The sequence below is a fragment of the Sporosarcina sp. E16_8 genome, from assembly GCF_017347095.1.
Classification (GTDB): Bacteria; Bacillota; Bacilli; order Bacillales_A; family Planococcaceae; genus Sporosarcina.
In genome coordinates, this window is the sequence record NZ_JADPRZ010000002.1 from 1 (window position 1) to 115,343 (window position 115,343).

Annotated in this window: 115 protein-coding genes, 2 riboswitches and 1 other annotated feature (1 of these 118 running past the window's edge); of the genes, 21 read left to right on the plus strand and 94 right to left on the minus strand. The window is 41.1% G+C overall.

Annotated elements, in window-relative coordinates; genetic code table 11:
* Positions 1-383: 383 nt before the first annotated feature.
* From I2484_RS01770 to zapA, 13 genes are all read right to left on the minus strand, one after another.
* Positions 384-1,601 carry an aspartate kinase gene (locus tag I2484_RS01770; protein WP_207149314.1) on the minus strand — a complete coding sequence of 406 codons (1,218 nt, stop codon included), beginning with the start codon at positions 1,599-1,601 and terminating at the stop codon, positions 384-386.
* Positions 1,602-1,691: 90 nt separating this feature from the next.
* A riboswitch (Lysine riboswitch) is annotated at positions 1,692-1,871 on the minus strand.
* A gap of 51 nt (positions 1,872-1,922) precedes the next feature.
* Positions 1,923-3,716 carry an excinuclease ABC subunit UvrC gene (gene uvrC, locus I2484_RS01775; protein WP_207149315.1) on the minus strand — a complete coding sequence of 598 codons (1,794 nt, stop codon included), beginning with the start codon at positions 3,714-3,716 and terminating at the stop codon, positions 1,923-1,925.
* 60 nt (positions 3,717-3,776) lie between these two features.
* Positions 3,777-4,091, minus strand: coding sequence for a thioredoxin (gene trxA, locus I2484_RS01780; RefSeq protein ID WP_186670203.1), 315 nt, complete (start codon positions 4,089-4,091; stop codon positions 3,777-3,779).
* Between the two features lie 125 nt (positions 4,092-4,216).
* Entirely contained in the window at positions 4,217-5,191 is a 975-nt protein-coding gene (locus I2484_RS01785) for an electron transfer flavoprotein subunit alpha/FixB family protein (RefSeq protein ID WP_207149316.1), read from the minus strand.
* A gap of 32 nt (positions 5,192-5,223) precedes the next feature.
* Positions 5,224-5,997 (minus strand): electron transfer flavoprotein subunit beta/FixA family protein, encoded by a 774-nt coding sequence (locus I2484_RS01790; RefSeq protein WP_207149317.1) that lies wholly within the window; start codon positions 5,995-5,997, stop codon positions 5,224-5,226.
* A 25-nt stretch (positions 5,998-6,022) separates the two neighbouring features.
* Positions 6,023-6,796 (minus strand): enoyl-CoA hydratase, encoded by a 774-nt coding sequence (locus tag I2484_RS01795; RefSeq protein ID WP_207149318.1) that lies wholly within the window; start codon positions 6,794-6,796, stop codon positions 6,023-6,025.
* A 317-nt stretch (positions 6,797-7,113) separates the two neighbouring features.
* On the minus strand, positions 7,114-7,695 hold the full coding sequence (locus tag I2484_RS01800) for a TetR/AcrR family transcriptional regulator (protein ID WP_207149319.1): 582 nt from the start codon (positions 7,693-7,695) through the stop codon (positions 7,114-7,116).
* A 92-nt stretch (positions 7,696-7,787) separates the two neighbouring features.
* Positions 7,788-9,485: an AMP-binding protein gene (locus I2484_RS01805; protein WP_207149320.1), complete on the minus strand. Its 1,698-nt coding sequence runs from the start codon at positions 9,483-9,485 to the stop codon at positions 7,788-7,790.
* Positions 9,486-9,711: 226 nt separating this feature from the next.
* Positions 9,712-10,125 carry a DUF350 domain-containing protein gene (locus tag I2484_RS01810; RefSeq protein ID WP_207149321.1) on the minus strand — a complete coding sequence of 138 codons (414 nt, stop codon included), beginning with the start codon at positions 10,123-10,125 and terminating at the stop codon, positions 9,712-9,714.
* A 572-nt stretch (positions 10,126-10,697) separates the two neighbouring features.
* Positions 10,698-13,007, minus strand: a complete 2,310-nt coding sequence (locus tag I2484_RS01815) for an endonuclease MutS2 (RefSeq protein ID WP_481886372.1) — start codon at positions 13,005-13,007, stop codon at positions 10,698-10,700.
* A gap of 64 nt (positions 13,008-13,071) precedes the next feature.
* Positions 13,072-14,778, minus strand: a complete 1,707-nt coding sequence (gene polX / locus I2484_RS01820; protein WP_207149323.1) for a DNA polymerase/3'-5' exonuclease PolX — start codon at positions 14,776-14,778, stop codon at positions 13,072-13,074.
* 102 nt (positions 14,779-14,880) lie between these two features.
* Positions 14,881-15,420: a CvpA family protein gene (locus tag I2484_RS01825; protein ID WP_207149324.1), complete on the minus strand. Its 540-nt coding sequence runs from the start codon at positions 15,418-15,420 to the stop codon at positions 14,881-14,883.
* Between the two features lie 9 nt (positions 15,421-15,429).
* Positions 15,430-15,690: a cell division protein ZapA gene (gene zapA, locus I2484_RS01830; RefSeq protein WP_207149325.1), complete on the minus strand. Its 261-nt coding sequence runs from the start codon at positions 15,688-15,690 to the stop codon at positions 15,430-15,432.
* A gap of 90 nt (positions 15,691-15,780) precedes the next feature.
* Here zapA and rnhC point away from each other — a divergent pair, with 90 nt between their 5' ends.
* The gene (gene rnhC / locus I2484_RS01835) at positions 15,781-16,716 is read left to right on the plus strand and encodes a ribonuclease HIII (RefSeq protein WP_207149326.1); all 936 of its coding nucleotides are present in this window, start codon (positions 15,781-15,783) and stop codon (positions 16,714-16,716) included.
* Between the two features lie 290 nt (positions 16,717-17,006).
* On the opposite strand, the gene pheT is transcribed toward rnhC, so the two are convergent.
* The 3 genes from pheT to I2484_RS01850 all read right to left on the minus strand — a co-directional run bounded on the left by pheT (position 17,007) and on the right by I2484_RS01850 (position 21,603).
* On the minus strand, positions 17,007-19,418 hold the full coding sequence (gene pheT / locus I2484_RS01840; protein ID WP_207149327.1) for a phenylalanine--tRNA ligase subunit beta: 2,412 nt from the start codon (positions 19,416-19,418) through the stop codon (positions 17,007-17,009).
* Positions 19,419-19,430: 12 nt separating this feature from the next.
* Entirely contained in the window at positions 19,431-20,468 is a 1,038-nt protein-coding gene (gene pheS, locus I2484_RS01845; protein WP_207149328.1) for a phenylalanine--tRNA ligase subunit alpha, read from the minus strand.
* A gap of 78 nt (positions 20,469-20,546) precedes the next feature.
* Positions 20,547-20,777 (minus strand) — a binding site (T-box leader).
* Between the two features lie 61 nt (positions 20,778-20,838).
* Positions 20,839-21,603: a TrmH family RNA methyltransferase gene (locus I2484_RS01850; RefSeq protein ID WP_207149329.1), complete on the minus strand. Its 765-nt coding sequence runs from the start codon at positions 21,601-21,603 to the stop codon at positions 20,839-20,841.
* 91 nt (positions 21,604-21,694) lie between these two features.
* Between I2484_RS01850 and sspI the strand changes: the two genes are divergently transcribed.
* The gene (gene sspI / locus I2484_RS01855; protein WP_207149330.1) at positions 21,695-21,907 is read left to right on the plus strand and encodes a small acid-soluble spore protein SspI; all 213 of its coding nucleotides are present in this window, start codon (positions 21,695-21,697) and stop codon (positions 21,905-21,907) included.
* A gap of 77 nt (positions 21,908-21,984) precedes the next feature.
* Here sspI and I2484_RS01860 read toward each other — a convergent pair whose 3' ends face one another.
* The 5 genes from I2484_RS01860 to I2484_RS01880 all read right to left on the minus strand — a co-directional run bounded on the left by I2484_RS01860 (position 21,985) and on the right by I2484_RS01880 (position 27,406).
* The gene (locus tag I2484_RS01860) at positions 21,985-22,431 is read right to left on the minus strand and encodes a small multi-drug export protein (RefSeq protein WP_207149331.1); all 447 of its coding nucleotides are present in this window, start codon (positions 22,429-22,431) and stop codon (positions 21,985-21,987) included.
* 329 nt (positions 22,432-22,760) lie between these two features.
* On the minus strand, positions 22,761-23,726 hold the full coding sequence (argF, locus tag I2484_RS01865; protein WP_207149332.1) for an ornithine carbamoyltransferase: 966 nt from the start codon (positions 23,724-23,726) through the stop codon (positions 22,761-22,763).
* A gap of 144 nt (positions 23,727-23,870) precedes the next feature.
* Positions 23,871-24,959 carry a M42 family metallopeptidase gene (locus tag I2484_RS01870; protein WP_207149333.1) on the minus strand — a complete coding sequence of 363 codons (1,089 nt, stop codon included), beginning with the start codon at positions 24,957-24,959 and terminating at the stop codon, positions 23,871-23,873.
* Positions 24,960-25,299: 340 nt separating this feature from the next.
* On the minus strand, positions 25,300-26,280 hold the full coding sequence (locus tag I2484_RS01875; protein ID WP_207149334.1) for a diaminopimelate dehydrogenase: 981 nt from the start codon (positions 26,278-26,280) through the stop codon (positions 25,300-25,302).
* Positions 26,281-26,296: 16 nt separating this feature from the next.
* Positions 26,297-27,406 carry a hypothetical protein gene (locus I2484_RS01880; protein WP_207149335.1) on the minus strand — a complete coding sequence of 370 codons (1,110 nt, stop codon included), beginning with the start codon at positions 27,404-27,406 and terminating at the stop codon, positions 26,297-26,299.
* Positions 27,407-27,574: 168 nt separating this feature from the next.
* Between I2484_RS01880 and I2484_RS01885 the strand changes: the two genes are divergently transcribed.
* The 3 genes from I2484_RS01885 (at position 27,575) to I2484_RS01895 (ending at position 30,055) form a co-directional block, all read left to right on the plus strand.
* A complete protein-coding gene (locus I2484_RS01885; RefSeq protein ID WP_207149336.1) occupies positions 27,575-28,741 on the plus strand; it encodes an MFS transporter in 1,167 nt (388 codons plus the stop codon).
* A 26-nt stretch (positions 28,742-28,767) separates the two neighbouring features.
* Positions 28,768-28,811, plus strand: a riboswitch (PreQ1 riboswitch).
* Positions 28,812-28,898: 87 nt separating this feature from the next.
* The gene (gene queF / locus I2484_RS01890; RefSeq protein ID WP_207149337.1) at positions 28,899-29,396 is read left to right on the plus strand and encodes a preQ(1) synthase; all 498 of its coding nucleotides are present in this window, start codon (positions 28,899-28,901) and stop codon (positions 29,394-29,396) included.
* Between the two features lie 17 nt (positions 29,397-29,413).
* Positions 29,414-30,055, plus strand: coding sequence for a queuosine precursor transporter (locus I2484_RS01895; RefSeq protein ID WP_207149338.1), 642 nt, complete (start codon positions 29,414-29,416; stop codon positions 30,053-30,055).
* A gap of 85 nt (positions 30,056-30,140) precedes the next feature.
* On the opposite strand, the gene recQ is transcribed toward I2484_RS01895, so the two are convergent.
* The 6 genes from recQ to I2484_RS01925 all read right to left on the minus strand — a co-directional run bounded on the left by recQ (position 30,141) and on the right by I2484_RS01925 (position 39,741).
* Positions 30,141-31,919 (minus strand): DNA helicase RecQ, encoded by a 1,779-nt coding sequence (gene recQ / locus I2484_RS01900; protein ID WP_207149339.1) that lies wholly within the window; start codon positions 31,917-31,919, stop codon positions 30,141-30,143.
* Between the two features lie 161 nt (positions 31,920-32,080).
* Positions 32,081-33,907: an ATP-binding protein gene (locus tag I2484_RS01905; RefSeq protein ID WP_207149340.1), complete on the minus strand. Its 1,827-nt coding sequence runs from the start codon at positions 33,905-33,907 to the stop codon at positions 32,081-32,083.
* A gap of 314 nt (positions 33,908-34,221) precedes the next feature.
* Positions 34,222-35,631, minus strand: coding sequence for a SpoVR family protein (locus I2484_RS01910; protein WP_218627893.1), 1,410 nt, complete (start codon positions 35,629-35,631; stop codon positions 34,222-34,224).
* The gene (gene yhbH, locus I2484_RS01915) at positions 35,628-36,794 is read right to left on the minus strand and encodes a sporulation protein YhbH (RefSeq protein ID WP_207149589.1); all 1,167 of its coding nucleotides are present in this window, start codon (positions 36,792-36,794) and stop codon (positions 35,628-35,630) included. Before yhbH ends, I2484_RS01910 begins: the two co-directional genes overlap by 4 nt.
* A 97-nt stretch (positions 36,795-36,891) precedes the next feature.
* Entirely contained in the window at positions 36,892-38,787 is a 1,896-nt protein-coding gene (locus I2484_RS01920) for a PrkA family serine protein kinase (RefSeq protein ID WP_207149341.1), read from the minus strand.
* A gap of 126 nt (positions 38,788-38,913) precedes the next feature.
* Positions 38,914-39,741 (minus strand): DUF368 domain-containing protein, encoded by an 828-nt coding sequence (locus I2484_RS01925; protein ID WP_207149342.1) that lies wholly within the window; start codon positions 39,739-39,741, stop codon positions 38,914-38,916.
* A 188-nt stretch (positions 39,742-39,929) separates the two neighbouring features.
* Here I2484_RS01925 and I2484_RS01930 point away from each other — a divergent pair, with 188 nt between their 5' ends.
* The 3 genes from I2484_RS01930 (at position 39,930) to I2484_RS01940 (ending at position 41,100) form a co-directional block, all read left to right on the plus strand.
* Positions 39,930-40,136: a helix-turn-helix transcriptional regulator gene (locus I2484_RS01930; RefSeq protein ID WP_218627894.1), complete on the plus strand. Its 207-nt coding sequence runs from the start codon at positions 39,930-39,932 to the stop codon at positions 40,134-40,136.
* Entirely contained in the window at positions 40,133-40,615 is a 483-nt protein-coding gene (locus tag I2484_RS01935; protein WP_207149343.1) for a hypothetical protein, read from the plus strand. The genes I2484_RS01930 and I2484_RS01935 overlap by 4 nt, the downstream gene beginning before the upstream one ends.
* Positions 40,616-40,851: 236 nt before the next feature.
* The gene (locus I2484_RS01940) at positions 40,852-41,100 is read left to right on the plus strand and encodes a hypothetical protein (RefSeq protein ID WP_207149344.1); all 249 of its coding nucleotides are present in this window, start codon (positions 40,852-40,854) and stop codon (positions 41,098-41,100) included.
* A 72-nt stretch (positions 41,101-41,172) separates the two neighbouring features.
* On the opposite strand, the gene trhO is transcribed toward I2484_RS01940, so the two are convergent.
* Entirely contained in the window at positions 41,173-42,147 is a 975-nt protein-coding gene (gene trhO, locus I2484_RS01945; RefSeq protein ID WP_207149345.1) for an oxygen-dependent tRNA uridine(34) hydroxylase TrhO, read from the minus strand.
* 590 nt (positions 42,148-42,737) lie between these two features.
* Here trhO and I2484_RS21290 point away from each other — a divergent pair.
* The 3 genes from I2484_RS21290 to I2484_RS01960 all read left to right on the plus strand — a co-directional run bounded on the left by I2484_RS21290 (position 42,738) and on the right by I2484_RS01960 (position 45,878).
* Positions 42,738-44,249, plus strand: a complete 1,512-nt coding sequence (locus I2484_RS21290; protein WP_218627895.1) for a polysaccharide deacetylase family protein — start codon at positions 42,738-42,740, stop codon at positions 44,247-44,249.
* Between the two features lie 135 nt (positions 44,250-44,384).
* On the plus strand, positions 44,385-44,768 hold the full coding sequence (locus tag I2484_RS01955) for a GntR family transcriptional regulator (RefSeq protein ID WP_207149346.1): 384 nt from the start codon (positions 44,385-44,387) through the stop codon (positions 44,766-44,768).
* Between the two features lie 3 nt (positions 44,769-44,771).
* Complete coding sequence (locus I2484_RS01960) at positions 44,772-45,878, plus strand: DUF1648 domain-containing protein (RefSeq protein ID WP_207149347.1); 1,107 nt, start codon at positions 44,772-44,774, stop codon at positions 45,876-45,878.
* 921 nt (positions 45,879-46,799) lie between these two features.
* On the opposite strand, the gene I2484_RS01965 is transcribed toward I2484_RS01960, so the two are convergent.
* The 4 genes from I2484_RS01965 to I2484_RS01980 all read right to left on the minus strand — a co-directional run bounded on the left by I2484_RS01965 (position 46,800) and on the right by I2484_RS01980 (position 51,399).
* Positions 46,800-46,979 carry a hypothetical protein gene (locus tag I2484_RS01965; RefSeq protein WP_207149348.1) on the minus strand — a complete coding sequence of 60 codons (180 nt, stop codon included), beginning with the start codon at positions 46,977-46,979 and terminating at the stop codon, positions 46,800-46,802.
* Positions 46,980-47,198: 219 nt separating this feature from the next.
* Positions 47,199-48,182: an NAD(P)/FAD-dependent oxidoreductase gene (locus I2484_RS01970; RefSeq protein ID WP_207149349.1), complete on the minus strand. Its 984-nt coding sequence runs from the start codon at positions 48,180-48,182 to the stop codon at positions 47,199-47,201.
* 193 nt (positions 48,183-48,375) lie between these two features.
* Positions 48,376-48,657: a DUF6509 family protein gene (locus I2484_RS01975; protein WP_207149350.1), complete on the minus strand. Its 282-nt coding sequence runs from the start codon at positions 48,655-48,657 to the stop codon at positions 48,376-48,378.
* A gap of 105 nt (positions 48,658-48,762) precedes the next feature.
* Positions 48,763-51,399: a cation-translocating P-type ATPase gene (locus tag I2484_RS01980; protein WP_207149351.1), complete on the minus strand. Its 2,637-nt coding sequence runs from the start codon at positions 51,397-51,399 to the stop codon at positions 48,763-48,765.
* Between the two features lie 229 nt (positions 51,400-51,628).
* Here I2484_RS01980 and I2484_RS01985 point away from each other — a divergent pair, with 229 nt between their 5' ends.
* A complete protein-coding gene (locus tag I2484_RS01985) occupies positions 51,629-53,326 on the plus strand; it encodes a M3 family oligoendopeptidase (protein WP_207149352.1) in 1,698 nt (565 codons plus the stop codon).
* Between the two features lie 157 nt (positions 53,327-53,483).
* On the opposite strand, the gene I2484_RS01990 is transcribed toward I2484_RS01985, so the two are convergent.
* From I2484_RS01990 to I2484_RS02015, 6 genes are all read right to left on the minus strand, one after another.
* A complete protein-coding gene (locus I2484_RS01990; protein ID WP_207149353.1) occupies positions 53,484-55,163 on the minus strand; it encodes a formate--tetrahydrofolate ligase in 1,680 nt (559 codons plus the stop codon).
* Between the two features lie 103 nt (positions 55,164-55,266).
* The gene (locus I2484_RS01995; protein WP_207149354.1) at positions 55,267-56,250 is read right to left on the minus strand and encodes a zinc-binding dehydrogenase; all 984 of its coding nucleotides are present in this window, start codon (positions 56,248-56,250) and stop codon (positions 55,267-55,269) included.
* 155 nt (positions 56,251-56,405) lie between these two features.
* Positions 56,406-57,821 (minus strand): alanine/glycine:cation symporter family protein, encoded by a 1,416-nt coding sequence (locus tag I2484_RS02000; RefSeq protein ID WP_207149355.1) that lies wholly within the window; start codon positions 57,819-57,821, stop codon positions 56,406-56,408.
* Between the two features lie 657 nt (positions 57,822-58,478).
* Complete coding sequence (locus tag I2484_RS02005; protein ID WP_255550994.1) at positions 58,479-59,357, minus strand: metallophosphoesterase; 879 nt, start codon at positions 59,355-59,357, stop codon at positions 58,479-58,481.
* Positions 59,357-59,863: a helix-turn-helix domain-containing protein gene (locus tag I2484_RS02010; protein WP_207149356.1), complete on the minus strand. Its 507-nt coding sequence runs from the start codon at positions 59,861-59,863 to the stop codon at positions 59,357-59,359. The genes I2484_RS02005 and I2484_RS02010 overlap by 1 nt, the downstream gene beginning before the upstream one ends.
* A 91-nt stretch (positions 59,864-59,954) precedes the next feature.
* The gene (locus I2484_RS02015) at positions 59,955-60,440 is read right to left on the minus strand and encodes a dUTP diphosphatase (protein ID WP_207149357.1); all 486 of its coding nucleotides are present in this window, start codon (positions 60,438-60,440) and stop codon (positions 59,955-59,957) included.
* 249 nt (positions 60,441-60,689) lie between these two features.
* Here I2484_RS02015 and I2484_RS02020 point away from each other — a divergent pair, with 249 nt between their 5' ends.
* Entirely contained in the window at positions 60,690-61,070 is a 381-nt protein-coding gene (locus tag I2484_RS02020; RefSeq protein ID WP_207149358.1) for a sigma-w pathway protein ysdB, read from the plus strand.
* Positions 61,071-61,096: 26 nt separating this feature from the next.
* Here I2484_RS02020 and I2484_RS02025 read toward each other — a convergent pair whose 3' ends face one another.
* Both I2484_RS02025 and I2484_RS02030 read right to left on the minus strand, forming a co-directional pair.
* A complete protein-coding gene (locus I2484_RS02025; protein ID WP_255550996.1) occupies positions 61,097-61,387 on the minus strand; it encodes a DUF1294 domain-containing protein in 291 nt (96 codons plus the stop codon).
* 99 nt (positions 61,388-61,486) lie between these two features.
* Complete coding sequence (locus I2484_RS02030; RefSeq protein ID WP_207149359.1) at positions 61,487-61,627, minus strand: hypothetical protein; 141 nt, start codon at positions 61,625-61,627, stop codon at positions 61,487-61,489.
* A gap of 170 nt (positions 61,628-61,797) precedes the next feature.
* Here I2484_RS02030 and I2484_RS02035 point away from each other — a divergent pair, with 170 nt between their 5' ends.
* Positions 61,798-62,757 (plus strand): nuclease-related domain-containing protein, encoded by a 960-nt coding sequence (locus I2484_RS02035; RefSeq protein ID WP_207149360.1) that lies wholly within the window; start codon positions 61,798-61,800, stop codon positions 62,755-62,757.
* 510 nt (positions 62,758-63,267) lie between these two features.
* On the opposite strand, the gene rplT is transcribed toward I2484_RS02035, so the two are convergent.
* From rplT to I2484_RS02075, 8 genes are all read right to left on the minus strand, one after another.
* A complete protein-coding gene (gene rplT, locus I2484_RS02040) occupies positions 63,268-63,627 on the minus strand; it encodes a 50S ribosomal protein L20 (protein WP_067207704.1) in 360 nt (119 codons plus the stop codon).
* A 41-nt stretch (positions 63,628-63,668) separates the two neighbouring features.
* Positions 63,669-63,869, minus strand: a complete 201-nt coding sequence (gene rpmI, locus I2484_RS02045; protein WP_067207701.1) for a 50S ribosomal protein L35 — start codon at positions 63,867-63,869, stop codon at positions 63,669-63,671.
* A 27-nt stretch (positions 63,870-63,896) separates the two neighbouring features.
* A complete protein-coding gene (infC, locus tag I2484_RS02050) occupies positions 63,897-64,403 on the minus strand; it encodes a translation initiation factor IF-3 (protein ID WP_149580720.1) in 507 nt (168 codons plus the stop codon).
* A gap of 405 nt (positions 64,404-64,808) precedes the next feature.
* The gene (gene thrS, locus I2484_RS02055) at positions 64,809-66,743 is read right to left on the minus strand and encodes a threonine--tRNA ligase (protein WP_207149361.1); all 1,935 of its coding nucleotides are present in this window, start codon (positions 66,741-66,743) and stop codon (positions 64,809-64,811) included.
* 541 nt (positions 66,744-67,284) lie between these two features.
* Positions 67,285-68,025, minus strand: coding sequence for an ABC transporter ATP-binding protein (locus I2484_RS02060; protein ID WP_207149362.1), 741 nt, complete (start codon positions 68,023-68,025; stop codon positions 67,285-67,287).
* A gap of 1 nt (position 68,026) precedes the next feature.
* Complete coding sequence (locus I2484_RS02065) at positions 68,027-69,658, minus strand: ABC transporter permease (RefSeq protein ID WP_207149363.1); 1,632 nt, start codon at positions 69,656-69,658, stop codon at positions 68,027-68,029.
* A 68-nt stretch (positions 69,659-69,726) separates the two neighbouring features.
* Positions 69,727-70,797, minus strand: coding sequence for a Fe(3+) ABC transporter substrate-binding protein (locus I2484_RS02070; protein WP_207149364.1), 1,071 nt, complete (start codon positions 70,795-70,797; stop codon positions 69,727-69,729).
* A 282-nt stretch (positions 70,798-71,079) separates the two neighbouring features.
* On the minus strand, positions 71,080-71,853 hold the full coding sequence (locus I2484_RS02075) for a DUF2935 domain-containing protein (RefSeq protein ID WP_186670119.1): 774 nt from the start codon (positions 71,851-71,853) through the stop codon (positions 71,080-71,082).
* A gap of 367 nt (positions 71,854-72,220) precedes the next feature.
* On the opposite strand from I2484_RS02075, the gene I2484_RS02080 reads away from it, so the two are divergent.
* The 3 genes from I2484_RS02080 to I2484_RS02090 all read left to right on the plus strand — a co-directional run bounded on the left by I2484_RS02080 (position 72,221) and on the right by I2484_RS02090 (position 74,444).
* Positions 72,221-73,183, plus strand: coding sequence for a polysaccharide deacetylase family protein (locus I2484_RS02080; RefSeq protein WP_207149365.1), 963 nt, complete (start codon positions 72,221-72,223; stop codon positions 73,181-73,183).
* Positions 73,184-73,234: 51 nt separating this feature from the next.
* Entirely contained in the window at positions 73,235-73,903 is a 669-nt protein-coding gene (locus I2484_RS02085) for an endonuclease V (protein ID WP_207149366.1), read from the plus strand.
* Positions 73,904-74,255: 352 nt separating this feature from the next.
* Entirely contained in the window at positions 74,256-74,444 is a 189-nt protein-coding gene (locus tag I2484_RS02090) for a hypothetical protein (protein ID WP_207149367.1), read from the plus strand.
* Positions 74,445-74,503: 59 nt separating this feature from the next.
* Here I2484_RS02090 and dnaI read toward each other — a convergent pair whose 3' ends face one another.
* The 10 genes from dnaI to I2484_RS02140 all read right to left on the minus strand — a co-directional run bounded on the left by dnaI (position 74,504) and on the right by I2484_RS02140 (position 84,470).
* A complete protein-coding gene (dnaI, locus tag I2484_RS02095; protein ID WP_207149368.1) occupies positions 74,504-75,448 on the minus strand; it encodes a primosomal protein DnaI in 945 nt (314 codons plus the stop codon).
* Between the two features lies 1 nt (position 75,449).
* Positions 75,450-76,829, minus strand: coding sequence for a replication initiation and membrane attachment family protein (locus I2484_RS02100; RefSeq protein ID WP_207149369.1), 1,380 nt, complete (start codon positions 76,827-76,829; stop codon positions 75,450-75,452).
* A 31-nt stretch (positions 76,830-76,860) separates the two neighbouring features.
* Positions 76,861-77,322, minus strand: a complete 462-nt coding sequence (gene nrdR, locus I2484_RS02105) for a transcriptional regulator NrdR (RefSeq protein ID WP_067207676.1) — start codon at positions 77,320-77,322, stop codon at positions 76,861-76,863.
* A gap of 154 nt (positions 77,323-77,476) precedes the next feature.
* Positions 77,477-78,499, minus strand: coding sequence for a glyceraldehyde-3-phosphate dehydrogenase (locus I2484_RS02110; RefSeq protein ID WP_207149370.1), 1,023 nt, complete (start codon positions 78,497-78,499; stop codon positions 77,477-77,479).
* Positions 78,500-78,622: 123 nt separating this feature from the next.
* Complete coding sequence (gene coaE / locus I2484_RS02115; RefSeq protein WP_207149371.1) at positions 78,623-79,219, minus strand: dephospho-CoA kinase; 597 nt, start codon at positions 79,217-79,219, stop codon at positions 78,623-78,625.
* Positions 79,220-79,241: 22 nt separating this feature from the next.
* Positions 79,242-80,114, minus strand: a complete 873-nt coding sequence (gene mutM / locus I2484_RS02120; protein WP_207149372.1) for a bifunctional DNA-formamidopyrimidine glycosylase/DNA-(apurinic or apyrimidinic site) lyase — start codon at positions 80,112-80,114, stop codon at positions 79,242-79,244.
* Between the two features lie 9 nt (positions 80,115-80,123).
* Positions 80,124-82,748 carry a DNA polymerase I gene (gene polA, locus I2484_RS02125; protein ID WP_207149373.1) on the minus strand — a complete coding sequence of 875 codons (2,625 nt, stop codon included), beginning with the start codon at positions 82,746-82,748 and terminating at the stop codon, positions 80,124-80,126.
* A gap of 418 nt (positions 82,749-83,166) precedes the next feature.
* Positions 83,167-83,373: a hypothetical protein gene (locus I2484_RS02130; protein ID WP_207149374.1), complete on the minus strand. Its 207-nt coding sequence runs from the start codon at positions 83,371-83,373 to the stop codon at positions 83,167-83,169.
* A gap of 15 nt (positions 83,374-83,388) precedes the next feature.
* On the minus strand, positions 83,389-83,613 hold the full coding sequence (locus tag I2484_RS02135; RefSeq protein WP_207149375.1) for a hypothetical protein: 225 nt from the start codon (positions 83,611-83,613) through the stop codon (positions 83,389-83,391).
* A complete protein-coding gene (locus tag I2484_RS02140) occupies positions 83,610-84,470 on the minus strand; it encodes a ParM/StbA family protein (protein WP_255551000.1) in 861 nt (286 codons plus the stop codon). Before I2484_RS02140 ends, I2484_RS02135 begins: the two co-directional genes overlap by 4 nt.
* Positions 84,471-84,834: 364 nt before the next feature.
* Here I2484_RS02140 and I2484_RS02145 point away from each other — a divergent pair, with 364 nt between their 5' ends.
* Positions 84,835-85,464: a hypothetical protein gene (locus I2484_RS02145; protein ID WP_207149377.1), complete on the plus strand. Its 630-nt coding sequence runs from the start codon at positions 84,835-84,837 to the stop codon at positions 85,462-85,464.
* Positions 85,465-85,543: 79 nt separating this feature from the next.
* Positions 85,544-86,101, plus strand: a complete 558-nt coding sequence (locus I2484_RS02150) for a DUF5067 domain-containing protein (RefSeq protein ID WP_255551001.1) — start codon at positions 85,544-85,546, stop codon at positions 86,099-86,101.
* Between the two features lie 64 nt (positions 86,102-86,165).
* Here the strand turns inward: I2484_RS02150 and I2484_RS02155 are convergent, their stop codons facing one another.
* From I2484_RS02155 to xerA, 3 genes are read right to left on the minus strand one after another with little or no spacing between them, the layout of a single operon-like run.
* Positions 86,166-86,792, minus strand: coding sequence for a M15 family metallopeptidase (locus tag I2484_RS02155; RefSeq protein ID WP_207149378.1), 627 nt, complete (start codon positions 86,790-86,792; stop codon positions 86,166-86,168).
* A complete protein-coding gene (locus I2484_RS02160) occupies positions 86,789-87,295 on the minus strand; it encodes a phage holin family protein (protein ID WP_346014148.1) in 507 nt (168 codons plus the stop codon). The genes I2484_RS02155 and I2484_RS02160 overlap by 4 nt, the downstream gene beginning before the upstream one ends.
* Before the next feature lie 53 nt (positions 87,296-87,348).
* The gene (xerA, locus tag I2484_RS02165; RefSeq protein ID WP_207149380.1) at positions 87,349-88,341 is read right to left on the minus strand and encodes a site-specific tyrosine recombinase/integron integrase; all 993 of its coding nucleotides are present in this window, start codon (positions 88,339-88,341) and stop codon (positions 87,349-87,351) included.
* Positions 88,342-88,408: 67 nt separating this feature from the next.
* On the opposite strand from xerA, the gene I2484_RS02170 reads away from it, so the two are divergent.
* Together I2484_RS02170 and I2484_RS02175 are read left to right on the plus strand one after the other, a co-directional pair.
* Entirely contained in the window at positions 88,409-88,666 is a 258-nt protein-coding gene (locus tag I2484_RS02170) for a helix-turn-helix domain-containing protein (RefSeq protein ID WP_346014142.1), read from the plus strand.
* Positions 88,663-88,899, plus strand: a complete 237-nt coding sequence (locus tag I2484_RS02175) for a hypothetical protein (protein WP_207149382.1) — start codon at positions 88,663-88,665, stop codon at positions 88,897-88,899. The genes I2484_RS02170 and I2484_RS02175 overlap by 4 nt, the downstream gene beginning before the upstream one ends.
* A 62-nt stretch (positions 88,900-88,961) precedes the next feature.
* Here the strand turns inward: I2484_RS02175 and I2484_RS02180 are convergent, their stop codons facing one another.
* The 33 genes from I2484_RS02180 to I2484_RS02340 all read right to left on the minus strand — a co-directional run.
* Positions 88,962-90,398: a hypothetical protein gene (locus I2484_RS02180; RefSeq protein ID WP_207149383.1), complete on the minus strand. Its 1,437-nt coding sequence runs from the start codon at positions 90,396-90,398 to the stop codon at positions 88,962-88,964.
* Between the two features lie 26 nt (positions 90,399-90,424).
* Positions 90,425-91,159 (minus strand): SGNH/GDSL hydrolase family protein, encoded by a 735-nt coding sequence (locus I2484_RS02185; protein WP_207149384.1) that lies wholly within the window; start codon positions 91,157-91,159, stop codon positions 90,425-90,427.
* Positions 91,160-91,296: 137 nt separating this feature from the next.
* Positions 91,297-91,488: a hypothetical protein gene (locus I2484_RS02190; RefSeq protein ID WP_207149385.1), complete on the minus strand. Its 192-nt coding sequence runs from the start codon at positions 91,486-91,488 to the stop codon at positions 91,297-91,299.
* A 4-nt stretch (positions 91,489-91,492) separates the two neighbouring features.
* Positions 91,493-93,592 carry an SGNH/GDSL hydrolase family protein gene (locus I2484_RS02195; protein ID WP_207149386.1) on the minus strand — a complete coding sequence of 700 codons (2,100 nt, stop codon included), beginning with the start codon at positions 93,590-93,592 and terminating at the stop codon, positions 91,493-91,495.
* On the minus strand, positions 93,592-93,948 hold the full coding sequence (locus I2484_RS02200; RefSeq protein WP_207149387.1) for a hypothetical protein: 357 nt from the start codon (positions 93,946-93,948) through the stop codon (positions 93,592-93,594). The genes I2484_RS02195 and I2484_RS02200 overlap by 1 nt, the downstream gene beginning before the upstream one ends.
* Positions 93,949-93,957: 9 nt before the next feature.
* Positions 93,958-95,193 carry a siphovirus ReqiPepy6 Gp37-like family protein gene (locus I2484_RS02205; protein WP_207149388.1) on the minus strand — a complete coding sequence of 412 codons (1,236 nt, stop codon included), beginning with the start codon at positions 95,191-95,193 and terminating at the stop codon, positions 93,958-93,960.
* Positions 95,194-95,233: 40 nt separating this feature from the next.
* On the minus strand, positions 95,234-95,365 hold the full coding sequence (locus tag I2484_RS02210) for an XkdX family protein (protein WP_207149389.1): 132 nt from the start codon (positions 95,363-95,365) through the stop codon (positions 95,234-95,236).
* Position 95,366: 1 nt separating this feature from the next.
* Entirely contained in the window at positions 95,367-95,702 is a 336-nt protein-coding gene (locus I2484_RS02215; protein WP_207149390.1) for a hypothetical protein, read from the minus strand.
* A 17-nt stretch (positions 95,703-95,719) separates the two neighbouring features.
* Positions 95,720-96,961, minus strand: coding sequence for a tail fiber protein (locus I2484_RS21325; protein WP_255551003.1), 1,242 nt, complete (start codon positions 96,959-96,961; stop codon positions 95,720-95,722).
* A 20-nt stretch (positions 96,962-96,981) separates the two neighbouring features.
* Positions 96,982-97,836 (minus strand): phage tail family protein, encoded by an 855-nt coding sequence (locus I2484_RS02225; protein ID WP_207149391.1) that lies wholly within the window; start codon positions 97,834-97,836, stop codon positions 96,982-96,984.
* The gene (locus tag I2484_RS02230) at positions 97,836-102,719 is read right to left on the minus strand and encodes a phage tail tape measure protein (RefSeq protein WP_207149392.1); all 4,884 of its coding nucleotides are present in this window, start codon (positions 102,717-102,719) and stop codon (positions 97,836-97,838) included. The genes I2484_RS02225 and I2484_RS02230 overlap by 1 nt, the downstream gene beginning before the upstream one ends.
* Before the next feature lie 204 nt (positions 102,720-102,923).
* On the minus strand, positions 102,924-103,280 hold the full coding sequence (locus I2484_RS02235) for a hypothetical protein (protein WP_207149393.1): 357 nt from the start codon (positions 103,278-103,280) through the stop codon (positions 102,924-102,926).
* A gap of 69 nt (positions 103,281-103,349) precedes the next feature.
* Entirely contained in the window at positions 103,350-103,934 is a 585-nt protein-coding gene (locus I2484_RS02240; RefSeq protein ID WP_207149394.1) for a major tail protein, read from the minus strand.
* Positions 103,935-103,936: 2 nt separating this feature from the next.
* Positions 103,937-104,272 carry a hypothetical protein gene (locus I2484_RS02245; RefSeq protein ID WP_207149395.1) on the minus strand — a complete coding sequence of 112 codons (336 nt, stop codon included), beginning with the start codon at positions 104,270-104,272 and terminating at the stop codon, positions 103,937-103,939.
* Entirely contained in the window at positions 104,269-104,631 is a 363-nt protein-coding gene (locus I2484_RS02250; protein WP_207149396.1) for an HK97-gp10 family putative phage morphogenesis protein, read from the minus strand. Before I2484_RS02250 ends, I2484_RS02245 begins: the two co-directional genes overlap by 4 nt.
* Complete coding sequence (locus tag I2484_RS02255; protein WP_207149397.1) at positions 104,631-104,951, minus strand: phage head closure protein; 321 nt, start codon at positions 104,949-104,951, stop codon at positions 104,631-104,633. The genes I2484_RS02250 and I2484_RS02255 overlap by 1 nt, the downstream gene beginning before the upstream one ends.
* Entirely contained in the window at positions 104,948-105,121 is a 174-nt protein-coding gene (locus tag I2484_RS02260; protein WP_207149398.1) for a hypothetical protein, read from the minus strand. The genes I2484_RS02255 and I2484_RS02260 overlap by 4 nt, the downstream gene beginning before the upstream one ends.
* Positions 105,122-105,137: 16 nt before the next feature.
* Positions 105,138-105,407: a head-tail connector protein gene (locus tag I2484_RS02265; RefSeq protein ID WP_207149399.1), complete on the minus strand. Its 270-nt coding sequence runs from the start codon at positions 105,405-105,407 to the stop codon at positions 105,138-105,140.
* Positions 105,408-105,451: 44 nt separating this feature from the next.
* Complete coding sequence (locus I2484_RS02270) at positions 105,452-106,549, minus strand: phage major capsid protein (RefSeq protein ID WP_207149400.1); 1,098 nt, start codon at positions 106,547-106,549, stop codon at positions 105,452-105,454.
* A gap of 39 nt (positions 106,550-106,588) precedes the next feature.
* Entirely contained in the window at positions 106,589-107,341 is a 753-nt protein-coding gene (locus I2484_RS02275) for a head maturation protease, ClpP-related (RefSeq protein ID WP_207149401.1), read from the minus strand.
* Entirely contained in the window at positions 107,341-108,570 is a 1,230-nt protein-coding gene (locus I2484_RS02280) for a phage portal protein (protein ID WP_207149402.1), read from the minus strand. The genes I2484_RS02275 and I2484_RS02280 overlap by 1 nt, the downstream gene beginning before the upstream one ends.
* Positions 108,571-108,584: 14 nt before the next feature.
* Positions 108,585-110,282: a terminase large subunit gene (locus I2484_RS02285; RefSeq protein ID WP_207149403.1), complete on the minus strand. Its 1,698-nt coding sequence runs from the start codon at positions 110,280-110,282 to the stop codon at positions 108,585-108,587.
* On the minus strand, positions 110,282-110,758 hold the full coding sequence (locus tag I2484_RS02290) for a phage terminase small subunit P27 family (protein ID WP_207149404.1): 477 nt from the start codon (positions 110,756-110,758) through the stop codon (positions 110,282-110,284). The genes I2484_RS02285 and I2484_RS02290 overlap by 1 nt, the downstream gene beginning before the upstream one ends.
* A 104-nt stretch (positions 110,759-110,862) precedes the next feature.
* A complete protein-coding gene (locus I2484_RS02295; RefSeq protein WP_207149405.1) occupies positions 110,863-111,237 on the minus strand; it encodes an HNH endonuclease in 375 nt (124 codons plus the stop codon).
* 259 nt (positions 111,238-111,496) lie between these two features.
* Positions 111,497-111,850, minus strand: a complete 354-nt coding sequence (locus I2484_RS02300) for a hypothetical protein (protein ID WP_207149406.1) — start codon at positions 111,848-111,850, stop codon at positions 111,497-111,499.
* A gap of 97 nt (positions 111,851-111,947) precedes the next feature.
* On the minus strand, positions 111,948-112,172 hold the full coding sequence (locus tag I2484_RS02305) for a hypothetical protein (RefSeq protein WP_207149407.1): 225 nt from the start codon (positions 112,170-112,172) through the stop codon (positions 111,948-111,950).
* Positions 112,173-112,471: 299 nt separating this feature from the next.
* On the minus strand, positions 112,472-112,681 hold the full coding sequence (locus tag I2484_RS02310; protein WP_207149408.1) for a hypothetical protein: 210 nt from the start codon (positions 112,679-112,681) through the stop codon (positions 112,472-112,474).
* A gap of 105 nt (positions 112,682-112,786) precedes the next feature.
* Positions 112,787-113,080, minus strand: a complete 294-nt coding sequence (locus I2484_RS02315; protein ID WP_207149409.1) for a hypothetical protein — start codon at positions 113,078-113,080, stop codon at positions 112,787-112,789.
* 145 nt (positions 113,081-113,225) lie between these two features.
* Positions 113,226-113,768 carry a tyrosine-type recombinase/integrase gene (locus I2484_RS02320; protein ID WP_207149410.1) on the minus strand — a complete coding sequence of 181 codons (543 nt, stop codon included), beginning with the start codon at positions 113,766-113,768 and terminating at the stop codon, positions 113,226-113,228.
* Complete coding sequence (locus tag I2484_RS02325; RefSeq protein ID WP_346014143.1) at positions 113,765-114,214, minus strand: ArpU family phage packaging/lysis transcriptional regulator; 450 nt, start codon at positions 114,212-114,214, stop codon at positions 113,765-113,767. The genes I2484_RS02320 and I2484_RS02325 overlap by 4 nt, the downstream gene beginning before the upstream one ends.
* 46 nt (positions 114,215-114,260) lie before the next feature.
* Complete coding sequence (locus tag I2484_RS02330) at positions 114,261-114,569, minus strand: hypothetical protein (protein WP_207149412.1); 309 nt, start codon at positions 114,567-114,569, stop codon at positions 114,261-114,263.
* Positions 114,570-114,654: 85 nt separating this feature from the next.
* Entirely contained in the window at positions 114,655-114,831 is a 177-nt protein-coding gene (locus I2484_RS02335) for a DUF3954 domain-containing protein (RefSeq protein ID WP_255551004.1), read from the minus strand.
* A 141-nt stretch (positions 114,832-114,972) separates the two neighbouring features.
* Positions 114,973-115,343, minus strand: partial view of a dUTP diphosphatase gene (locus I2484_RS02340; RefSeq protein ID WP_207149413.1) — the 3' portion only. The gene runs 304 nt beyond the window's last position; 371 of the gene's 675 nt are visible here — the last part of the coding sequence; its start codon lies off the right edge, out of view; the stop codon is at positions 114,973-114,975.

The following is a 115,343-nucleotide window of genomic DNA, read 5'->3' on the forward strand; positions in this document are numbered from 1 at the left end:
CCTTAAGAGAAAGGCGCACTTTGCCTTTAACTTAAGGACTGAAGCGACTCGAGGGGCTAGGCGCTGGAGTCTAGACAATAAAGAAAAGCGGAAGCGCCTTGGTAGACCCGACAAGCGCTGGGAGGCCTTAAGAGAAAGGCGCACTTTGCCTTTAACTTAAGGACTGAAGCGACAGAGGAAGGCAGCCTAAGATCGCGACGTCCTGTCGCAACAAAGAGGGATGGAGTTCAATCCCTCTCCGCTGCATGACCCACTTCGTGTGGGCCCAGGGGCTAGGCGCTGGAGTCTAGACACCGTCAAGGTCAATAACTTATACTTTCTTATCTTTAGAAAAAGAAGATGCAATCCCTAATTGGGTGCATCTTCTTTCTCTATAAATCATTTCAATTTGCATCTAATCCGAATTGTTTATGAAGCGCCGCTACCGCTATTTCCATATCCGATTCAGGAATTACAACGGATACCTTGATTTCAGACGTACTGACCATTTTCACAGGAACCGATGCGCCACGAAGTATCTCAAACATTTGCGCAGCAACTCCTGGGTTGGATACCATTCCACTTCCAACGATTGAAACTTTCGCAAGACCCACTTCAAAATCAGCTCTACTGTATCCAAGGGCTTCTTTTTCTGTTTCCAAAACGTTAATCGCTTCTGCGAAATCTTCTTTCTTGATAGAAAATGAAACAGACGGCTGTACGCCTTCCATAATTGTCTGGACGATAATATCGACGTTAACATGGTGATTCGCAAGTGCAGTGAATATATTCGCAAGCGAGCCATTGTATGGAACATCATACATAACTGTAATCCGAATGATATCCCTTTCAAAGGCGATGCCCCGCACAATTAAATTATTTTCCAAATCAATTTCCTCCTTGATAATCGTTCCTTCACCTTCCATATGCGCAGGTCTGACCCGAAGCGGCATTTGATGGTTCTTGGCAAACTCAACCGCTCTTGGGTGAAGTACCCCTGCGCCCAAATTCGCGATTTCAAGCATTTCATCATATGATATTTCCTTAAGCATCTTCGCTTGTCGAATTAATCTTGGATCCGTCGTAAATACCCCTTCAACATCTGTGTAAATATCACAGATTGCCGCATCAATTGCAATTGCAATTGCGACAGCACTTGTATCAGATCCCCCACGACCTAGCGTCGTCAACTCACCCGAGCTGTCAGCACCTTGAAAGCCGGTAATCACTGCAACAGCACCCGATTCAAGCGTCGTCACAATTTTATCTGCATGGACTTGCTCGATTCGCGCATTGCCGTGAACTGATTCTGTCGTGACACCCGCTTGCCACCCCGTGTATGAGCGAGCTTCTAAGCCTTCTGCTGCAATTGCCATCGCTAGAAGGGAAGCTGTTACTTGCTCGCCTGTCGCAAGCAGCATATCAAGTTCACGGCGCCCCGCTTTCGGATTAACTTCCACGGCGAGCTTTAGTAGATCGTCCGTTGTTTTCCCCATTGCAGAGACGATAACCGCCACTTGATTCCCCCGATTTACTTCACCTTGAACAAGCTTTGCGGCGCGTGCAATCCTTTCGGGGTTCGCAACTGATGTGCCGCCGAATTTCATTACAATTCGTACCATGATTTTCCCTCCAATTTCCCCCTGAACGCAAAAACGGCCCTCATAAGTATGAGAGCCGGTCTGATTGGAGCGCTCGCTGAAGAGACGCCCCGTTCAGATAGCTCTCCAGGTATTTTTATACCTGACAGACTCCCATTTATTCAATGGAAATCCAGCAGGACAATCGTGACAGCCGATTGGTCCGCTTCGGCGAATACTCCTTTCAATCTCGTTCATCAGGCTGCCGCCTTCCGGAGATTTACTATTGATATCCGCACCTCTATCTTCACTACTTATATAATTTTTTAGTGAAAAATAACGCAGTGCGTTCACTTTATCACATTACTTCTCTTCTCGCAATGTCTCCTCACGGAAATATGTTTCCACTGATTGCGCAATCGCCAACGGTAAGCCCGCTTGTTGCAACTCTTCAACAGAAGCTTCACGAATCTTTTTCATAGACTCAAAATGTCTAAGCAACAACGTTTTCCGCTTCGGTCCAACGCCTGGTAATCCATCAAGTGCTGACGTCAATGAATTCGTTTCTCGCCGTTGTCTATGGAATGTGATTGCAAACCTGTGCACTTCGTCTTGAATTCGCTGTAACAAGTAAAACGCTTCACTCGTTCTCTTTAATGGGATCATTTCAATCGGATTGCCATAAAGGAGTTGCGCCGTCTGGTGTTTATCGTCTTTCGCAAGTCCAGCAATTGGAATCGACAAGTTTAGCTCATCTTCAATGATTTCCCTAGCCGCTTCCATATGCCCTTTGCCGCCATCAATAACGATAAGGTCAGGTAATGGCAAGTCATCTCTGAGCACACGGATATAACGACGCCTTACAACTTCTCGCATTGCCGCGTAGTCGTCATGCGCTGCTGCAGTCATCGTCTTATACTTTCGATAGTCTTTACGGTTCGGTTTCCCGTCAAGGAATGACACCATCGCAGAGACGGCATCTGAACCATACATATGCGAGTTATCAAATGCTTCAATTCGGAACGGTATGGTGATATTCATCGCCTTACCAAGTTCTTCACACGCACCAATTGTACGGAGTTCTTGTCGTTCAATTAGTTGAAACTTTTCTTTCAATGAAATCTCGGCATTCTTGATGGCAAGATGGACAAGATCTTTCTTTTTACCGCGCTGCGGAATGAATACAGGTACATCCAGAAGTTGACGGACGATTTCACTGTCAATCCCTTGAGGTAACAGGATTTCTTTAGGGATTAGATGTTGAGACTTGCCGTAAAACTGTCCGATGAACGTCAGCAGTTCTTCTTCCGGTTCTTGATAAACAGGGAATAGCGATACATCCCGTTCAATTAATTTTCCTTGACGGACAAAAAAGACTTGAACACACATCCAGCCATTGTCTACAGCAAATCCGAAGACATCACGATCAGTGAAATCATTCATCGTCATCGCCTGTTTTTCCATAACCGCTTCAATATTAACAATCTGATCACGGTATTCTTTCGCTCGCTCAAACTCCAAGTTTTCCGCGGCCGCAGACATTTTTCCCGTCAATTCTCTTTTCACACTTTTATAACCGCCATTCAAAAAGCGGGTAATATCATCAACCATTTCCCTGTACGTTTCCAACTCCACTTCATTGACACAAGGGGCGAGGCACTGGCCAAGATGGTAATACAAGCAGACCCGATCCGGCATTGTATGACATTTTCGATAAGGATAGAGCCGGTCAAGCAATTTTTTCGTTTCATTGGCGGCAAAAGCATGAGGATATGGACCAAAGTACTTCCCTTTGTCTTTTTTCACCTGTCTCGTAATGATCAGTTTCGGATGACGCTCTGCCGTTAACTTTAAATAAGGGTAGGTCTTATCATCTTTTAGCATGATGTTATATTTCGGATCATACTGTTTGATTAGATTCAACTCGAGGACAAGCGCTTCCAGATTGGATGACGTGACAATGTATTCAAAGTCGACGATTTCTCCAACAAGCCGCTGTGTTTTAGCATCATGGCTACCCGTAAAATAACTACGAACCCGATTTTTCAACACTTTCGCTTTTCCCACATAAATGATTGTCCCTTGCCTGTCTTTCATCAAGTAACAACCCGGCAACTCCGGTAATATAGCCAACTTCTCTACGATTAACTCATTCACATAATTCACCTACCAAAAAACCGGGTACCAATGAAGGGACCCGGTTATTCTTTCAAATAATTAAGCGTGTTTTGCAATCAATTCAGCAAGTGCTTCTTTCGGTTTGAAACCGACAACTTTGTCAACAATTTCTCCATCTTTGAAAAGAACCAAAGTAGGGATTGACATGATACCGTATTTACCAGCTGTTTCCTGGTTGTCATCAACGTCAACTTTAACAATGTTTGCTTTACCTTCGATTTCGCCGTCTAGTTCTTCAAGAACTGGAGCGATCATTTTACAAGGTCCACACCAAGGTGCCCAAAAGTCAACAAGGACAAGTCCTTCTTTAATGTTTTCGTCAAAGTTCTGATCAGTCGCGTGAATAATAGCCATAATAATTTTTCCTCCTCTTAATAGATAACCTATGTCTGTATTATAGCATGCAGCTATATTACGGGCTAAATATATGCTTAGTTATTGAAAGAAGCTCCCCACTGTTAAGGGAGCTCCAATTTGAATTAGTTCGTCTTGATTTTTTTAATTTCTTCAATCATCATCGGAATAACCTCGAATAGGTCACCAACAATTCCGTAATCTGCTACTTTGAAAATATTCGCTTCTGAATCTTTATTAATTGCCACGATTACTTTCGAATTGGACATTCCTGCCATGTGCTGGATTGCACCCGAGATACCTGCAGCAATGTACAAGTCCGGTGTAACAACTTTACCAGTTTGTCCGATTTGTAGAGAATAGTCACAGTAATCCGCGTCACATGCTCCACGAGACGCACCGATTGCTCCACCTAAAAGTGTCGCCAGTTCTTGCAATGGTTCGAAGCCTTCCGCGCTTTTCACGCCGCGGCCCCCTGCAACAACAACTTTCGCTTCTGATAGATCGACACCCTCTGTCGATTTTCGAATAACTTCCGAGATGATTGTACGAAGATTTGTAACATCAACAGATAGTGCAGCTACTTCTCCTGTTCGACCTGCGTCGTGCTCTAAAGGTGCAATGTTATTCGGACGTACTGTAATGAATAGAAGTCCGTCTTTGTTCTTCACTTTTTCGAAGGCTTTACCAGAGAAGATTGGACGGATGAATACCGCAGCATCCCCTTCGCCTTCAATAGCAGTTACATCAGAGATTAAACCTGATGCTAGTTTACTAGCAATCTTAGGTGACAGATCTTTCCCTAAAGCTGTGTGACCGAACACAATAGCTTCCGGTTTTTCCTGTTCGTAAACGGCCATGAACGCTTGGCTGAATGCATCAGATGTATATAGTTTCAAATGTGGATGTTCCACAGTAACGACACGGTCTGCTCCGTAATGAATCATTTCTTCTGCAAGTGACTGAACAGCATCGCCGAGCAATACGCCGACAACCTCTCCGCCTCCCGAAATCTTTTTAGCAGCTGCAATCGCTTCGAATGAAACGTTACGCAATGCCCCTTCTCGTGCTTCTCCAAGTACTACTACTTTTTTAGACATCTATAGTCCCTCCATTACAATTAAAAGTCTGATTAGATTACTTTAGCTTCATTTTTAAGCAGATTTACAAGTTCATTCACTTGATTAGCAATATCGCCTTCAAGAATACGTCCGGCAGCTTTTTGCGGCGGTAGGTAAATTTCGATTGTTTGTGTTTTCGCTTCTACGTCATCTTCTTCTAGGTCAAGATCATCCAGTTCAAGCTTTTCAAGCGGTTTTTTCTTCGCTTTCATGATGCCTGGAAGTGATGGGTAGCGTGGTTCGTTAAGGCCTTGCTGAGCAGTCACTAGTAACGGCAGTGACGTTTCGATTGTTTCAGAATCTCCCTCAACGTCACGAATGATTTTGACGGATGTACCGCTGATTTCAAGGTTCGTAATTGTCGTTACGTAGTTAATGCCTAGAAGTTCAGCCACACGCGGACCAACTTGTCCAGAACCACCATCAATTGCAACGTTGCCCGCAAGAATCAAATCTACTTCTTTATCTTTCAAATACTCAGCGATAATTTTAGCGGATGTGAATTCATCCATTTCATCAAGGTCATCTTCAGTATCGATAAGAACTGCTTTGTCCGCACCCATTGCAAGCGCTGTGCGTAGTTGTTTTTCCGCATCTTCTCCACCGATTGTAATAACAGTTACTTCACCATCATTTGCGTCGCGTACCTGAATAGCTTCTTCAATTGCATATTCGTCATAAGGATTGATGATGAATTCCGCACCATCCTCAGAAATTTTACCGTTAGAAACCGTGATCTTTTCCTCTGTATCAAATGTCCGTTTTACTAGTACATAAATATTCATATTGCAGACCTCCCCAACTTTTTAATTATTTCCCTTTAAATACAGGTACACGCTTTTCAAGGAATGCTTGGATTCCTTCTTTTGCATCCTCAGAGACGAAAACTTCACCAAATGAATCAGCTTCCGCTTTCACGCCTTCATAATAAGAAGGGTGTTTGGTATATTGCAGCATCTCTAGTGCAGCTTTCACTGCGACAGGACCCTTCTTAGCAATTTTCTTAGCGAGCTCCATTGTTTTAGGCAGGAGTTCTTCATCTGTGTAAGCATGATTGGCAAGTCCTAGACGGGCTGCTTCTACTCCACTGATTGGATCACTGGTTAATAACATCTCCGCTGCTTTCGGCATCCCGACGTATCGCGGAAGACGCTGTGACCCAGCAAAACCAGGGATTAGACCTAATTGCAATTCCGGCAATCCAAGTTTCGCGTTTTCAGTTACAATCCGCATATGACAAGCCATCGCTAGTTCAAGCCCACCGCCCAGTGCCGCGCCATGAATTGCGGCAATAACCGGTTTAGAGAAACGTTCAAGACGTTCAAAAACTTCTTGTCCGCTTGCGGAAAGTTTCGAAAATTCCTCGCCTGAAGTGACAGATGTAAATTCTTTAATATCTGCTCCAGCCGAGAAAAATTTGCCTTGCCCGTGAAAGACAATGACCCGAACAGAATCGTCGTTCTCCACTTGATCAAGTAATGCATCCACTTCCAGTATGAGTGCGCGTGAAAGCGCATTCGCGGGAGGCCTGTTAATTGTCGCAACAGCTACCCCATCGTCAATTGCTACTGTAAGAAACTCCATTTCTCCCCATCCCCACTTTCTATCAAATACGCCTTGGCGTATTTGCGTCCAAATTTTGAATTGTGACATCCGTCGGAGGCTGTTTAACTTGAATTAAGAAAAGTGCAAGGCGCCGTCAAGCCCCGACAGGCATAAGTGAAAAGGAAGGCAGTCTAAGTGCGCGACGTCCTGTCGCAACGACTGCATACCTACTTCCTGTAGGCACGAGGAGGCGTACTTCAGCCCCCACAGCAAAATGACTTATGACCCGAGTGATTGGCGCCTGGTGTCTAGACACTGCTCCAGGTTGAAAAACTTATTCGTTCTTACTCTTCAAGTTAAGCTTTCATTCCATTCATAATCAGCCTATGTACTTCGGGTGATAGTTTCATTAAATCATATTTTTGATCATTCATCACCCATGAAGTGATTGTTTCGTCAATTGTGCCAAATACCATTTGTCTAGCAAGTCGGATATCAAGGCCTTCGTCTAGCGCCCCATTCACGATTCCCTCTTTCAGAATTGCATCCAGGAGCGTTAAATATTCTTTTAATACTTCGTTAATTCGAAGACGTAATTCTTTATTCGATTGACGCAGTTCGAGTTGCGTAACGATTGCCAAGTGACGATCTTCATGCAAAATGCGGAAATGACTGTCAATTAGTCTGAACAGTTTTTCAGATGTATCAATATCCTGTTTCAATATAATTTCGACGTTATTGACGAAAATCGCCATTTTTTCTCTAAAAACAGATATCAGGATATCTTCTTTATTTTTGAAGTAAAGATAGATTGTCCCGTCAGCAACGCCCGCTTCTTTTGCGATCTTCGAAACCTGGGCCTGATGGTATCCGTTCTCAGCAATGACAATGACTGCTGCATCGACTATTTGCTTATATTTTGGTCTATCTCGTTTCATATCTATATATCACCACCAAAAAAGAAAATATGAATGATGATTCATTCATATTTTCATATTAGTTGTTAACGGCCGCTATGTCAAGCATTACATCACAGTGGAAGTAATTCCTTTTCGGCTTTCTTTTTTTCTTCATCAATCAATGCACGGCGTAAAATTTTACCGACAGCTGTTTTCGGCAACTCTTTACGGAATTCATAAAGTCGAGGCACTTTAAACGATGCTAAGTTCTCTCTACAATACTTATCAAGCTCAGCTTCCGTTACAGTAGCTCCTTGTTTTAAGACAATATAGGCTTTAACAGTTTCCCCTCTGTACGGATCTGGGATACCCGCAATAATACATTCCTGTATCGCTTCGTGTTCATAAAGAACCTCTTCAATCTCCCGCGGATAAATATTGAAACCGCTTGCAATAATTATATCTTTTTTCCGATCAACCACATAGAAATAACCCTCGTCGTCCATATATCCGAGATCCCCGGTTAAAAACCAGCCATCGCGTAAAGTCTGTTCTGTATCTTCAGGTCTATTCCAATAACCCTTCATCACTTGAGGGCCTTTCACCGCAATTTCACCGATTTCTCCATTCGCCAGCGGTTCCGATGACTCAGGACCAAGTATGCAAGAATCAGTATCTGGCCATGGAACACCAATTGATCCTTTAACTCGTTTGTCTGCCCACACGAAGTTTGAATGGGTAACTGGAGACGTTTCCGTAAGTCCGTATCCTTCGACGAGTTTCCCACCAGTGACTCTCTCGAATTTCTCTTGCACTTCGACCGGTAATGCGGCAGAACCACTAATACATGCTTTTATGGATGATAGATCATATTTCTTCAAATCAGGATGATTTAATAGTCCAATATAGATAGTAGGTGCTCCTGGGAATAAGGTTGGCTTTTGTTTGTCAATTGCCTTCAAAGCCGTTCCAAAATCAAACTTAGGGATAAGTACCATTCTGTTCCCCTGCATGACAGAAAGAATTAATACCGTAGTCATTCCATATACATGGAAGAATGGCAAAATACCCATGACTGTTTCTTCGCCTTCTTTACACTTATACAACCATTCGCCACACATTTTAACGTTAGAAATTAGATTCGCGTGCGTCAACATGACCCCTTTTGGAGAACCCGTTGTGCCACCAGTATATTGCAGCAACGCAATATCTTCATCGTAATCAAAATCATAACTAACCGGATCTGATTTTGCGATTTTCATAATTTCAGTAAATAAATGATTCATCCCGCGGTGCTCAACTTTTACTGTAATCCCGTGTTCTTTTTTCTGAATGAATGGATAGATAAGATTCTTAGGAAACGGCAGATAGTCTTTTATTCCTGTTATTATTACATGCTCTAGTTTCGTGTCTTTAACGATCTTCGAGATTCGCGGAAATAGAATGTCGAGTGAAATGATTGCTTTCGCCCCAGAATCGACCATTTGATAAGCCACTTCACGCTCCGTATAAAGAGGATTCGTTTGAACGACGATTGCGCCAACATACAAAGTTCCATAGTAGGCAATTGCCCCTTGTGGACAGTTTGGAAGCATTATTGCAACCCGGTCACCTTTTACAATTCCGATTGATGTCAAATAGTTTGCGAATTTTAAAGATGATTCATGAAACTCTTTAAACGAGATGTCTTTTCCCAGAAAATGCATAGCGGTCTTGTCAGGATATTTCTTGCTGGATCTTGTCAGGAATTCCTGAATAGGAATGTGTTCATAGTCAAGTGTCTTTGAAATTTCAGCGGGATACAAGTCCAGCCAAGGTTTCATTGTCATAAAAAGCCCCCCTCTTTCCCCTCTTTAATTCTTTGAATATTCCTAATCTTAATTATAGAGGTAAGTGATGCAGGTTTCAAATAGAATTTTAATTTACCTAAAAAAACCTTAACCAGAATAAACTGGTTAAGGTGTATTTGCTATCATCCAATAAATACCTACTGCGATAAAAACTACGCAGACAACGAGTAATATCTTAGCTAATTTCTCCATAACTTCACAACCCTTATGAAATACTTGCTCCTATTACGAATGAAAGCCCCACTGATATCGTCAAAGATATGAAACCGACAGCGCGATTATCTGCTTCAATTTCCTTATCAATATTGAATTTAGGCGTAAGGAATTCAAACAACAGATAGGCGAAAATAAGCAGGATAAATCCGAACAAACCCCAGCCGATCATTTGAGGCAATGAATTATGCTGCTCGATTGAGTATCGAAAAATGTTTGCTACCCCGAATATTTTCCCACCTGTCGCCAGTGCGACCGAAAAATTTCCTTTTCGGATTTCTTCCCAGTTCTTATATTTCGTTACGAGCTCAAAAAGTACCATCGAAACGATAAGACAAAGTACGACTACGCTAAAGTAACCTGCTGATTCTACTAATGGATGGTTCCAAAACCCGGTTTGACTCATAGCATTCGACTCCTTTTACGTTTGGTCATTCCTACCTATACGGATGAGTACGTAAAAGGTTTCAAAAATGGGTATATACTTTTTTATCATTGCATGAAACTTCGAGAGAATCTTTTCCACCCCGTAAGTTGAAATAAAGATTCCTTTCAATCCTCTTCGGCGCTAGGGGATGCCTCCCGCCCTAAGCCAGGTAGCTGCGCCACCGGTCTTAGGGCTTCGGCTACCCCTGTAATGCGCCTACGCTGGGTTTTTATAGGTATACATTTGTTTAACTTAAACTATATATTCAGCACTACTTATTTAGAATTAACTAGGTGGTATACCTAACCTGTATAACGAACAAATCTAGCGAAGGAGCGACACTAATGAAAGGCAGCCCAATATCGCCGCGTCCTGCGGCAAAGGCTGCACACCCGCATCCTGCGGATGCCGAAGCAATAAGACCTAGGAGGGATGCAGTTCAATCCCTCTCCAGTGATCTTCTGACGTGCTTATTGCGTAAGGCCAGCACCAAGCGACTAAGCGGTGTTGGAAGAACATTCTATTTGTTAAGGGCCTACTATACAGTTGAACTATTTCAATTCGACAACAGTAACGCCGTGTCCGCCTTCACCAGCTTCACCGAATCGGTACGTTTTCACGCGGCTGTGATTTTTCAAAAATTGCTGGATACCTTGCCTTAATGCTCCGGTACCTTTGCCGTGAATAATTGACACTTGGTGATAATTCGATAGAAGCGCATCGTCCAAATATTTCTCTGTGCGGAAGATTGCATCTTCATAGCGCTCTCCACGCAGGTCGAGTTCCATTTTGATGTTTGTATCCCGTCCCGCTACTGAAGTTGATATATACTGTTTTTTCTCTTTTTCTGGTTTAACAAATTCCAGTCCTGATTGATCAAGCTTCATCTTCAAGATACCAATTTGGACAATCCATTCATTATCTGAAACTTTATCAATGAGCGTCCCTTTTTGACCGTAACTAAGCACTTTCACTTCGTCACCTATTTGAAGGGCCCTTGGCGCTGCCTTCGCTTTAACTGCCTTCTTCTTCTCTTCAGCAGGGGCAGCACCTTCAAGACGTTTACGAGCTTCAATCAATTCGTGCTCTTTTACGTTAGCACCCACATTCAGGCGCATTGCACGTAAATCTGAAATGATAGTTTCCGATTCACGCTTCGCATCTTCGATGATTTTCCTCGCTTTTTCTTTCGCTTTTTCTTCCATACGTTCTTTCTTGTTCTCGAACTCGGCAAGCTTTGCTTCCAATTCACGTTTCAATCGATCTGTTTCCAGTAAGATGTCATGCGTTTCTTCTGCATCTTTTTCTGATTGAACACGACTTGTCTCGAGAGACAGGATCATTGAATCGACTTCACCGCGATCTGTGCCAGTGAATTTTTTAGCTCGATTAATGACCCTGTCCTGCAATCCTAGACGCTTTGAAATTTCAAACGCATTACTGCGCCCTGGAACGCCTATTAACAAACGGTATGTCGGGCTTAGCGTGTCAACATCAAATTCAACGCTGGCATTGGCAACGCCCGGACGATTATAGCCATATGCTTTCAACTCTGGATAATGGGTTGTTGCCATAACTCTTGCACCACGTCCATGCACTTCATCCAGAATTGAAATGGCAAGTGCCGCCCCTTCTTGTGGATCTGTACCTGAACCGAGCTCATCGAATATAATAAGAGAACGGTCATCATATTTTTCTAAAATATCGACGATGTTCACCATATGTGAGGAAAATGTACTAAGACTTTGCTCAATTGACTGCTCGTCCCCGATATCTGCATAGACCGAATCGAACACTGCAACTTCAGAACCATCGAGTGCTGGAATAGGAAGCCCTGCCTGCGCCATCAGCGTGCATAGCCCTACCGTTTTCAACGTGACCGTCTTCCCACCCGTATTGGGTCCAGTAATAACGATTGTTGTAATATCTTTACCGAATTCAATTGTATTCGCAACTGCTTCTTCCATCGATAGCAAGGGATGTCTTGCTTTCGATAGACGAATATATCCTTTATTGTTCACTTCCGGTTTCGTACATTTATGTGCTTTCCCAAATTTCGCTTTAGCAAGGATAACGTCAATTTCAGATAATATCGCAACAAGTGTGAATAGATCATGTGCGACTTCCTGCACTTTTGAAGATAGGTCGATAAGGATTTTCTCGATTTCTTCCTGTTCCTGCAGTTTTAATCTTCTAATTTCATTATTCGCTTGAACAACTGCATCCGGCTCGATGAAAAGCGTTTGACCAGACGATGACATATCGTGAATAACACCACGGTAATGCGAACGGTACTCTGACTTTACAGGAATCACATAACGGTCATTCCGGATAGTAACAATCGCGTCGGACAACATTGTTGCGGCGTTTTTCCCACGTGTATAACTTTCCAGCTTCTCTCGAACACGGCCTTCCTGCATTCGCATTCCTTGCCGAATTGTTCGCAGCGACCCTGATGCGCTGTCTACAACATGCGCGTTGTCATCGATGCATGCATTTATTTCGTGTTCCAAGCCCGTCAAAATCGGGATGCCATCTTTTTTCGCAATGAAATGTGGGATTTCAATATCTTCATCTGCCACAATTGCTTCGATGAATTGACGTAGATTCCGACTTGCACGGATTGTGTTAGCCGTTTCCATCAGTTCATATGCACTTAGCATGCCACCCATTTGTGCTCGTTTAGCATGGGGTCTAATATCACTGATCCCGCCCATTGGCACATTTCCACGGACGCGAAGTATTGATAACCCTTCGTCCGTTTCTTCAAGCAGTTTTACAACTTCGTCAAAATCGCTGACAGGTACTAATTTCTCCATATAAGATCGACCGGCGAATGATGTGCAATGAGTTGCTGCCATATCCCGGATTTTATCGAACTCAAGTGTTTTTAAGACACGGTTTTCCAATGTCTTACACTTCCTCTCACTTCCGCACAATATCACGGATAAATTTATCGAGCGGCCACGTATTAACGACCGTCTCTTTTTTCAACCACGCTTTTTTACCGTAGTTTACACCAGTAGTCATATAATTTAGTTGATCGATTGCATGTGCATCTGTATTGATGGCAATTGTAACTCCAGCTTCTTGCGCCATGATAAGATGATCAGTCGCAAGGTCGAGCCGGTATGGATTCGCATTCAACTCAAGTATTTTACCATATTCCTTCGCCCATTGGATGAGTTGAGGCACATCAGGGTTATAGCCTTCCCGTTGACCAACTATGCGGCCTGTTGGGTGCGCAATCATATTGACATGCGGATTTTTAATGGCCGTATGAAGCCTTTCCATAATCAATTCCTGTGATTGACTAAAATTAGAGTGAATAGACGCGATGACAAAATCTAGCTCGCTGAGTAGTTCATCATCAAAATCGAGTGTCGCGTCAGGAAGAATGTCCATTTCTGTTCCGCAAAAGATTTCGATGTCGTCATATTCTTTATTTAACGTACGGATTTCCGCGATTTGTTCACGTAAACGCTCAGGCGTAAGTCCGTTCGCAACTTTGAGATACTGCGTATGGTCTGTGATAACCATATAGGAATAGCCTTTAGCACGGCAGGCCTCAACCATTTCACGGATTGTGTACGCTCCGTCTGACCATGTTGTATGCATATGAAGATCTGAACGGATGTCTTCGAGCGCTATCAAGCCGGCGAGTTCATCGACACGATCGATTTCACTGCCATTTCTTCGCACCGCAGGCGGGATGAATGGCAAACCGAAGTGTGCGAAAAATTGTTCTTCCGAATCGAATGTCTTAACGGAACCATCTTCATTCTCCACTCCATATTCACTTATTTTCATTCCTCTAGATTTCGCAAGCTGGCGCATCTTGACGTTATGGTCTTTCGAGCCAGTGAAATGATGGATGGCACTTGCAAATTGTTCTGCTTTCACGAAACGGAAATCGGCGTCAATTGCCTCCTCCAAGTCGAGCGTTACAGACAGTTTGGCATCCCCCGCCGCAATCGTTGCGACAAGCGGCAAAGTCGCAAGTAGTTTTTCTCGAACGACTGCGGGCTCGTCCGTCACAATGATGAAATCGACATCACTGCTTTCCTCTTCCGTTCGCCGATAACTTCCAGCGACAGAAAAATGGTTAATTTCCGTAATCAGACGTAGTTCCTGCTCAACAAATGTGACGACTTTTTCCATTTGCCAATATGGGAATTTCCCTTGCCGAGTTCCTAAAATTTCTATTTCACTCAAAATATTGTCTTCCGTTTTCTTGCCAAAACCGGCGACTTTACTCACTTCCCCTGCAAGGCAGGCCGCATGGAGTGATTCCACCGAATCGATGCCGATCGCCTCACGCAGTTTGGCGATTTTTTTGCCGCCAAGACCCGGGATTTTCAACAATGGTACAAGCCCTTTTGGCACAGCTTCTTCCAATTCTTTTAGAAGATCAGACTCTCCTTTTTCTAGCAAGTCAGTAATGACAGCACCAGTGCCTTTGCCAATCCCTTTCAGCTTTAAAATATCATCCATCTCAGCTAAACTTCGTGGATCTAGTTCAAGTACGTTGGCAGCTTTTCTAAATGCAGCTACTTTGAAATGGTTTTCCCCAAGTAACTCCATGTATAAAGCGATTTTTTCAAACGTGCGAATGATTGTCTTTTTATTCACTAATAGCCCTCCTGTTCTGAAATACGGAAGCGGCATTTTACTTTCAGCCGCCGCAGTTTGACAATTCTAGAAAAAAGCCTCCCTCCAAAAGGGGGGAAGCCGTCAGTTTGTATAGATGAACCACCATTTTTTAACAGTTTCTGACAACACCGGCGTATGTTCAAACATCGACTTAGCCAACAATGAATGACTTATCTTGTCTTGGATAAACTCTATTGGTAGCATAGCCAGCAGATAGAGAACAAGGAACATAAGTATATAGAATTCGATAAATCCGAACAAAGCCCCCGTGATGCGTGCTATGAAACCGAGGACGGGCAAATACTTCAGGAAATCAAACATAGATGCAATGAGCTGCAATCCGAATTTGACGACAAGAAATATCAAAACAAACGCCAGTAGTTGATAGAACGTCCCATCTAGATCCAGTTGTTCCACTGTCATGGATAATTTCGAACCTGCTGTAACACCTGGGTAAGGAACCCAAAGAACAAATGATTCTGCTAGTTGCTTATAGAACGAATAAGCGACAACAAGTGCGATGATGAATCCTGTCATATGTATAATTTGGACAATGAGTCCCCGTCTGAATCCCGTTACGAGTCCTCCGAATAGGAGGAAAATAATTAGTAAATCAAGCATGTAATACCGTCAACCCTTCAGCTTATTCAATTCTTCTTCCAGTTGTTCAACTTGTTTTTTTAATTTAAGATAATCATGTACACTATTAACAGCGGTAAGCACAGCGATTTTTGTACTGTCGAGGTAAGGGTTATGGGCACTGATTTCCCTCATCCTTTCATCGACCATCGAGGCGACCAGCCGCATATGAGTGCTTGTTTCGGTACCGACCATTTTATAGGTCTGCCCGTATATGTCAACTGCTATGCGTGTCTTCTGTTCGTCTGCCAATGATACGACCTCCCACATAAAAACTCTGTTATTAATCATACCACGAAATGGTTTTAGTTGTGAATTAAGTCGACGAAAGGAAGTTATAAATTGAGTAATCAAGTTATTATTGTAAACAATCAAGATATGAAAAAAGTGATAAATCATTACACGCCTTCAAAAGTCGTACGCAATGCCCCTGGAGTCGTCTTTGCGGCGAAACTGCCTGATACCTCAATCACAGCCTACAAGTCCGGAAAAGTGCTGTTCCAGGGCGCAGGATCTGAACGGGAAGCCGCGCGTTGGGGTACAGCGGAAGTTAAAGCAGGGTCGGTTGCAGTGAAAGCAAAAGGGGATGTGCTACCTGACGGGTTAGCACAACTATCCGTTCTAGGGTCAGATGAAACTGGAACGGGTGATTTCTTCGGTCCTGTCACTGTTGCAGCTTGTTTTGTCCGTGCCGATCAAGTAGAACTTGTTCGCGAACTTGGTGTGAAAGATTCAAAAATGCTAACAGATGACCTCATGCGAAAAATCGCACCCGACTTACAGGAAGCGCTCATTTATAGTGTGCTGACGCTTGAAAATGAGAAATACAATGAAGTACAAGCGAGCGGCTGGTCTCAAGGAAAGATTAAAGCCCTCCTTCATAATCAAGCACTTAAGCATGTACTCAGGAAAATAGACGGAGAAAAACCCGATTATATTTTGATTGACCAATTTGCAGAACGCGGCATTTATTATAATCACATCAAAGCGGAGTCTGAAATTGTACGAGAGAATGTGCTATTTTCGACGAAAGCGGAAGGGCTTCATATGTCTGTTGCAGCTGCGTCAATTATTGCGCGTGTTGCGTTTTTAGAAGCAATGGATAAGTTGAGTGAGTTAGCAGGTATCACACTGCCGAAAGGCGCGGGACCCAAAGTGGATGAGGTGGCCGCCAGGATTTTGTTGAAAAGCGGTGAAGAAAAATTGAAGTCGTTGACGAAGTGGCACTTTGCAAATGCGGGGAAAGCTAAGAATCTTGCGGCGCGGAAAAGAGGGTGATTTTTTTAGGTGTAATTTTAACTTTCTAATTCTAAAACCAACTTTTAAATCCTAATGTCAACTTCGAGATTCTAATCACAACTATTCGTTTTTGTGACAATCTACGCAAAGTGTGCCTAGGTATTTTCTGTAATTGCAACTTCAGAGTTCTAATTGCAACTCCAAGGTTTTAATTGCAACTCTAAGATTCTAATTGCAACTTTTCAATCGTAATTGCAACTTTTCTTTTCTAATTGCATTTCCCCAAAAAGAGGCACACAGAATAGAATTCTGTGTGCCTCTTGATTTATTTATCCGCGAAGCAAAGCTCCTGCTTCTACCGTTAACGCGTTCAATACTTTGTCATGCGCTTTGACGACTTCTTCATCTGTCAATGTGCGCTCAGAATCTGAATATGTCAGTGAGAATGCAAGTGATTTCTTGCCATCCTCAACATTGTCGCCTTCATACAAGTCAAACAATCTGACGTCTTTTAACAATTTGCCGCCCGCGTTTCGAATAACACCCTCAAGCATACCTGCCGATGTATCGCTCGAAACGACAAGCGCGATGTCCCTTGAACTCGATGGGAAACGTGGAACCTGGGTATATAAAAGTTCTTCCGTTTCAACTGCCAAAATTTTAGCAAGGTTCATTTCCATTACATATGTGTTTTTCAAATTACGTTTTTTCTGTTCTGTCGGGTGAATTTGTCCAATCAAACCAATCCGTTCGCCATTATGGAAAATGTTCGCTGTACGTCCAGGATGCATCCCGTCAAGAACAGTTTGTTCGAATGACAGACCTTCAGAGAGACCGAGACTATCCAACATGCCTTCGATAATCCCTTTAAGGACATAGAAGTCGACCGATTTTGTTTCGGCTTGCCATGCATGGTCAACCCATTTCCCAGTAATAACAGCTGCGACATGTTCAACTTCTTGTGGCAGTCCATCTTCCTCTTCACCAAGGAATACCGATCCTGTTTCATAAAGCGCCACCGAATCCATACGGCGAGCAACGTTGTATGTTGCAGCCTCAAGGAGATGCGGGATAAGACTTTGACGAAGGATACTGCGGTCTTCACTCATCGGCATTAGAAGCTCTGTAACAGGTGCTGTTTCAAGCGCGTAGCTTTGAGCTTGTTCCTTAGATGTTAATGAATACGTCAGGGCCTGGAAGAGTCCAGCGCCTTCAAGGAATGCCCTAACTGTACGACGTTTCGCTTGATACGGCGACAATCCACCCGGCGTCGATTCCGTTATTGGAAGTGTCATTGGGATTAAATCGTAGCCGTACATCCGTGCAATCTCTTCTATAATATCTTCTTGAATTCGAAGATCCTGCCTGCGTGTCGGTGCGTCTATGATAAGTTTTCCGTTCACTGCTTCTGTAGGGATTTGCAATCCGTCTAAAATAGTTAGCATTTCTTCAAGAGGGATCTTCATACCAAGGCGGTTGTTGATATAATCCGGTGAAACAGTAATGCGTACAGGCGTTTTATCGAGTTCATCAAAGATTACAGATCCAGCAAGCACTTCGCCACCCGCGATTTCAGCCATAAGCTGTGCGGCACGTTCTGCTGCTGCTTCAACCCGATTAGGATCGACTCCTTTTTCAAAACGAGTACTCGCATCACTACGAAGTCCAAGCTCTCTCGACGTGCGGCGAACAGATCCTGGTGCGAAGTAAGCTGATTCGATGATAACCGTCGTCGTTCCATCATGTACTTCCGTATTTAATCCGCCCATTACACCTGCAATCGCTACTGGTTCTTTACCGTTCGTAATAACAAGTTGATGTGCTTCCAATGTTCGTTCAGTATCATCCAATGTCGTGATTTTTTCACCTTGTTCCGCAAGACGAACAGCGATTTCACCTGTTCCAAGACGGTCATAGTCAAATGCATGAAGTGGCTGACCGTATTCCATCAAGACAAAGTTTGTGATATCGACAACGTTATTATGTGGACGAACGCCAGCAGCCATCAAGCGGTTCTGAAGCCATAACGGTGAAGCTTCAACTTTAACGTTTTTCACGACTTTCGCTACATACATCGGATTGTCTTCTTTCGCATCGATGCGCAGTTTCAGCATATCTTCTGCTTTTTCATTTGAAGCCGTATAGTTAATTTCAGGGAGTTGAATGCCTTGTGATAAAATCGCACCAACTTCATACGCAACCCCTATCATGCTGAGTGCGTCTGAACGATTTGGCGTTAAATCGAATTCAAGCACTTGATCATCTAGACCAAGCAATGGAAGTGCTGATTCGCCAGGTACAGCTGATTCAGGAAGCACATAGATTCCTTCTGCATATACTTTTGGTACGAGCTTGCCTTCAATTGCAAGCTCTTGAAGCGAACAGATCATTCCGTTCGATTCCTCACCGCGAAGTTTTGCTTTTTTAATCTTCATGCCGCCTGGTAGTACTGCACCGGGACGTGCAACAATGACTTTTTGTCCTTTTGCGACGTTTGACGCACCACAAATAATTTGTGTTGTTTCTTCTCCAACATCCACTTGACAAATATTCAACTTATCCGCTTCCGGGTGTTTCACACATTCCAACACATAACCCACAACTACATTCGTCATGCCATGAGAACGGTCGATGATGGAATCGACTTCAATGCCCGAACGCGTAATTTTCTCCGCAAGGTCTGAAACAGCAATACCCTCTATATTTACATATTCACTTAACCATTTCGTAGATACTAACATATTGTCTCCTCCTCAAGCTTCCGTCCGGTGGAATTGTGATACAAACCGCACATCATTTGTATAGAAATGACGGATATCTTCCACACCATATTTCAACATTGCAATACGTTCAGGCCCCATACCGAAAGCAAAACCTGATACGATAGCTGGATCATAGCCAGCCATTTTCAGCACGTTCGGGTGTACCATACCGGCACCCAAAATTTCAATCCAGCCCGTTTTTTTACAAACGTTACAGCCGTCTCCGCCACATTTGAAGCATGAAATATCCATTTCAACAGACGGTTCCGTGAATGGGAAGAAACTTGGACGCAGACGAATTTCACGCTCATCGCCAAACATTTTTTTGGCGAATAAAGAAAGTGTCCCTTTCAAGTCGCTCATACGGATATCTTCACCAATAACAAGCCCTTCAATTTGCGTGAACTGATGAGAATGCGTCGCATCGTCACTATCACGACGGTACACTTTACCAGGGCAGATAATCTTAATCGGCGCGCCGCCTTTCGCTTCCATCGTCCGTGCTTGAACTGGTGACGTATGTGTACGAAGAAGAATATCTTCGGATATGTAGAACGAATCTTGCATATCACGTGCTGGATGGCCTTTTGGTAAGTTCAACGCTTCAAAGTTGTAATAGTCTTTCTCAACTTCAGGACCCTCAGCAACTTCATAGCCCATGCTGATGAAGAAGTCTTCGATTTCCTCAACAACACGCGTTAGCGGATGATGATTACCTGTACGTGCCGGACGTCCAGGCAACGTCACATCAATCGATTCTTTTTCAAGCTGCTCGTTGATGGCCAATTCCTCAAGTTTTGCCATACGGTCTTCCAGAACCTCTGTTACCGATTCACGGATGACATTGACAAGTGCTCCCATCTTAGGTCGTTCTTCAGCAGGAAGTTTCCCCATACCTTTCAGCAGATCAGTAATTGGCCCCTTTTTTCCTAAATAGGCAATACGGACATCGTTTAATGATTTTACATCTGAAGCTGCTTCAATTTTTGCAAGGGCCTCTACTTTCAACAGTTCTAATTGTGCTTCCATGTCAATTCTCCTTTCAAAATAAACAAAAGTGCTGGACGCCTGATTAGACGCCTAGACAATAAAAACCCCGCCCCTTATAAAAGGGACGAGGACGATTTCGCGGTACCACCCTGATTATCATACCCGAAAATATGATCACTCAAATCGGAATAACGGTCCGGCACCGGCACACCTTTACAGCTTAAGCTGGTCCCGGTGGCAGCTCACGGGGTGAACTTCAACAACCATTTACCCATCTGCGCTTTCAGTCAAGGCGCGGACTCCCTTTCGGCTCATGTATTGTTTACTTTTCCCGATCATTGCTTTTCATTTCTGTTCATAATGACTAGTATACCCGATTATGATTTGTTCATCAACAACATGCTGTTTTTCACACTTTGGAATACGTATATAATAGAATCCCCGTTGCAACCGCAACGTTAAGCGATTCCGCTTTACCGTGCATTGGAATCTTGACCGTATTGTCCGCCATCGCAAGCAATTCCGGATTGACGCCGCTGCCTTCATTTCCGACAATCAATGCAAATTCAGCTTGTGGCCAGATATCGGAATGATTCACAGCATTTTTCAATCCCGTTCCCAAAACTTGAATGCCTGCTTCTTTCGCCTTAGCCGTCCATTCAATTAGATCACCTTTGACGATTGGGATATTGAAATGAGAGCCTTGTGCAGATCGTACTGTTTTCGGGTTATATGAATCGGCGGTCCCCACCCCAAGAATAACTGCATCCATTCCTGCAGCATCTGCCGTTCGAATCATCGTACCGACATTACCGGGATCTTGGACTGCGTCAATTAATAAAAGTTTTTTCCACGAAGAATAATCTTCTTCAGCGTGCTCTGGCTGACGGCAATGTGCATAAATACCTTGCGACTGCTCCGTCTCTGAAATTTCTTTCGCAATTGCCTCTGTTATCTCAACTCGTTTTACACCCTCAATAGACCATCCTTGAGGTATTTCTACACCGTCACGGGTGATCAACGCGAGAATTGTCCCATTACTTTTTAATGCTTCTTCAACGAGATGAAAGCCTTCGACAAGGAATTCTTTCGACTGATCGCGTTCTTTTCGTGTTGTGACAAGCTTTTTCCAATGTTTCACGAGTGCATTTTGTGATGATTCAATGCGTTTCATATGTACGATACCGCCTTTTTCTTTTCAGTGTATCAAATGACGGTATAGTTGGCGATATTTGTGTCCAAAATGAAAGTGGGAGGTTGATAAAATGGATTTTCAAATAAGAGATGCAATTTCAGCAAACATGACGAATAATACAGCGGAAGATATCCGTAACGTTGTGGAAGATGCCATTAAGCGAGGTGAAGAGCACCTGTTACCTGGACTTGGGGTGTTTTTCGAAAAGCTGTGGAACCATTCAGGAGAACAAGAAAAATCTAAAATGGCTGGTGAATTAGCGCAAGTATTTGCGGCCAGCTGAATCTTTCGTGTTTATTCACCTATTACAGTGTTAAGGTAAAGCCGCTCTTTTGTTGAGCGGCTTTTATATTTTTAGGATTATGCATTTTTCACAAAGAAATCAAAGCCCATAGCCGTCGCGATGCCAAATACGAGCGTCCATAATGCAATACTGATCATCATCCAGATTGTTGTGTTCACTTTGCTTGCTCCAAACAACAACCCGATAAACGCCGCAATATGCGTTCCTATTAAAATTGGACCGAGTAGCGCAAGTCCTGGCATACCGTATTTATTCCAAACCCGTTTGCCCCGTTCTGCCCGCTTCGAATCTCCTTTGCCGTCCTTCTTTTTCCGCGACTCCATCCATGCCTTCACTATTTGGAAGGCAATAATGAGCAAGAGTACTGTAAGCATGTTTCCCACAAATGCGAGGATCATGACCCAAACTGGGGACAGCCCGCTAACGATGCCAAGCGGGATGACAAGTGCGATTTCTAACCACGGAATAGCTGCACCTAGAAACACTAAAAAATATTCCAACATTAGTCATCCTCCGATACATAGTTTTTAGATGTATCCTAAACTTAACATAGAATACGGTATTAACATTCGGTTAAGTTTAATGTACAAAAAAGCCCAGGTATCAAAACCTGGACTCGTTAACCTATGAAAGTACTTACACTTACATTTTTGGTGCAGTAACGACTTTCGATTATGTTATGACCGGCATGGAGCTTGTTATGCTCGCCATGAGCTTACTTATGACCGGCACGAAGCCTGTTATGCTCGCCATGGAGGCCCTTATGACCGCCATGAGCCATATTATGACCGGCACATGCTACTCACACAAAAACCGAACTCGTTAACCTATTTTATTGTAACAATGAAGCAAGTACTGCTTTTTGCGCATGCAGTCGATTGCCCGCTTGCTGGAAAACATACGAATTCGGGCCATCAATAACAGACGTCGCAACTTCTTCTTCACGGTGTGCAGGTAAGCAGTGCAAGAACATATAATCTTTTTTCGCATGAGCGACCAATCCGTCGTTAATTTGAAACGCTTTGAATGCTTCTAGGCGTGCAGCCGCTTCTTCTTCCTGGCCCATACTCGTCCAAACATCTGTATAAACGACATCAGCCCCAGCAACAGCCTCCACTGGATCCGTTGTTTCAAAGACACTGCCGCCATTTTTAACAGCAATGGCTTTCGCTTTCACTAAGAGGTTCGGATTGTATTCAAACCCTTTTGGCGTTGCGACAGCTACGTGCATACCCATATGTGCTGCTGCAATGACAAGTGAATGCGCTACATTATTGCCGTCACCTACATACGCTAACTTCATTCCAGCTAGTGAACCTTTTACCTCCAAAACTGTCAGCAAGTCCGCAAGTGCCTGACACGGATGGAAAATATCCGTCAAGCCATTGATGATTGGAACTGAAGTGTGTAGCGCCAGTTCCTTCACCATTTCATGTGAATTCGCACGGATCATGACGCCGTCCAAGTACTCAGACAATACATGACCTGTGTCATACACGGACTCCCCACGGCCGATTTGCAAGTCACGTGCATTCATGAACATTGCATGCCCGCCTAGCTGAATCATACCCACTTCAAATGAAATACGTGTACGCGTTGAATGCTTCTCAAAAATCATCCCCAGTGTTTTTCCAGCCAATAAATTCGGCATCTTGCCAGCAGCCATATCCTTTTTCATGGCATCTGCTTTATACAATAAATACGATACCTCTTCATGTGTATAATCAAGAAGTGTAAGTAGGTCTTTCCCTTTCAATCCTTCTACTATTTTCGCGTTATCCATTTCAACCATAACCATTCCCTCATCCCCTATCGTTTATTTCAATTGGTATCTCTGATTATAGGTATGCATAATTATAAAGTCAAGTGTATCTTTATAGATTTATTCGAATAAAAAAACTGCCCAAGCCATTTAATTGGACTGAGCAGTATAATGGTTCAATTATTCAAATGTAATCTTATTCACTGTGTCACGATCTAATTTCTTAATGACTGCGACAATCAGTTTAACCGTATTTTCATAATCGTCACGATGCAGAATACCTGCATGCGAATGTATATAGCGCGTTGGAATACAAATTGCAAGTGACGGAACGCCATTACCCGATAGGTGAATTGAACCTGCATCCGTTCCCCCACCTGGAATTGTTTCGAACTGATAAGGAATGCCATTTTCTTCAGCTGTATCAACAACAAGTTCACGCAATCCTTTATGCGATACCATTGAAGCATCAAACAATAGAATTTGTGGACCATCGCCCATTTTACCAGTAGCTTCTTTAGACGTAACGCCCGGCGTGTCGCCAGCGATTCCTACGTCAACTGCAAATCCGATGTCCGGCTGAATTTTCGTTGCTGCTGTTCGCGCACCTCGAAGACCGATTTCTTCTTGTGCAGCCCCTACTCCGAAAACGATGTTTGGATGTTGTTCATCTTTAAGCGCTTTCATTACATCGATTGCTATTGCACAGCCAATACGGTTGTCCCACGCTTTTGCAAGAAGGTATTTTTCATTATTCATCACTGTGAATTCGAAATACGGTACAACCATATCTCCAGGTAGAATGCCCCACTCCATTGCTTCTTCTTTGGAAGTTGCACCAATGTCAATGAACATATCTTTACTATCAACTGGTTTTTTACGCGCTTCCGGCGATAAGATATGTGGTGGTTTAGATCCAATAACACCTGTTACTGTATCCCCTTTGCGAGTAACGATTGTCACGCGCTGTGCAAGCATTACTTGTGACCACCAGCCGCCTACTGTTTGAAATGATAGGAAACCTTTATCGTCAATTTTAGAAATCATAAATCCGACTTCATCGAGATGTCCTGCCAACATAATTTTCGGGCCGTTTTCCTCGCCTGTTTTCTTGGCGATTAATGAACCAAGACCATCCTGTTCAATTTCATCTGCAAATGGCTCTATGTACTTTTTCATTACTTCGCGAGGTTCACGTTCATTACCAGGTATTCCTTTTGCGTCTGTAAGTTCCTTCAGCATCACTAACGTTTCATCTAATTTCGTCAATTACTTCGACCTCCTAAATAGTTTGTATATGTGTAGTATATGCGAAAAGTGTATCATTATCAAAACATTTAGGATTGAGAATCAAATAAACGAAAAATGACTTGCTGGTTCAACTAGTAACGAATCCAAGATTCCTGATTGCTTGTTCATCATTTTTTTCTTTACTTCCTCAAGTACTTCTACATACAAATAAATGGTACAAATCCTCTATAACGGAGAATTTATGATTACCTCTAGTAATGAACAAAACCTCTCCATAAAAACAGCGTTACCTCAACTATAAAGGTAACGCTGCCGTTGTTTATTCATAAGTAATAGGCCATTCTCTTCCCAACTGAACTTACAGCAATTCTTTCCGCAAATCAGCAGCACTTTTCGGAGATAGCAATCCAGGCGCAATGTCGAAAACTGTTTTCGCACCCGTCTCACCGTTTTGATGCAATCTATAAGCTGCGCGAGCATAGGCCACGAGTACGCTCGATGTGAATTCAGGGTTGCTATCGAGTTTCAAGGAGTACTCCATCACTTGTGCACTGCCTTCCCCTGTCTTGCCGCTGCGAATCACGAAACCGCCATGTGGCATCGCCGAGTGGTCCCGTTTTAATTCTTCATCAGTAATGAAAGTCACTGTAGTATCGTAGTCAGTGAAATAGTCAGGCATTGTGACAATCGTTTCTTTCACTTTATCAGCGTCAACGCCTTCATTTAAGACAACATAACATTCACGGGTATGTTTTTCACGCGTAGTTAGTTCAGGTAACGAACCGCTGCGTACCTTCTCTACAGCTTCAGGTACAGGAATTGTATATTGGACAGCACCTTTTACGCCTTCTATTCTTCTAAGCGCATCCGAATGGCCTTGGCTCAACCCTTTCCCCCAAAACGTGTATGTAGCACCTTCAGTTAAAACCGCTTCGCCGTATAAACGATTAATGGAGAATAAACCCGGATCCCAGCCGACAGATATAATGGCTGTCTTACCATTCGGTTTCGCAGAAGCATCGACTGCTTCAAAGTACCCCGGGATTTTCGCATGCGTATCGAAGCTATCCACCGTGTTGAATAGAGCTGCTAGAGCTGGTCCTTGTTCTGGCAAATCGTTTTTCGAGCCGCCACAAAGAATTAGGACATCGATTGCGTCTGTAAATTTATGAATGGCATCCATCATATGAACAGGTACATTGCCATTTAGCAATTTCACGTCTTCCGGATTCCTTCTTGTAAACACACCGACAAGTTCCATATCTTTGTTTTGACTGATTGCAGATTCAACACCGCGTCCCAAATTTCCGTAACCTGCAATTCCAACTCTAATTGTCATCGTCGTATTTCCCCTTTCAATCTGTTGCATTCAATTTCAGCAATTTATAGTATAAGTTTATCTCTTTGTTGGTCATTTTTCTATATAACTCGTCCGCTTTCATAAAAAAATCTTCATCAATAGCAACGAACCCATAGTCATCGCCATTTTGTCTCAGCACAGGAAGGCCCTCGTACTTTAAGGGATAGCCGCCGTCCTCGCGAATAAACCCTTTTAACGAGTTCATATATTTCATAATTTCACGATGCAATTTTTCATTACCATGCATTGGTTCAGATGATGTAAAGATAAACGTCGTCGTCTCACCGTATGAACCCGTTCCGCTAGAATCAGCCACATTTTCTGCAATCCACCCAGTAAACCTGCCTTTGACACCTAGACGACTAATCTTATCAAATGCTGAGCTTAAAATTTTAATTTTAATGAAAGACAAGTCTGATTCCTCTTCCTTCAGCTTCTCATTATCAAAATGAATGACCCATCCCGCAGTCGTCATTTCACGATCTGTTACGCTTTCCAGCCCTATGAATGGTCCAGATTTCCTGGGTTCATCACTATACAACTCTGCGAAGGTGATTTGCATATCTTCTTGGATCGTTGCCGGCATATTTACAATCAGTTGCCTATCTATTGTGAACACTTCATTCACAACCCGCCCAAAATAGAATGGAATCTCCTTTTGAACACTGATTAATGCTGCAGCCAACCTGGATTTCTCGTCATCAAAACGGATATTTAGCATAAATGGAATTGTATCCAACTGACCTTCACTCTTCCAAATAATTGCTTCCATCACTATCCTATCAATGGATGATTGCGCGTGCTTTACTGCAATACCCGCTTTGATGATTTCCTCCACATCGAAATGATCCGTTAGAAAGAACAATTCAATAGATGTATCTGTTTTAATATGCGGTATTAGTGACACTCCTGCAGCAAATGATTTATGAACGCCCATATATTCAGGTTGTTTCAAATTTGGGGTGGGCATGTCTACTAAATCCCTCGCATAAAACGGTTCGTAATAATGCTCCAATTCTAGCTGAACGAAAATATATTGCTTTTCGATTTCATTTACAATTTGGCTATCATCTTGTTTTTTAAATAATTTTTCAAGAAAGCCCACTACCCATTTCCCCCTTTACTCATTCATATATTTCATTAATCTTATCGTTATCCTCTATTAATTGCCAAAGAATATATATTGTTCACAATCTATCCTTTTCCCCTTAGGTCTAAATAATGCTAAAGTATAGGGTAGGATGATATCTATCAATTGAAAAGAGGCTTCATTATGCGTGGTTTTGTTTACCTCATCGTTTTCTTCTCGTTTTTTGATTTATTTTCGCAACTGCCCGTCATGAGCCCATTTGCATTATCTCTTGGCGCTACGCCATTTTTGGTTGGACTTGCGGTTGGTATCTATTCATTTTCAAATACCATCGGGAATATCATTTCCGGTTTCATGACTGACAAAAGAGGACCCTTCCTTATACTTGTACTTGGACTTTTCGCTTCGGCACTCTCTCTCTTCCTCTACGCATTTATTGATGGACCCGTGTCATTGCTCGGTGTCCGCTTTGTTCACGGTTTCATGGAAGGACTGATTGTCCCGGCTGCGTTCACCTTCTTGGCAAACCGTGCAGAAGAATCTAAACGAGGTAAAAGTGTCGCGATTTCGGGTGCCTTCGTTGGATTGGCAGCAATTATTGGTCCAGCGTATGGCGGCATTGTAGCTGCTAAAACGAGCACACCTTTCATTATGGCGGTCAACGGAGGCATAATGATGCTACTGGCAATACTTGCTTTTTTTGTTCTCCGATCGTTTACATATGTACGAAAACTGCCCTCAAAAGGAGCTGACAATTTCCGTGTAAAAGACCTTTTCCAACATCCTGGGATGGTCAGGGCATTTGCCGGGGCATTCTTTTTAATGTTCTCACAAGGTGTACTCGCTCTTGTGTTGCCTTTAAAAGTTGAATCACTTGGATTTGATACGAAAACCACTGGTTTGTTACTAAGCACATTCGGTGTCGTAGCTATTCTTATCTTTCTATTGCCAATCAATCGAGTTTTTGACCGCGTGCGACCAGTTGTGACACTCGCATTCGGAATAACACTTATGGGATTAAGCATGTTGTTCTTGAGTCAAGTTGAGGAATTGAACTACTTATATTTCGCGATGTGTATTTACGGGGCTGGATTCGCTTTCCTCTTCCCATCCATTAACTCACTGTTAATCGATTCATCATCTCCTGAATTTCGTGGGAAAGCATATGGTTATTTTTACGCGTTCTTCTCGATTGGTGTCGTTGCTGGTTCAAGCGTGATTGGATTCTTGGACTTGGAATACCGAGCCGCTTTCATGCTGACAGGATTCATCCTGCTTGCAGTTGCTTTATATGCCTTGATCGGATTGAAGAACGAAAGTTCTATTGACAAATCGTCGCACGTCCTATAATGTCAGATACGAAATGAATACCCTGTTCGGGAGAGGTTCATAGCGACCCTCTATAAAAAACTATGGATGACGGAATTGACACCATGTGCATTCGATGTGGTTCTTTTTCCCGGCACCTATGGACCTCCCTGACAAATTATACGGGAGGTTTTTTTAATTGGCTGGAAGAGATGAAGCAACACTGACCGACTTAACTTTGCTCGGCAATCAAAACACGAAATACTTGTTTGAGTACAATCCCGATATCTTAGAGGCAGTTGACAATATGCATGTCAATCGCGATTACTTCGTGAAATTCAACTGTCCGGAGTTTACATCACTTTGTCCGATGACAGGGCAACCCGATTTCGCGACGATGTATATCAGTTTTGTACCGGATAAAAAACTTGTGGAGAGCAAAGCACTCAAGTTATATCTATTCAGTTTCCGAAATCACGGTGATTTCCATGAAGACTGCGTCAATATTATTATGAATGATTTAATCAAACTGATTGAACCGCGTTATATCGAAGTGTGGGGAAAATTCACTCCGCGTGGCGGCTTGTCAATCGATCCTTACTGCAACTATGGGAAACCCGAGACGAAATATGAACAGATGGCGGACCATCGGATGATGAATCACGATATGTATCCGGAAAAAATCGATAACCGATAAGAAGAGGTGCAAAAAATATGCTCTATTATTTGAATGGACTTTTCGTCGGATTATTGATTTTGTCCAATATTTTAGCTGTAAAATTATTCAGTATCGGTGAATGGATTGTGTTGCCGGCGGCTGCTCTCATTTACGTTTGTACCTATCCGCTCCTGGATGTCATAACGGAGGCATATGGAAAAGAGGCTGCTAGACGAACCGTTTTGACAGGGTTTATTGCACAGCTATTTGCAATTTTTTTCATCTGGATTGCCATTAAGTTACCTGCAGCCCCCTTCTATGAACACCAGGAATCGTTCGAAACGATTTTCAGCGCGGGCTTCCGTGTGACAATCGCGAGTTTGGTTGCTTACCTTATAAGCCAGAACCTCGACGTTGCGATCTTTGACAAACTAAAAAAACGACATGGCACAAAGAAATTGTGGGTCCGCAATAACGCATCCACAATGGTAAGCCAGCTTGTCGATACGGCTATTTTTATTTCGATTGCTTTTTACGGTACAATGCCACTAGGCGTTTTAATTGGAATGATTTTCAGTCAATACATCTTCAAGTTTATTGTCGCAATCCTAGACACGCCTATTGTTTACGCACTTGTTGCGTTATGCAGAAGAACGGAACAAATCGATAAAACGAATACGATAACCGCACACAATTAAAGCGACATTCCATTATTCTGAATAAATAAGGGGCAGGTACCATCTCGAATTGAGATAGTACCTGCCCCTTTTAATCACACTAGAGTTAAACGTTTTGCATTTGAAAAGTCTTGATTTCTTCCATAAAAGCTTCTCCGTATCTTTCCAATTTCGCAAGCCCAACACCGTTTACTTCAAGAAAATCATCATTTGTAATTGGCATTCTTGCTGCCATATCACGTAATGATTTATCTGAAAAGACGACGAACGGCGGTACACCGGCTTCTTGAGCCAGTTTCATACGAAGTGCGCGGAGCTGGTCGAATAGCGGATCATCATTCGCAACTTGCGTTGTAATAACAGTCACTTTGCGATTAACAGTTACCTTTCCAGTCAGCACATCTTTCCCTTGTTCACTAACATAAATGGTTGGAAATTGCCCATTCTCTACGCCTAGATAACTTTCCGAAATGATGAACTCGATGAAATCAGAAATATCTTTTGCGCTACGCCCTTTCATCAAACCATATGTCGTTAATTTATCGAAACCGAATTCAATGACTTTCTTATTCCGAGATCCTGTTAATACTTGTGCAATCATGGCCTTGCCGAACCGTTGTCCCATTCGGATAACACATGACAATACTTTTTGAACATCTTCAGTCACATCTGTACTTTCACGTGTGTCCGTACAATTTGCACAGCGACCGCAGTTCTTCACATCTGTCTCTCCGAAATACAAAATAATGAATTTCTGAAGGCATGTTTCCGTATGGCAGTAGTCAATCATCGACTGCAATTTTTCAAGCTCTGCCGGGATTCTGCTTGGGTCTTGTGATTGATCAATTAGGAAACGCTGCGTCTGGACATCCTGTGATGAAAAAAGCACAGTACAAGCACTGTCAAGCCCGTCCCTTCCTGCACGCCCTGCCTCTTGATAATAGCTCTCCATGTTTTTTGGCATCTGGTAATGAATCACATAACGGATATTGGATTTATCAATCCCCATACCAAATGCATTCGTCGCAACCATTACGGAAGCCTCGTCATTCAAAAAGCGGTCTTGCCCAGACTGGCGTTCAATATCTCCAAGTCCTGCATGGTATTTCGCAACTGACACGCCACTTTTCTGAAGGATATCATGCACATGATCAACCGCTTTTCGTGTCGCAGCGTAAATGATGCCCGCTTCTCCTTCATTTTTCCGGACATATTCTTTGACGAATTTCTCACGGTCCTGTCCTTTAACCACAGAAAAAGTAAGATTTGCCCGTTCGAAACCAGTCATCACCGTATTATTTTCACTAATCCCAAGCTGCCGGCAAATATCTTCTCGAACAGCAGGTGTAGCGGTAGCTGTGAGCGCGAGTAGAACTGGTTTTTTATCAAACAATGAAACGATACTGCTTATATTACGGTAACTTGGACGGAAATCATGACCCCATTGCGAAATACAATGGGCCTCGTCGATTGCAACCATCGGAATTGTCATCCGGCGCAACTGGTTTTTAAATGCTGATGAATCAAGACGCTCGGGTGCCACGTATAGGAGTTGGTATTCACCCAGAACGGCTCTTTCCATCGTTTCGAAATATTCCTCAGATGACATTGAACTGTTAATGTATGCCGCCGGAATTCCTGCCTGATGGAGCGCATCGACTTGGTCTTTCATCAATGAAATAAGGGGTGATATTACAAGTACTGTGCCATCCATCACAAGTGCAGGTACCTGATAACAAACAGACTTCCCACCCCCAGTCGGCATGACGCAAAGCGTATCCTGATCGTTCATAACGCCTCGGATAACTTGCTCCTGGCCAGTTCTGAAAGAAGGATACCCAAAATATGTTGTCAATATCGATAAAGCTTTTTCGATTTGGATCATCTCCTAACTATATATCAAAGAAAAAAGCACCGGTTAATGGCGCTTAAAGTAGTATTATTTTTCAAAATATATGCATTCCTCATTGCCACGAGCATCTTCTATAAGAATATCAGATTAAGCGACATAATGGAATGAAAGTCCGTCAATCTTAATAAGGATTTTCAACTGGCAGAGGCACTTATCGGAAGTTTGATTTCTACAGTCGTTCCATAACCCTCTGTACTCTTGAATTGAATAGATCCATGATGGTTTTCAATAATTTTATAACTAACCATAAGGCCTAGACCCGTTCCTTTCTCCTTCAGTGAATAGAATGGTTCTCCAAGCTTATTGAGACGTTCTGAGGGAATTCCAATACCCGTATCAGTAAGTGTTATTTTGACGACTTGTCCTTCTTCGACCTCTGTCCTTATTGTTATTTCTCCGCCGTTTGGCATTGCATCTATCGAATTTTTCATGACATTAATGAGCACTTGTTGAATTTGCATCGGTTCACATTGAATGAATTGATCTTCATCATCAAGTTTCATATTGAATGAAATACTATGTAGCATTGCTTCTTTTTCCATCAATAAAATAGTTCGGTTTATTTCATTATAAATGGATGCAGTCGTGAAACCCGTTCCGCTACTCGGTTTTGCAAGTTGAAGAAATTCTTCTATAATCATTTCAATTTTAATAAGCTCTTCTGCCATAATGGCACCAAACGTATTTTCCGGTCCCATTGAAAGTAATTGAATAAACCCTTTTATAGTTGTTAATGGATTTCTAACTTGATGAGCAAAGCTTGCAGATAATTGCCCAACAATATTAAGCATGTCCCACTTTCTAAGAAGCTCATCTTGCATTTTTAGTTTAGATATATCCTGTGTAATTGAAACATACCTCACAACTTCTCCCACTCCATCAATAACAGGGGTAATCTTTGTTCGAAGCCAGCACACTTTTTCATCCTTATTTAGCACGCGATACTCGACTTCGGTCATTTCGTTAGATAACTCCTCATAAAAACGAGACAATTCGATTTTATCTTCTGGATAACATGTTGAGACAAAAAGTGCAGGATCTTTCATTAATTCTAAAACAGATATACCGATAAGTCGTTCTATACCAGGACTTACGTAAAGATACATCCCCTTTTTAACATCATACTGGCATACTCCAAATTCCAAATTTCTCGTAATATCCTTTATTAATACTTCCTGTTGCAAAATATTTGCCAACTGCTTTTCAACAAACGTTTTCATCTCTAGCGTTTCTTCAAGCTTTCTTGAAAGCGTAAAAACGCCTTGAATCATTCCGTCGTTATCAAAATCTGGCAAGAATACGATATTAACAGGAAGCATAAGTCCATTTTTCGTTATTCGCACAGTATTCAATTGGACTACTTTTTCCCCATTCACTAGCCGCCCCTTAATTTCTATAAGTTCGTACATAAGAAAATCAGGAACCAATGAGGCTTTCTTCCCTTTTAGCTCTTCGCGTGTCCATCCAAAGAGTTCAATATAGGCGTCATTAACGCCAACAACAGTCCCGTCAAAATCAGTATTGATAGCTGCGCTATCCGTAATGTCAAATATCGTAATTTCTTTATCGATTAACGCGCGTTCAACTGACGTATAGGCGAACGTATCTACAATCGGGATTGCATGTATAAGTACTTCATTCTGAGAAATCCACCTACATACATTTACATAAAACGGCAAGCCATTACCTATACTTCCAGTGAATCTGCAAGTAAATGGGATTAAATTCTTGTCATAACATCCAAGGATTCGCTCGATGAATAACAACCGATCATCCTCATGAACAAATTCATAGATAGATGTACCAATTATAGAAGGGATTTTTTTCTCGGAAATAGTACAAAAATCTTTATTCGCATTCAGAATCACTCCACTTTCAGTCAAACTGAAAATAACTTTTTCAACATATGCACTTCCAGTATTAAGACCCTTATCTTCATGCAATACATAAGAATTCGGCATCTATATCCCTCCCTTTTGTCGAAGCAAATAGTATTCTAGCTATTATTTTAACATACTTTTCATGGATGTCGCAATAATCTAAAATGGTATTTTTCATATTAAAAAATAATCATATTCTGTTTTTCATTCATCCATATGATTACTGCAAGATCTGCGGGTAACCTTTTTCCTAATTCTTCATAAAATATCCCACGACCGAAAATCCAATCGTGGGATAGTACGATACCTATTAACAAATCTATGACGCCTGCGCAACAAATCTCTTTAGAATTTCGTAAATATCGCTGTTTGGCTATTGGTTAGCGTACAATCGCCTACACATACCGTCGATATACCTTGTTGCGATCATACGAATAGACGACTTGTAAATTCTCTACATACGTTTCTAAATGTACAATTCGTCCCCATAATTGATAAATATAAGGTAGCACACTTTCTAAATACTTAAGGTCCAGTTCGGTACCTTCGTATTTATGCACCAAATACAGTTCTCCATTACGCAAGTAATCCCCATTTTCAACTACTATATATGGAAAACCACCGTTTACGCGCATAGAGACTAATTGATTTCTTACGTCTTCATAATCTTTAGTGGTAATTTGATAGTTGCCGCCCTTTTTTTCAAATAGATATAAATCTTCCTGCTGAACCAACTCTTTGGTGACATAGTTGCGGATAAAGGATATATCCGATTCAATTTCTCTCACTTCAAAAATTTTTTCTATACCTGTATTAGGCTGTACCCCTAATCTTCTCATTTTCTCCGTTGGACTATTATATCTCTTTTCAATATCTTCGTAGATTTTCAATCCCAGATAATAGGGATTGATGGAGGTTTTTGAAGGCTGGATAACATTTGCATTCAATGTAGCAAATTCAATTGTTTCATCTGACGTTAAATCCATTTCCCTCAAAATGCGTTGATGCCAAAAAGATGCCCAACCCTCATTCATAATTTTCGTTTCAAGCTGCGGCCAAAAGTAGAGCATTTCCTCACGCATCATCGTTAATATATCACGTTGCCATTCTTCCAGTTCACGACTATATTCTAAAATAAAAAGTAAAATGTCTTTTTCCTGGTTTGGAGGTACTTTCTTTCCCTTTGGAGTTGTTACTATCTTCGCTGCCGCTTTTCTATCCAAATTCCATAAATCATCATAAGGCGTTTTCCGTATAATTTCTTCCTCAACACTTTCCTCATTCAAGTCATCGGCTGGCCGTTGATGCCTTAGGATAGAAGGATCTATATGTTCCTGAATGGCTAATACGGCATCTAAAAAATGTTCGACCTCTTCTTTACCATGAATCATTTCATAATTCGCAATGCGTTCAGCCGTCGCAGTCATACTCTCTACCATGTCTTTTCTTGTATTAGAGAATCGGACATTATTTTTGAAAAAATCACAGTGGGCAAGAACATGGGCAACAATAAGTTTGTTTTGAATAAGGCTGTTCGTATCCAGTAAAAACGCATAACAAGGATTAGAATTAATAACTAATTCATAGATTTGACTCAAACCAAGATCATACTGAAGCTTCATTTTATGAAACTGCTTTCCAAAACTCCAATGAGTAAAACGGGTTGGCATCCCATACGCCCCGAACGTGTAAATAATATCGGCAGGGCAAATTTCATACCGCATCGGATAATAGTCGAGACCAAATCCAGTTGCGATTTCTGTAATTTCATCAATCGCACGATGAAGCGCTTTTATTTCCGTCAATCGAATCCCTCCGAGTTTTTATGAAAAAAGCTTTTAAGCGCATAGTAGACATCTCGTTTTTCTTTCAATACATAATGACGGAATTTCGGGTCATCGATTTTTTTAAATGAGGACATCATTGTTGAAAAACGGTTATAGGCATTAACTTCACCGTAACCAAACATATTGGAAACAGCCATAATTTCTTGAACAAGCTTTATGCATTTGTCGTTATCAGACGACATATTCTCGCCATCAGAAAAGTGAAACGGATAAATATTATAACGTGCCGGATTGTATTTCATCTCAATCAACTCTAGTGCCTTTAAATAGGCCGACGAACAAATGGTACCCCCACTTTCTCCTTTTGAGAAAAAGTCTTCTTCCGTCACCACTTTCGCTTCTGTATGATGCGCAATAAATTCAAACTCAACTGTTTCATATTTCGTTCGTAAAAAGTTTGCCATCCAAAAGAAGAAACTTCTTGCCATCATTTTTTCAAAATTACCCATTGATGCACTTGTATCCATCATTGCAAGAACAACTGCTTTAGATTCTGGCTTTTTTACATCATCCCATGTTTTAAATCGTAAATCGTCATTGTTGAATGGAGCAATTTCAGCTTTACCTTTTATTGCATTCCTTTTAATAGCTGTTAAAATCGTTCGTTTTTTATCGATATTTCCGATAAGCCCTTTTTTACGGATATCATTAAACTCGATTTTTTCAGCTGTGTTTTCAGCTTGCTCTTTTTGTTCCAAATCCGGTAATTCCATTTCTTTAAACAAGGCATCTTCTATTTCAGCAATCGAAACTTCCGCCTCATAATAATCTTGCCCCGCTTGGTCCCCTGCTTGTTTTCCTGTACCGGGGCCACTTTTCCCCTGTGATCCATCTTTCGCAACCACATCACCTACCTGACTATCGCCATTTCCTTGCCCAACATGCTTTGATTTGTCGTGATTGTACCGAATTTTATATTCATCAAGCGATCTTATGGGGATTTTAATAACATCCTTACCTTTTGACAAGATAATACTTTCCTCACTGATTAAATCCGGTAAATTATTGTGGATTGCTTCTTTTACTTTATCTAAATGACGTTTCTGATCTTGATGTCCTTTTCGGTGGAGAGACCAGTTTTCTTGCGAGATAGCAAAATGTTCATTGTCTTTTTCATTCATCATCATCCACACCCATCTTTTATCCAATGTTTGCCGCTGATTTTAGAAAAGAACAAGACTAATGCTGCATCAGTCTTGTTCTCATCTCTTCCTGGTATTATCGATTTAACAAACTACCGACATAGCGTAGTAATTCATTTGCAGATATAGAATTATAACCATGCTCATCAATGAGCCTTGCAATCACTTCGTTCACTTTTTTAAGATGCGATTCATCCGGTGTTTTTGATGAAGTGGTGATTTTGACGACGTCTTTTAGATCAGCAAACAGTTTCTTTTGAATGGCTTCCCGCAAACGTTCATGAGAATTGTAGTCAAAACGTTTCCCGCTTCTCGCATAGGCAGAAAGCCGAATGAGGATTTCCTCTCTAAACGCTTTTTTCGCATTTTCCGAAATGCCGATTTGTTCCTCGATGGATCTCATGAGTTTTTCATCCGGATTCATTTCTTCTCCTGTTAATAAATCCCTCAATTTATTTTTATTGCAATAGGCCTCTACGTTATCAAGGTAGTTATCCATCAGCGAAATAGCAGATTCTTCATAGGAATATACAAATGCTTTTTGCACTTCTTTCTTGGCAATTTCATCAAATTCTTTTCTTGCGATTGCAATATAGTTCATATATTTATCACGGTCTGCCTGCGAAATAGAGGCATGCTGGTCTAGCCCGTCTTTCAATGAACGTAAGACATCAAGTGCATTGATTGAAGAAACTTCTTTCCGTATGATAGCTGAGGAAATACGGTTAATGACATAACGCGGATCAATACCATTCATTCCTTCATTCGGAAATTCCTTCTTCAATTCCTCCACATCCATTTGATTAAATCCTTCTACATTCTCCCCGTCATAGAGACGCATTTTCTTTACAGTATCAACTCCTTGTTTCTTGGAGTCTTCCAATCGTGTCAACACTGAAAATATCGCCGCTACCTTTAAAGCATGTGGAGCAATATGAACATGTGTCATATCACTTTCTTTAATCATTTTTTCGTAAATACATTCTTCCTGACTAACTTTTAGATTATAAGGAATCGGCATCACAATAATTCTGGAGTGAAGGGCCTCGTTCTTTTTATTGGAAATAAATGACCGGTACTCTGTTTCGTTGGTATGCGCGACAATTAGTTCATCTGCGCTAATCAAGGCGAACCTGCCTGCCTTAAAGTTACCTTCCTGGGTGAGCGATAATAAGTGCCATAAAAACTTCTCATCCAGCTTAAGCATTTCCTGAAATTCCATCATACCTCTGTTTGCTTTATTCAATTCACCGTCAAAGCGATAAGCACGCGGATCCGATTCGGAACCAAATTCGGCAATTGTGGAAAAGTCGATACTACCCGTTAAATCTGCAATATCCTGTGATTTTGGATCGGAAGGTGTAAATGTTCCAATGCCTACACGTTTGTCTTCTGAGAAAAAGATTCGTTCTACCAGTACATTTTCAATTTCTCCGTCGTATTCTTGTTCCAGCCGCATTGAATTCAACGGCGACAAGCTGCCTTCAATACGAATACCATACCCCTCTAAAAAATCTTTGCGCAAGTTCTGCGGGATTAAATGCAGTGGATCTTCATGCATTGGACAGCCTTTGATGGCGTAAACCGCACCCTCGTCTGTTTTGGAATAGTTCTCAAGCCCACGTTTCAATAACGTCACGATCGTAGATTTACCACCACTCACGGGACCCATCAATAACAGAATCCGTTTACGAACCTCTAGTCTTTTAGCTGCAGGATGAAAGTATTCTTCTACAAGTCTTTCGATTGACTCTTCCAGTCCAAAAATCTCTTCTCCAAAAAATTGATAGAGCCTGTTACCGTCTTTCTCCACTAACCCAGAGCTTTTAATCATATTATAAACACGTGAATGTGCAGTTTGTGCGACTTCTTTTCTGTCCTTAACTATGGTTAGGTACTCAGCAAACGTGCCTTCCCACTTAAGTCTGTTTTCTTCTTCTCGGAAGTTTCTCACTTTGTTTAATATATCCATCAATTTCCCTCCAGTCAGGGCATGTTTTATCCATAGTATGCGAGGGGAGAAGTTATAATGACGGTCAATATGAAAAGTGCCACATCCAGAAACGGTTCAATCCGTTTCTGAATGCGGCACTTTTCACTAATTATTAACGATTGATGCTTTGTTGGGTGAACTGAACATATTCGCGACGACGATACCTGTAAAGAAAGCAATGACACTCATAACAAATGGCGTTCCACTTTCGGGAATCCCTGGATAGATGACGAATAACGAACCGACAATAAGTCCGATAATCACAGCAAATGTGATGTACATAAAATGCTTAAGCAAATAACTGATTGCTTTGCTGCTGACGATGAACCCGACAATGACTCCCGCACCGATAACGGCTATTATGGGTAAATTAAAGTTCGATAATGCACCAATTGCCGTCGAGTAGACGCCCAATATCAGCAAAATAAATGAACCGCTAATGCCTGGCAATAGCATGGCCATGCTTCCCGCCCATCCAGCGAAAAAGAGCCCAATCGCGTTGGAGGCCGTCAAGGATGTAATAACAGCGGTATCTTGTGGTTTAATGAATGCCAGCGAAGCGAGTGCTGCTCCAACCAACAGAATAACTATGAAATGTTTCCATGTAAAATTCCTCTTCACACCCGCTTGCTTTGTAATGAAAGGTAGCACACCAATGACAAGCCCCATAAAGAAAAACTGAGTAGGTGCAGGATGATTTTTAAGCAAGTATTCGATTACCCTACTGAACAGTAGAAGTGTAGCACCAATTCCAATCCCTAGTGGCAGTAAAAATCCGATGTGTTTTTTCCAATTGCGGCTGAAAAATCCGCTAATCGCTGCTAATAATTCATCATAAATCCCCAAAATGAACGCAATTGTTCCTCCGCTCACGCCAGGAATAAGATCGCTTATCCCCATAAAGAATCCGCGATATAAATTTCTCCATTGCATAACTATAGTTCCTCCAATTTCAATTGAATGGTATAAGTATAACACTTTAACGGGTCTACGGGTAAGGGGGAGAAATGACAATTTAGGGCAACGACATGTAAAGCTAAGCATCCTTATTGTATAGTTAACTTTACAAAAGGAATAACTTACTATACAATCTATCTAACATGCAGTAAGGAGGAATCTATTTGCTTACAAACCGCGTGAAGGAATTAAGAGCGCGTTTCAATTTGACACAAAGTGGACTTGCCGAAAATGTCGGGGTAACAAGACAAACAATCGTCTCGCTAGAAAAGGGCAGCTACACCCCTTCCCTGTTGCTAGCTATGAATATAGCGGAGGTGTTTGATATGCCGATTGAGAGGATTTTTTCGAAGGAGGAGAAGAAGAAATGAGTATGTACATTACAGTGTTTCTAAGGATTATGCTACTGCTATCTTTCTCGGTAATGGTTTTTGATTTTTTAAGGGTTGAGCAGCTATTTATTCAAATGGACCGGGGCTATATTGATGGGTTTGAAGTCTTTATTACAAGGTGGCCAGGGGTTATTTTTATAATAATTGCCATTTTATTTGTCATCATAAATATCGTACAATTTATTCTCGTCCGTAGAAACAAACATTCTATCTTGAATGCATTCTTAGCAGCAGAATATGATGTTTCAGATGAACGAGCTGTTCAAATTACACATAAGGCAGTCAGTAATGCATTCGTCTTTATTTTAGTTTACTCATTTTTCATAATTGGTTCTTACATGTTCATCCCAAATTATTTTGTTGACTACATTTGGTATCCACTCTTTACAACGGCCTCTATTCCTATAGTTGGATTGCTGACGTATTTGATTTCATTTAAAGTACTACAACATAAATAAAAGGTAGGGGATTTCAGATGAGAAGCTTAACAATAGCTATATCTCTTAGAGTTTTGGTAACTATCACATTTAGTCTTTATGCATTCAGCATTTTTAATTATGATTCACCTACTTCACTCAGTAGCTCAAACAGTAGCTCAAGACTATATATCATGCTTTCCTTTTTGATTGTCCTAGGGCTCATTCATTTTCAACAGTATAGATATATAAAGAACAGCCCTGACGGCCGATTTGTTATGAAGGAAATGATTTTGCCTGAATTTAATTCGAATGATGAACGGGAAGCAATAATAACTGGAAAAGCGGCAAAAAATGCTCTTTTAGCCATACTTATTCTCACGCCTATCGCCCTAGCGACAATGGCATTAATGCTAACTTTCGAAGGGAAGTTCCCAATTATGTTGACTATACTTACTGCTGCATCCATCCCGATTACCGGTTTGATCACGTATTACTTTTCCTATCGCCATCATTATTTACAATAAGTACCTGACGATACACTTTCAGTCCAAACACAAAAACGCCTAAACAGGTTCATCTGTTTAGGCGTTTTCCATTTAAACCGCGTGTGTTTTATTTTTACGACGTTCAATTTCTTCAAGACGCTCATCATATTGCTCTACTGTTAAGTTATGCTCAACGAAGTAACGGTTTCGTGGGTGTGTACGGCATTCGTCCGTACAGCTACGCATATACAAATACTCGTTTTCTTCAGAACAAATGATTTTTGCGTTACATATAGGATTCGCACAGTTCACATAGCGCTCACATGGAGTGCCATCAAAATGATCACGGCCAACGATTACATGCTCCACTTGATTGATTGGAACTGCGATTCGCTCGTCAAATACATAACATTGTCCGTCCCAAAGCTGGCCTTTGGCAACAGGATCTTTTCCGTACGTGACGATTCCTCCGTGCAATTGACCAACATCTTCGAAACCTTCACGTACAAGCCAACCTGAGAATTTTTCACAACGAATTCCACCAGTGCAATACGTCAGGATTTTCTTCCCTTCGAACTGTTCTTTATTGTCGCGAATCCATTCAGGCAAATCGCGGAAGTTTTCAATCTCTGGACGAACTGCACCACGGAAGTGTCCAAGATCGAACTCATAGTCATTACGTGCATCGATGACAACTGTATCTTCATCTTGCATCTGCTTGTAGAACTCTTCAGGGCTTAAGTAATTGCCCGTTAATTCATTTGGATTAATATCATCAGGCAAACTCAAGTTAACGATTTCTTCACGAGCTCGCACATGCATTTTTTTGAATGTATGTCCATCTACTTCGTCGATTTTGTAAACGACATCTTTGAATCGATCATCGTTTCTCATCATGTTCATGTACGCTTCCGTTTGTTCAACAGTTCCCGAACATGTACCATTGATGCCTTCAGTACCTAAGATAATACGACCTTTTAAACCAATTTCATTACATGCCGCCAAATGTTCAACAGCTAACGTTTCAGGATCTTCAATCGATACATATTTGTAATAGAGAAGAACCTGGTATGCGTTTTTTTCCATTCATTCCAACCACCTTGTTTTTATAATTGCATGTTATAGCAACAATCGGCTCGGATTATTCACAAATAATTGTAAATATACAAAAGCAAACCCGTATTTGCAAGATCCGGGACGCTGATATTATAGCACAAACAGACAAAAGCGCAAGCGCATGTACAAATAAATGCAATCTAAAGTCACCGCGTCATTTGGCAAAGACTGCATGAGCTACGTCCTGTAGGCCCGCGGCAAGCATAAGGCGGACTAGCGAAGCTGTGTTTTCCACCCGGGAAGGATGCAATTTTAATCCTTCCTAGCAGGACTGACTTATGACCAGGGACTCTAGGTGTTGGAGTCTGGACGTAAAAAGCTTCTTTAGCAACGTTGGCAAAAAAAATATTTACAGTAAAAATATAACCAAATTACCCTTCTAGTCACTAAGATGAATCTCTACCCTCTAATTTTATGTCAATACTTGGTACATTCTATTTTTTCATGTATACTATAAAAGTATGTTTAATGATAGATTTCGACATATATATATAACTTTTTGAAACTATTAACGAGACTCACCCGTCTAACATTTTATAAACAGTAAAGGAGCCTTTAACATGAAAAATACGCACCGAAAACGCCGTTCATCTTGGATAGACGTTACATTTTCTATTGCTATCATCGCATTAACGGTATCAGCCATCTATTTAATTTCACAAACTACTAAAAATGAGGCTTCTTCGTTTCCTAAAAAGGAACAAGCTACGGCTTCGGTCGTTATCGATACGATTGACTCCCACTATCCAGGTATTAAAATCATTACGGAAACTTCAAATGATACATATATACCATTCGCCATCCAATATCCACAAAGTTTACATAATCCATTCAATGAAGCTATTTCCAAATACATAATAACAGCAAAACAAAACTATTTAACAACAATGGAAGAAAACAAAAAACGTGGTAGTAAATTCACTGGCGAACTAAACATTTCTTTTGAAACCCTTTCCCATCATTCCGGGAACTATTCTTTTGTTCTTGTTAATAGTAGTTCAACAGGAGGGGCAAACGGTACAACTGAAATTCGATCATTTCATTTGAATCCTGAAACAGGAGAAAACTTTACAATTGCAGATGTCTTCGGACGGAATCCGAAAAATCTTGCAACACTTTCTACTTTAGTACGTGAAGCAATATACAACGATCCTTTACTAGCTGATCATCTTTTCCCAGAAGAAGTGCATATCCAGACGGAACCAATCTGGGCGAACTTCGATAATTTCGCAATCACAGATGAATCTCTTATTCTTTATTTCAATGAATATGAGCTAGCAGCGGGAGCAGTCGGTCCACCAATTATCGCAATTCCATTAAGTGATTTAAATAGCTTACTTTCCGATAAACTCCAATTAGTAATTGAAGACACTGATGAGTCTGGGATTACCAAAGATCCGGTAAAGGAGGAAAATACAGCTACCCCTCCTAAGGATATAGAGTCCTCGAACAATCAAGGTAATAGTAATAGTGATACTACAGAAGATGGAACGGAAGGATCCAAAGATGAAGTCGATAATAGCATCAAACAAATTGCCCTTACATTCGACGACGGACCCGATCCTAAAGTAACCACTCAAATTCTTGAGACTTTGAATAAATACAATGCAAAAGCAACATTTTTCATGCTTGGTAGCCGGGTTGAATACTACCCTGAAATCGCAAAAAAAGTGCAAGAAGCTGGTCACGAGCTTGGGAATCATACCTGGAACCACCCCGATTTAACAAAAGCGGGAATGGAAAAGGTTCGCACTGAAATTAACGAGACCTCTTCCATTATTGAAAATGTCACGGGTCAGAAAGTAACTGTATTCAGGCCCCCTTATGGTGCAGTAAACAAGGCTGTTCGTAGCCAAACAAACTTACCAGTCGTTCTATGGGATGTTGATACGCTTGACTGGAAACATCGTGATCCAAACCAACTTCTTGAACATGTAAAAGGTGCAACAAAAGATGGCAGCATTGTTCTTATGCACGATATTCACAAATCAACAGCAGACGGTCTCGATGCAGTCCTAGCTTACTTGCAAAGTGAAGGCTATACATTCGTCAAAGTTTCAGAGTTAAAATAAGCAATTACTTTACACCCCTGGACTTGATGTTCAGGGGTGTTTTCAGCGAAATTGATTGCTATAAACTAACGCTTGCTCTATACACAATAGAACACTTCTGTTATAATAGTATTAGAACAGTTAGGAGGTAATTAAATGTTCATCCAAATCGAACCGGAATCGGATATTCCAATTTACGCACAATTGGCCTCGCAACTAATCGAAGCGATTGCTCGCGGGAAACTGGTAAGTGGAGATGCGCTACCATCCGTTCGATCATTAGCAGCAGACCTTGGCATGAATATGCATACCGTCAATAAGGCTTACCATGAACTTGAAAGAAAAGAAATCATTCGGATCGTTCCAAAATCAGGGGCTATCGTCAATCCTCTTTCAAAAGATAAGATTCGTGTGGACCATCTTGAAAGAATCTCCATAGAAATCAAACCAATCATCATCGAAGCAATCGTACTCGGGATGAACCCCGAAGCTATTAATAAACTTATTTCATCTATTATTTTATCTATTAAGGAGGAGTAAAGAATGGGGATTACTATTTTTTTAGTCATGATAGGTTTTATCTTTGTACTGCAATCTGCCATCCCATTTTTATTGAGACGAACAATTGCGTTCGGTGTAACGATTCCAGAAGGTCATACAGACGACCCTACAATTGCATCATTCAAGAAAATATATGCTGCAACTATTTTCATTACCGGTCTCATTTCACTAATTGCTTATTTTACCTGGGCCAACATAAGCAGCCTGACGGAAGGCAAAATCATCTTAACTGGATTAGCGATTCAGTTTGGTATCCTCTTTTTGAGTATGGGACTCTATTTTTACTTTCACGCAAAAACAACACATCTGAAACAAATCAATGAATGGGGTTTACATTTGAAACAAGTCCGAATTGCTGATTTAGCAATCCGAACAAAAAATGAAATGCTTCCTTCGTTTGTCTATGCAATACCAATGATTATTACTATTGGCCTTATCGCCTATACCGCAACCCAATACGCTAGTATGCCTAGTATGATTCCAACGCATTGGGGGCCAAGTGGCCAAGCTGATGCCTTTAGCCCGAAAACACCCTTTTCTGTAATTGCCCTTCTGCTCATTCTGTTGATTATGCAAGGAATGATGCTAGGAATCAATGCATTCATAAAAAAATCCGGCATCAAGTTAAATGCCGCAAAACGAAAAACATCTCAAGTTCAACAATTGTCGTTCCGTAAATACACAAGTTGGTTACTATTTATGACAAGCGTACTAATGACCGTCCTTTTCGGATTCCTACAGCTTACAACAATCCATGAAGGACTTGGAAATGCGGCGCTCATGCTCGCGTTGCCGCTAGGATTTTCACTAATTATCCTAGTCGCGACAGCTGTATATGCTTTCAAAGTCGGTCAGAGTGGCTCACGGATCAATGTCGAGATTGAATATGATTCTATTACTGGTATCACTGACGTGGATGACGATAAGTACTGGAAAGCCGGGGTCTTTTATGTGAATAAAGACGATTCTTCCATTTTTGTTGAGAAACGATTTGGTGTAGGCTGGACAATCAACTTTGCTAATCCGATCGGTTACATTATCCTGTTTGGTCCACTGCTACTCATCCTAGCTATTTCTTTCTTTTTATAGTTTAAAAGCAGCATATTTCAGAAAAAACGTTTTGGGCTATATAGAGTGTTTTTGCTTATCACGTCTGTTTATTAACTACGTTCTCACATAAAGTAGCCATAAGAAAAGCATAAAAGTCTACATTTGCACATGTACATTTCCGGCTCACTTTGCACGAAATGATCACCACACCTTTACCGCACGTTAAATATGGGTGGAAATGACTTTGTCATTTCCACCCATATTTTTTCGGTCATCCTGTTGCGACTATCTGTCTCCCGCGTACCTACAATGTTCTAGTGAAAAATGCAACTACTTTGGAAAATATAAGAATAACTTCCTCTCTAGAGAGGTGGCAAGTACCGGAAGATGAAATTTCGGGCACTTCACCACTTTTAATAAAGCCATCTTTTCTTAATTTAGCAAAGATCATACAAGTAACAGTGTGACGGTATAGAGAAAGTGACACTACCTTAAATTTAAAAAAGAAATGCTATAGAGAAGGAGTAAGCAGCAAAAAATCCCGTTAATGATAGAGTAGTCGTTCAGTCCAAGCGATCCGAAAACACCTGTACATAGTGCATCTGGTGTTTTATCACAAAAATTTGCAGTGATTTACTGATTAACTTTGGTCAATCAACACATTTGGATGCTTATGGTTTAATAAATCCCCTGCGTTTGAGAATTGTAAACAGACTCCAAGTGGTAGGTTGTTTTTTGTTTCTTGTTTAACTCGTACAATAGGTCGGATGGACTGGCGGCGGATAAAAATAGGTGTCAATGGATCGCACAGTACAAACACAATTGAAAATAGTAGAGTTTAAATCAAGATGAATCAAGTGAGTTTCATTCGTTTGACGTTCATTATCGTGATTAACCTCTTTTCCTCATAATTAATTCCACATTTTATACAACGATCCCCTATAGTTTAACTTAAAACAATTATTCTCCGCCGTTTGTATATTTGTTGTCTCCCATCATATAGTTCCTACTATCCCCTGGCTTAGCGTTTGGATTAGTAGGGGTATGGGGATAATTAATATTTTTCTTTCTTCTCCAATCTATTAGCCAAGCTAACGCGAAAAGTAATAGAACGATTACAAGAATTATATACAAAATCATCTTGACAGCTCCCTCTCCGTATGAAAGTCTTGGCTCTCAAATTATCATTCGTCTATACTCCGTTACTTGAAAGTGATTCCTCTACTACTACTATGCTCGTATTAGCCTGAACATTTCATTAATTAGTGATATACACATGATTTACTGTGAAAATCCCCTCATATTTCAAGCAACAAAAAAACCGCACATGGCGGTTTTTCAATTTACCTTAAACTATAATCAACCAAAGATACTTGTACTATGAAGTGGCTGCAATCTTGCTTTTGGATCAACATAAGCCTTCGCGTGATTCACTGCGATCGGCGCTTCACCAAGTCCAACAGCAATTAACTTTACTTTGCCCTCATAATTCGTAACGTCCCCAGCTGCGTAGATGCCTTCGATGTTTGTCTCCATACGCGTGTTAACCATAATCGAGTTACGATCCATTTCTAGTCCCCAATCTTTCAGAGGCCCAAGAGAAGATATATTACCGTAGTTTACAATTAAGTGATCGACGTCAAGACGTTCTTCAGTTCCGTCTTTTTCTGCCAAGACAATTCCACTGACCTTGCCATCTTCTCCTTCGATCACTTTAACAGCACGGGAAGTTTTCACTTCCACTTTCGATTCCAGCAGTTGATTAACGCTCGTCTCATGTGCAGTAAAGCGTTCACGACGGTGAACCAATGTCACAGTTGAAGCGATATCCTCCAGCATAAGTGACCAGTCAACTGCTGAGTCCCCACCACCACAAACGAGAACATTTTTATCTTTAAAAATGGTTAGATCCTTAATGCTGTAATGAAGCGTGTTCCCTTCAAATTGTACTTCTTCAGGAAGACCAATCTTACGTGGTTGGAATGCACCGATCCCAGCTGTCAAAAGTATGGTACGTGTCAAATGAACCCCTTTATCCGTTTTGAGAATGAAGTGATCTCCATCACGCGTTGCCGACAAAGCCGTTTCTCCAAGAAGGATTTCCGGTTTCGCATAATGAGCTTGCGTTACTAGATTCGCCACGAAATCTTTCGCAAGGATTTTCGGGAACCCGCCCACATCATATATATCTTTATCGGGATACAGTTCGATCAGCTGACCGCCAAGTTGTGGCAAGCTATCGATGATTTTCACCGACATTTCCCGCATTCCAGCATAGAACGAAGCGAAGAGTCCTGTTGGTCCCCCACCGATAATTGTAATATCAACGATTTCGTTATTCATATGCAAACACTCCAATTAGATTAGTATCGGATAAAAGTTTTCTTCTCTACCCACTCTACACATTATCTAACAAAATACAATAAAATACACATAATCTGATTTATACAGAACAATTCTACTGATTTTGAATTAAAGGTACGCAACAAAAAGCCTGTACACATATTCGATATGTGTACAGGCTTTTTACTTCTTACTATTCACGATGCGTTCTGCAATACTCAAGAGCAATTGCTTTCTCGTCATCTTCTAATTCAAAATCAAGAACTTTCTCACTTGAACGCTCAAAGAAGTGATAAGATGCAATACGGCCTTCATCCTCGTCAATTGCAAAGATTACTCGAAGACCAGTTCCACCTTCAGAATAAAGCTCATCTTCTTCATCAAGATCAATATACAATCGGTATTCATAACGTTCTCCAGCAATGATCCCTGTAGGATCGTTAATTTTTTTAATAATGTGCTCAGTAATATTCATAGTAGTACCAACCTCTCACTTACAATTTTGGATTCCTCAACAATAAAGCTACCATTCATCATAATACATCATTCAACACCAAAAGGGGAAACTTTGGTGCACACCTTACTTTTTAATAAATTTAATGAACTCATTTAGGACAAGAGGCAACAGACTCATAATGGCAATAACTACCCACTCTAAAAATCCTAATGACTGCACACTGAAGACTTTTGCGATTGGACCAACTGACACAATGACCACCTGCAAAATGATTCCAAGTAAAATTGAGTAAATTAAGAATTTGTTTTTAAAAATTCCCGCTGTAAATACAGACTTGTCCATCGATCTGAAGTTGAGGGAGTGAACAAGTTGGGAGAAGCTCAGAGCGATGAAAGCCATTGTCTGGCCATGAACAAGTGCACTTTCTGGAATATCAGATGAAAACAGGGCTAGGAAACTGCCTGCATACTCACCTGACATATACACTCCAATCATGAAAGCGACGAGTGTAATCGCACCAATCAAAATTCCATTAAAAATTAAAAATGGAATGGATCCTCTGAATATACTCTCATGCCGGTGTCGTGGTTTTTCTTTCATTACTCCAGGCTCTTCAGGATCCACGCCGAGTGATAGCGCTGGAAATGTATCTGTAACAAGATTTATCCACAGAATATGAATTGGACGCAACAGTAACGGCCAGCCTAGCAAAATGGCAGCAAAAAGCGCAATAATTTCACCAAGATTACAGGACAATAGGAATATGATGGACTTTTTAATATTGCGGTAAATCGTGCGTCCCTCTTCGACAGCTTTCACGATTGACGAAAAATTATCATCTGTCAAAATCATGTCTGCTGCACCTTTTGCAACATCCGTTCCCGTAATCCCCATCGCCACGCCAATATCTGCCGCTTTTAATGATGGTGCATCGTTGACCCCATCCCCTGTCATCGACACTGTATGATCTTTTGCTTTAAGTGCTTGTACAATCTTCACCTTATGCTCTGGTGAAACACGGGCATAGACATTAATATCTCCGGTTTTTTCTATCAATTGATCCCCTGTCATCGAATCAATTGTTTTCCCCTCAATTACTTCGGATTTATGAGTCGCAATTCCTAGTTCTTTCGCTATTGCAAATGCCGTGTCCTGATGATCGCCGGTAATCATGACCGTTCGAATCCCAGCTTCTTTCGTAACTTTAATCGCGTCTTTCACTTCTTCACGCGGTGGATCAATCATTCCGATAAGTCCTAGGAATGTCAATCCTTCTTCAGCTTGGTCTAGTTCCATGGCTTTGGCTTCTTCTACAATCTTATAAGCGGAGCCTAATACACGTAACGCTACAGAAGACATCGTCATTGCCGCTTCCAAGATTGATTGACGGTCGCTTTCATCAAGTATTCTTGGCCCATCAGCCACTTCAATATATGTACACTTCTGTAGGATGCCGTCAATAGCTCCTTTCGTATGTGAATAAATTACATCTGCAGATCGATGTACTGTAGTCATTCGTTTCCGGTTTGAATCGAATGGTAACTCCGTGATTCTAGGATAGTTAACATCCAATTGCTCTTTTTCCAGTCCGGATTCCATCGCTGCTACGACAAGGGCAATTTCTGTTGGATCTCCTGTTTCTCCAGTTTTAGAATACGTCGCATCATTACACAATGCGATATTCTCAAACAACAGTTTTTGTATAGGATTTTTAAGATTGACTTTACTTAACTCGTTTAAAGTCCCATCTGCAAAAAACGTTGTAACCGTCATCCTATTTTGAGTTAATGTCCCAGTTTTATCAGAACAGATAACATCCACAGAGCCTAGCGCTTCCACAGCAGGGAGTTTACGGATGATGACGTTTTGCTTTATCATCCGTTGAACGCCGATTGCAAGAACGATTGAAACGATTGCAGGCATCCCCTCTGGTATTGCTGCGACAGCAAGGCTGACCGCTAACATAAACATTTCCAAATAGCCACGCCCTTGAAGTACGCCAATCGTAAATATGACGACACAGATGGCAACAGCCGCAATGCCAAGATATTTACCTAATTGGGCAAGGCTTTTCTGAAGTGGTGTCTCGTCGTCCACTTCTTGGTCAAGCATGGTAGCTACTTTCCCTATTTCCGTTTTCATGCCTGTTGCAATGGCAATTCCTGTTGCACGTCCATATGTAGTCAATGTCGACATGAAGGCCATGTCTTTTCGATCTCCAATTGGCATTGAGAGCTCTCCAGTAAAATATGCGTCCTTTTCAACAGGAACGGATTCGCCCGTCAATGCCGCCTCTTCAATTTTCAAATTCACCGATTCAATCAGTCTTAAATCACATGGAACATACCTGCCAGCATCAAGAAGAATTACATCACCTGGAACGACTTCTTCCGATGGTATCTCTTTTTGGACGCCGTCCCTTCTTACAAGTGCTTTAGGTACTGCCATATTTTTCAACGCTTGAAGCGCTTCCTCTGCTTTCGATTCCTGGACGACCCCCACAATGGCATTGATGATTACGACCAATCCAATAATAATAGAGTCAGCCACTTCCCCAAGTATTCCGGAAATAACAGCAGCAACGATTAGTACATAAATTAACACATTATTGATTTGCGCAAAAATCCGCTGTAACAACGAACGGCTTTTACTTCCCGTAAGTTTATTCGCCCCGTATTCATTCAGCCTTTTATCCGCTTCCTCTGTACTTAATCCAATTAACACATCCGTATCCATCAATTGCTTAGTTCCATTTTGCATTTTCCAGTTCCCTCCGTATACCTTTTCAACACCCTATCTGTCCGGTTGTTGAAATCTACTTACATACCTTACCTTTTTTCTATTTCTATGTGTTAGTGCATAAAACTCTTTTACAAGCCTTTTTGACAAAGTGCATGAAATACGCACATTTCTTTTGCAATATTCCGGAACTTCGTGAACAATATAAAGAGTGAAGTAATTCACTAGTAAACTAGCGGGAGGAATCTTTTTGATTAAATTTGAAGAATATCAATACACAAAGCTTAATATGGCAGAAGTAAAACTAAATTTTGATACGTTGCTACAGGAATTCCGTTCCGCAAGTTCTTATGACCAGCAAAACGAAGTCATTGAGAAGATAAACACGATTGGCAAAGACTACTCAACAATGGCCAACCTTGTCTATATCCGTGCTTCCATCGATACAAACGATGAGTTTTATCAGAAAGAACGCGATTATTTCGATGAAATCGGACCAGAGTACCAAGAACTTCAAACCGCTTATTACAAAGAACTTGTATCCACTCCTTTCAGAGCACAACTCGAAGAGAAATGGGGTACTCAACTATTTGCTTTAGCCGATAACGCCATAAAATCGTTTTCTCCAGAAATTGTTGGTCTGTTGCAAAAAGAAAACAAACTAACTTCCGATTACTCGAAACTCGTCGCATCTTCACAAATCGATTTTGATGGAAAAACACTAACACTTGCTCAAATGGGGCCTTACGCAGAATCAACGGACCGTTCCGTTCGTAAATCAGCCATGGAAGCGTCATACAAATTCTACGCTGATAATGGTGAAAAGTTCGATGAAATCTATGATAAACTTGTTAAACTCCGTCATGAAATCGCGACGACACTAGGTTATAAAAACTTTGTCGAACTTGGTTACCTACGAATGGACCGTATCGACTATGATGCCAATATGGTTAAAAAATTCCGTGATCAAGTGCGTGATCATATCGTACCGCTTGCAAGCCGCCTGTATACGCGTCAGGCTGAACGGATAGGCGTTGACGAGTTGAAGTATTATGATCAATCCTTAGACTTCCTTACAGGCAACGCGACACCACAAGGCCCTCCTGACTGGATCATTGAAAACGGAAAAAAGATGTATGCTGAACTTTCACCTGAAACGGATGTATTTTTCAAATTCATGACAGAAAAGAACTTACTGGACGTCGAGGCGAAGACTGGAAAAGAAGCGGGCGGTTATTGCACATTCATCGATAATTATGATTCGCCTTTCATCTTTTCTAATTTCAACGGAACGTCTGGTGATATCGATGTGTTAACACATGAAGCCGGGCACGCATTCCAAGTATTCTCTAGCCAAAATATTGGTATACCTGAATATCTGTGGCCTACATCTGAAGGGGCAGAAATCCACTCAATGAGTATGGAATTCTTCACATGGCCTTGGATGGAACTCTTCTTCAAAGAACAAACGGATAAATACAAATTCGCACACCTAAGCAGTGCTTTGCTCTTTTTACCATATGGAGTCGCAGTCGATGAATTCCAACATGTCATCTATGAAAACCCTGAAATGACAGCTGCAGAACGTAAAGCAGCATGGAAAAAAATCGAGAATATCTATCTACCTATGCGGGATTACGATGGCATTGAGTACTTGGAATCGGGTGCTATTTGGCAGCGTCAGGGTCACATTTATGAGAGCCCATTCTATTATATCGATTATACACTTGCACAAATATGTGCGTTCCAATTTTGGAAACGCTCATTTGAAGACCGTGATGCGGCATGGAAAGATTATTTACATCTTTGCACACTCGGTGGTTCAAAATCATTTACAAAACTAGTCGCCGAAGCGAACTTAATCTCACCTTTTGAAGACGGCTGCGTTGAGTCTGTCATTGGAACAATCGAGTCATGGCTCGATTCGATTGATGATAAAGCGCTTTAAAAGAACAACAACGCCGGAGTCTGGACGTGGAATATCACCTTTCGCAGGTTATCCACAGGCCAATATTTTTATAATCTCCTGAGCAACGAAGATCGAGGCTGTCCCGAAACTTTAGGACTACCTCGATCTTTTTCTTACCTATTCACAATTTTAAGAATCACATTAAACCTACAGCATTTCCTTGTGAATCGATATCCATGTGAAGGGCTGCAGGCGTTTTCGGCAACCCGGGCATCGTCATAATATCCCCTGTCAAGCAGACAAGGAATCCTGCTCCAAGTTTCGGAGTGATTTTTCTAACAGTAATGGTAAATCCTTCAGGGCGCCCAAGTTTTTTCGGATCATCTGAAAATGAATACTGCGTTTTAGCCATACAAATCGGTAATATACTCCAGCCGTTGTTCTCGATGTCTTTAAGATTTTTTAAGGCTTGATCCGTAAATACAACACCCAATCCACCATAAACTTTTTGAACAATGGCTGTAATTTTATCATTTACAGATTGTTCTACATCATAGAGTGGAGCGAAGTTATTCGGTTCATCTAGAAGCTCCAAAACTTCTTGCGCCAACGCAACACCGCCTTCTCCGCCGCGCTCCCAGACATCTGTGAGCGCTATCCTTATGTCGTTTTCCTCACACCATTCAAAAATGACTTCCAGTTCAGCGGCAGTGTCCGTGATAAACTTGTTTAACGCAACGACCGGCTGGACACCGAATGCACGAATGGTATCTATATGCTTAGCCAAGTTTACCATTCCGTCAGTGACAGCTTGAACATTCTCCTCTGCAAGCTGATTTTTCGGAACTCCACCATGCATTTTAAGCGCACGTACTGTTGCCACAATGACAACCGCATCAGGTGAGAATCCACCTTGTCGAGCTTTTATATTCATGAATTTCTCAGCACCTAAATCTGCACCGAATCCAGCTTCTGTAACGACGATATCAGCAAGTTTACGTGCAGTGTTTGTTGCAATTAATGAGTTACAGCCGTGCGCAATGTTTGCAAAGGGTCCTCCATGAATAAGTGCCGGAGTCCCTTCAATTGTCTGCACAAGGTTTGGTTTGAATGCTTCTTTCAGTAGAAGTACCAATGCCCCTTGGACACCAAGGTCTCGTACCGTAACTGCCTCTTTGTCATACGTATAACCGATAACGATACGTGCAAGTCTTTCTTTCAAGTCTTGTAGGCTTGTCGCCAAACAGAAAACCGCCATAATTTCAGATGCGACCGTAATATCGAAACCATCTTCTCTCGGAACTCCTTGTGTAGGACCGCCGAGCCCAATAGTTATGTTACGCAATGCGCGATCATTCATATCTAAGACACGTTTCCAAGTAATTCTCCGCGGGTCAATCCCGAGTAGGTTTCCGTGATGAAGATGGTTATCTATCAGTGCACTAAGCGCATTATTCGCAGTCGTGATTGCATGAATATCACCATTAAAATGCAAATTAATTTCTTCCATTGGCAGCACCTGAGCATAACCACCACCTGTAGCCCCACCCTTCATCCCCATAACGGGCCCAAGGGATGGTTCGCGTAATGCAATCATCGTTTTCTCTCCGAGCTTTGAAAGGGCGTCAGCAAGCCCTACGGTGACAGTTGACTTTCCTTCCCCCGCCGGTGTTGGACTGATTGCCGTAACAAGTACAACTTTCCCTTCCCTGCTAGTCCCAGTTAACTTCGTTACATCAATTTTCGCTTTAAATCTACCGTATGGTTCGACCGCCTCTTCGGGTATGCCTGCTTCTTTGGCTATCGTCCAAATCGATTTCATCGTGGCTTGTGATGCTATTTGTAAATCAGTTAGTGGCGATACTTTTTTTGTCATGTCTGCCCCACCTTTTTTATTTTAAGTATACCCCAGATTTATCCAATGGCAGGGATATCTCAATGAGTTTTGTATGACATCATTAAACAACTGAAGTGCTACGTCAGTTCGTTACTTGCAGTACTACTTTTCCAAACTGCTTACCCTCTTCAATATAGTCAAATGCCTCTGCCGCTTCGTCCAATTTGAACACTTTATCAACAATTGGGTGTGTCCCATATTTTTCGACATGCCTAATCATGTCTCGCAGCTCTTCTCTACTCCCTAACGTAGATCCGAAAAGTTGGTACTGTCCATAGAAAAACGCACGTAAATCCAAGTCGACTGTATCGTCAGTCGTTGCACCAAACACGACAATACGCCCACCTTTTTTCAATAAACTAAGCGAACGATTAAACGTCGCCCGACCTACACTTTCGATAACGAGGTCAATCGTCTCTCCTTCTAGCTCCTTATTCCAATCGCTATTCGTATCTAGAGCGATGTCTGCGCCAAGTTCAAGGGCCTGTTTGCGCTTAGTTTCACTGCGCGAAGTGACAATCACACGTGCCCCAACATTTTTGGCGAATGAAATAAGATACGTAGCTACTCCACCGCCGGCACCTGGAATGAAAACTGTATCGCCCGCTTTCAATCCCCCTTTAGTAAATAGTGCGCGATAGCCTGTTAACCCTGCTAACGAAAGGACTGCTGCCTCAACCCATGTCAAGTGAGCAGGTTTCCTTTCAATCTGTTCAACCGAAATAGCAATCTTCTCTGCAAATGTCCCATTATCAGGCATTCCTAAAATATCAAAATCTACCGGTGGCGCATCACTATTTTCAAACCAACGTAGCGAAGGATTAATCATCACTTCATCCCCTACCGCAAACGCCGTTACCCCTGCACCTATTGACTCGATAACTCCCGCGCCGTCAGATCCTAGCGTCAACGCTTGTGCCTCATCCCCCCTACGTCCAGGTATGTATAAGTCTCGGCGGTTCAACCCGGCCGCCCGAATTGCAACGATGACTTCACCGCTTGCTGCAACTGGTTCTTTCATGTTGGCTATTTTCAACTGCCCGTATTCATGGATAAATGCTTTCATCTTGATCATCCTTTCTTAAGTGCACACTACCTCTATCATACCTTAATAGCCAACACTTTTCACACTCTTCAAAATTGCGAACAAAGTAAAAGAAGGCGAGAAACCAATTAGACTTTTAATAGGTTTCTTGCCTTCTTTTTCATTAAATTAATTTTTCAGTTGGGGTCGTTTACCTTTTCATCTCCCCAACATTCCGTGCCTTTTAGCCCTGGAATCGTACTTGCTTTGAATTTAGGATTGAGTCCATTTTTTCGTTGTTCTGTATAATCGTCTAGTGTCTTAAATGCAACTTTCCCCAGAAGGAAGATGACAATAAGGTTAATGACTGCCATCATCCCCATGAAGAGGTCTGCCATGTTCCAAACAAGATCTACTTTTGCAAGCGTTCCAAACATAACCATCGCGAGCACGCCAAAACGGTAAAGAGTTAACCATATTTTATTCGCGTTGATAAATTCAATATTCGTCTCGCCATAATAGTAGTTACCAATAATCGAACTGAAAGCAAAAAATAGAATGGCAATTGCTAAAAAATAAGGTGCCCATTCCCCAACATGGACGCCTAGGGATGTCTGAGTCAAAAGAATTCCATCCACTTCACCCGTATTATAAAGATCCGCAAGAATAATAATGAACGCCGTTGCTGAACAGATGATGATTGTATCAAAAAACACACCAAGACTTTGCACAAGGCCCTGTTTTGCCGGATGCGATGTACTTGCTACTGCCGCAGCGTTCGGCACACTCCCCATTCCCGCTTCGTTTGAGAAAAGTCCACGTCTTACCCCTTGCATAATTGCCGCACCTACAGCTCCACCGACCGCTTCGTTCATTCCAAATGCGCTCGTGAAAATAAGTTTAAATACTGCAGGAACCTCACTAATATTCATAATAACGATATATAATGCAACGACAATGTAAAGAATAGCCATAACCGGAACGAAAATTTGTGTAACATGAGCAATCCGTTTTACGCCTCCGAAAATAACAAGAGCCGTTATTATAATAAGAACTATACCAATCACCGATTTTTCAATATGAAACACACTATTGAAAGATGCACTAATTGTATTTGACTGTACAGCATTAAAAATGAAACCGAAACAAAGAGTCAGCAATATGGCGAATAGTACACCAAGCTTCCGATTGCCAAGAGCACTTTGCATATAATAAGCAGGCCCTCCGCGGAACGTATCACCGTCCCTCACTTTATACACTTGCGCGAGCGTACTTTCGATAAACGCAGTCGCCATTCCGATAATCGCAATGACCCACATCCAGAAGATAGCGCCAGGCCCCCCAATGCCAATCGCAAGGGCAACACCAGTGATATTCCCTGTTCCAACTCGTGATGCCGCACTAATTGTAAACGCCTGAAAAGACGATATTCCCCCCTTCTCGTCCGGCTTTTCAACAATAAGCTTAAACATTTCACCAAACAGGCGGAACTGTACAAATTTCGTTCGAATCGTAAAATAAATACCTAAACCAATTAGTAAACCGATAAGGATATACGACCATAACAGGTTATTCCCCGTTGTTACAATCCAATTTAAAGCGCTTTCAATCATTTCTTGTTTCCCCCTGTTCCATCGTTAACATTCGCAGTGTGATTATCAATACAAATGTCAAAAATGCCTTTTATCCTTACTACGGATATTTTCACATTAAGTACATATTATAGCCTATTTCGACAAATGTGAATAGCAGTTATTTAATGGGGTTTCACAATAGATTCTCATCTCTGTTGATTAAACAGCAAACAACTTAATCAAACACTAGGCGCTTTCAGTAGAGTTGCCTCTATATCGCTTTCGATTGAACGACTCCAATACCAATACCTAGATATCTAAACCTATCGGTAATCGTATGGCTATCGTTCATCCGTCGCACTCCAAAGACATAAGTACTCGAAGTGATAGAGCTTTTTTAGACGACAGAATAGTTGCCTTCTTATCTGGATAAAAGCCGCCAAAGATACAATTTTGGCGGCTGAATCTATCTCCATGTATTGTTTTTTAAAAGAAGAATCAGCCACACAAGGATCCCTCAGTAAATCTGTCATGAATTGTTAGCCGTAAGCGAGCCGAAATGCTTCAGTGAAAACGGTGTGTTCCAAGCCTCTCTCACCATTTTTTATGCAAATAAATGGTTAATCAACAGACGTGATAGATTCCGTTACTATTTTCAACAAAAAACCTCCTTCTATAATCCAAAGGAGGCTATGACTATTCTATTTTGCGTAATGTGACAACAACTATTTCCGGTTGATTGAACAGCCGTACAGGAATTATGCTATTGCCAAGGCCGCGACTGACTACCAAGTGGTTGCCATTCTTCTCATGGATGCCCGATGAATAGCTAGGAAACCAGCCTTGCCCCGGTGAAACGAGGCCGCCTAAACCTGGTATTCGAAACTGTCCGCCATGAGCATGGCCGCTAAACGTCACATCTACCCCCGCTTCAGCATATACATCAAATTGTTCCGGTCTATGTGACAATAGCACTTTAAACATCTCATCAGGGATATTTTCAAATGCTTGTTCAATCGATACCTTAACGGCTTCATCATCTTCAAGCTCACTTACCAGTGGATCTTCAATTCCACCTATTGCTATAGAACTATCAGGAAACAATGTAATTACATCCGCTTCATTCGATAAGACACGAACCCCCAGGTCTTCGAGAGCTCCCCGAATACGGTCCAAATCCTGCGTAGCTATTTCATGATTTCCAGTTACGTAATAGATTGGAGCGACAAATTGAAGCTCTTCAATAAGAATCAGGCTTTTTTCAAGGTCGTAGCGGTTACTGTCGATAAAATCACCCGTGATGAATATCGCTTGTGGCATAATCATTTTCACCCTATTAACAACATCCGAATGGTTTTCACCGAATTCGGCATCGTGTAAATCAGAAATCTGGACGATAGTGTATTTGTCGTAATTATCAGGGATTTTGTCAGACATAATTTCATAACGCGTTATCCCGACTGTCATATTTCCTATATATACGAAAAAACTTAGAAGGACAATAATGAATAAGATGAAAAACCGTTTACGCCGTAAAGTCATCTTTTTTTTCGTTATATTCGCAGTTGTTTTCATTACAACCAGCGTTTTTTCAACCTTGCAAGCTCTAAAAGTTCAAGGACCTCTTTTTTAGGCAGTTCTGTCATTATCGCAAGCATTTCAATCTCTGCACGTTTTCTGCCTTTTCCACTTCTATATGTTTCTTTGTGTATAGCATCAAGTTCTGCATACAGTTCGTCTGTGTGCAGAACTTGTTCTAGTTCATGTTCTTGCGTTTCTATATCACTGACAACATTTTCCCTCAGTTTGTCATAAAGCATATCTACATTTGCAGCCCCTGTGCTTTTAAATGGTTTTGATGTCTTTGAATTCCCCAGAATCAGCTCATCAGTTGAAACATTAAACCGTTCAGATATTTTCGCCACCCAAGCCGCCGATGGAGCATTCTTCCCTTTTTCCCAATCTTTAATACGACTTGCTGAAGTGCCGATAGCTGCTCCGAATGCCATCATTGATAGTCCGCGCTCTTCACGCAATTTTTTTAACCTTATACCAAAATCCTCTTTGTTCCAATCGTTCACATTTACGCCCCCTAAAAATTTTATATACAACTCTATTATTTTTTATCTAGAGGCTTCTGTCAATCTATTTTTTGATTTTTCTATAAAACAATTAATAACCTGTTTTTTGACGGTTATAATTTTCTTCATTCTTTGCTAAGTAAGCACTAATAATATCTTCATTTGTGAAACCAAGTTTTTTGGCAATTGCTCCATAATGAATCCAAACTTTTTCATAAGCGGTCATGGTAAGTTCATTCAGGAAGCAGTGAATCGTAGCCGTGGTCTCTAGGAATAATTGTGTTAGCTCTCCTTCAACTTCTCCTTCCGGCCAGTTTGTAAGTGTATGTAAGTCCTTTTCAATACCCAGGGAAAGAAGGAAATGAATTGAATCTACATATTCTTCAAGAATCACAGCATCATCTGAAGGACCTTTTGTGCTCCAAAATTTGAAACAACGCGTTTCATTCGCAAGTTCCGCGAGTTCAATTAGGAGTGCAAGTCCTTTTTCTTGAAAAACATCTGTTTGTTTCTCCCTGTTATTTTGGATAAATAAATCGAGTTCACGTTGCATGGAAAATAGTTTTGACAATTGCATAAAAATACCTCCGTTTTTTTTAACTATATAGTCGGCACTTAACAAATAGATTGATTTTCCAACACTGCTAAGTCACTTGGTGATGACCTCCCACCTTAAGTCCGCCAGTCTTAAGGCTTCGACTACCCTTTGTAAGACGCCTTCGCTCAGTTTATATAGGTGTTCATTTGTTCAACTTATATATATTGAAACTTTTAAGATTTTCATCCGTATAAGATAGTATCTATAAATTCGTAAGGGGGATCCGTTATGGGATTGCTTATCCGCTTTATCATTATTGCCTTTATCGTTTATTTATTCTACCGCGGGATCCGTTATTTGACGGATCCAAAACGAAAGCTTGATGGTGCATATGCGGAGGACAAGTATTATTTCTATGATGAAGTGAAAAATGTGCAGAAAAATTTCTTCCTATCGTATAAAGGCGCTATGTTTGAAGGTGAAAAGTATTTAGATACAGCAGATGATTCCATTGACGTCATCTCCATTTTCGTTTGGGTGAAAGATGAAACAAAACTTCAAGGTTTCACAAAAGCTGATTTTGATTTTCTCTCATCCAAAATCTTATCCAACTACCCCAAAGCCGCTATCAGTTGGAAAAACCCTATCGAACGACTAATGAAACAATAGTACAAGTCCGTTGAATAGCGGGCTTTTTACGCCTCCACCATTCCTGGCAGCGTGATACCTAGAAGATAGAGTATACCTATTCCATAGGCGATTGCTAATATAAGAAAGCCGATCCGGAAAGATGTATGCCTCGTCTTATGACGGAATGTTTGCATCCCAAAGTATGCACCAACGCCTCCACCGAGCAGTGCAAGCGTCCATAAATTCTTTTCAGGTATACGTTGTCCTTTTCTTTTTGCCTGACGCTTATCATACCCCATCATAATAAATGCCCAAACGGACATAATTGCAATCCATCCTAAAATTGTCGTTTGCAAGTGCAATTCCCCCTTTCTTTCTCTATTTTACACGGTTTAACGGCTGAAAAGGAATATTAATACGACGTATCGTCGAAACTGTACGACAGATTCTCATAACTATACGACAGAATCAAAACTGTACGACCAATCGTCGAAACTGTACGACAGATTCTCATAACTATACGACAGAATCAAAACTGTACGACCAATCGTCGAAACTGTACGACCAATCGTCGAAACTGTACGATAGATTCTCATAACTATACGACAGAATCGAAACTGTACGACCAATCGTCGAAACTGTACGATAGATTCACGAAGCTATACGACAGAATCAAAATTAACTGCGGAGTTATTGCAACTTTTAAACAATACTGTATAATTAAGTTGAATTATCAGTTTCAATAAAGGGGTTGAATCCAATATATTTGACCATTCAAAGAAACCAACCTGTTTTACTCAAAGCAATACCGCGTTTAATTGCTCGTCTTAATCCAGACCACCGGAAAATTCAGATTCTAAAGGACCATCTCTACCGAATTGGGGCCGGCTACTCGGGAGAGTGTAACGTCGATTCATATATCGGACGTACCAATTTCCCCCATTTAACAAAAGTTTTCTCTGATGTGCATTTGCGTATTTCTTCAAGCTTCACGTTTCAGATTGATACGTTGATAATCACGGAACGATTTGCCCTAATTATCGAAGTGAAAAACCTCAAGGATACAGTCCGATTTGTACAAAATCCCCCACATCTTGTGCAAGAACTCGAATCTGGCAATGAAGTAATTATCGATTGCCCTATCTTTCAGATTGAGACGAACAAATCAAATCTTAATGAGTGGTTTCAGCAGCGCGGCATACCCCTGAAGACAATAAGCCTATTTGTTCTTGCTAATCCGAACACCAAAGTGAAAGATGTCCCCCACGACTTTCCTATAATTTACAAGAAACAACTCCCTTACTATCTGCAAAATTTACAACCTATTGAAACTGTTCTTTCGATTGCCCAAATTCAAGACATAACAAGGAAAATATATTCCGAGCAACAGCAATTCAATCCATTTCCACTGTGTTCATACTATCATATTTCCTCAACTGATTTACGGACAGGCCTATTATGTCATAATTGTAATGAAAAGCTCCTGCGAAAAAATCGAGAAACCTGGCTTTGCCCGGGCTGTAGTAAAGATTCTATTGACCCTATCAACGAGGGAATTCAAGATTGGCTAATGCTCGTTAAAAGTTCGATTAACAATGAAGAATGTAGAAATTTTTTGAGATTAAAAGATAAGCACGCCGCATATTATGCTTTAAAGAAATCACCCCTTATAAAAAAAGGAGAATCTTCGGCGACGTTTTATATTGCTGGAATGAAGAGAGTTTAAATTACCAATACGAAAGAATCCTTTCGCATCTAAAAGGATTCTTTTTATCTATCGTCCAGTTTTATCTCAAAGGTGAATTGAACGATGAAACCGAAATGATTCTACCACCTTTAGATCAAACTATACGACAGATTCTCAAAACTATACGACAAACTCAAAACTGTACGACCAATCTGCATTACTCTACGACAGCACTGCCGAACTGTACGACAGATTCTCGAAACCATACGACAGAATCAAAACTGTACGACCAATTCGCATTACTCTACGACAGCACTGCCGAACTGTACGACAGATATCCGAAACTATGCGACAGACTCAAAACTGTACGACCAATCCGCATTACTATACGACAGCACTGAATTACTGTACGACAGTTGTCCGAAAATCCACGACAGACTCTCAGATCTCTACGACAAGAAAGCTGCACATCCTCAAAAAACCAACTAAAAAAAGCCACCTCGTACCCAGATTAACTCTGGGTCGTTTGGCGGCTTCTATATGACGTTCTTATTTTGCGATTGATTTTTTCGCTGCATCTGCAAGTTGTGTGAACGCTTGCGCGTCAGTCACTGCAAGATCAGCAAGCATTTTACGGTTAACATCAATGCCAGCTACTTTCAAGCCGTGCATTAGAGTGCTGTAAGAAAGACCGTTGATACGTGCAGCCGCATTGATACGAGTAATCCAAAGTTTACGGAATTCACGTTTCTTCTGACGACGGTCACGGTATGCATAGTTGAATGATTTCATTACCTGTTGGTTTGCTACCTTGTAAAGTCTATGTTTTGAACCAAAGTAACCTTTTGCTAATTTCAATACTCGATTACGACGCTTGCGCGTCACTGTTCCACCTTTTACGCGTGGCATAGTTCATTACCTCCTGCTTTTCTGTCCGATTGTGTTTTAAATTATTTCATGTAAGTGATCATTTGACGAATGCGTTTGAAATCGCCTGAAGAAACTAGTGAAGCTTTACGCAGGTGACGTTTCGCTTTTGTCGGTTTGTTTGCAAACAAGTGACTTGTGTAAGCACGGCCGCGTTTCAATTTACCAGAACCGGTTTTTTTGAAACGTTTCGCTGAGCCGCGGTGAGTTTTCATTTTTGGCATGTTCTGTTCCTCCTAAATCATTCATTGTTACTCTTTTTCAGCAGTTGGTGCAAGCACTAGGAACATGCTGCGGCCTTCCATCTTCGGTCGTTGTTCAACCGTAGATACATCTTTGCACGCTTCTGCGAAACGGTCAAGGACACGCTGTCCGATTTCCTTGTGCGTAATCGCACGTCCACGAAAACGGATTGAAGCCTTAACTTTATCGCCTTTTTCAAGGAACTTGATAGCGTTCCGTAGTTTTGTCTGGAAATCATGCTCATCGATTGTCGGACTTAACCGAACTTCTTTAAGCAAAATGATTTTCTGATTCTTACGGACTTCGCGATCCTTTTTCTGCTGTTCGAATTTGAACTTTCCGTGGTCCATGATACGAGCCACTGGGGGTTTCGCTGTTGGTGCTACAAGGACAAGATCCAAATTCGCAAGAGCGGCAATTTCTAGTGCCTCAGTGCGTGTTTTGATTCCGAGCTGATCGCCGTTGTGATCAATGATGCGTAGCTCGCGGGCACGGATGCCCTCATTTACGTACATGTCTTTGCTAATAGTAATCCACCTCCGGATATTTCTCGAATACATGGTTTGGGTATACCGCCCGGTTCGGGACGGTCCCACAGGTCCATCCAATAAAAAAAGGTAGACAAATTGGATTTGTCTACCCGCGTATGTGTACGTGCAGATGCACGGCACTTCACTCATGTTTTAACCCGTCAACAACGTTTTAGCGTCGAACAGGTGAGAAGCGGGTAGCCTCTTCTTATACCACAAACTGTATTCAGTCATTACTAACCTTAATCACTTTAACATGTGACAATAAACTTGTCAACCTAATTTAAACAAATGCGCCTTGGCGTATTCACGACTGCCGCTTTGCTTTCGTCGTGGACAACAATTGCGCCTAGATTTTCACAGCTGAGGTCTGACCACTGCTGTATAAAGTTAAATACTCGTAACTTCTTCTTTTAGTCTAGCAAGGAATTCGTCGAATGGCAAGCTTTCAGATTGCTGTTCGCCATATTTACGGACGTTCACTTCGCCTGACTCAACTTCCTTGTCGCCAAGAACGAGCATATAAGGTACTTTTTGCATCTGGGCTTCCCGAATCTTATAGCCAATTTTCTCATCACGGCTATCAATATTAACGCGGAATCCAGCAGCAACTAATTTTTCACGAACGTCATCTGCATAGTTAAAATGTGCATCCGGTGATACTGGAATTACTTCAACTTGTACTGGCGCTAACCAAGTTGGGAATGCCCCTTTGTACTCTTCAATCAAGAATGCAACAAAACGTTCCATAGTCGAAACTACACCGCGGTGAATAACAACCGGACGATGTTGTTTTCCATCCTCTCCCACGTACGTCAGGTCAAAACGTTCAGGAAGCAGGAAGTCAAGTTGAACTGTTGATAATGTTTCCTCCATACCAATTGCTGTTTTCACTTGGACGTCAAGTTTAGGTCCGTAGAAGGCAGCTTCCCCTTCTGCTTCAACATAGTCAAGACCCAGTTCATCCATCGCTTCTTTCAGCATTGTTTGTGCGCGATTCCACATTGCATCGTCGTCAAAGTATTTTTCTTTATCCGCCGGATCCCGGTAAGAGACACGGAAAGAATAATCTTCAATATTGAAATCTTTATAAACATCAATAACTAGTTGTACAACACGTTTGAATTCATCTTTAATCTGATCCGGACGAACAAAGATATGCGCATCATTCAAAGTCATGCCACGAACGCGCTGCAAGCCTGATAGTGCACCGGACATTTCATAACGGTGCATTGTACCAAGTTCTGCAATACGAAGTGGTAGGTTTCTGTATGAATGAATTCCATTTTTATAAATCATCATATGGTGTGGACAGTTCATTGGGCGCAAGACAAGATCTTCGTTGTCCATGCTCATTACAGGGAACATGCTATCTTGATAGTGATCCCAGTGACCTGATGTCTTATACAATTCCACGCTGCCGAGAACTGGAGTATAAACGTGGTCATAACCAAGCTTCTGTTCCTTATCAACGATGTATCTCTCGATGATTCGACGAATTGTTGCACCCTTAGGTAACCACATCGGCAAGCCTTGACCCACTTTTTGAGAGTTCATGAACAGATTAAGCTCTTTCCCTATTTTACGGTGATCTCGCTCTTTAGCTTCTTCCAAGAGACGAAGATGTTCTTTTAGTTCTTCTTTTTTGAAGAACGCTGTACCGTAAATCCGTTGTAGCATTTTGTTGTTCGAATCGCCGCGCCAGTAAGCCCCTGCGATGCTAAGAAGTTTGAACTCCTTTAGCTTCCCTGTAGATGGAACGTGAACACCGCGGCACAAGTCGATGAAGTCGCCTTGTTCATAGATAGACACTTGCTCGCCCTCTGGAATCGCTTCGAGAAGCTCTAATTTATATTCATCATCGATTTCTTCAAAACGTCTTTTCGCCTCTTCACGGGATACGTCATGACGGATTACTTCCACGTTTTCAGCAATAATTCTTCTCATCTCTTTTTCAAGTTCAGGTAAATCTTCTGCTGTAATCGGTTCAGGCGAATCAATATCATAATAAAATCCGCTTTGAATAACTGGTCCAATACCTAGTTTCGCATTAGGGAACTTACGTTTTACAGCTTGCGCAAGTAGATGCGCTGTACTGTGGCGTAATATTTCTAGCGCTTCTGGTGATTGAGGTGTAATAATCGCGATATCGCCGTCCTCAGTAATCGATGATTTTAAGTCTATTAACGTGTCTCCAACTTTACCTGCCAACGCACTTTTTCGTAGTCCCGGACTAATTGAACCTGCAATATCTTCTGTAGTTGTACCTTGTGGGAATTCTTTCACTGCACCATCTGGAAATTTCAAATTAATCATAGTTGTCATTGTTAAGCACTCCTCTATTATTATAATTGGAAAACAAAAAAAGCCCCATCCCTGGAAAGGGACGAAGCTTTAGCTCGCGGTTCCACCCTTCTTCCTTCAATTCAGTACACTGAAAAGCGTAAGTGATCTGTTTCGACCACTGAAGCTAGACAAACGTAGCAAAAAGATGAAGCTTGACGTCGGGTAACGGACCGGATTCCGTCATCGGTTACTATAATAAGTTCACCGATGCTGCTCCAAGGTGGTAAATCATCCTTCTATCCTTCAGGGCTTTCAGCCATTGGCCCCGTTCTCTTTAGGTAGACGAAATAATTGTTGTCCTCTTCCATGCATTTCAGATTATTAATTAAAACTGAGTATACGTCGATTACGAATTAATTGCAAGTTTACTTTATCCCGCATTTACGGGCAGTACGATCCCAGGCACAAGATTAAGTTGAATCGAGAGGCATAGGTTGGAGATCAACTGCCCGTAAAAGTCCGATTGGTCCAACTAACAATCAGCGGGAATGAAGCCCCCACTGATTGAAGTTTCGCTTTATCAAACACCGATAAGTTCTTCGTAAGTAATTTCAACCATACCAGGAATTTCCGTAGGTGAAACGCCCAATAGATCGCAAGGTCGACCAATTTTCTCAATCTTGCCGTCTTTAATCTTCACAATTCGATCTGCAAGTGCATGAGCGTCATTTTGATTATGCGTAACAAAAATAGCAGTCGTTTTTGCCTTTTTCAAAATTCGTCGAAGATCTCCACGAATTTTCACTTGTAGATCTGTATCCAAGTTACTGAACGGCTCATCAAGGAGAAGGAGCTCCGGTTCTGGAGCAAGTGCCCGTGCAAGTGCAACACGTTGCTGTTGACCCCCACTTAATTGATGCGGGTAGCGTTTCTCAAACCCTATTAATTCAACAAGTTCTAGCACTTCTTGCGCTCGTTTCTTCTTGTCTTTCCTACTCATTTTCGGGAGCCCGAATAGTATATTTTCTTCAACACTCATATGTGGAAAAAGTGCGTAGTCCTGAAAAACCATACCAATTCCGCGTTTTTCCGGTTGCAGAAAAGTTTTGTCGCAAAACATCTTCTTGCCGTTCAGAGTAAACGCACCTCCTGCTGGCATTTCTAGTCCTGCAATTAAGCGTAAAAGTGTACTCTTTCCACTTCCACTGCGTCCAAGTATTGAAATAACTTCTCCTTTTTCCACTGTGAATGAAAAATTATCAACCGTATTCAAAGGTGATTTTGGATATGAGAACTGCAAATTTTTAATATCCATAAACATATTATTTTGGCTCCTCTCTGAGTAACTTATGGAAAACGAAGATCGCAATTGTGCTCACTCCGACAATTAATAATGAAGCTTGCGATGCCTCCATAATCTTTTCATCACTTGCATATTGGAACGCCTTCGTGGCGAGTGTGTCGTAATTAAATGGCCGTAAGATAAGCGTTAACGGAATTTCTTTCAGTATATCCACAAACACAAGGATAAATCCACTAATAATAGCACCCTTCATCATTGGAACATCTATCTTAAAAAACGTTCGTAGGCTATTAGCTCCGAGCATACGCGATGCATCACGGAAATCCGTACCGATTTTATCGAAACCTGTTTCAATTGAATTGTAACCAATGGCAAAAAACCGGATGACATATGCGCTGATAAGCATGAAAAGACTAACACTCAAGACGAGTTCTGAATCCATGCCTAGGTATTGATAAACAGGCGCCAGGAATCGATCAAGCGCAATGAACGTTGTTATGACGGCCACAGCTACAACCACACCGGGTATCGAATAACCAAGAACCGTCAATTTCGGCAATATTTTCGCAAACTTATGATTGACCACTCGACTAAAATTACCGACAACCAATGAAAATACAATAACTAGGAAAGCACCGAGGCCAGCCACAATAACGGAGTTTTTGGTATAGAATAGTACATCCTGCATCGGCACTTTACCGTATGTAAGAATAACCCAGTCAATCAACTGGAGAATCGGAATGAGAAACGCAACACTAAAAATAACAACTGTGTATAAAGTCGCAAATACGGCTTTTCTCCCTTTTAATCTTACAAGAGGAAGTGGTCTTACTTTTGTAGTGGAATAACTAAACTGCTTGCCTCCCCGTAGTAAACGTTCGATGACTAAGATGAAAATAACAATTCCCATTAAAGATGCAGCTAGCTTGATAGCTGCATCCAAATCACCAAGCCCAAACCACGTTTGAAAAATAGCTGTACTAAACGTTTGGATTCCGAAATATTTCACTACCCCATAATCGTTCAAAACTTCCAATACAACTAGACTTGCCCCACCGATTATGGATACACGAGAAATCGGGAGCACAACTTTAAAGAAAATTTCTAAAGGGCCCTTCCCTAGCGTGCGCGCACTTTCAATTAAAGATGCAGATTGGTGTGAAAGAAAAATTCTTGTAATCATATAAACATACGGATAAAGAAACAGTGTATAAATAAAAATCGCGCCTGGGACATTCATAATATCAAAATAGGCAGGATTCGGTGTGACATCGAAATGGTTGCGAAGAGTCTTTTGTATGACTCCCGTGTAATTAATGATGCCGTGATACGTATAGGCACCAATGAAAGGTGGAATCGATAAAGGAAGAATTAGTGCCCACTTCATAAAATTTCTGAGTGGAAAATCATATTGGGCAATGAGCCAAGCCAGACTAAGCCCGATTATAATCGTGAACAGCGCAGTAAAGAAAACGAGTGTGAGCGACGACTTTATGTAGTTAAATAACATGAATTCTTTTATATGCGCCCAATTTTCACTTACTGGTGAAAAAACACCGGTTACAATCGACACATTCGGTAAAAATAGCAAGATGATGATAAGTACTGCACCTATCGTCCACCCGTTCACATTAGCTAAATGCTTGTTCATGACTTAACCCATCCTCTACCTTTTAAGCAATAACCCCCTAGCCGAAAATACGGTAGGGGGCTCGACTTTTATTTCCAGCCGACTTCGTTAAAAATCATAATCGCTTTCGCGTTATTTTCTCCTAAAGCCGATAATGGTATATCTTGTTCTTTAAAGTCTCCCCAAGATTTAAGGAGCTCTGAAGGTTCTACATTTTGATTCACAGGGAATTCATAATTCGCTGAGGCAAATTCGCTTTGCGCTTCTTCCCCGGTAAGGAATTCAAGTAATTTAAGTGCGTTATCCGCATTTTTCGAACCTTTGACAACTCCAGCTCCACTAATATTCACATGTGTACCCGTCGTTTCTTGGTTCGGGAAGAATACACCAAGGCTTTCTGCCACTTTCACTTCTTCGGGTTCTTCCGAATTAAGCATTTGACCGAAATAGTATGAGTTCATAATTGCGACGTCGCCGATACCCGCAGCGATTGCTTTCGCTTGGTCACGATCTCCGCCTTCAGGATTTTGAGCTAAGTTATTGACGATACCTTGTGCCCATTCTGTTGCTTTTTCTTCACCATTTATCTCGATGAATGACGCAAGAAGTGATTGATTATAGACACTCTCAGATGAACGCACAAGTACACGGTTTTTCCATTGGTCAGCTGTAAGTGCTTCGTATGTAGAAAGCTCTTCAGGTTTGACCTTATCTTTATTATACACGAGAATTCTCGCACGTTTCGTCAAACCGACCCACATATCGTCAACATCACGCAAGTTTTCTGGTATTTGTTTCGCTAAGATGTCACTTGACACGGTTTGAAGAAGTCCTTCTTCATTCGCACGGTACAGTCTGCCAACATCAGCTGTTAGCAATAAATCCGCTTTCGTTGCAGTTCCTTCACGTTTAATGCGTTCGATTAGTACGTCTGCTTCGTCTTTAATGACGTTAACTTTAATGCCTGTTTCTTGTTCAAACTTCTTATATAATTCATTATCAACGTCATAATGACGGCTTGTATACAAATTCACTTCCGATTTCTCGGGTTTCTTAGCAACTGCATCTTTCTCAGTGCCATTTTCCTTTTTAGCTGTGCTTCCACATGCTGCAAGTACAAGCATCATCGCAACAACTAGTAAGATCAAACTCTTTTTCATTATACTTCCATCTCCAAACATTCGTTTTTTGATTGAAAATGATTCTCAATCCCATAAGTAATATATAATGAGATTGGGTGGAAGTCAACATAAAGCCTATGTAGGTATTCAACCAACTCCTTAAACTGACGTATCAATGAAACGCAATTGGCGAATAATAAAAAGCCAAAGATAAACCGAGTTGACTTGCACCGATGTAGAAACAATCGATACCTAGGTTTATCAATGGCCCAAACTTATTCTACTCTCACGACATGACTCATTTATAAGTGCGATTTACAATTACAATACAACCTGATCTTCTAGGTTCCTCCATAAGTGATGCGCTTCCCTAGCAATATGCTCTAATAAGTCCGGTGGCGCGGTTGTGACAGCCGCACAGTTTTTGATAAGCTCACTCAATTCTAATTTAAATGCTTCAAGTGCCTTCGTTTCCTTAATAACCATTTGGTTGAAGTTGTTTAAAATTGGCGACACCTCATTACGCGGTCGACGTATCATTGTCTTTAGTGAAATTGCTTGAAGTAACAGGTTTTCAAATTTCCTGGTCATCGCCCTAACCTGATCGTGAAGTTCGTAATTGGATGCATCTACATAATGGCTTATAAAGATGAGATGATCCACCATTTGCCTCAACCAAAAATTACTTTCATGTATCGTTGCATCCGCTGGTTTTACATATGCATTCGTTTCTATTAATTTAAAAACTTTTTGAGCCTCTTCTGCTTCCCGAATCATGTGATCAAGAAGTGAGGTTGGTGTGGATATTATTACTTCACAATGTAACGCTTTATCCATCGTATGGACGAGCAATTCGTGAAATTCGTGTGTGGAGCTTTTTGCCTCAGCAAGTATCAGGCCGATATCACCCGTCTTCGATTCCGTTCTTTCGAAGATTTTACCCATTCGTTGAGTCATAGCCTGATTTGCACGTGCCAATTCCATTTCATGGTGACTTATTTCCCTGTCGAAAAATTCCCCATGCTCAAAGTTATTGCGCACCCAAAAATCGATGACTCCGTAGGTATCCCTTTGATAATTGTCTGTATAAGGCAATCCTCCACCTCTTCCTGTTTAGTAACTGCTCCCTATGCTATGCTGGGCGTTTGATTTGAGTGCCCATTTCCTTATGCTGATGTTCTATTTGTTTAGTTTGTAATACTTGTAAGATAAATTCAATCTTCAATCAGATAGGGTTTTCTTTATCCCCCACTCATTCTTCTCGTGTCCTTAAAGACTTGAAGTGGAGGTCTTACTGCCCGTTAATGCGGGATAATGAAAAGTATGACCCAACGATGAACGGGAAGGCTACTAGTATCAAGATATCGAATGGAGGACTTCCCATGATACAAAGTGATAAAGCTGCGGTAATTTTACCGGAATATCTCTATTTAGTTAACTGTTTTACACAAGGAAAAAGAGTATGAGAAAAATCATTTCCGCGACTCTGATTTTGATTGCACTAATCTCAATTCCCAGCATTTACACGAAGTCATTTATAGCTATATCTTCAAATTCTGACGCCGAAAACGCCATCACCACTTTCTCAGAATCCGATAAAGATGACCTGATTAAACAGATTTCGGCCTACAATGACCAACATGGTATTGAGCCAATAGATGCGAAATTAGACAGAGTTTGGAAAGCAATACCAGGATATAATGGCTTGAAGGTAGATATTGAAGCCAGTTATAAAAATATGAAACCTAGCGCTGATCTTGATACAAATAAAATCATATTCAATGAAACATCTCCAAAAATCCATCTGAACGATTTAGAACCCTCACCAATTTATAGGGGGAATCCAGAAAAACCTATGGTAGTCCTACTAATAAATGTGGCATGGGGAAATGAGTACATTCCAGGTATCCTTAAAACACTAAAAGACTCCCAAGTAAAGGCAACATTCTTTTTTGATGGCAGTTGGGTTAAAAATAATCCCGACCTGGCTACGATGATTAGTCTTGAGGGTCACGAAATTGGCAACCACGCTTATAGCCATCCCAATCTTAAGCTGCGCTCCCGGGCTGAAACAGTGAATGAATTGAACAAAACAAATGATGTAATTGAGGAGACGCTAGGTATAAAACCGATATGGTTTGCACCGCCAAGCGGCAGTTTTAATCAGGAAACAATTCTTGTTGCCAATGAGCTTGGCATGAAAACCATTCTCTGGACGGTCGATACAGTTGACTGGAAAAAGCCAGCAATTTCCGAAATGGTTGCGCGTGTTGTCGCTGGAGTTAGTAACGGTTCAATGGTTCTAATGCACCCCACAAAAGCCGTTTTTGAAGGACTGGAGACTATGATAATCGAAATTAAAGGGAAATGTTACCAGCTGGGTACTGTAAGTGACTTAATGAGCGAAAAACGAATTGACGACTAAAATCAGTCTCATTAGCAATGAAACCCTATAGCGAATTATAAGGGAGATCAAATGAAAATCGAGGACATTCATCCGCTTGATATTGAAATTGATAAATTTGAAATTATTCAGGCCTACCTTCGCAAAAAAGTTAAACTGGAAACTAGCCCGAAAGACCAAAACATTAAATTCTGTGCTGGTGTGGATGTTGCATACTGGGAAGAAACAGGGGTTGTATGGGGAGTCTGTAGTATTATCGTTATCGATTATGAATCGCGAACGATTGTCGAAAAAGCAGTCAGTAAGGGTGAAATCCATATACCATATAGACCTGGGTATCTGGCTTTCAGAGAGCTGCCACTTGTAATTGAAGCCGCCAAGAAACTCACGATAACACCAGATTTATTTATATTTGACGGAAATGGAATTCTGCATCCGAGGCGTATGGGAATTGCCACACACGCCTCTTTCTTTTTGAATAAACCCACAATCGGCATTGCTAAAAGTTACTTTAAAATAGATGGTGTCTATTTCAAGATGCCAGAAAATGTAACAGGTTCATATAAAGATATAATTGTGGAAAACGAAATATACGGAAGAGCTTTGCGTACCCATACAGATCTAAAACCCATTTTCATCTCCTGTGGAAACTATATTGATTTAACTATGACGATTGAAATTATCTTAAAATTAATCAACAATGAAAGTCGATTAACGATTCCAGTAAGATTGGTGGATTAGGAAACAAAGAGACTTAGGAAGATGTTTGTTTCAACAAGAAGCTAATCATAACATTTAATGATTGTTTAGCTGTTTCCTCATTATATACCGGTGTAAATGGATTACTAAGAAACCTATAAAGGGATTGAAATAATATGCAACCCGCTCGGGTACTTTCCAACTGAGTGGAATAGTCTTTCCCCTGAAAAAGAACTATTTTCGACAATTAAAGTAATTGAAGTTTAATCACACAAAATATTGCTGCATCCTCCATAAAGTAGAGAATAAGACATCGCATTTACTTTGCAGAATTAATTCCCAAGTATCGAAAAGCAATATTAGACACATGATACGATTGTGGAGGTGATTGATCTTGCCGAATAATGATAATAGAAATCCAAACCGTGAGCAAAAACAAAATCAAGACCGCAACAAAAATCAAAATCCAAATGATATGCGTGAAGAGTTTGGAACTACATTTGATATTGATAAGTTGAACGAACAAAAAAATGATACTCAAAAGCAAAAAGAGCAACGCACAAACCGTTTTGAAAAAAGATAACAAATAAGATATGAAAAATGACAGAAGCATTATGCTTCTGTCATTTTTACGTCTTCCTTTTATTTATCGCGTCTATTTTCACCATCGAGCCGTATAGGAGTGCTAATCATTTGCACCCTTTCCATAATCCTCGACGCTTTTACAGCTTCTTTTTCACCGCGCTGCGTGTATGTCAAATGATCTTCAAGTTCGGCGTAACTAAGATTAGATGTGAAAAAAGTCGGTAGTTTTTCTGCCATCCTGTATTGCAAAATGGTGCCAAGCACTTCATCACGCGTCCAAGCCGACATTGTTTCTGCACCAATATCATCAAGCATAAGTACTTGTGCATTTTTCACAAAATCAATTTTCTCATTTAATGTCTGATCTTGAATAGATTGTTTCATTTCCCTTAGGAATTCTGGAACATATACAGCAACTGTACGTATTCGACGATTAGCTAATTCGTTCGCCAAGGCTCCAAGCACGAACGATTTACCAATTCCAAATGGACCATAAATGTACATACCACGTTCTGGAAGTTTTCCTGTTTTATCGAAAACGTTTAGGAAATCTTTCGCAGCACGTACAGCTGGCACTCTGCTATCGTCAAAAAACATATCAATATTTTGTAATTTCGCTTCCATGACATCTTTCGGCATATGCATACTGTCGATCATCTTCTTAATGGTACGTTGATCGTCGTCCATAAGTTTGTTGGGACATTTTGTATATTCCACATCGATGAGACCGCGGGATAGTAGCAATTTCGGCTCGAAGCCCTTCAGGAAATTCACACACCCTGCAAGGTCAGGACATTTTCCGCAACTATGGGAAGCCGTGGCATACTCATATAATTTCCCGAGACTTCGTTCGAAAACGTCTCCATCAACTTCAGTGGAATGATCCGCCAGAAATTGTTGCACCCCGGAACTTTCCATCACTTCTTTTCGTAATTCATCGTACCTTGCGGCAAATGCCGGTGATTTCACAACCCGTTTCAGCGTATCGCCAATATGTTCCATTTCACTTCACCGTCCCATCCCCTGTTACACCTAATTCCAAAAGTAATTTACGACGCTCTTCATCAATAGCGGAAGAAGATTTAACAGGTTTATCTGTTTTTGCTTTCTTTTCATCTTTTTTATAAAACCATTCTGGTACTTTCTCTTCCCGTGCAGATTTTCGTCTAGGCCCTGATTTTGATCCTGTACTCTGCCCTTCGTTTTTCCATTTAACATACTGGTCATGCTCGTTGCGTGACATTTCAAGTGCAGTTTTCACCGTATCCACATTTTTGTTCATCCAATGCGAAGCAATCCGCTCAACATAACTGTTCGTTATTTTCCCGTCATTGCGTAAATGAACGTATTGCAGCAAGACATTGACGACACCGACGGACAATCCATGTGTATTGACCAGCTTTTCGGCAAGCTTCACGTCTACTGAAAGTGGCTCTTTCCCGTTAATCTCTCGCAACATTTCAAGTGGCGCCGTATTTTCAAGGTAATGCACCAATTCTTCATCCCGCGTCAATACCCCTATTTCGGGCTTAGGTAATTCTTTCGTATATACTTTATGCAAGACTGGTGCTTCTTTTGAAACATTCATTTTATAAAACTCCGCTGCTGACTTTCGCAATCTGTCTACCGGCAACTTCAGATCTTCATCGAGCGCCATCATGATGACTTTTTGCATATCAAGCGGCGTCAGCGAATAAAGGAATGCGAGTTTCGCAATTAATTCCTTGGAAACAGAGGATAATGAAGCTTTAGGAACCATTTGTTCAGATAACCCCGAACTTAGCAGATTGAAATCAAAGTCAGAATGTAAAAACGGAACACCTTCCGGTTCATTCCGCCCAATAAATTGCTGGTCCTCGCCCATATCCATGCTATAGCCCTGCTGAACGGGAGTATACACATCCAAAAATGTACGTGATACATCTTCAAATCCAACTTCATTAACCCCTTCTAGCGCAAAACGACTACGTAGATTTCGATATGCCTGTTCTCCGATTTTACTAAACAAGAATGTCGACAACAATGGATCTAGAAAAAAAGCTTTGGCATCAAGTGGAGGAAGCAGTTCGTAAACAAATAATCTCGCATCTCCATCTTTTTTCTTGTACGTACGTAATAAGCCGATTGCTTCAAGGGATATTCGCGCTTCGAAAACTGGTCCAAGTGGCATCGTCAAAATATTCATAAGGTGGTAATGGTTGTATTCACGGCCATCTTCACGCTCTGCGTCCGCCCATAAAACCATAAACAAACTCATTGCACCTGGGCCAATCAGCGGTTGGTAAAATAAGGTGAGGAGTTGACGGTCATAATCTGAAAAAGGCTGCGACAACCGTATTTTGTATGCGTCAACTGGCTGTAGTTCTTTATAAAGGGGTGCCATCAAACTCTACTTCCTATCTGAATGGGATACGTTACTTTTTCGTTCTTTTTTGTAGATCTTGCAATTCTTTTATAAAAACAGTGATGTCTTTATATTGGCGATATACCGAAGCAAATCTGACATAAGCGACTTCATCAACTTCCGATAACTGTTCCATAACCATTTCCCCAACATCGTCAGAGTTAATCTCTACGACACCTGCGCTTCTCAATTCTTTTTCAATCGAATAGACAATTTTTTTTAGGTCCTCAAGGGAAACAGCGCGTTTTTCACATGCACGAATGAGACCTCTGAGCACTTTTTCACCGCTGAATTCTTCACGTGAATCATCTTTCTTCACGACAATCAAAGGCATTTCCTCAACTTTTTCAAATGTCGTAAAACGGAATGCGCATTGTTCACATTCTCTGCGACGCCGGATGGATCTATTCTCCTCGGCCGGTCTAGAATCGACTACCCGGGTGCCATTGAACTGGCAAGCTGGACATTTCATAATGTGTATCCTCCGCTTTTTCTTAGATAATAACTTAATTATAACAGAACACACCAAAAAAAATCGAAATAGAGGGGAAAGAATGGTTTTTCATTGAGAAAAAACGTCCCTAAAGTCATCGTTCAACGACTTTAGGGACGCTCTCTATTCACAATTACGCAAGTTCTTTTGTTTTCAAAGCTGCAGCGACTTTCTTTGTCAAACCGACGACGCGTGCAGAATAGCCCCACTCATTATCGTACCACGCAAGTACTTTCACTTTGCGATCTGCCATAACGATTGTTGATAGACCGTCAATGATTGCTGAGTCCGTTGTCGTATTGTAATCGATGGATACAAGTGGTTCTGTCGAGAAACGGAGAATGCCTGCCATTGCCCCTTCAGAAGCCCTCTTGAATGCATCGTTTACCATCTCCACCGTAACGTCTTGCTTCAAATCTACCACTAAGTCTACAAGTGAAACATTCGGCGTCGGTATACGAAGTGACATTCCGTGAATCTTCCCTTCCAACTCTGGAAGCACAAGTGCCAACGCTTTCGCGGCCCCAGTGGATGTCGGGATGATAGATTGTCCGCACGCACGTGCACGTCTAAGGTCTTTATGGGGATTATCCAAGTTCTTTTGGTCATTCGTATACGCATGAATCGTTGTCATTAATCCGTTGTCGATACCAAATGTATCATTTAATACTTTAGCTACAGGAGCAAGGCAGTTCGTTGTACAGCTTGCATTCGAAATAATGTCATGTTTTTCGATATCTAATTTATCATCGTTTACACCTAAAACAATGGTGATATCTTCATTTTTACCAGGTGCCGATATAATGACTTTTTTTGCGCCAGCTTCAAGGTGAAGTGCCGCTTTGTCACGTGAATTAAACTTACCAGTCGCTTCAATGACAATATCGACATTCAGCTTTCTCCAAGGAAGGTTAAGCGGATCACGGTCAGAGACGATTTGCACTCGTTTCCCGTTGACGACAATCGCATTTTCTTCCGCAATCACTTCGCCATCAAATATACCGTGATTCGTATCGTACTTTATAAGATGAGCGAGTGTTTCTGATGAATACATTGCGTTGATCGCAACGATCGTTACATCTTCTTCTGTAATCATTTGACGGAATACCATTCGTCCAATTCGTCCAAACCCGTTTATCGCAATAGAAGTAGTCATATAAAGATCCTCCTGTATGTATGTTATACTTTTCAACTAATACCCGTCATTAGTATAACACATATTACGCTAAAACAAAGATTTACTATGGTTAATTAGAATGTCCCACTTTTCAGAATCATATCAGGGCTCTGCATTCCATTCAGAAAGCACTTCAGTCAGCTGACTTTCCGTCTCCTCTATCAGGCCATTATTGTGTAAAACCGCGTCCGCACTCAGTTCCTTCACTTTGATTGGTAGCTGAGAACGAATTCGTGCATCCGCTTCTTCTTCCGATAACACATTCCTCGCAATGAGACGTTCTTTTTGTATTTCAGGTGTGACGGACACGACAATAATTTTATCCACGAATGATTGCAACTTACTTTCAAACAACAACGGGATGTCCATGATGACCGTATTTGACCCCTTTGAAATCCATTGCTCTTTTTGCCTCAGCATCTCTTGCCTTATGGCAGGATGAATGATGCCATTCAACTTTTGGCGCTCTTCTACATTGCCGAATATACGTCGCCCGAGTTTTTCTCGGTCAAGCGATCCATCCGCGCGTAAAATCCCCTGTCCAAATGCGCCGCTGATTTCTAGTAGAACCGGACTGCCAGGTTCGACAACAAGTCGTGCAATTTCATCTGCATCTACAATTGGAAAACCCTTTTTTTTCAACATTTTGGACACAGTACTTTTCCCACTTGCAATACTACCTGTTAAACCGATAATCATAGCTCACACAGCCCTTCAGCAATCATTTCTGGCATGCCGGACAATATACGGAGGTCCTACCTGCAATTTTCACACTTTCCGTGGCAGAGCAGCAAGCAGGACAAACCTTTCTGCCGTACATTTTAAGTCGATCCTGCATCGTGCCTGCTTCCCCATTAATATTTCGGTAATCAGAAATGGAGCTGCCACCCGCATCAATACTTTCCTGTAAGATAGCCACAATCACATCAAATAATTCGTTTTTTCTTTTTAGACTAATCCGCTCCGCAGTCCTTCCGGGATGGATCTTCATCTTATAGATTGCTTCCGTCGCATAAATATTCCCACATCCAGACAGTACATGCCCATCCATAATGACTTCTTTGATTGGTTTTCGCGCATATTTCGGCGTAGCTGCCAACTCAAGGAAATGATTACGCGCTTCAGCAGCGAACGGTTCAGGAGCCATTTTCAATAAAGGTGGATGATCCGCTTCACAGCCAAGAAGCCGTAATTCTCCAAAACGACGAATGTCCGAATAAACCAGCAGTCCCCCGCCTTCCAGCGTAAAAACAACGTGAACATGATTGCGGAACTTCATTTCCGTGATGTCACCGACATTTTCAACGGTGAACCACGCACCTGTCATCCCAAGATGACTGACAAGAAGGCAGGTATTACCATCTTTCATTAAATGAAAGTAAATGTATTTACTGCGCCGCGTGACATTATTAATCGTCATTCCAGCCATATCTACTATAAAGTCTTCGGTTGTAATTCCTTTTATCACAGCTTCTTTACCTAGCTGTTTTGATTTGATAACCGTATCTGAAACGGTTACATTCTTAATCGTCCTTCCAATCGCAATAGGTGCGAGTGCACGGACGACCCCTTCTACTTCTGGTAGTTCAGGCATTTTATCCCCTCACTTCGTATCGTACCAAGATAATCCGAATGCCCACTCAACTTTCAATGGCACGTCAAGCGCAAGAGCTGACTCCATCACTTCAGGTACGATTACTTTTAGTTTCTCAATTTCCTCTTCTGGTGCTTCAAAGATCAATTCATCATGCACTTGTAGGAGCATACGTGTCTGCATCCCTTCAACTTCTAGCCTATTAGCCATTTCAATCATTGCTTTTTTAATAATATCGGCCGCACTTCCTTGAATCGGTGTATTCATAGCTGTCCGTTCCGCAAAACTTCTCAAGTTAAAATTCGAACTTGTAATTTCCGGCAAATACCGTCTGCGGTTCATAAGCGTCGTCACATAGCCTTTCCTTTTCGCTTCTGCAACAATATCGCTCATATACTGTTTGACTCCTGGAAAACTACCAAGATAAGTATCGATGAATTGCGCTGCGTCTTTCCGCGAAATATCCAAGTTTTGCGAAAGTCCGTAATCGCTTATCCCGTAGACAATTCCAAAGTTGACCGCTTTGGCTGCTCGACGCATGTCTGACGTCACTGAATCTTCATCAACACCGAAAACGTCCATTGCTGTCTTCGTGTGAATATCTGCACCTGCACGGAAAGCTTCAATCAGTTTTTCGTCCTGCGACATATGTGCGAGCACACGCAATTCAATTTGAGAATAGTCCGCTGCAAATAGATACCAGCCCGGTTCGGATGGAACGAACGCCGCACGAATCTTTCTACCCTCTTCAAGCCGTACTGGTATGTTCTGCAAATTGGGATTGATGGAGCTAAGTCGTCCTGTCGTCGTGAGCGCTTGCTGGAAACGGGTATGAATCTTGCCATCCTCGTGAATTTCTTTCAATAGTCCCTCGATATACGTCGAGTTCAATTTACCGAGTTGGCGATAGTTCAATATGTGGCTAATAATTTCATGTTCGCTTTCAAGCTTCTCAAGCACGTCCGCCGCAGTCGAATAGCCCGTTTTCGTCTTTTTAATTGGAGTAAGTCCGATTTTCTCAAAAAGGATGACACCGAGCTGTTTAGGCGAATTAATGTTGAACTTTTCTCCTGCAATTTCATAAATAGTTGTTTCAAGTGTGGCCAGTTTAGCAGACAATTCCGTTCCAATTGTCAGAAGCGTCTCCCGGTCGGTCTTAACACCAGTCGTTTCCATTTTCGCAAGAATCGCCGCGAGCGGTAACTCGAGTTCATGGTATAGATCATATTGATCATTATCTTGTAATTTTTCTTCGATCTCAGCATGCAATTTCCAAATCGCCAGCGCTTTCCGCCCTGCGTGGTCTGCAATTACTTCTTCAGTCGGTATTGCTTTCTTAGCACCTTTTCCATAAACCACTTCATCCTGTTCGACTTCCGTGTAACCGAACTCTCTTGTAATAGAAGCTACATCTGTATAAGTCGTCGAAGGATTGACGATATAGGTTGCAAGTAACAGGTCAAACTGGAAACCTTCTGCTTCGAGGCCTTGACGCGCTAGTGATGCACTAGCCGCTTTCGAATCGGACGAGTATTTTAGCTTGTCCGTATTTTGTAGCCAGTTTTTAAACGGCGTCGATGCCTTTGCGACTTCAAGTGGGATAAATAGGATGTTTTTTTCATCCACCAAACTAATGCCCAAAATCTCTGCAGTTAAATAGTTTTCATCCATCATTTCAACATGGATTGCCATTTCGTTTGATAAATACTTATCCGAAAGCTCAGAAACAATCGTGACTTCAATCGCTTCTTTCGGTTCCTCAGCTGCTTGGGGAGTAATTTTATCGAGGAGTGTCTTAAATTTCAACTCCCGATAAATACTCGACACTTCATCCATATCAGGTCCGTCATACGCTAAATCATTTATGGAAACCGTGATTGGTGCATTCACTTCAATTGTCGCAAGATCTTTGCTCATGAACGCTTGCGCTTCATTTTCCGTCAAATTCTGATTCAGTTTTTTAGCAGTAATGTTAGCAAGAGATTTGTACACATTTTCAATCGAACCGTATTCGATTAGCAATTTGAGCGCAGTCTTCTCCCCGACTCCAGGAACGCCAGGAATATTATCGGATGCATCACCCATTAATCCTTTCATATCAATAATTTGATGGGGCTCTATGCCGTATTTCTCCATGATGTGTTCAGGCGTGTATTTCTCAATATCCGTCATCCCTTTTCGGGTGATGAACACCGTCGTATGGTTACTGGCAAGTTGCGTTAAATCCTTATCCCCTGAAATGACAACGATTTCGGAACCGTCTGCATCTCCCGCTTTACTAAGCGTGCCGATGATATCATCCGCTTCGTACTGATCCAGTTCGTACTGGGGGATATTGTATGCTTCAAGTAACTTGCGCAAATATGGAAATTGCTCCGATAATTCATGTGGAGTTTTCTGACGCCCACCTTTATATTCTCCGTATGTTTTATGCCTAAATGTTGTTTTTCCAGCATCCCAAGCCACAAGAATATGCGTAGGTTTTTCATCCTCAAGGATGTTTTGTAGCATCATTGTGAAGCCATATACCGCATTGGTATGGATCCCGTTATCATTTGTTAATAAAGGCAATGCAAAAAATGCTCGGTATGCAAGACTGTTTCCATCGAGTAATACAATTTTCTTTGTCGTCATGTACATTCCACTCCCATTCAAAAAAACGTCATCTTCATTCATCTTACCACGGGGGCAAGTTAGCTATTCGGTGTTTAAAGGGTTCGTAAAGCATTTTGTATATTACAAGTATATTACTTACTAACTTCTACACGTTTTCAGAGCAACTTAAACAACAGCTGCAGTCATTTAAGTATAACCAAACAAGTAGTCATCAGCCACCTTCTTATATAGAAGGTGGCTGTTTTTGAATTAATAAGTATCGGGGGAGACGGCGGGAGTCGCATCGTTCATTATTACCTATAACAAATACTTGTTAAAAGTCAGCAATAGTAACGATTTATCTTAAGTAGGATGCAGATATTTTCGATTAATATTAATGAATTGTATGCCAATAAGTATGCCGCTAATTGAGGGAAGCGTAACTGCTCCCTCTTTTTTATTTAACCACAATCTGATAAACGAACTCCACACCGTCCGCGAAATAATGTCCAACCTCACCACGTTCAATTGCTTTGTAATCTTCCCCTTCAAACCTATCCCGTTCCACAAAATCCAAAACAGCATCCAATGAATTTACCTTAACACTTGAATCAAATACATCCCCGCCCCGATATTTCCGATGCTTACAGATTGTATATGTCATCTAAATTCCCCCTTTTTATAAATACCCATCCATTAAATCATCATCGCCATTGTCCTCCTGCTCAACTACCACTGGAGCCGAATACACCCTCGCACCACCATCGCGATCTTGTGCAATCAATCGTTTAATGTAACGACTAAACTTTCCCTTATCTTCTTTACTCTCTGCATATTTCAGCAACTTCACTTCATATTCATCCGTTAAATCAAAACTAATCGATTTTGTTTTCCTACCTTTCATTTAAATGCACCACGGGCCAATTTATAAAAACCAATTGCATTTGCGAAAACAGGATCCGCAATCGTTACACGTCCATCATCATTTAGCATTGGCTGCATTAAGCGCGCATTTGGATAGTGCGTTATGATGTGCGGCAACATTTCCACCGCTATCCCTCCACAAAGATATACAGCATCATTCTTGCTCCATTTAAACTTTGTTGTCGAGCGCACGATACCCATAGCCACACTTGCTAAATCATCTTTATTCGTGACCGTTTCCATTCCGAAATTAAACGTATCAGAAGCGTTGTTGATATGCCTTTTATCTATGATAGTCGCCACGTTGACGGTGCCGCTTCCAATGTCAATGATTCGTACTGTCCCCATCTGCGGACTACTCCAAAACGCTCCTGAACCTTCTGCCGCTACTCTGACATCTTGAATGTGGATAGACTGCTGTTTGCCATTCACAGTGAAAACATGATGACCAATCAGCATCTCTTGAATCTTCTTTTTTTCCGAATCCTTGTGACTAACAATAGGCTGCCCAGTAACTAAGCGGACGTTTTCTGTCCCTGGACAATACTTATTAATATAGCGATAGACTGCCAACAGTACGCGGATCAATGTATCGTCGTGCGCTTTGCTGTCCCCGTACATGGATGCTCCACCATAGATATCTTCGTATACCGCGATAGTCCCCGCAAATCCTTTTCTTCCACCGATGCAAAACTCCATGTCATCATCCGCAAACGACTCCACGATGTCGCGCTCAAACCAATCGCAAATAGCTGTACGATATGAATCAATCCCGAATGGCCCGACAACCTTGCCCCGATGATTCCCTGCGTCAATCCCCAATATTAAATTACTCAAATGATTCCCTCCACAAGTTTTATTACGCATGTAGTAAATTCGGGAGGATTCCCGAGAGCTTTTATTACGCTTGTAGTAAAGGATATGTATGCGGACGAAAAAAAGAACCAGACAATTTACGCCCGGTTCATTTCTTTGGTTTCTTTTTAGCGGGTATTCCGTGTTTCCGTCCACTTTCCACTATCTTCCGAGCCAGTTCTGCCGCTTCTTCTTTCGTCATTTGAGCCACTCTCCTCTATATAGTGGAGTCTGGCCAGGCTTACGAAAATATATACATACCACTCCCCCACCGTTCATACATTGAGTTTATAGCCGCTAAACTATGGCACTGTCGCGGGACTAAATTGAGATTAGGAGGATCGTTATGGAAGTGGGGAAGGGTAGAAAGGTGAGGTCCGATAAAAAAAGAGAGATCCAGCCGACGATTTCGAAAGAATTACGGGAATGTATTTTTCGTTTATCGTACATTACTGACACCCCAGTAAAGGATGTTGCTGAAGCTGTTTGCGTCAGTGGTATCGGTCGCAAGAAAGTTATCAGCTACTTGTCCCAAAACTTTCGAAGAGACGTGAGAGTGGACAACACGCTGTACATGGGCGATATGGATCGTGCTCCAGTTAAAAAAAGAACCGCGGCCGGTCGGTCCGAACGTATATCGATCAGATTCCGAGGGCAAACTTATGAATCCATCCACACTCTCGCCTATGCGCTGGACTGTACCACGTCGCGGGCTTGCGCTTTGTTACTTGATGCCAGCATTCGAGATGTTGATTTCGTGAACGACTTTGTGGAAGAATATCTAAAAAAATATATAGATGAACATCGGATGGGTGAATTGAAAAAGGTACTCAAATATGTGAATGCGAACAATCCGTATGATGAAACGATTTCGTGGGCGCGATTACTTTCCTATATGGTAGAGGAAGTTAAAGTTCACGCTGAAAAGGTTCAAGATACTGTATCAGATTTCATCGTTAATAATTGGAAAAGGTAAGGGCTCGCCGTCCACATATTGCCACTTTATCCACAATGCAGTACGATAGAACTAACAGATAATATTGGAGGAATGTAAATTGAAAAAACTTATTGGATTACTAATGTTATCAATGGCCCTTGTATTAGCGGGCTGTGGAGATGATAGCGTGAAGGATAACACGCCAAAAGAAGATAATCAAACACCCGTTTCTTCCGACAAAACAAGTGCAGGAAAAAGTAAAGATGTTTATTTTAGAGACAACGAAGCAAAATTGGAAGATTTAAAAATAAATATTAAAGAAACAAAAGTAATCAAAGTAGGAGAAGAAGGTAACGAATATGGAGAAAATCCAGTATTGGCAATCTGGTACAGTACAACAAACTTAAGCGATAAAGACATCGATCCAACTACGGCTTGGATAGCTGTATTTACAGTTATTCAAGACAACAATCCAAATGCCATTAATGAATTAGGAATCACTTCATCACCTGATGACAGGTTTTTAGATTCGCAGTTAGAAACAATCAAAAAGGACGGTACTGTAGAAAATGCTGTCGCTTACGAGTTGGATGATTTAGAAACTCCAGTCACGTTAGTTGCCAATCAAGGATATGATGGTGACGAATTAGGGCGACAAGATTATGAAGTGAAGTAATAAATGGCAAATAAAAAAAGCGGTCTTCCACAATCAAATCTGTGGGAAGCCGCTTTTTTTGTTCTTACTTATTTACTGCTACAGTGTATTTAACCGCTAACCCCAATACATCCGCATCTGTAATTGTGCCATACGCTAACTTGTCATCCCATGATGCATGAGCACCTGCCTTCACAGCAGCAGCTACAATGATCTGTCGGTGCGCTTTGCTCAGTAAAGATGTTTCAGTTTCCGTTTTTAAAGTTGGGCTTGAAAATTTCAACTCGTCATCCTCCTTTATAGGCACATCATGTGCAACAATACCTGCAGGCGCTTTCCAATTCGGCTTAACCTCAAAATGTGGACGGTCAACAGTGCCTACCCAATCCCCACCCCATGTGATACCGAGTTTCCGAGCAATCGCTCCTGCTTTGATAAGTGTGGCCGTATCATACAGTGCGACAGGAGGACTGACCGCAATGTCCCATGCTAAACGTGTCATGTGATTACTGTTTTTCGTCCATGTCACAACTTGACCAGGACGACTTCGCCCTTGCTCATATAGATAGTTCTGCCGCGCCTGTGGACGGTGTGTTTCTGTAATGAATACTTTGACTCCTGCTTTTTCGCACTCCTGCAGAAACAGCCTACAAGCTGTTTGGGCAGTTGGGTGTAATTCGTTTAAGTCTCTACATGTGGAGGTTACATTCATTGTCTTCCCTCCTCATTGGATTTATCTATCAGTTCATCAACCTTAGCGCTGATTGCATTATCAATCCTAGCCTCATTTAATTGACGATCTACTTTCGAACCAATCAATTCTTCCCGAATTTCTTCTGAAAAAGACTGATTACTAGACTCGATAACCTTCAACTTTTCTGCTAGTCCAGCAGGAACCAATACACCTAACTCCGCCATGTTTTCGATGATTGACAACCCCTCATTCGCTAGATAGAAAAGCAACGTCGCAAACGTAAGAACTCCATCCAAACTTAATACCACGTCAATCACGTTAGCCAATATAATCATGACCAACACCAACAGTTTACGAGCATAGCCGAATAAGCTTTTCCGACTCCACAAGTTTTGATTCTTTGATGCCTTAAATAATCCTGTGATAACATCCAGTGCCATTAGCAGCAACAGTAAATGTAGATACTTAACTCCACCAAACAAATACATATGCACGATGTCTAAATTTAAAACTCCTATGATTACCCACCCCTTATTTTTGAGTAAAGAAAAAGAACGCCCTGGTGTGGACGTCCTCACTGAACATGATATTTTCTGTGCGCTTCTTTCTTTCGCTCCTCGGACACTTGGGCATAAACTTGGGTTGTCCCTATTGATTCATGCCCAAGTATAATTTGTACTTCCGTGATGTCGGCTCCGTTGTTTAACATGTTTGTCGCAAGCGTGTGACGCAACGTGTGTGGTGTGAATTTTTTGGATAAACTAGTCCTTTGCTCAATTTGCCGGATCTCTCTCTGAATCGTAGCTCCAACCATCCCTCTATACGGTTTTCTTTCTGTCACGAATAGCGACGGGCAATCATCTTCTCGACTATCAAGATACTTTTTCAAATGATAGAACGCTTTATATGATAGGTATACAATTCGTTCTTTGTCACCTTTACCAATTACGGATGCACTCATTGACTGCATATCGACATCATCCCTAACCATATCCGCCAATTCGGATAACCGACAGCCTGTCGAATACAAAACCTCCACAATAGCTCTTTCTCTCAGACTTCCACAAGCTTCTCTAACCATTTCCAAGTCTTCAGTAGATAAACCCTTCGAAATTCGTTTAGGTAGCTTAGGAGCTTTAATCTTTTTGGATGGATTACGCAATAAGAGTTCTTCCTGCACAAGCCAATTGAAAAGACTACGAATCACGAACAGCTTTTTTCCGACAGTGCTTGTCTTGATATTTTTGTTAGATGACAAATAATTTCGAATATCAATAGTGGTGATGTTGACAGTAGGCTTGTCCACGAACGCATGAAACAGTCTTAGTTCAATGGCGTAGTCTTTCAGAGTCTTATCGCTATACCCTTCTAATCTTTTAGCCGATAGAAACAGCTCTACTTTTTCAGGCAAATCTTGTTCAGATTCAATCTCAGTCTTTCTGTGGATCTGATAGTTCACTAACACTTCCTCTAATCGGATTTCTAACTTGATTAAATCAACATCCGGGAATAGGGTACTGGCTACCGAAATTAACTCACTTGATAAGCGACTTGTATCTTGCATCATATTAATCTCTCCTTTTCAATACGTTAAACGTATCATACACTAATACTCTTTACGTATCAAGCATAAAGTGATACCTTTAACGTATCTTGTATTTAGGAGGGATAAATTCTTGCGAATCAATATCATATTAGGAGAACTATTAATTGAGAAAGGGATGTCGCAACACGAACTTTCTCGCAGGACCGGAATTAGGCAACCATCAATAAATGAGATGTGTAGGAACCAAACGCAACGACTACCACTGAATAATCTAGCAGCCGTTTGTGAGGTTCTAGAATGTGAAATAAGCGATATTCTGATATTAGAAAAGGAGTCGATTAAATGACCGCAATTGAAGGCGTAACATATTTCCTGGAACAACTTTCGGATGAATGGCCATTAGCTAAACAATGGATTCACAACGACATTATTAAAAAGTCGATTGCCATTACTTACGACGACTGGATAGTCGAAATGGAACAACTAGGTGAAGATGAACCAACGTTAGAAGATCATATTATTTACTACTTAGATACGAGAGATGAGACTTTTTTCAATATGAAAGAGCCTACGGTATGATCCGTAAGCTCTTTCTTTTTGCCCTATACTTGCATAATGCAATGTTCAGAAGTATGGTCCTACTATCTAACAGTTACTTCTTCTTTTAATTTCTTATAATTATTAATAACTACGCTACTTAAAAACAATGGTATACCAGCACTAGTATAAGATATTGCCGATTCAGTAACAATTCCTCCAACAAAGATTGCACATACTATAGAAAACAATGCGCCTGTAAATGTATAAAGGAACCTGTCACTTTTAAAACTTTTCATTATGCGTAGTAGATTTAGCATGATAAAGATAAAAAATAATGAAAAGAAGATAAAACCAATTATCCCCAATTGCCCCATTACTAAACCAGCAAAACTTTCCCCTGAACCAATAGTTGCGGATTGATTATATAGTTCCGATAAGTTTCCGGAAGTACCCAAACCTGCTCCAAAAGGATGCTCTAATGCGACAATAATATTATCTGTAAACCCTGCAACATGCTTTGCTCCAGATAATTGATGTTCAAATACTACCTTTAGATACATAATGACCCCAATTGTGAAAACGCCCCCTAAGAAGTATGTTACTAGAGGTTTTCTTATAACGAAAAGTAAGTAAAAAACTGCTCCGACTAGTACTGTAAGGAGACCCCCCTTTCCTAATGTAAGCAATAATCCCATAGATAAAAATAATATTGTTAATTTTTTCCCGTTTAATTCTTTTCTGCTAAATAGCAGAAATACAATCAAAAATCCTAGAACATGTCCTAAAACTGGCGGGTTTGCAACAAATGAAGCTATTCTTCTAACTGGACCACCAACAATATTTTGAAAATCATGGGTGTAGAAAGATAACGGTACTCCAAAAATGAAAGTTAATAACTCCTCACCTCGTCGAGCTAAGAAAAAGTTTATTACCTTCATATCTTGCCAGAATGTCGGGTATATATAACCTTCAAATATACCGAATGCTACCATCAAAATACCTACACCTATTATTTTATTTGTGAATTTTTTTAAATCAGTAGTACCCATGACAATGTGCTTGCCTAATAAATAAAATAAAAATGGGATTATTATTTGTCTTAATGACGCCATTTTACCAAATAAACTACCATCAGAAATCCAAAATGAGACAGCGATCAAGTAGAAAATAATTAGAATCGATATTAGGTCAATCGGATTAAACTTTGCCATTCTTCTACTTTTAAATAGAAATAGATAAGCGATTAATATAATTAAAAAGAACTCTTTATAATACTGTAAATAATAAGCAGCGGATATATTGAAAGGGCCCATTAAAATTATTGTTACAAAGTTTTGAAATATTGAAATTAAGAAAATGAAATATACGCTTTTGGCGTTTCCTTTTAATATATAAGCTAAAGTGATCCATAAAGACATTGCAAAAACCAATGCTAAAACACTATAAACCGGGAAAAAACCTACTAACACTAATAATATTGGGGTAATTATATATACTGATGTTTTTGCAGTTATTAATTTATCACTTAAAATGTTCATTTCAAACTCCAGTCTAAATTATAATGTTACATACCATTAATGAATGATCCTATTTGTTCTCCGATTCTTTTCATACCTTTATTATTAGGATGCAATCCATCTTTTGTCATATAATCAAAGTTATACATAGTAATTCCTGAATTATGGTACAGATCTAGCACTGGTATAGAGTATTTTGAACATACCTCATTTATTGCAGAAACAACGTCCTCAAGCCTATATTCCATTTCATTAGTTGTGGTTTGACTCCAACCATGCACCACTTCATCTGTTTCTTCTTTAAAGTCTCTTTGTAATGGTGTGATAAAAATAAGTCTTGCTTCAGGATTCTTCCTCAATATTGATTTAATAATGCTTTCAATAGCTCCGTATACAGTATTCTCATCAGTGTCACCCATCTTACCTAATGGTCGCGCAGGAACGTTACCCCAGTCATTTGTCCCGCCGAAAATTGTTATAACATCGTGGCTTACATCCATGTGTTGCACTCTATAAACTATCGATGTTTTATCTCCTTTACCCGACGAAGCTAAAGTGCTACCACCAACGCCATCAATTGTTACCTTATCAAAACCAACAATCTTCTTGACGGTCTTTTGATATTTTTCAAATGCCGTTATTGAGTCCCCTATTGCCAACCAATCTTTTCCTGAATACGTGTTTTCTTCTTTACTAGTGCCAATAAAATTATTATAAGTAAAAAAAATCAATACCGTAACAACTAGCACCAGGAATATCTGGAACAATTTCCTTTTAAACAAATTAATTTCCTCCATACTGTTTTTTGTGTCTATTATATCATCAGCATCTAAATACTAACATGTATATAGATATATAACTTTTTTAATAGCCCCAAAAACAACATTTTGGGTAACATACTTTATTATCAGCCATGGTTCTACGGTTTATCAGTGTATCTGATTTCAACTTCCGAGTCATTCCAATAATAGTAAAAATCCTTTCCTTCCAAACGTACAAGTTTGGGAATGACACTAACTTCTATCAATTGATCTTCAATACCTAGACCTTGTTCTCTTTTATCAAAAATCGCTTCAACAACATCATCCATAACTAAAATAAATTTACTCATATAATCACCCCGCAACCGTATCTGAGAATCTAAATCCTTGCAAATTAACTTCGGAGCTTATAGATAGCACATCTAACTTATGCAATTTCCCTACACCTAACCCTGTATACTCAAGCACGCGTATAGTTCCTACAGTAGCGTCTTTAAGGTTCACAAACGCTTTCAATATATCATCAATATAAATCATTACGTAATTATCAATGGCAAGATTTTTTAGTCGGACTTTACAGACATCCCCATAAAAATTAATGGAGAATACAGCAGGTTGTCGAATTGCCATTTGTACAAAACCACCGTCAAAAATCGAATATCCAAATGGTGCTTTTAATCCGATATCACTAGCCTCTTGCCTTGTTCGCAAAGTCACTTCTTGCGTTTGATAGGATACATTTCCAGTTACAATTTGTTTATTATTAATCGACTCCCCAAAAACTTCCGCTTCGTTTGACTCGTAGTATTTAACTAAAAAACCATGAAACTCCACATAACTTGTGATCGGTACCATTCCTACTCGCTCAATCCTTATCTTATGAGTTCCTTTCGTGAAGAATTTAAGCCCATCCGCTTTAAAATTAACCTCCACTGGTTGATTGGAATTAGCGGATGCCTGAACGGTGTGCGTTTCAACACCGTTAACTAAAACCCGAAAAGTAGTGGGCGTAGTGTTGTCCCCTGAAAGGGTGAACCATACTTTTTTAGCATTCCTTACTTCTAATTCGATGTAATCTTTATCCTTCGGAATGATGTGCCAGTTCTTTTGATAGTTGTTTAAATACGGCTCGTCACCAGTTACAGCTTGTGTGCCATACAACTTTGCCTTTTTAAACGGTCGCGTCAGATAATCGCGCACCCACCAAAGACCACCCCAATCGACAAGCTGATTATCCAAGTCGAAGATTCCCCATCCGTCCACGTTACTTTGTTGATGTGCTAAATCCCTAAGTGTGTGCTTACCAAACAAGCCATAACCCTTGCCGCCGTAACGAACATCCAATTCCCTTGCCGCGTCTGTCGTAGCATTGAACGCCATTAAGATTTCATAAGCAACCATTTTATGCCCTAAGTCGTTAAAGTGGATGTGGTCATATAACAAAAGTGTGGAATCAACTGTCAATCCTCTATCGGTAAGCCACTTTCTCCAAGTTAGATGAGGGTCTACTAAGCCGAATTTATACATTCTAGCAAACTCTCTCGTCTGTTCTGAAACTTCTTCACGCCTAGCAACATTAGTGTCTGGTGTATTCCCATAAGGACTAGGAGTCATCAGAACTGTTGAGTCCGTAACCAATAAAACTTCCGCATTTAACTCTTCTGCTTTCTGAGCGAAGAATGCATAATTGGCAGCTCTTGTTGCATTCGACATGCTTTGGTCATTCGTACCATGACCGATAATAATTAAATCTGGCGCATAAGGAGTGACAAGTGTTCCCCAATTATCCTTTAAGTGAGTAGATGATGTGCCACCTACTGCGCTATTTTGCCAGTTGATTGTCGAATTAGGGAATTTCTTTCTGAGTGCATCTCTCACAAGCACTTGTGAGCCTAAGCTGCTGTCACCGGCACCTGAACCATACATTAAACTGTGACCAACCCCGACAACACTTATTGATTTTCCTTCATACAACTTACGCACTGTCCGAGGAATACCGTAATTTGCAATAGCACTGCGTTTTGTGAGAGATTTATTTTCAGTAATTTCCTGCGTAGTATCAGCCAACTGTTGAGTAACTTTATCCAATCGGACGTTCAAATTGACCTCTCCACCACGCGCTAAAACGACCTCGGGATTGTTTCCACCTGCATCTGCCACGACTTTGTTAAACTGTGATTGCACCGTTTCAGATGTCGTTTTCGCCGTGTTAGCAGTCAGTACCGCCGTGTCTGATTTAGTCTTAGCTGACGTTGCATCCGTGATAGATTGTTCAATCAGTGGACGTCTAGCTTTGATATAGTCCGTTTCTACTTTTGCGTTAACGGTAGCTGCTACTGTTAAAATTCTTGCGTTATCCGCTTCTTGTGCCGCGTTTTCCGCAGCGAATGCCATCATTTCCGCTTCTTTAGCTGCGTCAAAAGCTTGTTTACCGCCATTTGATTCCCACGCCATTATTCAAGCACCTCCGCTCTATATGCGCTAGTTGTAACGATTGCAACAGCTACGAACGGTCTGAATAAAGCGCTATATGATTCATATTTTTTAACAACGCGAGTGTTACCGTTAATGGTAAATGATACGTCCGAATTTCCATCATTAACAATGGAAAAACCGTACCGATTACTCGGAAATACTTTCGTCTCATTCGCACTACCCTGCCACGACTCAGCGGCAATCGTACCCATCTGTACAAACATGTTCGCTCCGTCACGACCTGTTATGACTTCGTAACGATTCGTCAGTGGATTAAAATACTGTGGAGCAGGATCGCCCTTTGCTCGTACTAATTCTTTATCTGTCGCGCCCATTTTAACACCTCACCTCGTTATTTCCGTTTTCACACCGGATAATTCTTGTTTGATTTTCGATATTAACGTGGGACGGGATTGCCCGAATGTGGCTTCGAGTGTGAATCCTGTTTCGGGTTCATATATTTCCTTAACCTCCGTAATACGTGTATTGATCGTGACGCCCCAATCTTTATTTTGGACAGTGACAATATCGCCTAAGTCCCAACCTTGTTCGTAGATAAAAGAGGATGCGAATTTCTCAGTCACCTTTACCGATTCTGCTATTTGAAATTGCGTCATGAAATGTGTTTCTTTTTTTATGTCCACCGTTTTCGTAGGCGTCATTATCTGTGCTTCTAAAAAAGTTTCCTGCGCTAATTCAGCAAGTTTCTGTAATCCGCGTTCGGTTAATCTTTGTATGATAATAGCTTCTGGAATCGGGTTATCGTCTTCGTCAACCTCTTCAATGTCACGAGCATCAACAAATAACTCTCTCCGATTTAAACCCGTAGCCGTACCAACCACAATAACGCGCCTGTCCACACCTTCACCTTGTCCTGCCACATACGCCACATTTTTGTAATTCAAATCTGAATCGACATAGTGCATGTTTTTTATATTATCGAATTGCGGACTGAAAATTACAGGTGAATTGACGGTTTGATTAACGGATAAATCACGACCTACTGCAACATCTAATACCGATTTCCGCAAAGCGTAATCAACTCGGACGCCCCATCCTACTCCCGTTAATAACGACATTTCCGAAAGTTCTTCCGCTACAACTTTGAATCTGGATTGCCACGAGATATGCGGACCACGGTTTAGATCAGGCGCTAATATTAATTCGGCAACTTTACGTGAAGGGTCTACTGGGTTTATTAGATTTCCATTAACATAATGCTTCATGACTGTTTCAACCGATGCTGATTTATTGTCATTTGCTGTGTGGGATGGTGGTAGCGCAATTGCATCACTTGCGACTATTTTTAATTCGAGTGCTTTGATTAGCCAGTTTTCAGTAGCCTTGCCGTTTTGGTCTAGTTCGATTTCACGATGCTTTACTACATAGGCTTTGTGCAGGTCTTTGTCAACCACGATGATATTGCCTTTTTGCAACGTGTCGGTGTATTTCTTGTAGCGGTTGATTCGCAACTCTAGGTCGCCTATGCCATGAAATGAGCGTACAAAAAAGAGAGATTCATAATTGCTAATCTCTCCTAGTAAGTCTATATCGGGTGTAAATATTCGTATTGGTTTCATGGGCATCCTCCTTATTTTGTGACATAAAAATACGCCCTATTTAGGCGCTGTGCGGTTCCCCTGTGATTTCCTCGTATTGCTCAGGCGTGATTGCTCCTAGTTTCACAAATTGAACCAGCTGATCTTTTCTACACCAGTTCTTCTCGTATCTCATTTTTAGTGATTCAAACATATTAGTTCGCCCCCATTTCGATTATCATCAAGCGTAAGTCGATATCCGTTATTTGTTGTCCTTGTATCATGGATTCGATTTCTCGCTCGGTCGTTTGTTGACCTAGGATTTCGGTGTTTGTTGGTACGTGCGGAATAGGTTTCATTAATTCTGCGATTTCATCGGGTGTTGCTCCTTCTGTCCATTTTGATCCTGTCCATCTCATTTTGTAAAACGAAACCCCAAGAGGGGGGTTCGTTATAACCCTATTCTCCGGAATAACATCTTTAGAAGGATTTACGACCTCTGAATCAATGACAAATCCCTCTTTATTGACGATGTGAGCAATAACTTTCAATAATATCTTCTCCTTCCTTATGGTAATACAAAGAAAATGGACCCAGCTAATTGATTGACAGAGGGTATACTTGCGGTATTTTGTAAAATGATAGACCCCATTGGACTAATTGTTACAGGAATGTATAGGAATTTCCCGGACACTATCCCCGTAACGTAACCAACAGTTAGAACCAACGGTCTATACCCTGCGGGCAAGTTACCCAGCTGATACGCTTGTGCGAGTAGTGCCGTATCGTTCGTCAATTCTATGTTGACGCCAACGTGCCGAGCGTTCTTAGAGACTCTGAATGCCCCTGTATACCCTTCAAGGAAAGGAGCTATTGGGGTAATGGCTAACGGAGTAGAATCTACTTTATCATTCACCATCTTAACCGCATTAGCTGTAGCCGCTGCGGTTGTGGATGTGCTTGTTAGTGTGTCGTTTAATGACACTAAACCTATAGCGACGAAATATTCACCGTTGTACCTTAGTTCATAAAGCGCGAAACCCTTCAAGACAAAGTTAGCGTTTACCGCCTCCCCATAGGAGTCATGTATTCTCTTTTTACCTAAATTATTTACGTTTATAGAAGCCGGCCCGGTATTAGGCGAGTTGGTTTTTATCGTTATAGCCATTCCCGTTGCATACTCAGTCACGTTAGGTAGTATAACAGAATATTCGCCACCTGCATGAATACCGTCCGCCAGTGTAGACATAGTGTCCACCTTACTAACTAACCCAGCCAACGCCACATCATCAAAGTTAGGCAATATCTTACTCCCTGCCCAAGGACAAATAACATCTTTCCCACGTTCATCCGTAACGTCAACCGCATTAATATACGTCTGCCCACCGATGACTTTCACTTGTGCAAGTGAGACTTCGTATATGCCCTTAGTCTGTACCAATGCAGGAACGACAGGCGAGACACCCGCGACGCCTTTTTTCACGAATGCTTTAATATAACGAGAATCCACATCTAAGATTAATCGAACTACCACACGATCAATGCGTGATTTACCTAACGCTTCGACTTCGTGTGTTAACGATAACTTGGAATCATTCTCGTACAACCTACCATTAATATATGCGGCGCCTGTATCAACTGTAGTATTCATATTCGAGCCAATTGTTTCGACTTTCAACATGTTACTTTCGCCCTTCATAATTCCGGTCGTGACTAGTTTTTCAAAGTAACCTGTAAACTCGTCAGCGGTATAAACTTTGTCGGGTGCAAGTGGGTCGATACTGTCAAAGAACTTACTATGTTCTGCCATATGTCACACTCCTTTAAATATTAAACGCTTAAATATAAATTTCTGTATTCGATAAACACTTCTGGACTACCGCCATCCGTAATGAATGACAGTTTGTTTTCGCCTACATCTAAACTCATGAATGTAGAATCTAAGTCGATGTAGCCCATTGCGTTACTTTCCACACCGTATGGATCAATTATCTTCACTGACTTCTCATTGAACCCCGTCGTGATAATCAGACTATGTTCAGCGGGGATTGTTCGATTGATACGGATAAACTCACCTGTGGCAACCTTTGTAATGACTGGATTCACCGATTCACCACGAAACGTCACATTGATTGGTGTTGACACATCTCCCGCGTTTAATAGGTTTTCTACATCCCCACGGATTGAAAAGCTTGCCGGGAATGATATAGGGAAAAAGAAGTTACCTACGAAGTCTTGTAGTTTAATAATGGTTGGGTTAATATCTTGCCAAAAAGGTGACGGGCAAATTAAATCAATCAACGCTTTTTGATGTCGTCTTCCACGATTCTCAAATCCTGCACCAAAAACGGGAACATGTTCAGGTACGGCATATATTTCACGAACAACGTCACCATAGTGATATTCAAGCAATCCCACACCAAGCTTAGGGTTAAACACGCTAGACAGCTGTGAGCGCTTCCGAGATATATCTGTATCATCTGTACCGAATATAGTTACATCAAAGTTAATGGCTCGTGTGGACAGCAGACTGTCAATGTATGTGCTACCGTCTTGAAACGGTGATTTAGACATCTGTACATCTGCTTCTACATCACCAAGACCATTAAAGTTATTTAAACCAAAAGGAGAACCTATCTGATTGAAGATGATAGATTCTCCTCGTTTATTTGTGAATTTAATCATCACATATACCCCCATTCGAGAGCCTGTCTTTGTTGCGATTGACGTTGCTTTCTTGCGATTTCGGAAGGTGTACCGTTTGCCCCGTATACATTGATTACAGTATTCCCACCTGTGTAACTACGGGAATTGTCATTGGCACCATTAGATCCCTGTCCACCATTCACCCCTGCATAAGATGGCATACCGTACGAGCCGACTGGTTGAATAACTGCATTAGCAAGACGTTTTCCTGCATTGGCAACAGCTTTCATTTTGGAATCAAGTCCAATTTCCAAACCTTCACCTGCAAATTCACCAATGGCAAATGTTCTACGGGAAGGTGACTTAACTTTTAACGCTGATTCCATCGCTTTCGCCACTGCATTAGCTATGTCACGAGCCTTATTCACAAGAGATGACTCCATGCTTGCTAAACCATCGAGTAAACCTCGTCCTGCATTCACTCCAATAGATTTGAGGGATTTCAATTCGTCGTCGGTTGCTTTGGTGATGGATTTTATTTTAGATGTCCAATCGTTTTCCAATGTAGTTAATTCTTTATTAGCAGCAGCCCGTAAATCAATAATCTGCTTTTCGGTATTAGCTTTAAGTGGTGCCATTTCTTTTTCGGCTTGTTCTCGTGCTGATTTAGCTTTGCGCTTGTACAAATCCGAGTAAGTGGTGAGTTCTTTGTCAGTCATCTGATTCAAGGCGACCATTTGAGGCAAAGCTTTGACACCCATTACCCTCAACTCTTCAAGTAACCCATCGTCAATTGCCTTTTCAGATAGCATTCCGAACATTCTCGACCACTCTTCCAAGGCGCTCACTTGCGAGAGTAAGTTGTTCGTTAAATCTTGCCCTGATTGTTCGAATTTATATTCGTAAGCATCAAAAATGCCCATAAAATTAGTTAATGCGCTAGTTCTACTTTCAACAGACTTTGTATATTCATCTGTTAACTTCTGTTCTTCATTACGCAAGCGATCATTGATGACCATCATCTTATTGCCGTATTCATCATTAACTTTCACGACTTCATCATTGATTGCTTTCAGTGATGCCTGGTATGCCTTTTGTATCTCTACACGTTCTTTTGTTCCTTCATTAAAGAGTACGAGTGACTTCCTCCACACTTCCGACTCAGCGACAAGTGACAATTCTTCTAATGACTTTTTATCAGCAACATACGTTTTTACAGATTCAAGTCTAGCTTTCGAAACTTCTGTTTCTTTCTTCTGCATATCAGCCCACGCTTTGTCGTTGACGCTAGTAAGTTTCTTTTGCTCGTCCTCATTGAGTTTGATTAATTTTACGGATGCCGTCGATCGAATATCATGCATCTTTTGCGTACCAGTTGTAACGATTTTACCTTTTTTATCTTTTGACGTTTTGAGTGCAGCTTGTGATGATTTAGCGGATTGCGATCCGAGTTCTTTACGTTTCGCTGCATATTCCTTTTGGATTTCTGTACGTTTTTTCTCAGCATCAGCAGATATTTTTATAACTTCTTCTGCGTTTTTTCGTGTAGCTGCTGAAAGTGCTTTACTGGCTCCCGCGACCGCATCCACCATCACTTTACCTGTATCAGACGCTGCCTTTGAGACACTATCGTTACTGTTTTTCAGCCCAATAACAAGACCTTTACCAGCATCCTCTGAAACTTTGATGAATTCTTTTGCTGGGGATTTCCGTCCGATAGATTTAGAAATACTTTCTACCATAGATTTTCCAAGGTTATATGATGCTGCGGCAACTTCCGCTGATTTTTTTATCATCCCCTCTTTCAACCCTTCAACGATGTCTCCCCCAACTTTTTTGAATTCCAATATACTCTTCGCAGCTTCTAATGCCGCGTCGATTAATATCCTTCTGACGATACGGGGTATTGCTTCTATTGACGTGGTGATTCCGGTTACTAAACCTGCCGCAGATTTAATTCCATCTGTCTCGAGTTTTTTAAACCATACCGCACTGTCGACGGCCATTTTCCCCAAATACTTATTTACAACGCCAGGTATTGTAGAGGTTGCAAGATCAATATTGCGACTCAGTTGAGTGAAGTGAATTAGACCATCCACGGCAATTTCCCCGTATTTCGTATTCATCTTATTCCTGAAGACTTCCCACTTGGATAGGATTTCGCCGGTTTCCCAGTTGACCATTTCGATATGCTCTGTAGCCTGTTCTTTCGCTTCTTTGACAACATCCGCATGCATAATTTCAGCATGCTTCACTGAGCCGTCTTTCGCTCTAGTAGCTTCCGCAATCATCTTATCTGCTTGTTCAGCTGTAATGACGCCTGTTTCATCCCGCATGCGGATGATTTCGCCCATAGTTTCATCAAATTGCTTTTCCGCTTCCTTGACTGAGCCCTCGCGTTGTTTGGCTGAATTCTTAACAACGTCTGCCGCTTGTAGTGCCGACAAATCTCCTGCCGATTGTTTCATTTTTTCCATGATAATTTTTTGTTCAACTTCGCTAGCCGATAACGATTTTACCGCGAATTTATTCATGCTGTCTTTAATGTTATTGATTTCAGCAGCTTCCGCATCAGTCAAGTCCCGCTTCGCATTTTTCGCTGCATTCATGATTTCTGCAACTCTATTGTTTTTGGATTCGAGAGAGAGAACTTCTAGCGTGTGAGAGTTTTCTTGTTTTTGTAATATTTTCGCTTCTTCTGCATCTGTTAATACGGATGAATTCAAAAAGAAAGATGATGTAGCTTTCATACGTTCTGCGTGATTGGTATTTAATCCTTCTAATATCTGCGTATTCATAGCGCCGAATTTTTCAATCATAGACTTTGCCATTTCACCCGTCACGACTTTATTTCGGATGCTCATATCCATTACGGCCTGACCTGCACCATCGGATAACTCAAAGAAGCTACCGAGCGCTTTTTGCGTGGACTCCGAAACCTTTTTACCGAACCTGTCAACTTCTGGTATCGCATCTTTTGATAGATGTTTGACTAGTAATGCCACACCGATACCAACTGCCGCTATTGCTGCTATTGCAATCCCTATAGGACCAGTCAATACAGTAAATACAGCTGCTAATGCAGATACAGCTGGCACAGCCGATGCCACACCAGTAGTCATGACCGCAATTGCCATAGACGCTGTACCGAAAGCGGTTAGTATCGCGCCCACCGAACTGACAAGAGCACCAATGACAACGAGTACAGGACCAATCGCTGCTGCTATTCCTGCAATTACAAGTATTGTTTTTTGAGTAGCTTCACTCGTGTTGGCGAATCCTTCAATAAGCGGTTTCAACTTTTTGATAACATTATTAATCACAGGAAGAATAATAGATCCCAATGTAATACCTAATTCCTTCAAGTAATTGACCATTATTTGAAGTTGAGAAGCAGTTGTTTTGTAACGTTGTTCTGCTTCATTCGTAAGTGCTACGTTTTCAGTCCAACCATCATTCGATACTTTGATAGCTGAGCCGAAAAGTTCACTTGCTCCACCTGCTCGTAGTAAACTGTCACGCAGGAGAACACTAGTAATACCCATTTCTTGAAGCATGTTAATAGCTGTGTCGCCAGAGTTTTCTGCATTGGCAAGACCATCAATAAAACTCCCAATTGCTCCAACTGCATCCTTTTCAAACGCCGTTTTGAATTGCTCACCCGTCATGCCCGCAATTTTTGAAAAACCTTCGAGTTCTACACCGGCTTTTACAATAGCCGACAATTCCTTCTTCGTCATCCCCATGCTTTCTGCCATGTTTCCAAATGCTTTCCCGCTATGGGATGCCATCATTTGCATATCGCGCAAAGACAAACCTGTTTCCTTTGATAGCTTCTGGACTTTTGTAAACCCTGTAGATGTGGCTAACTGCATCTGGACCATTACACGCGAGAATGCACTACCACCCATTTCCGCATTTATACCCACAGAGGTGAGAGCCGTAGACAGCCCTAAAATATCGGCTTCACTCATTCCAACCTGAGACCCTGCCCCTGCTAATCGGAGTCCCATTTCCACAATTTCTTTTTCCGTCGTTGCAAAGTTATTACCCAGGGCTACGACACTAGATCCTAGACGGTCGAAATCTTTTTGATTCATACCGGTAATGTTGGCTAGTCGAGCAAGCGCTGTTGCCGCTTCTTCAGATGACATGTTGGTTGCAACACCAAGGTCAACCATCGTACGAGTAAAACCAAGAATTGCTTCCTTTTTGATACCCAATTGTCCAGCTGCTTCTGCAACTCCTGCAATCTCAGTGGCAGCCGCCGGAATTTCTTTTGCCATGTTTCGGATTCCTTTTTCAAGGACCGCAAATTCTTCCTCTGTTGCATCTACGGTTTTTCTAACTCCTGCAAATGCCGTTTCAAAATCAATTGCAGATTTAGCAGCAAGTACCCCCATCGCAACAATTGGAGCAGTAACCTTCATCGACATACTTTTCCCGATTGAAGTCATCTTGTCACCCACAGCTGTCATCGTGGCTCCGACTGCCCGCATCCGTTCACCGAGTTGAGTCCAAGCGCTTTCGCTCAGCCGCAATTCATCCCGTTGTCGTTGAAGTGCAGCAGCTACTTCTGCCAATTCAGCTTCTGTCCGGTTATATTCGGCTGTCGCCCGATTTAAAGCGATAGCCAAACGTTCCGTTTCAACCGAGTTTTCACCGGTTGCAGCTTTACTCGCTTCGTATGCTTCGCGTAATCGGCGGACTTTGATTTCTTGACCGTCTAACATGCGGGTTAATGTTTCTTGTTTTGTGGATAGCCCCTGAATCGAGTTTCCCCAAGTATTTCCTTGAGCACGAACTGAAGCCATTTCTTGACCCATCGCCCTTAGATTCCTGTCAATACTAGCCATTGATTGACTAAAGTTAGCCGAATCTAAGGTTAAACTTACTTTTAACGCACCAACATCCTGTGCCAAATCACCTCACCTCCTACCATTGCACGTGATCGGCATATACTTTTTCGGCTTTTACTGATTCTTTTTTCCAACCTTTGAATACTGCGTGTCTATTCCACAGGGAGAGAATCTTTCGGGGTGTCATCTTCCACACTTCTGATTCCGTCCTGTGTAAATGGACGGTTCCAATATAGATGAAAAAATCAAACGGGATTTCTGTTTCATTTACTTTCCCGATTCATCTTCTGTAGCTACCTCGGTTTCAGATTGTTCAGGTGTGGATGCTGAGAACGCTTTGCCTAATGCATCTACTACTTCTGCGAAGTTACTCATGTCGATTAAAGCGGCTGCCTTTTTTTCTGTAAAATCATCATCTTCTTCGTGAGCCAAAACACTATGAAGGATTGTTCTGATTTTTCCGAAGCTACGGTTTGACAAACCTTCTACTAATTCTTCGAATCCCAAACCTTTATTTTCTAATTCACACAAAGCGTTCAAATCAAATTTAAGTGTTCGTTCTTTTCCGTCCAACAATGTAACTTTTGCACCCTGGTCTTTCATTACCTGTCCTTTAGTAGCCATATATAAAACCCTCCTAATTTTTAAATCAAATAAAAAAAGAGCCGAATATATCGACTCTCAATCTGTTAATTAAACTACCGCTACGCCGTCATAAACTTTCGTAAACCAACCCGTGGCGACAGCAGGCTTGAACGCAAGGTCGTCTTCGTCAACTATGCGACGTTTGATACCCTCGCCTTTTGTATTCAGCATCGTGTCGCTGTGGACGAACACACCCTTGATAGTAGGAGTGTTGTATTCGATTGTTTCACCCTTTGTTTTATACGATTCTTCTGGTGCTTGGAAGCTTCCTTTGTAATAAACGATATAACGGTATTTCCCGTTAGTTTTAAGTGATCGGAACATTAACGCAACATTAGGTGGGATATCTCCTGTAGAGTCCTCTACAGCGCCGTTAGCGTCAATTGTTTTACCAAGTAGTTTTGCATAAATGGCATTAGACAGAGAGTCGATACCAAGTTCGATTTCTGTTTCACCTTCCGCGGATGCCGACTCTGCTGCCCCGTCATCCGCATAAAGGATAGCGGACGATACTTTAGGTGCTACCTTCGCTTCGATTGCTTTTGCAATCCGATAAGGTGTTCCGAATGTTCCGTCCAAGTCTGAAATTTCTGCCACATATAAATCTTTTAACCCAATTAGTACTCCTGCCATAATTAAATTCCTCCTGTGATTTCGTAGTAAAATCTATAAATTTTGTGAAACGTTTTTGTGTCATCTTCGTAAAACTCTCTTCCGTCAACCCGCGTGAATCCCGCTTGAATCATTAACGCTTTCGTCTGCTCAACCAATGCCGCATAATTCCCTTTTGACCAAATATCAACTTGGATGGAACGGCGTTCAGTTTGTTCTGCATCTTCCGCGAATGACGTTCCCATTTCGTTATACTCAAAAAACGTAATATACGTCGAAGTTGTACCGGAATACACTTGAAAGGAAGTTGGGACGTTAGCCGGTTTAAGTGTATTGATTATTAAACTGTTTAAACTCACAATCCCAACCCCCTTCTGATTTGTTCGGCCATGATTTGTTCGATTCTAGTTTTTTCTCGCTCGAATGTCGGGCGCATAAATGGGCGGGCGCTCATCTTTCTTGTCCCGAACTCAACAAAGTGGGCGCGAAATGCAGGACCTTGTTGTGATGGTCCAATCTGAATCTTTCCGTCCACAACTTCGTCCTTCGTAATGCTTTCTTTAAGCTTTCCCGTCCGTACTGGCACATTGTTTTGGATCTCTTTCCGCAAGTGTTCGCCTGCTTCTGTAAGTGCATCTTTTTCAATGTTTGTTGCGTTCGCCATTTGGGATAATCGTGCTTGCAGTTCAGCTAGACCTGTCATTTCGATTCGGGCCATTACATAACCGCCTCTTTTACGACGATAGTCATAGACTTGTTGAGCATGTCATCATTTGTGAGTGAGGTAATATCATAATCCTGCTTATTAAACCGGATCCGCATCGAATCATCTACATTGGGGTGATAACGAATGGTAACCACTTTGTTATCTTGCATTTGTGTTTTAGCTGCTTCAAAAAAACTACGTCCCTTTAGCGTTTCGACGGATGCCCAAACCGTTACGTGTTCCGTCCATTCAATATTCGGGAATCCGTCAGAATCTTCACCCTCTGGGGGACTAAGAAACGTGACACGGTGTCTCATTCGTCCGGGATTCATGATGCATCATCTTTTTTTGTTGCTTTTTTCGGCATTTTCACCTGTTCTATAAATCCGAGACCGATTAACTTCTCTGTTTGCTTCGCGTCCGCACTTGTGTATTCCGCGTCAATTTCAAACAATTTCAGAGCATGAGCCTGGCATTTGAATCTTTTTAATACTTTATACATTTAAAACACCTACCTTTCAGCAGTTAGAGAGTTGTAACAGCATACTTTGGACGGTAAATCGCACCTTTTCACCGACTTTCGAAGCTGTTAATTCTCTACTTTCGTACCAATCAGTCACAAGAACTAAACAAAATAGCCTGGCTTGATCGTGAGTGTGGTCAAACACTGTACCGGTTGCGTTTTTTAAGTAGTTTTCAGAAGCGGCGATAAGCATTTGTACACTTCCGTCATCCTCCGACCCATCGATACGCAACCATTCTTTCGTTTCTTCCAGTGATAAAATCATTCATTTCACCTCATTAGAAAAAGACGACCATAAGGCCGCCTTCATTATGGTGTTGGTGTAAGGTCGAGTTGACCGTAAACAAACGCTTCTTCATCACGCGTTTTAACTACGAAACGTTCGATAGCACGGAACAGCGTAACGTCAGTGAGGTACGCATCTGACGCTACATCACTTGCGCGAACTTCCGTTTTCTTGCGGTCGAACAATACGACTGCTTCTTTCAGATCGCCAATAATAAGTGGCGCTTTGTTAGCAGCAGTTGGCAAATCTTTGTTGGAGATAACTTGTACAGGGACGCCGAAAAGTTGTTTTCCGCTTGCCGCAATAACAGATGGTTGTAGCAGATAATTTCCGTCTTTGTCTTTCAGTTTGTCAAGATAGTTGTAACCGTCCTGATTCGTAACAATTGTGGACGTGTAACGGAATGAAGGATCTAGCGTGACGTTAAGTACATCTTTAATTGCGTCCACATCTGCGATAGCTGTTTTCGCTTTAGTCCCTAACTCTGCAAGGATCAACTGATTACGAGTCACGCGGGATTCATCGCCAATCCAGCTCGTGATAGTCCCTTCAATCGCCTGGTCGCTGTCGGCAAGTAGTTCGCTAGTGACGCGCAAGAAACCGGCATATTTATCAACTTTGTATTCCAAGTTAGTAAACTGTGGAGTGGCTTTTTCTGCAATTTCTCCTGATTCAAGAACTTTTGCAAATCCTGTTTGTTGAGCACGTTTTTTGAACACTCGGCTACCGCTTAGAGTAGTGACAGGCTCAACTGTAACTAACGCTTCCAGAGAGTCCTTACTTTCACGTTGTTCATTGATCTTCGTTTGAATATCCTGCGGGACAGTGTAACCGCCATCCGTTTTACTACCTTCACTCATCGCATTTTGGAACTTCGAACGCACACCATTAATGAAGTTTTTCACTTCGTTGTTTTCGGGTGTCTTTGCAGGTTCTTTATTATCGATAACTGCCTTTTCTTCGTCATACAGATCTTTTGCAATATCAAATTTATTTTGAAGCGCCATTGCTTCATCTTTAGCTGCCTTCGCTTCATCCAGTTTGTTTTCAACTAAGAAAGCCTTAGCTTCTTCCTTTTTATTTGCAATTGCCTCTAACATTTCACGTAATTCTTTATTCATGTATGTGTTCCTCCTCGTTTTTTGGGTATAAAAAAAGAACTAGATCAAGTCTAATTCCATTCGTATTTTTTCTTTTTCGATGTTTACAAGTTCTTCAGCTTCATTATCGGCTTTTTTATATTGGGCAACGATTTGTTTAATGGAGTCGCCAGTGTTGTTCGCCACTTTCAAACGATTAAACGAGAAATCCTTAACGTTTTCCACTTCAATCGGTTTGTCTTGGTACAGCACACCATTTGCGAACCCCTCTTTGACAGCCACATTCGCGGACATCCAAGTTTCATTGTCCATCATCGCGGAAATATCTTCGCGAGAACGCCCCGTTTTAACGATATATGCATTGACGATGGACTCTTTAACCTCGTCTAACACATCAGCAACTTTACGCATTTCATGCATATCGCCATACGATCCAGTCATCGGGTTATGAATCATCATTAAAGCGGTTGGGGACATAAGTATTTCATCACCCGCCATCGCGATAACGGATGCTGCACTCATTGCCTTACCATCTACTTTGACCGTCACCTTGCCTGTATGCTCTTTTAGCGCATTATAGATACTTGCACCTGCAAATACGCTACCGCCATAAGAATCAATCCACACGGTCAGATCCGAACCCTTGAACTCGTTTAGTTCTTCTTTGAATGCATTGGGAGATGCTGCAGGTTCACCGAACCACTCATAAATCCAAGCGTCACCGTCATCAACGATATCCCCTTCGATTCGCAGTTCAATGTTTTCAAGTTCTGTTTCTGTTGCTTTGTTTTTAATAAATTTCCAAAACGGCATTATTTTTCACCCCCCTTCTGATATTGCGTCCCGACCATTGTTGCGGGGATCATGTTTCCATTCACCATCAGCACGTCCCCACCATCCTCTGCCGGAAGGTCAAAGAACCCTCTACCATCATTAAGCGTGTATATGCCATTGCTTACACCTTTAGTAACTGATTCCATTTGCGTTTTCAAATCGGCTCGTAAAATCACAGCAACATTGAACTTGAAGAAGTATCCATCTGAAGTCAACTTCTCACTTTGGATTTTATAAGTAATTTCCTCTTCATATTGCTTCAGAGGATAAAGAAGAGTGTCTACATAGAAAGATAGGTTCTGCGCTTCCGCACTAGCATAGCTGGACTTCTCGTAATCGTTAATCTGATTCGGCTTAATGCCGAACGCTGCCGCGATTTGTAGAGAAGAGTATTTCTTTAGTTCGAAGAATTGCGAGTCGGTTAATTTAATATCCAACGGAACCAACTTCATTCCGAGTGGGACAGGGATAATTTTTCCTGCGTTTTTCGAACCGTTAGAGAAATCTTCAAACCCTTTTACTAGCCGCGCTTTAGCTGTAGCGTCCAAGTCACCCGTATATTCCAGGACAGCTTTACCCGTCAACCCTGTTTTATAAAGATTGTTCATGAACTTTTGGCTTTCCAAACTACCATCAATCGTGCTCTTCAAAATATCGCGAATCGGCACCCCTGTAATGCCATCGAAGGTTGTGGACGTTTTAAAATGCATAACCTCATCACTATTGAATGTATATTGCTTATTTGTCTTGCTATCCGTGTATCGATACCATATGGAACCAACGTCACCGAACACCCCTGCATCATCCATAACGATAGATACGTCAGCACTAGGCATTATCCACAGGTCTAGAAGTACAGGACCCTTATATCGGCACCACACATACGCATTCCCATAATGATTCCTGTTCATTTCCACCGTGGACCAGAAGGTGGTACTTGTCATATTGGGATTCGGACGCAAATTCAACATTGTATACATTTCACTTTTGTCACTTTTCACAGTGCCTTTATCAGTAGATTGATACATTTTCAAGGGTAGTTTACCGATACTTTCAGCCATAATTTTTAAACAGGCAAAATAAGTAGCTTCAGACATCTTATCTTTCGGTGAACCCGAGTCGATACCGAGCCATTCCAACAATTTCGGGTTATTCATTTCTATTGTTTCATTCTTGAATATTTTCTTAGTCCAGTTCAGCCATTTCATTTTTTCACCTCCTTTTACCATCCCATGCTATCTAGGAATGAATTAGTAGTTTCAACGAAGTCGATATTCTCATCACCACTCATCGCCCGATAAAAGCCATTTATAACAGCCGCAATCGGATCTATTCGTTCGGATGACTTTGACTTGTCCAACATGATGTTTTCCAGTGCATCCATACGCTGTACCGCATTCCCTACCGCCCAATTTAATACGGGATCATCGAAATGGATTATCTTTTTGTTGAATACTTCTTTTCGGAAGTCTTTCGTAGGTGTGGACAGCTGTCTAATGTTCTGTGGAATTTCAACCATTTCAAATCCGTTGTTCGTCATGATTTGAGCAAAATAAGTAGCGTTCCATTTATCGTAATCGATTTCTTTGATGTCATAACCTTCTTCACGGAAGTTGAGCAGATAACTTTCGATGTAACTATAATCCACAACAGCACCTGGCGTTATTGTGATGTACCCTTGTTCGGCCCATAGCTTCAAAGGAACCTTATCCGTGTTCATTCGCTCTTGCAATTTATCTTCCGGCATAAACGAATGTTGTTTAATTGCATAATTCCCATCATTCATTTTGAATACCATGCCCACACTCGTTAAATCAGTGGTCATGGATAAATCAAGCCCTATCCAAACTGGATATTGTTTCAAATCAATTCTGGTAGATGCACGATCTTTCCATTTCGACATGTCCATGTAACCATCGTCTTTAGCGTCTACCCATATATTCATGTTTTTTGTGAGGAAGTTTCTCATTTTTTCGGGAACGTCAAGCGCAATCTTTAATTGTCCACGCAAATAGTTCACGCCAGCATCGTATGAACAGATTATTGGATTAGCTTTCCCCCAATTCCGTTCATCTTTAATATCATCATCTTTATCCAGTTCGTTAATCATGACGAAATACCGATCGTTATCAACCGGACTGTTAGGATCCAATATATCCGCAACATATTTATATTCCACTCGATAGCAGGGATGATTCAAATTGAAACCTGCTGTCGTAATTATCATCAGCAATGGCTGCGGTCTTGCTCCCATCCCTGAGTCGATGATGTCGTACATTTCAGAGGTTGGATGTGCGTGGTATTCATCTATAATTCCACACTGAGGACTGTATCCGTCACCCGACTTCCTGTCTTCCTTACTTAACGCCTTTATTTCAGAACCGCTTTTAATGTGGGTGATGGTGTTATACGCTACTTTGAATCTGTCGCGTAAATCCGCGTTCCCCATTATCATTCCTTTGATTTCGTCCCATACGATTTCAGCCTGTTCCTTCTTTGTAGCAGCGCAGTATACCTCCGCATACGATTCACCAAACGCTGAACCTTCATAGCCGCCAACGGCACCAAGTGATTGAGATTTAGCGTTCTTCCTTCCAACTTGCCAAAAGGATTTATTGAAACGCCTATACCCCGTATCTTTGTGGAGCCATCCGTAAACGTTCCCGAATATGAATTCTTGTATGATATGAGGTTCGATGAATTGACCCGCAAGCACACCTTTTCGATGTTTAAACAAGCGCATCCAATCAAGGAACTTAACAGCTGACGGTTCATCAAAAAAATATGGGAAGCTTTCTGTGCCTTGTCGTGTTAAATCATCCAAAAAACGACGACATGCCCACTTGTGTTTTTCACAAGAAACAATATCGTCGTCCATTACTGATTGGCTATATTCAATTAACTTATCTAGTAGCGACATTATAAATCACCGAATTTCCTATCGAACTCCGACTCTTCCGTTTTTTCCTTTTGAGGGATAACTAACTTCAAACGAGATGTAATGGTCAGACCCAAATCGGCAGCATATGCCCTGCACTCGTCAGAGAGAGATTTCTTTGCCCGTTGCAACTTCGTATATATATCCACATCGTCTAGTGGTTTAATCTTCCTTACAATATCAACGATTCTTTCATACTCTGATTTAGCGTCGATATATCTAGTTAACGTATCAACATCCAAGTTGCTGAAAATCTCTAATTTCATTAACTCATTTGCGATAATATCGAACTCTTCTTTTTGTTTAGCAAGCAGTCTTTTTGGTGGAGATACTTTGTCTGTATCTCCCTTTATCGTATCTTCTTGTTTTTGTCGTTCAGCAATTACCGCTTTCGTCAGATGTTTCGCTTTACCTTTACCCAATATTACAGATAATGGTTGTTTGTTCCTTCCGGCCATGATTACACCTCCTTTGAAATTATTCTAAAAACGGGTTTTTGTACGCAGAAAGGTTCCCATCGGTTTATTGTTTATTTATTTAAAACAATTTAACCCACCCCTACCTACCTTTTATATATCTTTTTATCATTTGCTGTTTTAATCGCATGACATCTGTTACATAAGGATTGTAAATTGCTCAATACATCCTTTAAATGATTTTCTTCTTTTAGTGGAACGATGTGATCCACCATATCGGCAGCAGTTACTACCCTGTTGCGTACGCAGTGTTGACATAATCCATTATCCCTCATGAGCGCTTGACCTCTTACTATCTTCCAGGCTTTCGATTGATAGAAGGCATTCGATACTTTATCACGGGCGAACTTATCATACTCTGCATTCTTTACGGTTCGTTCAGTGGTGTGGTCTTCGCAGTAACCCGATCTTGTTAACTTCGAACACATTGGATAATTGCATGGTTTGAGTGGTTTCTTCATGGCTTCTTGGTCCTTATAGCGAATCCCGTGATCAATAGGATAGGTATCGTTACACACGCTGTCAGTATCAATCCTATTACCATCATCACTGTATCCATTGAATCAATCCTCCTGGTTACATAAGCGAGCAACCAACGCAGATGTTAGATCACTCATCCTCTCCGGCATATAGCCTATTGACCGATACACTGTTAAGCAAGAATGACCACCACCTTTTATGTAATAGAAAAAGCCACCCGGCAAAAGGTGACTTCAGCATCTATATCCATTCAGTATCTTTTAATTTATGGAACACCTCACAAGTATCTAAGTAAGTTGTTTTTCCAGTGCGTTGCATGTTTTCGTCTAATAGTTCAACTCGTAACTCTTGAAAACCTCGTTCATATTCGAATATATGATACGTTTCACCTTGTCCGTATTCAGCAACTACGATGTCATTTACCTCAAACGTGGGATACATTCCATCTTTGCTTTTCACATATTCATTTGAGCAAAGTTCGTATGTCATCTGTCTTGTATTTAAACTTCGACCGTCATCTAAATAGAATTTCTCAACAAAAATCGGCTCGATTGGTGCGTCACCATAAAAATCACGAAAATTAATTTTTAGCATTAATTATCACCAACCTCGTTTTTAATTTCCTTTAATTAGTTATAACCAATACCGTAATAAAAAGCCACACCCGATTGGATGTGACTTAATAACACTATTAATTTTGTGCTAACGAAATGTGGTAACTTACAATCTCACTCGTTTTAATATACGTTTCTCCAAACAAGTTTCCGTAATAACCCGGTGACGCCTTATGATAACCTTCTCTACTTATAACGCTGTCTTGAATATGTTTCGCAAGCTCTTCGCTAGAAGAACAATTATCATACTTTTGCAAAACTTCTTTCCCATTACTCATTGAAAATGTAACGTGAAATTCCATAACTAACACCTCCATCCACACTAATCATAGCGTTAATGGAAATGATTGTCACCAACATAATTCGACATATTAAAAAAGCATCAAACAAAACCGTTCCACGGGTTCTGCTGATGCTTCCTGCCGTATCAAGAACACACACGCTACACCCATATATAGTGATAAATCTTAACTGTGACTTACCGAGTGCGCCTGATGTGTGTCCTATTATGTTTGACTGTCAATCGGTCAATGCCGCAGTCTTTGCATCGTATGGTTACGACACATATGTTGTGGATGTAGCTATCTGCTATCTTTTCATCTCACAATACAATTATCGCACGTCTATCACCAAATGCTCTGCCACAATCCTGCCAAAAGTCTGCCACAATCCTGCCAAGTTTTTTTGTATGGTCGAACTGTGTATTAGTAAACCCCTGTTGAAGTGCAATCATGAAATTCATTTCTTTTGATTCTTTTAAATCCATAAATTTTAAAGTAACCGATGCCAAACGGTTTAAAAGTGTATCCATAACCCCAGTTCATGTGATGTATCCTGTGGATGTTACTGACGTACTGCAACAATCTATTTTTCTTCATTTCTCTATCCCCTTTTCTATTTCACATAATGTGTCTTCTTACCAACCAGCTGCAGACCTTTTCTTATTCCTATTAAATAACTTCCTGGCCATCTCATGCATTTCATCCGTCGGCTTAGATCTAATTAAATCCGAAATATCCTTGGTTATCAGTTTTCGTTTACCAATCCGATATCCTTGCTCATTTAATTCCTTCGTTATCATAGTGACGTTCTCCCGTAGGACATAGAGCTTGAATACTTTCTGTTCATACGTTTCTGCTTGATAATCCTCGACCATAACGATATATTCTTCCAACTTTTTAATGCGTTCCTTTGCTTCTGCTACTTCCACCTTTTCCACCTCTTTCAGTACTCTTCAATACATAGACTGTTGCACTCGCCCTTCCGCGAAAACCCTTTTGTATCAATACTTCATCACGCTTTATAAAATGACTGCACGATACACTTATTTATGATGCAGATATAACCAAAAAAAATTAAATTCTATACTTGTCCATTGCGTTATCTAATGCATCTTGATGTATGCCTATATACTTTAAGGTTATTGATGGACTTGAATGGTTAAACAATTCTTGGAGTATAGCAACATCTTTTGTCTGTTGATAGAAATGGTATCCGAATGTTTTACGTAAAGTGTGTGTACCGATTTCAGTTAGATTGACGTGCTCTGCTGCATCTCTTAGGATTCGATAAGCTGTTGACCTATCTATTGGTCTGTTTACCCCTTGGCGGCTCTTAATGACATGTGAGTGATCTGATAACTTCTTTGCATAAGGGACAACTTCTTTTTTGATGTATCCTGGTAGTTTTACGCGCTTTCGCTTAGTCGTCTTCGTTTCTTTAATATCTACATGTGATTTTAATAAATCCTCTTTTTTTAAATTCAATATATCTGATATACGTAATCCAGTACTAATGCCTAATATAAAAAGAATATAGTCACGTTCATTCTTTAACTTCAAATAACCCTTCATTTGTTCAATTTTATCCGTATCCCTTATTGGTTGAACAATATTCACGTAACTGGCACCTCTTCCTTATATACCTCAACTTTCAGAGCAAAGGCCAATTTGTAGAAAGCGCGTGATTTCAATCGGAAATAGTTTCGTTCAGACATGTTCAATGCTCCATACGTTTGATAATCAAACATTTCATCATCTTTCATATAACGCTGCACAATTATTGATCGCTCATCATGTGGCAGCCGATTTACAGCCTGAACAATCCAACCAATAAATCGTTTTCTCTCACGGTCATAGTCCACATTTGCAATAGCGGATGACTCAGTCGATGAGCTTGGTAGTCCTCCTGGACTGTTGAGAACTAACGAATAAGCGGCTGTAATGGATGGTAGTCTGTCTAAACTTGTTTGGAGTAGGTACATTTTGTATTTTTCCAGCAACGATTCCACGGATTCCCTTGTCGCCTTGCGGTCAATCTCCGGTAAAATGAATTGTATTTGCATATACATCTCCTCCTTTATGTTCTTCGGATTGCGCCACTGTCCCCACTCATCTAATAATCTTCCGATTGAATTGACGCGGTTTACGATTAATTACTTGGTGCTTAATTTTATGCCTAGAAAAGTCTCGACGATGATGCTGGCGAACGGTTACCTGTTTCTCCTCTTCAAGCTGATACCACTTAATAGCAACTTTTCTAGTTTTCACGTATATACTTCGGAAGAACTTCGCTGCTCGTTCCAAAATCTCTTTAAACGCTCGCGCAATCGGCTCAAATACCTTCAGTAAATCATTTATCGCATCTCCAAATGTCCTGGCCGCTTCAACCTCTTCGCGCTTTTCTCGATTGATTTCCATCGTCTTTTCCCACTTTTTTGAGATGAAAAAAGGACATCAAAACAGCATAATGCTGAATCGATGTCCCCGGTTGTTCCGTTGGACGCTATATTTTTTTTGAACAATTCACTTCAATGACTACAGGTTTCCCATTTTGCCATAACACGGTTTGTTTTCCATATCCGCTTTGAGGGCACCCTAATTTCTCTATCTTACCATCTTTCACCACATAAGTCGCATTTTCAAGCAAATTAATTTTTTCAATATTAACAACCATTTCCATAGAATCACCCCCTATTCATCCTATTATGCCGATCAAATTCCTCCAGTAGTTTTCGGTTGCTTAGTTTCTCCAGTCCGTCACGCGACCACATAGACCACATGAGCAGGAATTCAATTAGCTGATCACGCTCCTCCTCAGTCATTAATATCCATTCTCCTGTCTGTCATGATTTGTTGCGTTCTTTTCCATGTAAGCAGATTCGATTTGATCCCATGTGAAACCTAGCATTTCGCCTAGACCAATGAATGTATCGAGTACGGATGCGTAATCGCTAACCGTTTTATACCTAGAAAAATTGCTTATCTCATCGAATAATTGACTAAATTGCCCCGTCACGGTGATTGTTTTAGTTATCCAGGATTCGTCGTAAGGTGTCGTCATCGTGGTTTCTTTTCTCTCTAGCCCGATTGACAGGATGAAATGCAGGCAGTCAACGTATTCTTCGAGGAGTGGATTCTTCGTTCTAAATGCATAAAGAAATCCATTTCTGCACACTGGACAATCTTCATTAT

Excerpts from the sequence above, each read along its gene's own strand:
- coaE (WP_207149371.1), bottom strand. The coding sequence starts at position 79,219 with ATGATTATCGGTTTAACAGGTAGTATTGCAAGTGGGAAAAGTACTGTG.
- polA (WP_207149373.1), bottom strand. The coding sequence starts at position 82,748 with ATGACGACAAAGAAAATTGTATTACTCGATGGAAACAGTCTTGCATAC.
- I2484_RS02070 (WP_207149364.1), bottom strand. The coding sequence starts at position 70,797 with ATGAAAAAGAGTTTGATCTTACTAGTTGTTGCGATGATGCTTGTACTT.
- I2484_RS02130 (WP_207149374.1), bottom strand. The coding sequence starts at position 83,373 with ATGACATATACAATCTGTAAGCATCGGAAATATCGGGGCGGGGATGTA.
- I2484_RS02155 (WP_207149378.1), bottom strand. The coding sequence starts at position 86,792 with ATGAATGTAACCTCCACATGTAGAGACTTAAACGAATTACACCCAACT.
- I2484_RS02290 (WP_207149404.1), bottom strand. The coding sequence starts at position 110,758 with ATGGCCGGAAGGAACAAACAACCATTATCTGTAATATTGGGTAAAGGT.
- I2484_RS02255 (WP_207149397.1), bottom strand. The coding sequence starts at position 104,951 with ATGAATCCCGGACGAATGAGACACCGTGTCACGTTTCTTAGTCCCCCA.
- I2484_RS02205 (WP_207149388.1), bottom strand. The coding sequence starts at position 95,193 with ATGAAACCAATACGAATATTTACACCCGATATAGACTTACTAGGAGAG.
- I2484_RS02080 (WP_207149365.1), top strand. The coding sequence starts at position 72,221 with ATGAGAAAAATCATTTCCGCGACTCTGATTTTGATTGCACTAATCTCA.
- I2484_RS01960 (WP_207149347.1), top strand. The coding sequence starts at position 44,772 with ATGGGGATTACTATTTTTTTAGTCATGATAGGTTTTATCTTTGTACTG.
- I2484_RS02275 (WP_207149401.1), bottom strand. The coding sequence starts at position 107,341 with ATGCCGTTTTGGAAATTTATTAAAAACAAAGCAACAGAAACAGAACTT.
- I2484_RS01980 (WP_207149351.1), bottom strand. The coding sequence starts at position 51,399 with ATGCAAAATGGAACTAAGCAATTGATGGATACGGATGTGTTAATTGGA.
- I2484_RS21325 (WP_255551003.1), bottom strand. The coding sequence starts at position 96,961 with ATGGCAGAACATAGTAAGTTCTTTGACAGTATCGACCCACTTGCACCC.
- I2484_RS01925 (WP_207149342.1), bottom strand. The coding sequence starts at position 39,741 with ATGCAATGGAGAAATTTATATCGCGGATTCTTTATGGGGATAAGCGAT.
- I2484_RS02295 (WP_207149405.1), bottom strand. The coding sequence starts at position 111,237 with ATGAAGAAACCACTCAAACCATGCAATTATCCAATGTGTTCGAAGTTA.
- I2484_RS02260 (WP_207149398.1), bottom strand. The coding sequence starts at position 105,121 with ATGTATAAAGTATTAAAAAGATTCAAATGCCAGGCTCATGCTCTGAAA.
- I2484_RS02310 (WP_207149408.1), bottom strand. The coding sequence starts at position 112,681 with ATGGATACACTTTTAAACCGTTTGGCATCGGTTACTTTAAAATTTATG.
- I2484_RS01990 (WP_207149353.1), bottom strand. The coding sequence starts at position 55,163 with ATGACAAAAAAAGTATCGCCACTAACTGATTTACAAATAGCATCACAA.
- I2484_RS02015 (WP_207149357.1), bottom strand. The coding sequence starts at position 60,440 with ATGCAATTGTCAAAACTATTTTCCATGCAACGTGAACTCGATTTATTT.
- I2484_RS01885 (WP_207149336.1), top strand. The coding sequence starts at position 27,575 with ATGCGTGGTTTTGTTTACCTCATCGTTTTCTTCTCGTTTTTTGATTTA.
- I2484_RS02300 (WP_207149406.1), bottom strand. The coding sequence starts at position 111,850 with ATGCTAAAAATTAATTTTCGTGATTTTTATGGTGACGCACCAATCGAG.
- nrdR (WP_067207676.1), bottom strand. The coding sequence starts at position 77,322 with ATGAAATGTCCAGCTTGCCAGTTCAATGGCACCCGGGTAGTCGATTCT.
- I2484_RS02135 (WP_207149375.1), bottom strand. The coding sequence starts at position 83,613 with ATGAAAGGTAGGAAAACAAAATCGATTAGTTTTGATTTAACGGATGAA.
- I2484_RS01875 (WP_207149334.1), bottom strand. The coding sequence starts at position 26,280 with ATGACAATTAGAGTTGGAATTGCAGGTTACGGAAATTTGGGACGCGGT.
- I2484_RS02085 (WP_207149366.1), top strand. The coding sequence starts at position 73,235 with ATGAAAATCGAGGACATTCATCCGCTTGATATTGAAATTGATAAATTT.
- I2484_RS02030 (WP_207149359.1), bottom strand. The coding sequence starts at position 61,627 with ATGAGAATCTATCGTACAGTTTCGACGATTGGTCGTACAGTTTCGACG.
- I2484_RS01795 (WP_207149318.1), bottom strand. The coding sequence starts at position 6,796 with ATGGAGTTTCTTACAGTAGCAATTGACGATGGGGTAGCTGTTGCGACA.
- I2484_RS01790 (WP_207149317.1), bottom strand. The coding sequence starts at position 5,997 with ATGAATATTTATGTACTAGTAAAACGGACATTTGATACAGAGGAAAAG.
- yhbH (WP_207149589.1), bottom strand. The coding sequence starts at position 36,794 with ATGAATGAAAAAGACAATGAACATTTTGCTATCTCGCAAGAAAACTGG.
- I2484_RS01860 (WP_207149331.1), bottom strand. The coding sequence starts at position 22,431 with ATGTTGGAATATTTTTTAGTGTTTCTAGGTGCAGCTATTCCGTGGTTA.
- trhO (WP_207149345.1), bottom strand. The coding sequence starts at position 42,147 with ATGGAAAAAAACGCATACCAGGTTCTTCTCTATTACAAATATGTATCG.
- I2484_RS01905 (WP_207149340.1), bottom strand. The coding sequence starts at position 33,907 with ATGCCGAATTCTTATGTATTGCATGAAGATAAGGGTCTTAATACTGGA.
- I2484_RS02180 (WP_207149383.1), bottom strand. The coding sequence starts at position 90,398 with ATGAACATTTTAAGTGATAAATTAATAACTGCAAAAACATCAGTATAT.
- I2484_RS02005 (WP_255550994.1), bottom strand. The coding sequence starts at position 59,357 with ATGAAAACAACTGCGAATATAACGAAAAAAAAGATGACTTTACGGCGT.
- I2484_RS01975 (WP_207149350.1), bottom strand. The coding sequence starts at position 48,657 with ATGAATATTACTGAGCACATTATTAAAAAAATTAACGATCCTACAGGG.
- I2484_RS01995 (WP_207149354.1), bottom strand. The coding sequence starts at position 56,250 with ATGAAAGCATTTATCCATGAATACGGGCAGTTGAAAATAGCCAACATG.
- I2484_RS02100 (WP_207149369.1), bottom strand. The coding sequence starts at position 76,829 with ATGGCACCCCTTTATAAAGAACTACAGCCAGTTGACGCATACAAAATA.
- I2484_RS02190 (WP_207149385.1), bottom strand. The coding sequence starts at position 91,488 with ATGAGTAAATTTATTTTAGTTATGGATGATGTTGTTGAAGCGATTTTT.
- I2484_RS01970 (WP_207149349.1), bottom strand. The coding sequence starts at position 48,182 with ATGAATAACGAAATCGTTGATATTACAATTATCGGTGGGGGACCAACA.
- I2484_RS01920 (WP_207149341.1), bottom strand. The coding sequence starts at position 38,787 with ATGGATATATTAAACAAAGTGAGAAACTTCCGAGAAGAAGAAAACAGA.
- pheT (WP_207149327.1), bottom strand. The coding sequence starts at position 19,418 with ATGTTAGTATCTACGAAATGGTTAAGTGAATATGTAAATATAGAGGGT.
- xerA (WP_207149380.1), bottom strand. The coding sequence starts at position 88,341 with ATGATGCAAGATACAAGTCGCTTATCAAGTGAGTTAATTTCGGTAGCC.
- I2484_RS01850 (WP_207149329.1), bottom strand. The coding sequence starts at position 21,603 with ATGAAACGCATTGAATCATCACAAAATGCACTCGTGAAACATTGGAAA.
- I2484_RS02175 (WP_207149382.1), top strand. The coding sequence starts at position 88,663 with ATGACCGCAATTGAAGGCGTAACATATTTCCTGGAACAACTTTCGGAT.
- I2484_RS02265 (WP_207149399.1), bottom strand. The coding sequence starts at position 105,407 with ATGATTTTATCACTGGAAGAAACGAAAGAATGGTTGCGTATCGATGGG.
- I2484_RS01965 (WP_207149348.1), bottom strand. The coding sequence starts at position 46,979 with ATGATTTTGTATATAATTCTTGTAATCGTTCTATTACTTTTCGCGTTA.
- I2484_RS01810 (WP_207149321.1), bottom strand. The coding sequence starts at position 10,125 with ATGAGTCAAACCGGGTTTTGGAACCATCCATTAGTAGAATCAGCAGGT.
- I2484_RS02235 (WP_207149393.1), bottom strand. The coding sequence starts at position 103,280 with ATGGCTACTAAAGGACAGGTAATGAAAGACCAGGGTGCAAAAGTTACA.
- I2484_RS01800 (WP_207149319.1), bottom strand. The coding sequence starts at position 7,695 with ATGAAACGAGATAGACCAAAATATAAGCAAATAGTCGATGCAGCAGTC.
- I2484_RS02330 (WP_207149412.1), bottom strand. The coding sequence starts at position 114,569 with ATGGAAATCAATCGAGAAAAGCGCGAAGAGGTTGAAGCGGCCAGGACA.
- I2484_RS02335 (WP_255551004.1), bottom strand. The coding sequence starts at position 114,831 with ATGGAAATGGTTGTTAATATTGAAAAAATTAATTTGCTTGAAAATGCG.
- I2484_RS01815 (WP_481886372.1), bottom strand. The coding sequence starts at position 13,007 with ATGGCAGCAACTCATTGCACATCATTCGCCGGTCGATCTTATATGGAG.
- sspI (WP_207149330.1), top strand. The coding sequence starts at position 21,695 with ATGGATTTTCAAATAAGAGATGCAATTTCAGCAAACATGACGAATAAT.
- I2484_RS01785 (WP_207149316.1), bottom strand. The coding sequence starts at position 5,191 with ATGTCTAAAAAAGTAGTAGTACTTGGAGAAGCACGAGAAGGGGCATTG.
- recQ (WP_207149339.1), bottom strand. The coding sequence starts at position 31,919 with ATGATCCAAATCGAAAAAGCTTTATCGATATTGACAACATATTTTGGG.
- I2484_RS02225 (WP_207149391.1), bottom strand. The coding sequence starts at position 97,836 with ATGATTAAATTCACAAATAAACGAGGAGAATCTATCATCTTCAATCAG.
- rplT (WP_067207704.1), bottom strand. The coding sequence starts at position 63,627 with ATGCCACGCGTAAAAGGTGGAACAGTGACGCGCAAGCGTCGTAATCGA.
- I2484_RS01955 (WP_207149346.1), top strand. The coding sequence starts at position 44,385 with ATGTTCATCCAAATCGAACCGGAATCGGATATTCCAATTTACGCACAA.
- I2484_RS02065 (WP_207149363.1), bottom strand. The coding sequence starts at position 69,658 with ATGAACAAGCATTTAGCTAATGTGAACGGGTGGACGATAGGTGCAGTA.
- I2484_RS02000 (WP_207149355.1), bottom strand. The coding sequence starts at position 57,821 with ATGATTGAAAGCGCTTTAAATTGGATTGTAACAACGGGGAATAACCTG.
- I2484_RS02280 (WP_207149402.1), bottom strand. The coding sequence starts at position 108,570 with ATGAAATGGCTGAACTGGACTAAGAAAATATTCAAGAATGAAACAATA.
- I2484_RS02200 (WP_207149387.1), bottom strand. The coding sequence starts at position 93,948 with ATGGGCGCGACAGATAAAGAATTAGTACGAGCAAAGGGCGATCCTGCT.
- infC (WP_149580720.1), bottom strand. The coding sequence starts at position 64,403 with ATGTACGTAAATGAGGGCATCCGTGCCCGCGAGCTACGCATCATTGAT.
- I2484_RS01895 (WP_207149338.1), top strand. The coding sequence starts at position 29,414 with ATGCTCTATTATTTGAATGGACTTTTCGTCGGATTATTGATTTTGTCC.
- trxA (WP_186670203.1), bottom strand. The coding sequence starts at position 4,091 with ATGGCTATTATTCACGCGACTGATCAGAACTTTGACGAAAACATTAAA.
- I2484_RS01935 (WP_207149343.1), top strand. The coding sequence starts at position 40,133 with ATGAGTATGTACATTACAGTGTTTCTAAGGATTATGCTACTGCTATCT.
- I2484_RS02270 (WP_207149400.1), bottom strand. The coding sequence starts at position 106,549 with ATGAATAAAGAATTACGTGAAATGTTAGAGGCAATTGCAAATAAAAAG.
- I2484_RS02060 (WP_207149362.1), bottom strand. The coding sequence starts at position 68,025 with ATGTTTATGGATATTAAAAATTTGCAGTTCTCATATCCAAAATCACCT.
- I2484_RS01805 (WP_207149320.1), bottom strand. The coding sequence starts at position 9,485 with ATGACAATGAAACCTTGGCTGGACTTGTATCCCGCTGAAATTTCAAAG.
- dnaI (WP_207149368.1), bottom strand. The coding sequence starts at position 75,448 with ATGGAACATATTGGCGATACGCTGAAACGGGTTGTGAAATCACCGGCA.
- I2484_RS02020 (WP_207149358.1), top strand. The coding sequence starts at position 60,690 with ATGGGATTGCTTATCCGCTTTATCATTATTGCCTTTATCGTTTATTTA.
- argF (WP_207149332.1), bottom strand. The coding sequence starts at position 23,726 with ATGGTTATGGTTGAAATGGATAACGCGAAAATAGTAGAAGGATTGAAA.
- mutM (WP_207149372.1), bottom strand. The coding sequence starts at position 80,114 with ATGCCTGAACTACCAGAAGTAGAAGGGGTCGTCCGTGCACTCGCACCT.
- I2484_RS21290 (WP_218627895.1), top strand. The coding sequence starts at position 42,738 with ATGAAAAATACGCACCGAAAACGCCGTTCATCTTGGATAGACGTTACA.
- I2484_RS02285 (WP_207149403.1), bottom strand. The coding sequence starts at position 110,282 with ATGTCGCTACTAGATAAGTTAATTGAATATAGCCAATCAGTAATGGAC.
- rpmI (WP_067207701.1), bottom strand. The coding sequence starts at position 63,869 with ATGCCAAAAATGAAAACTCACCGCGGCTCAGCGAAACGTTTCAAAAAA.
- pheS (WP_207149328.1), bottom strand. The coding sequence starts at position 20,468 with ATGGAAGCACAATTAGAACTGTTGAAAGTAGAGGCCCTTGCAAAAATT.
- I2484_RS02110 (WP_207149370.1), bottom strand. The coding sequence starts at position 78,499 with ATGACTACTTCTATTGCGATAAACGGGTTTGGACGAATTGGACGAATG.
- I2484_RS01825 (WP_207149324.1), bottom strand. The coding sequence starts at position 15,420 with ATGCTTGATTTACTAATTATTTTCCTCCTATTCGGAGGACTCGTAACG.
- I2484_RS01940 (WP_207149344.1), top strand. The coding sequence starts at position 40,852 with ATGAAGGAAATGATTTTGCCTGAATTTAATTCGAATGATGAACGGGAA.
- I2484_RS02210 (WP_207149389.1), bottom strand. The coding sequence starts at position 95,365 with ATGTTTGAATCACTAAAAATGAGATACGAGAAGAACTGGTGTAGAAAA.
- I2484_RS02305 (WP_207149407.1), bottom strand. The coding sequence starts at position 112,172 with ATGGAATTTCACGTTACATTTTCAATGAGTAATGGGAAAGAAGTTTTG.
- I2484_RS02145 (WP_207149377.1), top strand. The coding sequence starts at position 84,835 with ATGGAAGTGGGGAAGGGTAGAAAGGTGAGGTCCGATAAAAAAAGAGAG.
- I2484_RS02240 (WP_207149394.1), bottom strand. The coding sequence starts at position 103,934 with ATGGCAGGAGTACTAATTGGGTTAAAAGATTTATATGTGGCAGAAATT.
- I2484_RS02195 (WP_207149386.1), bottom strand. The coding sequence starts at position 93,592 with ATGGCGTGGGAATCAAATGGCGGTAAACAAGCTTTTGACGCAGCTAAA.
- thrS (WP_207149361.1), bottom strand. The coding sequence starts at position 66,743 with ATGACAACTATGATTAATTTGAAATTTCCAGATGGTGCAGTGAAAGAA.
- I2484_RS02325 (WP_346014143.1), bottom strand. The coding sequence starts at position 114,214 with ATGCAAATACAATTCATTTTACCGGAGATTGACCGCAAGGCGACAAGG.
- I2484_RS01770 (WP_207149314.1), bottom strand. The coding sequence starts at position 1,601 with ATGGTACGAATTGTAATGAAATTCGGCGGCACATCAGTTGCGAACCCC.
- I2484_RS02250 (WP_207149396.1), bottom strand. The coding sequence starts at position 104,631 with ATGGCCCGAATCGAAATGACAGGTCTAGCTGAACTGCAAGCACGATTA.